Source organism: Streptomyces sp. NPDC002328, assembly GCF_042890065.1.
GTDB lineage: Bacteria > Actinomycetota > Actinomycetes > Streptomycetales > Streptomycetaceae > Streptomyces.
The window spans coordinates 124,917-240,259 of record NZ_JBIARQ010000002.1 but is presented as its reverse complement, the minus strand read 5'-3'; the positions used below and the strand labels follow the sequence as shown (position 1 = coordinate 240,259).

Below are 115,343 nucleotides of genomic sequence, written 5' to 3'. Positions count from 1 at the left end.
AACTGACCATCGCCCTGGCCCGCGAGATGCTCGACGCGGCCGGCGTGAAGGACGCCGACCCGGCGAAGGCGCTGGCCGACGGTTCCGCGATGGACGTCTGGCGCCGCATGATCGCGGCCCAGGGCGGCGACCCCGACGCCAAGCTGCCGGTGGCACGCGAGCAGCACGTGATCAAGGCCCCCTCCTCCGGCGTCCTCACCCGCCTGGACGCCTACGACATCGGCGTCGCCGCCTGGCGACTCGGCGCGGGCCGCGCGCGCAAGGAGGACCCGGTGCAGGCGGGCGCCGGCATAGAACTCCACGCCAAGCCGGGGGACCCCGTCACCGAGGGCCAGCCCCTCCTCACCCTCCACACGGACACCCCGGAACGCTTCGACTACGCCCTGAAGTCCCTGGAAGCGTCGTACGACATCGCGCCCTCGGGCACGGCACACAAGGCATCCCCGGTGGTGCTGGAGCGCATCGCCTGACCCTTTCGGGGCCGATGCGGGGGTCCGGGGGCGGCAGCCCCCGGGGACGGGACGGGTAGGGGCGGCGGGGGCGAGGACACCGCGTCAGGCGAACGCGCCGCCCCCGCCGAAAGCCAGCGCAGCGAACCGCTCTCCCATCCGCCGATGCGTAGCGGCGTCAGGATGGAGCTGATCCGGCAGCGGCAGCTCCTCCACATCGCCCTCCCCGTACAGCTCACGCCCGTCGAGATACCGCAGAAACGGATCATCACAGGCCCGCTCCGAGACGATCCGCGCCAACTCCTCCCGGATCACCCGCAACGTCAGCTTCCCGCCCGCCGCCTCCCCGGGCTCCCCCATCGGCACGAACGTCAACCGCCCTTCCCCCAGTCCACCGAAGTCCGGTGCGCTGGGCCCGGGCGTCTCCTCGTGCATCGGGCAGAGAATCGGCGACACGACCAGCAACGGCGTCCGCGGATGCCCCTCCCGCACGGTGTCGAGGAACCCGTGCACGGCGGGCCCGAAGGCACGCAGCCGCATCACATCCAGATTGACCAGGTTGATACCGACCTTGAGGCTGATCAGATCCGCGGGCGCGTCCCGGATCGCCCGCGCCGTGAACGGATCCAGCAGCGCACTCCCGCCCAGCCCGAGATTGACCAGCTCGACCCCGCCGAGCGACGCGGCGACCGCGGGCCAGATGGCGGTGGGGCTGGACCCGTCGGAGCCGTGACTGATGGAGCTGCCGTGGTGCAGCCACACCCGCCGCCCGGACTCCGGCGCGGGCGCGACCGGCGCGTCCGTGCGCAGCGCGACGAGCTCGGTGGTCTCGTTGTGCGGCAGCCAGATCTCGACGTCCTTCTCGCCCGCGGGCAGACCGTCGAAGCGGACGGTCCCGGGCCGGCCGGCCCGCCGCTCGGAGGTCCCGGTCCGCATGTCGACGGTCACCGTGTTGCCCTCGGTGACACTGCCCTGGCCGACGAGACGGCCGTCGACGAGCAGGTCGTAGACGCCGTGGGGGCGCGGCGGCGCGCCGATGTAGACGCGTTTGGTGGGCAGCGCGTCGAGCTCGACGGCGGTCGCCCGGGTACGGAACGCCAGCCGGACGCCCGACGGCTGGGACTCGGCCATGGCGAGCTGCTCGTCGGCGCACTGGGCGCGGGCCCGAGCGGGCAGCCGGTGCGGCAGCACGCCGAGCTCGGTCCGCTCGACGTCCAGCGCGCCGCGCAGCAACTCGGCGGTGACGGGCGTGGTGATCCAGTGGTCGTTGGCAGACATGACCTCAACCTTGTCGTTCGACGAGAGGATTCGACGAGAAGAGACGATCGGCGCCCCGCCGCACACCTCGGGACGCATGCCCCGGGACGCACACCTCAGCGCGCAGGCCAGTTCCTCAGCAGCGCGTCCAGCGCGTCCACGATCCGCCCCCACGTCTCCTGCGAGTCGGGCGCGCTGTGGTCGAAGCCGCCGCCCAGCTCCAGGCCGACGTAGCCGTTGAAGACGCTGCCCAGCAGGCGCACGGCGTGGGTCTGGTCCGGCTCGGTCAGGTCGTAGCCGCGCAGGATCGCCCGGGTCATCTGCGCGTGCCGGACACCGGCGCTCGCGGCGGCCGTCGCGGGGTCCAGCCGGAGCTGGGCGGCGGCCCAGCGGCCGGGGTGTTCGCGGGCGTAGTCGCGGTACACGTCACCGAGGGCGGCCAGCGCGTCCTTGCCGGCCCGCCCGGCCAGCGCGGCGGCGCCCCGGTCGGCCAGCTCCTCCAGGGCGAGCAGGGCGATCCTCGTCCGGAGGTCCTGGGAGTTGCGCACATGCGAGTAGAGGCTCGCGACCTTGACGTCGAAGCGCCTGGCCAACGCCGAGACGGTCACGTGGTCGAAGCCGACCTCGTCGGCCAGCTCCGCACCCGCTCGGGCGAGGCGTTCGGGGGTCAGACCTGCGCGCACCATGGAATCGATTATGCAGTTGCCTAAAAGCTTTAGGCAACTGCTTAAAGATCCCCCCACACCCACATTCCTGTTGGAGCCCGCTGAAGATGAGTTACGAGCCCGCGCCCGGTCTACCGCTCGTGGACGCGACGACACCGCCCGTGCTCACCCTGCCAGGCCCGATACCCCGGAGCCGGGTGCCGGGGCTCTGCGACGACGTACGGACGCTGCTGGAGCGCACCGGCGCCCGGACCCTCGTCTGCGACGTCGCAGGCCTCGGGCCGCCGGGGCTGCTGACCGTCGACCTGCTGGCCCGGCTGCAACTCGCCGCCCGCCGGGCCGGCGGCAGCGTCCGGCTGCGCGGCCCCGATCCCGCGCTACGCGCCCTGCTCGACCTCGTCGGACTCCGCTTCGAGGTGGAGGGGGAGACCGAAGAGGGGGAACCAGCGCTTGGTGTCGAGGAAGAAGTGGAACCCGGTGAGGCGGCCGTCTGATATCTCCAGGACCTGGATCGCCCACGGAGTGAAGCCGCCCGCCTCCGGGTCCGGCTTGTACTGCGCGAACCCCGGCAGGCCGTTGACCTGGACCGGCAGCAGCCGTGAGCCCGCGCAGGCCGAGCCGAGCGTCGTCATGAAGCCCGTGATGTCGTCGTGGCCGGTCAGCCACAGGTCGAACGGCGGCATCGTCATGACGGCGTCCTCGTGCAGCAGGGCCGTCAGCGCCGTCATGTCGTAGCCCTCGAAGGCGGCCACATAGCGGTCGAGGAGCTTGCGCTGCCCCTCGTCCAGCGGGTCGGAGACCGTCGCCTCCGCGCCCGTCTCCGCCCGCTCGGCGAGCGTCGCACGGGCCCGCTGGAGGGCGCTGTTCACCGACGCCACCGTGGTGCCGAGCAGTTCGGCGACCTCGCTCGCCCGCCACGCCAGCACCTCGCGCAGGATCAGCACCGCCCGCTGCTTGGGCGGGAGTTGCTGCAACGCCGCCATGAACGCCAGCCGCACCGACTCCTTGGCGACCGCCGCCTCCGCCGGGTCCTCGACCGTCGGCAGGACCCGCGCGTCCGGCATCGGCTCCAGCCAGGTGTGGTCGGGGCGGGGCGAGAGGGCCGCCTGGGCGAGCGGCGTCGACTCCGTGAGATCCATCGGGCGGGCCCGTCTGCTGCCCGCCGAGAGCATGTCCAGACAGACGTTCGTCGCGATCCGGTACAGCCACGACCGCAGACTGGACCGGCCCTCGAACCTGTCGTAGCTCCGCCACGCCCGCACCAGCGTGTCCTGCACCGCGTCCTCGGCCTCGAAGGAGGAGCCGAGCATCCGGTAGCAGTAGCCGGTCAGCTCGACGCGATGCCGCTCCAGCCTCGCGTCGAGATCGTCGACCGCCGTCGTGCCCGCCGTACCGTCACTCATCGTCGTCCACCCACCCCTGTGGCCGGTCTGTCACGCGCCAGTGCGCCCAGTACTCCGGAAGCTACCGCAGCCCACTGACAACGGCCCCCCGGGCCGATGAAAGCCCAGGTCACAGCGTATGGCGGAAGGATCTCTCAGGCGGCGGGAACCAGTGCCCCGCGGCGTGCCGCGCGGGTCCCGAAGACGGTGATCGTGACGACGCCGAGCACCGCCAGGACGCCCACGCCGACCGTGCCGGCCCAGCCGCCCGCGTGGAAGGCGATCGCGCCGACCGTGCTGCCGACGCTGGAGCCGATGTAGTACGCGGACTGGTAGAGCGCCGAGGCCTGGGCGCGGCCCGTGGTAGCCGTCTTGCTGACCGCCGAGGACGCCACCGCGTGACCGGCGAAGAAGCCCGCCGTGATCAGGACCAGGCCCAGCAGGACCAGGGGCAGCGAGTCGGCGAGGGAGAACAGCAGGCCCGTCGCCGTCGTGCCGCCCGCCAGGTACAGCGCGCCGCGCCGGCCGAGGCTGCCGACCAGCCGGCCCGCCGTCGACGCCGACACCGTGCCCACCAGGTACACCAGGAAGATCGAGCCGACGATGCCCTGCGGCAGCGAGAACGGCGCCTCCGTCAGGCGGTAGCCGATGACCGTGTACACGCCGCCGAAGACGGTCATGAACAGCGCGCCGATCGCGTACAGCCGGCACAGCAGCGGGTTGGAGAGGTGGTCGCGGACCGTACGGGCGAGGACGTTCGGGCGCAGCGAGCCCGGCGTGAAGTGCTTCGGCGTCGGCAGCAGGATCCGGAAGGCGACCGCGCAGGCCACCGCGAGCACGCCGATCGCGCCGACGGCGACCCGCCAGCCCCACTCCTGGGCGACCCAGCCGGTGATGACCCGGCCGCTCATCCCGCCGACGCTGTTGCCCGCCACGAACAGGCCGATCGCGGTGACCAGCGCGCGCGGGCGGACCTCCTCCGCGAGATAGGCGGTGGCGGAGGCGGGCAGCCCGGCCAGGGCCGCGCCCTGCACGCCCCGCAGGACGACCAGCCAGCCCAGCGAGGGCGCGAACGGCACCAGCAGTCCGACGCTCACCGCGACGACCAGCGAGGCCGTCATCACCGCCCGGCGTCCGTAGCGCTCCGACAGGGCGCTCATCGGCAGGACGAACAGCGCCAGACCGCCGGTCGCCGCCGCCACCGTCCAGCTCGCCTCGCTCGCCGCGACCCCGAACTCGCCGGAGATCAACGGCAGGAGCGCCTGCGTGGAGTACAGCAGGGCGAAGGTCGCCACACCGGCCAGGAAGAGGGCGAAGCTCATCCGGCGGTAGCCGGGGCCGCCCGGGGCCATCCGGGAATCGGAGTCCGCAGCGGCGGCGGGGGGCTCGGCGGGGGAGGCGGCGGAGGAGGGAACGGTCGCGACGGCGTCCACAGCGGTGGACGCCCCGGTACTGGCGGGAGACATGCCTCGAACCTACGGACGGCCCCGCTCATCCGTCCAATGCACGGAATCGCCATAATCGTTCCCATGGTGCATCAACAGAGGTCACAGGGTCGACTGTCACCGTCCAGTGACACAACAGACATGCACGACGACATCGTCACACTCCTCGCCCCGCGGCTCGCGCACTTCGCGGGCGTCGCCCGCATCGAGCACGTCACCCGGGCCGCTCAGGAGATGCAGGTCCCGCAGTCCACCCTCTCCCGGGCCATGGTCCGCCTGGAGCAGGACCTGGGCGTCGACCTCTTCGCCCGCCGCGGCCGGACCGTCTCCCTCACCCCCGCCGGACGCACCTTCCTCACCTCCGTCGAGCGGGCCCTCGCCGAGATCGAACGGGCCGCCGACGAGGTGCGCGCGGACGCCGACGCGGCCACCGGCAAGGTCGCCTTCGGCTTCCTGCACACCATGGGCGCCGAGACCGTCCCCGGCCTGATCCACGCCTTCCGCGCCGACCACCCCCGCGTCCGCTTCAGCCTCGTCCAGAACTACGGCGAGGCGATGATCGAGCGCCTCCGGGCCGGCGAACTCGACCTCTGTCTGACCTCCCCGGTCCCCGACGCCCCCGACCTGGTCGCCCGCCGCCTGGACGAGCAGAAGCTCCGCCTGGTCGTCCCCGCCGACCACCGGCTCGCCGCCCGCAGACGCGTCCGTCTCGCGGAGGCCGCCGACGAGGCCTTCGTGACCCTGGAACCCGGTTACGGCCTGCGCCGCATCACCGACGATCTCTGCCAGGAGGCCGGCTTCCGTCCGAGGGTCGCCTTCGAGGGCGAGGAGGCGGAGACCCTGAGGGGCCTGGTGGCGGCGGGCCTGGGCGTGGCCCTCCTTCCGCCCCCGGCCGTCCCCCGCCCCGGAGTGGTGGAACTGACGGTCACGGGCCAGAGGGCGGTCCGGGAGATCGGCGTCGCCTGGCTGGACGGCCACCCGGACACGCCCCCCGTGGCGGCCTTCAAGAAGTTCCTGCTGTCGAGGAGGGGCAACTTGCTGCACTGAGCGGGCCGTCGGCGCAACACAGGAACCGTCCCAGCCGTATTGACGTGCAGGTATGGGGAGTTCCTGGGACGCCGTCCCGGATCGGGACACGGCTGCACGGGCCGACGGATGGATGCGGGTACGGACCACATGGATGCAATCCACGACGACATAGCGGAGTTCGCGCTCCTGCTGACGCGTCTGAAGAAGCGCACGGACCGCAGCTACGCGGCGCTGGCCCGCCGTCTGGACATGACCGCCTCCACGCTGCACCGCTACTGCATCGGAGAGGCCGTCCCCCAGGACTTCGCCGGGATCGAGCGGTTCGCCGCACTCTGCGGAGCCTCACCCGAGGAACGCACGGAGTTGCACCGCCGGTGGATCCTGGCAGCCGCGGCCCGGCAACGCCCCCGCCCGTCCGACACCCGACGCACACCGAGCCCCGACGCCCCGACGAGCCCCCCGGCGCCGGCCGCTTCCCCGATCCCCAGCACCCCGGCGGCCGAGCCACCCAAGCCGACCCCGCAGTCCGCCCCGGGCCTGGGGCCGGCCTCCCCGGCCACCCCAGACGCGGGACCGGCCTCCCCGGCCACCTCGCGCCCGGGGCCGGTCTCCCCGGCCGCCCCAGACCCGGGTCCGGGACCGGCCTCTCCGGCCACCCGGCGCCCGGGGCCGGCCTCGCCGAGTGGCCCGAGTCCCCGGCCCGGCCGCCCCCGGCGGCCCCTGCGGGCGGTGGTGGTGGCAGCCTCGCTCGCCTTCGCGTTCGTCGGTCTCACCGCATCCGCCGCCGGTCCTCCTGCCGACGGCGGTGGGTCGTCGGCTTCCGTCCGGACCGCGGCGAGACCCTCCGCGTCAGCCGCCCACGGCGGCGGCGTCCCGCAGAAGAGCCGGGCGGGCGCCGGTGTGCCCTCGCCGTCGGCCTCCGCCCGCACCACCGCGCCGAGCCCCTCCGCGTCGGCCGCCCACGACGGCGACGGCCCGCGGGAGAACCGGGCGAGCGACGGCGCGGCCCCCCTGGCGACCCCGCTCACCTGGACCGCCGACTCCCACGTCTGGGCAGAACTCGAATGCGAGCACGACTACGTCATCGACAAGCCGCCGCAGCAGGTCCCGCCGCCGCCCCACCCGGCGGACGCCGAGCCCTGGGCCGCCTCCCAGGGCGCGGTGCACGGGCGGAACACCCAGGTGCGGATCACGGTGCAGGGACGCGGCTCCGCCGCCGTCGTCCTGGAGGCACTGCACGTGCGCGTGGCCGACCGCACCGTCCCCCATGTCCGCCGCGGCATCGACTACTCCACGGCCGGCGGCTGCGGCGCGACCCTCGCGCCCCGCCACTTCTCCGTGAACCTCGACGCGCGCCGTCCCCTGCCCCGTGTCGTGCCGGCCGGCCGCCCGGACTCGCCGAGCTTCGCGGTCGACTTCCCCTACCGGGTGTCCCTGGAGGAGCCGGAGGTCCTGCTCGTCTCCGCGGGCACCGAGTCCTGCACCTGCGACTGGTACCTCGACCTCGACTGGTCCTCGCAGGGCCGACGCGGCACGGTGCGCATCGACGACCACGGCCGCCCGTTCCGCACCACCAGCATCGAGGGGCTGCCCCACTACTGGTACCGCAGCCCCGCCGGCTGGGTCCCCATACCCGAACCCAAGGTCGAACCCGACCCCGAAGCCGAAGCCGAAGCCGAAGCCGGCGCCGACGCGGACGCGGAGACCGGCGACTGAGGAGCGCCCCGGGGCGGCAACCCGGGACGGCGTCCCAGAACGGCATCCCAGGCACCCCTGTTTCCGCAGGTCAACAGGGGTGGGATGGTCCCACCGTCCCGATAGGGCGGCAGCTGTTGCCGGGGCTCCCGGGCGTCCTGGAATCTGTGGATGTCGCACCGGCCGAGGGCACGACCGCCCCGCCGACAGCACCACGACACCAGATACCGCCCTGCGCTTGTTCGGACCAGAGAAGGAAGCCACACCATGAACAGGAACACCTCCGCACGCCGTCGTCCGGGCCGCCGCGTGGCCGTCGCCGCCGGCCTCGTCCTGGCCCTCGGGCTCGGTTCGGCGGCGCAGGCCTCCGCCGCCGGACCGCTGACCGCCGGCGGCGAGGTCAGCGCCTCGTCCTCGTCCACCGCGCTGTCCGACTCGGGCACGTCGCTGTCGGGCCGTCAGATGATCCGGGTGCTGAAGTCCCTGCTGCCCAAGGGCGCGAAGATCTCGGACCAGCAGAGCCAGGAGGGCTACGCCGCGGTGGTCTGGGACGACGGCCGCGGGAAGAGCATGATCGGGGTCAACTCCCAGCCCGACATGGGCGACCTCCTCGAAGGGCTCATGGGCTGCGAGGGCCAGTACATCGAGTGCCAGGCCCTGACGCTGGCCGACGGCACCCAGGTGAAGCGGGCCAAGCGGGCCTCCGAGAAGGGCGGCTCCGCCGTGGTGTGGCTGGTCGACACCCTCCGCCCCGACGGCCACCGCGTCATCGTCCAGGAAGTGAACTCCTACGCCGAGAGCGGCCCGGTGACCCGACCGCAGCCCCCGCTCTCGCTCGACCGTCTCCAGACCATCGCGCTCGACTCCCGCTGGGCCGGCTGACGTCCTCCCGGCGGCGGGGCGCCGAAGAGGCGTCCCGCCGTGTCGCCGCGTCTCCCGCGATGCTGAACCGGCCTACCGTCGCAGCGACTTGCCGAACCCGGCGGCCAACGGCATCCGCAGCCCCAGCGGCGGCGGAGCCATGAACGCGTCGTGGACGGGCCGCGAGAACCCCCTGCCGAACAACACCCCCATCACGAAGTCCACTCCCAGACACAGCACTTCGTCCCGGTACTGATGCAACCCGTGTCCGTCGGCGTGCACTTCGAACCGGCACACCTCCCGGTTCACCTTCTTCGCCCGGGCCGCCAGCCGGAACGACAGTTCGGGATCGGTCCGTTCGTCGTTCGTGCCGTGCACGATCAGCACCTGCCGCCCCACCAACTGCTTCACCGGTTCGGGCGTGGCCGCCACGTCCTCCTCCGGCAGCCAAGGGGCGATCGCGAGCACGGAGTTGACGGCCTCGTGACCGCCCGCGTGCAGTGCGGCCCGTCCGCCCATGCCGACGCCGGCCAGGCACACGGGGACGTCGCCGTAGCGTCGTACGGCCTCGTCGGCGGCCCAGGAGGCATCGGCGACGAGATGGGCCTCGCTGCCGTTCCAGCCGCGGTAGCGGTACTGCACGAGGTGCGCGGCGAGCCCGTCCTGCCGTCCCGCGCGGGCGAGTCTGCGGCCGAGGGCGCGGACCGGGGAGGCCGCCCGGGCCGCCCAGGGCAGCGCCGGGGGTCTGCGCTCGGAGATCTCCTGACCGCCGGGGAGCAGCAGCACCACGCCGCTCACCGTCTCCGGCTCCGGCCCGATCGCCTTCCCCAGCCTGGCCGTCCGTAGCGGCGTCGCTTGCTGTCCCATGACAGAACAGTGTCAGAAGGGAGGGTGTACCCGACCCGTCCTCGCGGTCACCGTTGCGTATCGGCCGTGGTGCGCACCGCGCCGTCTACGCGCGTAGGAGTTAGAGTGCGAAAATGACGAGCCAGAGCATCCAGAGGGGCGCCGCACCGAGTTCGGACCAGATCCGCCGCGCGCCCAAGGTTCTGCTGCACGACCACCTCGACGGCGGGCTGCGCCCCGGCACGATCGTCGACCTGGCCCGCGACGCGGCCTATCCCCATCTCCCCGAGAGCGACCCCGACAAGCTCGGCGTCTGGTTCCGGGAGGCCGCCGACTCCGGTTCCCTCGAACGGTACTTGGAGACCTTCTCGCACACCGTCGGCGTGATGCAGACCCGCGACGCGCTCGTCCGGGTCGCCCGCGAGTGCGCCGAGGACCTCGCCGAGGACGGCGTCGTCTACGCCGAGGTGCGTTACGCCCCCGAACAGCATCTCGAAGCCGGGCTCAGCCTGGAGGAGGTCGTCGAGGCCGTCAACGAGGGCTTCCGGCAGGGCGAACGGATCGCCCGCGAGAACGGCCACCGCATCCGCGTCGGCGCCCTCCTCACCGCGATGCGGCACGCGGCCCGCGCCCTGGAGATCGCCGAACTCGCCAACCGCTACCGCGATCTGGGCGTCGTCGGCTTCGACATCGCCGGCGCCGAGGCCGGCTTCCCGCCCACCCGGCACCTCGACGCGTTCGAGTACCTCAAGCGCGAGAACAACCACTTCACCATCCACGCCGGCGAGGCCTTCGGGCTGCCGTCCATCTGGCAGGCGCTCCAGTGGTGCGGCGCCGACCGGCTCGGGCACGGGGTGCGCATCATCGACGACATCGAGGTCGCGGAGGACGGCTCGGTGAGGCTCGGCCGCCTCGCCTCCTACGTGCGGGACAAGCGCATCCCGCTGGAACTGTGCCCCAGCTCCAACCTCCAGACCGGGGCCGCCGACTCCTACGCCGAGCACCCGATCGGGCTGCTGCGCCGACTCCATTTCCGTGCCACGGTCAACACGGACAACCGTCTCATGTCCGGCACCAGCATGAGCCGGGAATTCGAGCACCTTGTCGACGCATTCGGTTATACGCTCGACGATCTCGCGTGGTTCTCCGTCAATGCTATGAAGTCAGCTTTCATTCCTTTCGATGAACGGCTGGCCATGATCAATGACGTCATCAAGCCGGGATACGCCGAGCTGAAGTCCGAATGGCTGTTCCAGCAGACCGCCTCCACCAGCGGTTCCGTGACCCCGGAGAGCTGAACGCCGGGAATTCTGGACGACGGAAAGCGGGCGACCCTTCACCGGTCGTCCGCATTTCGGTGTTTGCGGTGAGCGCCTTTCCGTGATTACGGTCGTGGACCGCTCAGTTCCCCGTATTCGAGGACGCATTTATCATGAAGCAGTCTGCTGCCAAGACCCTCGGCGTCGCCGCCCTCGGCGCCGCCTTCGCCGCCGCCGGTGCGGGCGCCGCCAACGCCGCCCCTGCCGTCCCCGACGCCACCCAGGCGCTGGACGGCATCACCAAGACGCTGCCGGCGGAGAACGTGGCCTCGGCGCTGCCGGGCGCCGGTGTGGCGCTGGAGCAGGCCCAGCCGGCCCTGGGCGCCGGGCTGACGGCCGTGCAGCCGGTCGCCCAGAAGCTGCTCGCCGAGGGCCCGACCGCCCCCGTCGCGGGCCTCCTCGGCGGTCTGCCGCTTCAGGGGCTGCCGACCCACGGCCTCCCGGTGAACGGCATCCCCCTGGGCTGACCCCCGGCACGACCTGGATGCACCTCGCACACCCCGTCGGGGCGCGACCGGAACTCCCGGGCGCGCCCCGACGGCGTTCGCACGACCGGAGGGCGAGAAGCGGGGGGCAAGGCCCTCACCAGGCCGTGCGGCGCGTTCACCAGGCCGTACGGCGCGCTCACCAGGCCGTGCGGCTCTTGCTCTCCGAGGGCAGGAAGATCCACAGGGCGAGGTAGAGCAGGAACTGCGGGCCCGGCAGCAGACAGGACAGCAGGAACAGCACCCGCATCGTCGTCGCGGAGGTGCCGAAGCGGCGGGCCAGCGCGGCGCACACTCCGGCGATCATGCGGTCCTGGGCAGGGCGGGCGAGGCTGGACATCTGCGGCTCCTTCACGAGCGTCGGTCCGAGGCGGCCCCTGACGGGCAGCCTCAACTGCCTTCCACGCTAAGGAGACGAAGCGGACGAAGCGTCGCTCTAAGGGGCGATCCCGACCCTGGGAATCGTCGGGGTCCTACCCTGAGCCGACTCCTCCGCCCGCATCGCCCGCAGCTGCCGGCGCTCACTCCTGCGCCGCAGCCAGCCCCGGGCCGCCGGGACCACCGCGGCGTGCGCGAGGGCCACGCCCGTGGTGTTCAGCAGCAGCGAGTCGACGTCCATGACGCGGCCCGGCACCCCCGTCTGCAACAGCTCGATCCCCAGCGACAGCAACGCGCCCGCCGTGACCGTGCGGACGAAGGAGGCGAGCGGGGCGACCCTGAGCCGGCCGTGGGCCAGCGGCAGCAGCACGCCCAGCGGGGCGAGCAGTCCGAGGGCCCCGCCGATGCGACGGGCCGCCTCCGGCCGGCCCAGCCGCAGATCGGCCCGGATGCCGTCCAGGGGATGCAGATTGGTGGGCATCACCCAGGGGACGTCGAGCGGTCGCAGCGTGCACCAGGCGACGAACAGAAGGTGTGCGACCAGGAGGACGATCCCGGTCGCACGGATGCGGATCACGGCGCTGCCGCCGATGGAGCCTTGACGCTGCACGACCCCCAAGACGCCACGCCCGGCACGATCGGTTCCGGCCCGGGGCAGGTGTGCCCCCTGTCACTGAACGGCGGCCCCTGTGGTCACCGGCCGACGACCCCCGCGGTCACTGACCGGCGATCTCCGTGGACGGCGGTTCCTTGGTGCCCGGCCGTGACCGCACCTCGTCCGTGCACGCGTACCGGCGGGGCCGCTCCGCCCCCGGACCGCCCAGAACGACCGAGCCGTCCCCCTCGGCCGCCGCCGAGTCGGAGAAGGTGCACACCAGTTGGGCGAGCGCGAACGAGGTCAGCTCGTCGGGGGAGGTGCTCAGCCGCAGCGCGTCGTCCGGGTCCTTCGGGGCCGGACCGCTCACCGTCATGCCGCCGCGCACGTCCGTCGTGTAGCCGGCCTCCTTCTCGGCCGCCGGCGGCGACTCGGCCAACTCGTCCAGCAGGCCCTGGGCGACCAGGACGCGCCGCGCCGAGTCCCCGGCGCCGTCCTCCGGCACCGGCACACTGCGGTCCACGGCGACCAGCGACGACCCGCACAGCAAAAACACCCGCACCGGCACGCCCCGCGAGGTCTGCGTCGTCACGTCCGGCTCGGCGAGCGAGCAGCGCACCCGCGAGGGCGCCGGGCCGAAGTCGGTCGGCACCTCCGTCGCCCGGATCCCGCAGCCGGCGAGCAGCCCGCCGAGCAGCCCCACGAGCAGCGGCAGCGCCGGCCGGCGGCGTACGTTCATCAGGCGTCCCCCTGCTTGTCCTTGCCGCGCTTGTCCGTGCCCCGCTTGTCCGTGCCCCGCTTGTCCGCGCCGCCGGCGCTCTCGGGCTGCTCCGCGAGTTCCGAGGCGTCCCGCGGCAGCCGCAGCGTGAAGACCGCGCCGCCGTCGGGTGAGTTGGCGGCCGTGATCCCGCCGCCGTGGATATGGGCGTTCTCCAGGGCGATGGACAGGCCGAGACCGCTGCCCTCGGAACGCGGCCGGGAGGCGCTCGCCTTGTAGAAGCGGTCGAAGACGTGCGGCAGGACGTCCTCGGGGATGCCGGGCCCGTGGTCGCGCACCGCGATGACCATCTCGTCGTCCGTCGTCGTCACCGACACCCGCACCGGCGAACCGCCGTGCTTGAGCGCGTTGCCGATGAGGTTGGCGAGGATCACGTCCAGACGGCGCGGATCGAGCAGCGCGTGGATGCCGCGCTCGGCGTCCAGGTCGACCGCGTCCAGCCAGGCCCGCGCGTCGATGCAGTGCGTGATCTGGTCGGCGACGTCGACGTCGTCCAGCACCAGCCGTGCCGTGCCGGCGTCGAAGCGGGTGACCTCCATCAGGTTCTCGACGAGGTCGTTGAGCCGCCGCGTCTCGGACACCACGAGCCGCACCGCGGGCTCGATCATCGGGTCGATGCCGCCCGACTCGGCGTCCAGCTCCTCCTCCAGCACCTCCGTGACGGCGGTGATGGCGGTGAGCGGCGTGCGCAGTTCATGGCTCATGTCCGCCACGAAACGGCGCGAGGCGTCGTCCCGGGCGGCCATGTCGGCGACCCGTTTCTCCAGCGCCTCCGCCGTCCGGTTGAACGTCCGTGACAGATCGGCGAGTTCGTCGGTCCCGGAGACCCGCAGCCGGGTGTCCAGCTCGCCCTCGCCGAGCCGCCGCGCGGCCACCCCCAGCCGGTGCACCGGCTTCAGCACGGTCGTCGCGGCCGCCTGCGCGAGCAGCGCGGCCCCGACCAGCGCCAGGCCCGTGGCGATCCCCAGCGACCACGCGAGGGAGTTGAGGTCCTTGGCCTCCGGTTCGAGGGACTTGCGCATGTAGCCGGTCGGGCCCCCGCCGATCACCTTCGTCCCGGCCACGAGGTACGGCGTCCCGCTGACGACGACCCGCTGCCAGTACAGGTGGTACGGCGACTTGTTGCCCGCCCCGGTGTCCTGCTGCCTGTTCACCGCCGTGCGCAGCGACTCGGGCACGTCCTCCAGCGAGAAGCCGTTCAGACCGGCCGAGTTGCCGTACACCGTCCTGCCGTCGGCGTCCTCCGCGACGAGCAGCACGCTGAAGCGCTGGCTGCTGTTGGCCATCTGCCCGGCCGTGTGCTGGAGTTCGTCCTGCGACGGGTCGGCCGGCAGCGATCCCGCGCGGTTCTGCATCTCCTGCTCGAAGTCCCGCAGCACCGCGCCCTGCGTACGCGTCAGCACCGCCTCGCGGTTGAGCCAGTACGCGATGCCGGACGCGGACACGGCGGCGGTCAGCGCCACCAGCCCGAAGACCACCACGAGCCGCAGCCGCAGGCTCGTGAAACGCAGCCGTGCGAGATGTCCCTTGCGCTCCGCGGACCAGCCGCGGATCCCCCCTTGCCGTTCGGTCACTGAGGGCTGTCCAGGCGGTAGCCGACCCCGCGCACGGTACGGATCAGGGTGGGGGAGGACGGCACGTCCTCGACCTTGGCGCGCAGCCGCTGGACACAGGCGTCCACCAGCCGAGAGTCGCCGAGGTAGTCGTGCTCCCACACCAGGCGCAGCAACTGCTGCCGGGACAGGGCCTGACCGGGCCGCCGGCTCAGTTCGAGCAGCAGCCGCAGCTCGGTCGGGGTGAGCTGGAGGTCCTCGCCGTTCTTCGTCACCGTCATCGCCGCGCGGTCGATGACGAGGCTGCCGAAGCTCGCCGAGTCGTTCGACTCGCGCTCCCCGCGGCGCAGCACGGCCCGGATCCGGGCGTCGAGCACCCGCCCCTGCACCGGTTTGACGACGTAGTCGTCGGCGCCGGACTCCAGCCCGACCACCACGTCGATGTCGTCGCTGCGCGCGGTCAGCAGGATGATCGGCAGCTGGTCGGTGCGCCGGATGCGGCGGCACACCTCGAAACCGTCGATGCCGGGCAGCATGACGTCCAGCACGATCAGATCCGGCCGTTGCTCGCGCAGCAGCTTCAGACCGTCCTCACCGCTCGCAGCGGTCGCCACACGGTGTCCCTGGCGCGTCAGTGAGAGCTCCAGGGCCGTACGGATGGCGTCGTCGTCCTCGATCAGCAACAGGGAAGGCACGGGCTCATTCTGGCCCATGGAGGCCCGTCGTTCGACCTGTGGGGCCGTACCGCCGTAGCGGCGGCTCATGTGAACGATCTGTGGTGTCGCCGTGACCGACCCCTGTGACAGGTCTGTGACAGTCGGCGGACACGGCGATGAAGTGACCCCGGCAAGCTTTTCGGCACAGGCAAGGAAGCAGGACCGGAAGCGAGCCGGAAGGCGAGAGACCGGAAGGCGAGACCGGAAGCAGGTCGCCGGCACGAGCCGCACGAAACAGAAGACCGAAACACCGGAAGTCCACGACGGGGGGCGCGAGATGAACACGCTGCACGGTATGAGCACCAGCGCAGTGGTCACGCGTCTGCACGACGTGCACCGGGTTTCCGAGAAGTCCGGCGTCGTGAGCGGGCGGGGGTGCGCTCGCGGCGTCGGACGCCAGCACACGGCGTACATGTCGGTGGTGGAGGCGCACTCGGGGGAGAGCGCCAAGGGGGCTCACGGGGGAGCCGCGTACGGGGAGGACACGGGGGAGCGCCGCTCTCTGACGGAGGCGGAGTTCACCGCCTACGTCCAGGAGCGCCGCGCCTCCCTGTACGCAACCGCCTACCACCTCACCGGTGACCGCTTCGAGGCCGAGGACCTGCTCCAGAGCGCGCTGTTCTCGACCTACCGGGCCTGGGAGCGGATCAGCGACAAGGCCGCGGTCGGCGGATACCTCCGCCGCACCATGACCAACCTGCACATCAGCGCGTGGCGCCGCCGCAAGCTGAACGAGTACCCGACCGAGGAACTGCCGGAGACGCCCGGCGACACGGACGCGATGCGCGGCACCGAACTGCGCGCCGTCCTGTGGCAGGCGCTGGCCCGGCTGCCCGAACTCCAGCGCACGATGCTGGTCCTGCGCTACTACGAGGGCCGCACCGACCCGGAGATCGCGGAGATCCTCGACATCAGTGTCGGCACGGTGAAGTCGAGCATCTGGCGGTCGCTCCGCCGGCTGCGCGAGGACGAGGTCCTCAGCTTCGGCCGTGACGAGGAGGACGCCTTCGGCGAGCTCGTCGCCTGAGGTGAACGGGGGGCCGGCTCCGTTCAGGGAAGCCGGTGAACGGGGGAACACGGGGGAGCACGGGGGAAATCGGGGGAGGAACGGAGGAGCGGTACCGGGGGGACCCGACGGGGGACGTCCGGGGGAGCGGTACCGCGCACAGCAAGGGGGAAGCACCACCCGGGGGGACACGGGGGGAGCACGGGGGAGCACCGAGGAGCGGGACTGGAGGGCCGGGGGGTCCGTCCAGTCCCGCTTTCGTGTGCGCAGTGGGGACGAGGGCCGGGCGAGGCCGTACGGGGCGCTCAGGCCGCCGTACGCGTCGTGGGGGCGCAGCGGCCCGCCGCCGCGGCGGCCAGGCGGCCCATCGCCTCGTCGCGGTCGCAGGCGTACGCGCCGAGCGCGCTCTGCCGGGACACGATGGAACGCTCCGTGCGCATCAGGCGCCAGCCGCGGCGCAGCAGGAACGGCACCGACTTGCGGCCCTCCTTGAGATCCCGCAGGAAGCGTCGGCGGAACGTCTTGACCGGGCCGCGGCTCAGGCACAGCGCGTCGGCCAGCACGCCCAGTTCACGGCAGCGGCCGATGATCTCGGCGGCGAAGATGCCCTCCGCGATGAACAGCGGGGTCCGCCCGATCGAGATCGTCTCCTCGCCGGTGCGGGCGCTCAGGGAGATGTCGTACACGGGAACGCCCGTACGGCCCGTGCGGCACAGCTCGGCGATCGCGGCGAGCGCGCCGTCCGCGTCCCAGGACTCGGGGTGGTCCCAGTCGATGTCGGAACTCCCCTCCACCAGCGGCAGGGTGGGGTCGTCGGCCTCCTTGTAGAAGTCGTCGAGCCGCAGCACCGGAAGGCCGGAGCGGGCCGCGAGAAGGGACTTGCCGGAGCCGGAGGGGCCGCAGAGCAGCACGACGCGCGCAGGTATGGCCGGATGGGAACTCACGGGACACCAGTGTGCGGCATCGATCGCCCCGGTCACGACCCCGCGGGTCGGCTTTGCAGCGCGCGTCACACGCCAACTACCCTTCGTGTCGACCTGATTACCGATCGCACCAGAAAGTGGGCGCCGCGATGGCCCGACACGCTTCTCCCCAGAACCCGACCGGCCGGCGCGCCCTGGTCGCCCTCGCGACGGCGGGAGCGGCGCTGGGCACGGGCGCGGGTACGGCGTCCGCCGCCGACGCCGCACCCGACCTGGACCTGCTGCGCACCCGCCCCACCTCGCTCGGCCAGGTCGACCCGCAGGCCGGCCTCCAGGCCCTCACCGGCACGGTCGGCTACGTCACCGGCCCCGTCGCGGGCCTCAAGCCCAACCCCCTCGCCGGCACCGGCGTCGACCCCCTCGACAACGGCGTCGGCACCCAGCTCGCCGACTTCCAGCCCCTCACCTCCCAAATGCTGACCGGCCCGGTGGCCCAGGCGCCGTCGGTCGGGGCGATCCCTGTGCTGGCGGATGTCACGAAGGTGCTGGGCGGCTGACTCTCGCCAGGTTGCGAAATTACTGAAGGGGGTCGCTTGCTTCGCGACCCCCTTCGTCGTTCAGGCGGTCCGGCCGAGGTGGGTGACCAGGACGCGGATCACGTTCTCCTCGATCACATACAGCACCCGGTAGTCGTTGATGTGCAGTCGGCGAAGGTGGGGTGATCCATACGCGATCGATCCGGCCGGACGGGGATCGTCGGCAAGCTTGTCGATGGTGTCCAGAACCAACGCGAGGCCACTCGGGTCCTCTTTCAATACCGGGCCGCGGCATTCAGTGCGCGCGGTTCGAAGATGACCTCGTAGGTCACCGCTGTTCGAGCCCCAGTCGCCGTCGCACCTCCGCCATGGGAATCCCTGGCTCGAGAGTGCCTTCGGCCTTGCGTCGCTGATAGTCGGCGATCGCGAGGGCGTCTTCGAGATCCTCTATCACCTGGGGTGAGACAAGGAGTGCGGCCACGTGCCCGTGGTCGGTGAGGGCGATGGCCTCGCGGCCGTGGGCGGCGCGGCGGACCAGGTCGCCGAGCTGGGAACGGGCGGCGCTGATGGCGATCTCAACCATGCGCACATGGTGCCACAAGATTACTCTTGTGCTCAATTTATGTGACTGGCTGTATGGGGTGGCCTGCCTGCGGCGACAAGGTCGAGTTGTTCCGTGGAAACGGGCGGAACGCCTGCCACCTGCCGGGATAGCCTCGTCGGCGATGCCCTCAGGGGCAACGTGCCGTCTCGCGCCCATGACGTCAGGGGGAATCCGTGCCGTACCCGGTTCAGGTCCGGAATCTGCGCAGGAAGCTGACCGAGCGGTTCCGGCCGCTGGTCGATATGGAGGATGTCGCCGAGCGACCGGACGAGGAGCAGATGTTCCTCAGTCGTGCGGTGGCCGCACTGGCGGTCAAGATCGAGACGGCGTGCTCTGACGAAGAGGCCGGCCGGTCCGTGATCGACAGCTCTACGGACAAGGGTATCGACGCGGTCGCGGTGCAGCCGCGGGGCGACCGGCAGCATGTCACCCTCGTGCAGGCGAAGTGGAGCGACAAGGGCGAGGCCGGATTCGGCGAGCATGAAGCCGCCGCGTTGATACGTGGGCTCGACTACCTTCTGGAACTGGAGTTCCACCGCTTCGGAAGCAAGATCGACCGGCATTCGGCCGCCATAGACGCGGCGCTCAACAGCCCCTCGCCCAAGGTGACCCTCGTGCTGGCGCTCGTGACCGGCACCGATCTGCACCAGAACACCAAGGACTTCCTCAACGAGGTGGTCGACAAGCACAACCTGGATGACGACCTTGTGGAACTCAAGGTCGTCAACCTGCGTGATCTGCACCGGGAGATCCTGGGCGAGCATGCAGAGCGGAAGGTCGACCTGGACGTGCAGGTCGACGGCGTGGGAAAAATCGATTCCCCGTACACCGCCTACTACGGAACGGTCTCCGCCGAGGCGGTCGCCGGGTGGTACGACGATCACGGGCGTCACCTCACGGCGCGCAACATCCGCGATGCTCTCGATGTCAGCGATGTCAACGACAAGATTCGCGCCACCCTCGTCAAGGAGCCCGAACACTTCTGGTACTTGAGCAACGGGATCACACTGCTCTGCGACCGGATCCGCAAGCACGGCAAGGGTGCCCCGGTGGCGGGTGCCGGCGCCGGCTTCCGGCTGGAGGGCGCCAGCCTCATCAACGGGGCGCAGACGGTGAGCGCCGTGCACCGCGCGATGCGGCAGAAGCCCGGGAAGGCCGCCCTCGGGCGACTTCTGGTGCGGATCATCTCCTTGGAGGACTGCCCCGAGGACTTCGGCGACCGTGTCACCGTTGCCGCCAACACGCAGAATCCCACCCAGGAGCGGGACTTCCGATCGCGCAGGCCCGAACAGTCCGATCTCCGGCACGACTTTGCGCTCTCGCTGAGCCTCCAGTACGTGATCAAGCGAGGGCAGCCCGAGCCCGCTCGGGACGAGGGGTGCACCATGGACGAGGCGGCCATCGCCCTTGCCGCCGCACACTCCCCCGGCCTCGCCGCCCAGGCCAAGCGGGATGCCTCCGCTCTGTGGGGAGCGAGTACCTACCGGCAGCTCTTCGGGGCGCAGCCGACCGCCCATCGGGTGTGGCGGTGCGTCCAACTGCTGCGCGGGGTGCGGGAGGCGCTGGAGCGGGAGAAGGAGAGTGCCGTCGGCCGCCTGGCGGGTGCTGCCGCCTACGGGGATCTGCTGATCACCCATGTGCTCTACCGGGCGATGGGTGTCGCGGACCTCGATGAGGAGAAGGAGGCGGACGCGGCGTGGGAGGCCCGTCTGGCTGAGGTGCCGGACCGGGTGCGGCGCGCCCTCGCCTGGATGGTGATCGTTATCGACGGCGCGTACGGCCGCAACAGCCAGCTTGGTACGGCGGTTCGGACCGAGGACCGTGCCCAACTGGTGACCGACGGCCTGTACGCCCGGGTCCTCGGCAACGAGGAGCCGCCCAGCGACGCGGAGTCCAGGCTGGATCAAGAGCCCGGATCCGGTGGACGTGTGACCAACGCGGTATGGGTGATCGTCGACGCGGAGCGCCTCCAGGACGGGACGGTGCTGGAGTTCCGTCCGGTGACCGGTCCGGAGCGCAGGCAGCTGCCCCGGTGGATCGAGGAGGATCCGCGCAGGGCTCAAGCCACCTGGCAGAACAACAAGGTCAAGCCGCTCGTATGGGCTGTGGACGGCAAGGCGTACGCCCCCTCCACGTTGGTGCGCCTGATGCGGCGGACGGCCATGGGTAACGATCAGCAGGTGCAGGGCACCCGGCACTGGCATGTGCCGGAGCTCGGGGCCCTGGTCGACATCGCGAAGGAGCTGAGGGAGAACGGCGGCACCGGCGACTGACGCGGATGACGCTACTCGCGTGCGTGACGCAAGTGGTCGGCTCGGAACGGAGGGGAACCGCTTCCGCGCTGCCCTAGTCTTGGGCGGTGCCGCCGGATTACACAGGTGGTGCGAAGCATATTGATACGGGACAAGGTGGGCGCGGACGTCATGGGTGAGGAACAGCTGGGCTTCGACATGCCGGAGGAGGGCTCGAACAAGCCGGAGACGTCCGGCAAGGCCGACAAGAAAGCCGCGGGCGAGGCTCCGGCCAGCCCGCGCAAGCTCGCGGACGACGAGGTCTTCGACTACATCACCGGTGACAAGGTGGTGAAGCTCACCGAGGCCGAGAAGGTACGGCAGCACATCGCCCGCTCCCTCGTCCACCAGTACGGCATCGACCCGCACGACATGGAGGCCGACTTCTCGATCCCCGTGATCAACGACGCCGGCCGTAAGTCCCGGCGCCGCGCGAGCATCGCGATCTTCGAGCATGGCGAGAATCATGAGCTCAAGTACCTCCGCCGGGTCGTCGTCACCAAGCCCCGCCCCAAGGACAGCCGTACCGTTTCCAAGATCCGCACCTACGCCCACGCCAAGGCGCAGATCGACGAGGTCGGCCAGCTCATGCAGGCGGCACCCGACTGCAAGTACGGGATGTGGACCGACGACAAGGATCTGTACTTCATCCGCAAGGACGACGATTCGTCCCCGTTCGAGACGAAGTACCGACCGCTGCTGAACTGGCCGCGCGGCGACGCGACCAGCTTCGACGCCCAGGGCGACGCCTCCTCGCTCGCGATCATGCGGCGGGCGGACGAGCGGATGCTGCGGTTCGCCTTCCGCCGCTGCCACAACTACATCCACGGAAACGAGGGCCTGCCCAAGGACGCGGCGTTCTGGCAGTTCCTGTACGTACTGTTCGCCAAGCTCCATGACGAGCGGCTGGTGCGCGAGGGCGCCGAGCCGCGTTTCCGCGTCGACAGCCACGACCTTGCCGCCGCCGCCGAGGAGGAGGCAGGCAGCGCCGAGGTGGCCCAGCGGATAAGGGTGCTGTTCGGCGAGGTCAAGGAGTTCTACGCCGACCAGCAGCTGTTCGACGACTACGACCGCTTGACCCTGACCGACGGCGCGCTCACCTTCATCACCAAGCAGCTCGCCACCTACCGCATGCACGACACGTCCCTGGACGCCCTCGGCACCGCCTACCAGGAACTCGTCGGTGACAACCTGCGCGGTGACCGCGGTCAGTACTTCACCCCGTCCGGCGCGGTCCGCCTGATGGTTGAGATGCTCAATCCCCAGGTGGGCCAGACCGTCCTCGACCCGTGCTGCGGCACCGGCGGCTTCCTCCGGGAGACCCTCCTGCACGTCCTGCACAGGTGGATGCCCGACGACGAACAGGACCTTTCCGTCCAGGAGCGGGCCCGGCAGGAGACCGCGAAGCGGAAGCGGCTCGGCGAATACGCCCAGGCATGCGTTTTTGGCACCGACTTCGACCCCTTCCTGACCCGCGCCGCCGCGTTCGGTGTCATGATGCTCACCGACATCGCGGGCAACACCTTCCAGGTGGATTCCCTCGGCTTCCCCCGCATGGGAACTCTGCGGGGTATGCAGCGCGCCATGCGGCATCTCGACCGCATCGCGCCCGGCGAGGTCGACATCCTGCTCACCAACCCGCCCTTCGGGTCCGACATCCCCGTGACCGGTCCGGTCCTTGAGCTGTTCCGCACGGACGAGAGCGGCTTCGAGAAGGAGCGGAGCATCGCCTACAGCTGGTCCCGTGACGAGGGCGGCACGCTGGTGAGGGGCAAGCCGGCCGTCTCCATTGCGCCCGAGAAGCTCTTCGTTCAGAAGGCCGTCGAGTGGGTCAAGCCGGGCGGCCGTATCGGCATCGTGCTCCCCAATGGCATCCTGTCCAACCCCGGCCCCGAGGACGAGGCGGTACGTAAGTACATCCTCGACGAGTGCTGGGTGATGGCCAGCGTCGAACTCCCCGTGGAGATCTTTGTCGTCGGCGCCGGCGTCAACATCCTCACCACTCTGCTCTTCCTCCAGAAGAAGACCGAGCAGGAGAAGGACGAGGAGCGCCTGCACGGCCCCCTCGACCACCCGGTCTTCATGGCCGTCGCCGAGAAGGTCGGCCACGACCGGCGCGGCAACAACCTGTTCGTCCGGGACGCCAGGGGCGACTACGTCATCAAGGAGTACGAGGAGAAGGACGAGATCGTCGTCAAGAACGTCGCGATCGAGCGTTCCATCAAGCGGCGCACCCGCATCCTCGACAACGACCTGATGTCCGAGCGCGACCGGCCCAAGTACCACGACCGGCCGAGCGTCGTCCGCGAGTACCGGAAGTTCGTCAAGGAGTACGGCGACAAGCTCCCCTGGAAGCGGGCGGAGGACGACGCGTGAAGATCGCCGAGCGGGGCAACCCGGCCATGCGGAGCTGGCTCGACAGGCAGGGGCTGAGGCTGGATGCCAAGCCGTACCTGTCGGGGGCCTTCGCGACCCGGCGGCTGCTGGAGCGGCTGACGGTGGAGAAAGTGCCGTTGAACGAGGTCACGGCCGGGCATGCCGGCGGTATCTACAACGGGCCGCAGTTCCGACGCGTGTACCTCACCGACCCTGAGCACAGCGTGCCGTTCGTCGGCAGCAAGGACATGCTGGTCGCGGACCTGAGCTCGTTGCCGCGGCTGCGGAAGTCCGATGCCGAGTCGTCGAGTCTGCGTTACCTCCGGCTGGAGCCCGGCATGACGCTGATCTCCTGCTCGGGGTTCAACGCCGGAAGGCGGTCGTATGTGCGGCCGGATATGGCCGGGTACTGGTCTTCGCAGGATGTGCTCAAAGTAGTTCCTGACCCCGGCAAGATCGGCGCGGGTTACCTGTACGCCTTTCTGGCCAGTCGGTTCGGGGAGGCATTGGTCAAGGGGACCGTGTACGGGTCCGCTGTCAAGCACATCGAGCCGCACCACATCGAGGGCCTCCCCGTGCCGCGCTTCGACGTTGCCGTGGAGAAGGAGATCCACGAACTCATGGAGAGCGCGGCCTCCTTGCGTGCCGCGTCTCAGCGAGGTCTTGGTGATGCGACGCGGGATTTGTTCGAGACGGCTGGTCTGGAGGACCTGCTCGACCTGCGGTGGCATGAACAGGGGCGGGACCTTGGGTTCGCGCACACCGGGCTGAAGGCCACCACATTGCGGGCGCTGAACTTTCAGCCGCGGGCGCGCAAGATACTGCGGCGGCTGGGGGAGGTTGAGCATGTGACGTTGGGGGAGGTCTGCGCGCGCGGCACGTTGGGGTCGGGTGTGCGCTTCAAGCGGGTTGATGCAGATCCGGATCATGGCGCCGTACGTCTGATCGGGCAGAGGCAGGCTTTTTGGCAACGGCCAGAAGGGCGTTGGATCACCCCACATCAGGCGCCGTCGGGCATCTTTGCGTCAGATGAGACGGTGATGATCGCTGCTCAAGGAACTCTTGGAGAGAACGAGGTGTTCTGTCGTTCATTCCTTGTGACGGGCTCGTGGCTCGACCATGCTTACAGTCAGCACTTTCTGCGTGTAATCTCCGGAGATTCGCGCTTTCCGGGAGCTTATCTGTTTGCGTTTCTTCGGTCGGATCCGTTGTTTCGTGTGCTGCGATCGATGTCAGTCGGAGGCAAGCAGCAGGACATTCACGAAGAGCTGCGCACGACCATCCCCGTGCCGGTCCTGGAGGAGGCTGACGTGGAGCGCATCGCCAAGACCGTCCGCGAGGCGTATCGCCGACGCGACGAAGCTGATCGTAGAGAGGACCAGGCTCTCGCCAAGCTGGAGGAAGCAGTCGTTCGGCACGCAGGCGTGAGTGCTGGCTGAACAGGTTGTCTCTTGTGCCGGAACGGGCCGCGTGGCCCCCATACGGCCCGTTCCTGCGCTCGGACCTACAACGAGCTGTCTTTGAGACCGTCGACGAACCGATCCCAGGCCTGCACTGAAAGCCTCAGGATCGGGCCATCGGGGCTCTTGCTGTCCCGGACGGGCACAGCGCCGGGGAAGCCGTCGGCAACCTCGACGCAGTTGCCCCCGTCTGCATTGCTGTAGCTGGACTTGCGCCACCGTATGGGGCTCAGTCCAGGGGCTGCTCGCATCGGGTGTACTCCTCCAAGGCCGCTTGGATCATCGCGGCGGATGCCTGCGGTGATAGGGCGCATGCCCTGAGCAGATCGTACTCGCGCTGGTGCTGCTTCACCGTGGCCCGTTCCTCGATGAGATGACCGGAGTGACGGCTTTCAAAGTAGGCGACGGATGTGTTACCTGGCAGGTGCAGGAGGGTGAAAGGGCAGTCCAGAAGAGGGTGTTCCCCATACGAGAACGGGATGATCTGAACCGTTACCCGGGGTGACTGCGCCGACTCCAGAAGGCTGGCGAGCTGTTCGCGCATGGTCGCCGGGCCGCCGAACGGCCGCCGCAGCACCGCTTCCTCCAACACCACCCACACATACGGCCCATCCCCCTCCCTCAACCGCCCCTGCCTCCCCATCCGCAGCTCCACCTTCCGCTCGATCTCCTCTCCCGAGGCCTCCGGGTCCCCCACCCGCAGCAGCGCCCGCGCGTACGCCGGTGTCTGGAGCAGCCCCGGCACCAGGTGCCCGGCGTACTCGTGGATATCGGTGGCCTGGTCGGCGAGTTCCATGAAGCGGCGGTATCGGTCGGGGTAGCGCTCCCGTTGGATGATGTTCCACAGGCCCTCGAACAGCCCGCCCGTGCCGAACGCGGCGTCGAGCTTGGCGGAGAGCGGCGGCAGGGGCAGGCGCTCGGCGGTCTCGACGCCGTGGAGCTGGGTCTTGCTGTAGTTCACGATGTCGGACAGCCGGTCCAGGGATACCCCGGCGACTTGCCGCTGGCGGCGCAGTTCCGTGCCGTAGAGGTCCCGTGCCGAGCGGGCCGGGTCGAGTTTCTGGGTCTCCGAGGCCATGCGCTTCCCCTGTTGACGTGCTGTTCCGCATCCCCGGGTGGGATGCCGTCACCCTGTTCACGCTAGTGGCGGACGGTGACTCTTTGGATGCGAAAAGTGAAAATCCTGAGTCGGCTCGACGCGGCTCCCGCACCAGGAGGCACGTATGACCCCACCGCCCCCCCAGACTCCCCGCAGGCCCGACCGCGCCGCCGTCGCCGCCGCGGCCCAGGCCCACGAGGCCGCCGTACGGGCCGCTCGGGAGGAGCGCGCGGCGCACAGGCTGCCCGTCGGGCAGCTCGCGTACGACACGCGGCGGGAGCGGCGGGGCGTGGTCATGGATCACCTCGACGGATTCGTCTGGCTGCGCCCGGAGGGTGGCGGCATGGAGTGGACCGCGCGGCCGGACGAGGTCGAGCCGGCTGCCTCGGTGCTGGGCGGTGAGCTGCCGGAGGGCATCCTGCGGGCCCGGGTCGCAGTGGCTAACTCCCGCAGCCGACGGGAGCTGCTGTGACGTCGAGTGCGGTGCCCCCGGCGGGCGTCGCGCAGGTGCCGCACGGGTTGTCAGTGGCTGGGCCTAGAGTGGCCGATGACTCGAAGTGTGCAGGCGCGGACGGGGGGTTGCGGCCGGTGGCGCGGATGATTCCGGTGGGTGAGCCGGTCAATGATGCCGAGCGGATGGTGCTGCGGCATCTGCGGGACCATGCCCCCGACGACTGGACGGTGGTGTCCAACTTCGAGCTGTCGTACGGGCGCGGCCGGCAGGTCTTCGAAGTGGATCTGGCCATCCTCACCGATCGTGTGTGCTTCCTCGCCGACACCAAGGGGGCGCGCGGCCGGATCGAGGTGCGCGGGGCCCGCTGGTATCTGAGGCGCGGGGCGTATTTTCCGAGTCCGGTGCGCAAGTGCCGGGACCACGCGAGGGTGCTGGGAGGGCTGCTGCGGCGGCGGTCCCGTTCCGGTGCGGGGCTGTCGGTGTGGTGCGATCCGCTGGTCATCCTGCCGTTCGACGACGCCGTACTGCGGGACCCGGGTGGCCTGGACGAGCCGCACACGGTGCGGCTGCGTGACCTCGTGCCGTTTCTCACGCAGTACCGTCCGACGGCCGGCCACCCGGTGCCGGGCATCGCCGGTCAGCACGACGACATCGTGCAGGCACTGCTCGCCGAGGCCAGGACCCCCTCCGGGCCGCGGCGATTCGGCCGGTACGAGGTCGAGGAGACCCTGGCGGAGACCGACCCCTCGGCGGCACCGTCAGACCCCTATGACCCGTACGAGAACGTGTCGGTGTACCGGGTGCGCAGGCAGGGGCAGGCGGCCTCCGGCACCTACCTGCTTCAGGTGCACGGGGTGGATCCGCTGCTGCCGGAGGCCGAGCTGGAAGCGGCGTTCGCGCGGATCAGCACGCCGATGCAGGCGCTCGGCAGGCTCAAGGCGAGCGAGCACATCGTGGCGTGCGTGGACGACTTCCCCCTGGACGACCAGGCGGGGTACGCGGTGGTGCTGGAGGACGTGCGGGCCGATGCGCTGCGCGTGCGGCTCACGAACGAGTCGTCGCCTTTGGGCGCGGACGCCAAGCGGCGGGTGATGTCCGGCGTGCTCGCCGGGCTCGCGCACGCCCATGCCAAGGGGGTGCTGCACCGGGGGCTCACCCTTGACGCCGTACTCGTCGACCGCGACGGGGACGCCATGCTCACCGGGTTCGACCTCGCCTACCCGGGGCAGCCGCGCGGTTCGCTGCTCACGGTGCGGCAGTCGGCGCTGGAGCGGCATGACGCGGCCTATTTGGCACCGGAGGTTGCGGGGGACGCGGACGCGTTCTCGACCGCCTCGGACATGTACGCGGCGGGTGCGCTCTTCCACGAGCTGTACACGGGGGAGCCGCCCGCCCCCGAGGGGGACACCGGGGCTGTCGCGGCGGTGGCGCTCGACGAGGCGTCCGGGCTGGACGCCGGTGTCCGGTCCCTCATCGTGCGGCTGCTCGACTCCGACCCGCGGCGGCGCCCGGAGGCCCGGGAGGCGCTGGAGCTGCTGGAGCGGCACCGGCCGTCGCAGGGCGGGCGGCGAAGCGGCCCGGCCGAGCGGGAGGACGACGGTTCCTTCGACTGGAACAATCCGCGCAACTATGCGGCCCTGCCCCCGGGGTTCCGGCTCACCGAGAAGTTCCGTGTGCGGGCCAAACTCGGGCAGGGGCAGTTCGGCGTCGTCTACCGGGTCTACAACGTCCTCGACGACAAGGACGAAGTGCTGAAGATCCTCACGGGCGGCGGCCTCGACGTGGAGGAGCGGCTTAAGAAGGAGTACCGCGCGCTGCGCCGGCTCCCGCCGCACCCCAACCTGGTACCGCTCATCGACGCCGAGTGGCTGCCCAAGGGCGGATTCCCCTATCTGCGCATGGAATACGCGGAGGGGCGGGACCTCCAGGCCGTCATCGACCGCGGCGGGGAGCGGCCGCTGGGCCCGGCCGATGTGCTCCGGCTGCTGGAAGACTGCCTGACCGGCCTCGGCCATCTGCACGGACACGGCGTCTACCACTGCGACATCAAGCCCAGCAACCTCCTGTGGACCCCCGACGGCACCCGGTTGCTGGACTTCAACGCGGCGGTCTCCACCGGCTCCACCCTCACCCCCACCCTCGGCTCCCCCAAGTTCATCGCCCCCAGAGCCGTCGGCCGGGGGCGCCCCAGGGCGGAAGACCTCACCGACCTCGACCTGTACGCCGTCGGGATCTCCGCCTACATGGCACTCACCGGCTCCTACCCGTGGCGGGGCCGCGAGAGTCCACCGCGTGACGAGGAGGCCCCCGACCCCCGGGACATCGCCGGCTTCGCCGACCTCGGACCCGGCTTCGTCGCCGTGCTGCGCCGCGCGATCTCACCCCGCCGGGCCGAACGCTTCCCCGACGCGGAGGCGTTCCGCACCGCGCTGCGGAACGCCGGAGACGTACGCCTGACACCCCCGCGCCATCCCACGGAAAATGAAGAGCCGTCCGCGCGACAAGGGACCGCGGCCGCCTCGGCTGGGCCTGCCGAGCCCGGACACAACCCCTTCGTGGCCCACCTGCAGACCCTCTACAGCCAGAACTCGCGGACCAACTCCGGCACCCGCGGCCTGGACCCCGCGGACTTCCCGCTCTACGTCGAGACCGCCCTCGACACCCGGCTGACCCAGGCGGTGCTGCGCGGAGCGCATCAGCTGGTGGTCATCACCGGCAACGCCGGGGACGGCAAGACGGCCTTCCTCCAGAATCTCGCCGCCACCGCCGCCAAGAAGGGCGCGAACCTCGTCGAGAACACCACCAACGGGGACGAATTCACCTACCGGGGGCGCCGCTTCCGTACCAACCACGACGGCAGCCAGGACGAGGACGGGACGGACAACGACGCCGTGCTGGCCGCGTTCCTGGCCCCCTACCAGGGCGACACCGCCGACGCCTGGACCGACCACGAGACGCGGCTGCTCGCCATCAACGAAGGACGGCTGGCCGACTTCCTCAGCCGGCACGAGGAGCGCTACCCGCTGCTTGCCGACACCCTTCGCGAAGGTCTCGCGAGCGGGCAGGAGGCCAACGGCGTCGTCGTCATCAACCTCAACGCGCGAGACGTCTTCGCCGACCCCTACGGCACGGGTTCCATCATGCGGCGCATGGTCGACACCATGACCGACCCACGGCACTGGGAGGCCTGCGGTCCCTGCCCCCTCGCCTCCTGCTGCTACGCCCTGCACAACGCCCGGACCTTCGCCCACCCCACTGCCGGACCCCAGGTCCGCGAACGGCTCGCCACCCTGCACCGCATGTCTCAGCTCCGCGGCCGGCTCCACATCACCCTGCGCGACCTGCGCTCCGCCCTCGCCTACACCCTGACCTCGGGACGGGACTGCGGCCAGATCCACGCCCTCTACGCCGGCGGTGCCGACACCGTCCAGGACCGGCTCGACAGCTTCTACTTCACCAGCTGGGCCGGAATCCACACCGCCGGGGACGGAGAGCACGACCGGTTCCTCACGCAGCTGCGGGACCTAGACATGGCCGGAGTCCCTGACCCGCAACTGGACCGCAGACTCGACTACACCGGCCCCTCCGGTGGCCACAGCCTGATCTCCGTGGACCAGCGCGGCGATCACGACGAAGAACTCCTGCACGAACAGTTCGCGGCCCTGCCCCGCACCCCCGACCCGGGCGGCATCCAACGCGATGCCCACCGCGCCTACCTCGCCGCCGCCCGACGCCGCTTCTACTTCGAGAGCCTGGACGACACCCGCTGGACCACCATGGTCAGCTACCGGTCCGGCGACCGCTTCCTCGGCCTCCTGGACGGCAGGCTTCCCCTAGGTGAGGAACTGGTCCGGCTCGTCGAGGCGATCAGTCGCGGCGAAGGAATGCCGTACACCTCTGATCACCACGGCGAACCCGACCTCGCCCTCCAGGTCAGGGCGGTGCGCGGCGCCACCGTGCGCAGCCACCGTCTCTTCCCCGCCGGACGGTTCACGCTCGACGTGCGCACGCCCGCCGCCTCCCCGTACGTGGAGACCAGTCCCCGGGAACTCGTCATGAGTCGCCGGCCCGACGGCGGCGGCCCGCAGCACGCCCGGCTCGTCGTCCGCCTCGACCTGTACGAGCTGCTTGACCGGCTCCACCGCGGCCACCAGCCCGGCGTCGAGGACCGCCAGGGTCAGAACCTCGCACTCGCCGTCTTCAAGAACGCCCTGTCCGCGGCTTCCTGCCAGGAGGTTTTGCTCAGCGCCCCGGGCAGCCCGCCGTACCGACTCGCCCGGCAACCCGGTGGAACCCTGCGGCTCGCCCCGGCCGGGGCCCGAGGAACGGAGCACTGATGGCACTGCGCCGCCGCGACAGCGAGCTGAAACACCTCGGCGTCTCCCACCTGGAGTACAAACGGGTCGAGATGGACCGGGTCCTCACCGGTTTCCTGATGCGGGTCAACCACAACGGCCTGCCCAGCAAAATGGTGCAGCGCAAGGAACTCTCCGTCGACGCCTTCGTCAAGGAGTTCACCAAGGAACAGCACGCCGAGAAGTTCCCCGGCTTCGCCGAGCACAGCGACATCACCCGCCGGTGGATCGAGACCCAGCTGCTCGACATGGTCAACCGCGGCCGGTCCAGCCAGGCCGTGGCCGGGCTGCGCCCGCTGCACGGACTCACCTACAAGTTCCGCAACTACTACCACTCACGTGCCTACGGCGCGGACGCCCAGCTCTACCAGATGCTGCGCCACGCCCGCGGTGGCCAGGGCCAGGCGGCCCTCGAACAGCTGCGGCGCTTCTTCTTCACCGGACTCGGCTCCGCACCACACGGTGGCCCCCACGACGAGTCCGCGGACACGCGCATCGACGTCGAGACCCAGGCCGTACTGCACCTCAACAGCCAGGTCACCCAGGACGCACCGCAGCAGGTGCGCGGCTGGTACGACGCCCCTCCGCTGTGCGTCGGCCAGGCCGACCTGCTCGCCGACGACGTCCTGCGCCTGATGTCCCTGAAAGACCTGCTGCCGCGGGTCACCCTCGTCGAGTACCTGAAAATCCTCTTCGCCCTGCATCTCGCCCTCGGGCAGCTGAAGGCGATGAAGCTGCTGCCGCACGCCGTGGCCCGCGGTGGCGCGGACCCGGCCTGTGGCCCCGACCACTGCCCCGCCACCGGAGCGGCCACCGATCCGCTCGCGGGCTGCCCTTTCCGCGCCGGACTCTTCGTCGACGCCGCTGGCATCCCCGGAACCGCCGCGGCCGCCCTCGCCGAACAGAGCGTGGCCGCCTGGCACCGGCGCATCCCGGACTTCGTCCGCGCCGGCTATGTGGTCCGCAGGCTCGACGACTTCGCCGACCACCTCGTCTCACGCGGCGAGGCCACCCGCCCCTCCCGGGGCCGGGCCACCGTCGGTGAACTCCTGCGCTTCGGCTCGGACGCCTACCAGGAGCGGCGCGAACGGTACTTCGAAGCCCGCCTGGAGAGCATCCTCGTCGAAACACCCCGTGAGGAGCAGCCCGAAGCGGTCCGGCCGCTGCTGGAAGTCTCCATGGGACTCGGTGCCTTCGATCAGTACATCGAGCTGCTCATGGCCTACCGCGGCCGCTACCACCACAAGTACCTCATCGAGACGATCGACTCCCTGCTGCTGAAGAACCGGCCGGGCGCCCTGATCGCGCAGCCCCACCGTGGCCGACGGCGGTTCGTCCTCGACAGTGCGCTGCTCGAAGTGCTCGTGCAGGTGGCGCTGCTGCGTCCCAACTCGCGCGGCACCCGCTCGCGGTTCACCCATCACACCGTCTCCCTCCGGCTGGACGAGTTCACCGACATGCTGCGTACGCGCTATGGCCTGCACATCGATCGGCTTCCGGCCGCCGACGGCTTCGCCGTCCCCGGCCCGGAGGAGGAGGCGGCACTGCGGGCGAACACCGCGGCCTTCACCACGAAACTGCGGGAGATCGGCTTCTACGACGACCTGTCCGACGCGTACTTCACCCAGGTGATCACACCCCGCTTCGTGATCGCACAGGACGGCACGGTCACAGCGGGCAGCGGGAAGTAGCGGAGAACGGACCACCATGGCACGCGGACTGACCGAAATCACCGAAAGCCAGTGGCGCCAGGCCCTGGAACAGGCGTTGCTGCCTCGCATCGCCTCCGTGCTGCGACGGCGGGAAGCCGGCCACTGTATGCGCGTCGAAGGGCTTCAGGCCGACGTGGCCGTGAGCCTGACCCGCAGACTGCACACCGCGGTACCGGAGGCCCAGGTCCACGTCCTCGACGCGGGAATGCTGGGGAACGACGCCGATGACGTGACCATCACGAGTACCCGGCTCGTGGAACTGCGCAACCCCGACGACACCGGGGCGCTGCGGCCGCCGCTGCTGGTCTTCGTTCCGCCCGGCACCCGGGCCAGCGCCGAGGACTCCTTCTCCACGGCCACCTTCGAGGAACTGCTGCTGGACGACGTGCACGCGGCTCTGCGGCAGACCCTGCTCAGTCAGGTGCCCGAGGCATTGCGACCGTCTGTCACGGAGCTGCTCGGGTCCCCGGCAGCCGGCGGGCCGAAGGGCGCCGACGCCCAAGCCGCCGTGCGGTATCTGCTCACGCTCCGGGAGAACCACCACCACCCGGAGGCGGCGGGCGCGGCCGTTCATCTGCTCGGCCTGATCCCCGACTTCCGGCTCTTCTCCGATCCCTCTCTGGTCGGCCACAAGAGCAAACGCAATCGCCGTGTCGTGGACGCGCTCAGCGACAACGCCGCCACCCCGCGACAGCGGGTCCTCGCCCTGGGGCTGCCCCGGACCAGTCCCGAACAACAGGCGTTCATGAAGCGCCTGGTCGCCTTCGCGGGACGCACCTCCTTCGCCGAACACTGGGACTGGTGCCGGGCCATCGCCGTCGAACCGGGCAACTGGCCGCTTGCCTTCCACCACTGGCCAGAGGAACAGGAACGCGGCGACCAGCGGGTCACCGTGGAAGTGGGCGACCTGACCGCCCTGCCGAGGGTCGGCGACAGCGACGAGGACCTGCGCAACCACCCCGTACTGGAACGGGTCTTCGGCGCCCGCTACCTGCTGCCCGGCGGGCTTTCCTCCCTGCCGGTGTCCTTCACGGTGGACCCCGACGCCCGCAGCGTCACCGGACTCGCGCATTTCAAGCTGGAGATCTACTCGGAATCGGTGGGCGAAGGCGGTGACGAGGACGACGAGACCGCGGTGGCGGTCAGCCCCACAGGGCTCACCGCGACCTTCTCGGCGAACCTGCGCACCACCAAGAACGTGCACAAGAGGCAGGTGAAACTGAAGCGCGGACGCCGGCCCACCGAGTGGGAGGAAGGCTGGCACTTCGTCCGGGTCACGCCTCTCGACGACCGTGGCCGCCCCCTCCCCGTGTCCCGGACCGGCCAGGCACGGCGGACGGAGGAGAGCGACCGCTTCTACGTGGTGCCGGAAGGCGAATTCGACGAGCCTCCGGCACCCCGCGTCCAGCACGCCTCCGGCCTCGCCCAGGCCCTCAACCGCCTGCGTTTCACCGCGCGGGCGGAGGGACGCGACCCCGAGCGTGTCACCTGCCGCGATGTCACCTGGGCGAGCACCGGAACCAAGACCCGCTCCCTGCGCGCGTCCTTCAGCTCCGGAGCGCCCTTCCTCCTCGACGTGCCCCTGTGGCTCACCGAGGCCCAGCAATGGCTGCTGGGCAGCCCGGGATCCCTGACCGGCCCCACGGTGGAGATCGACGCGGCGGACGGAGCACACCTTCGCCTCGACGCACCGCCCGCAGCACGCCAAGCGGACGCCACACCCGCGTTCACCGCGTTCCTGCACACCCGCGCCAGCCTGTTCTCGGCGATCATTGGGGAGTCGACCGGCAACGACGCACAGGTAGTGGAGGGCAAGGACCCCCGGGACCTGCGCTCCCTGACCGAGGCCTACGCGGAGGCCTATCTGAATGCGCTGACGGCCTGCCTGCGCACCCTCGACGATCCGTACGAACGGGATACGGAAACGCACCGCCGCGAGCTCCACCTGCTGCTGCGTACCGACACCATCCCCGTGGCCCTGGCGGCCCCGGACGGCAACCGTGCGGGCGCCGTGCTCGTGGCACCCACGCACCCCCTGCGGATGCTGTGGAAAAGCGGCCATGCCGCTCTGGCCGACCACTGGCTCGGTGAAGCGGAACACGAGGACAGGGCGGCCGTCCTGGAACGGCTCGAAGCGCTGGAGCGGAGACTGGCACCACTCGGCTTCCCGCTCACCGTGCCGCTCGACACGGGAGAACTCACCTTCGCAGTTGGGCTCCTGACCACCTACTGGCAGGTCTGTCTGCCCAGCGAGACCGTGAACCCACGCGGCACGGTCGCCCGGATCGCTGCGGCACTGGGCGCGGACGGCGCGGCCGCCACAAGCGGCGATGTGACCGGCGCGGACCTTTCGGACCGCGTCGAGCGATACATCCGTCTCCACCCGTACGCCGACTGCCTGATCATCAACGCGGTGGGCGCTGGGCGCGGCGAGCTGCTCGCGGACATGCTCATCTCTCTGCAGGAGCGGCGCCATCTCGCCCACCTGCGGTACACGGTGCGCCTGTTCACTCCGACTCCCGACGATCCCTGGGCAGGGGCCGCCCTCACCGACCTCTTCGCCCCCGGGGACGGGGCACGCACCGCCGCCGCCGAGGCCTTCTCCACCCAGGGTGATCCACTGCGCCCGAAGCTGTCGGTCGTCGTGCGGGATCTCGCCGACCTCACCTTGAACGACGAGGGTTTTCCCGCGCACCTAACTTTCCTGTTCGCCCCGTTCGGCGGAGAGCGCCACGACATCGTTCCCGGCCGGCCTGCCTCTGGCCGGGCCGCTGTACACGGACTCGTCCAGGAGATGACCAGCCACTACAGCGAGGACGGCGGATCGGCGGTCTGGAGCCGCCGTCCCCGACATGGTGCGACCGACCCCCTGCCCGGGGCGGAAATCACCGGAGACCTGCTGGCCGCGCTGCCCGCCACCCTCTCGGCGGCCGCGGTCGCGGCCACAGCGGGGGAGCCCCGGCCCGGCATGCTGCCTCAGATAAGTCTCAGCCTCGGCGCGGACGACCGCTCACTGCTGCACGACGTGCACCGGATGAGCGACTGGGTGATCACCGTGGACCGTACGCTCGGTGCCGAGTACTTCGACCACGGACGCCGCAACCGGGCCGAGTACGTCATCGACTACACGGCCTCCTCGGTGGTGGGCATGAGCAGCCATGTCGTGGTCTCCTCACGCTCCGTCGACGAATTGAGAGCACTGCTGGAGCCGGTCCTCGCCGACCGTCGGCTCAGCATCGAGCAGCGCCATGTCCGCACCTTCTTCGACCAGTTGCGCGAACTGTCGGGCAACCTGGCCTTCAAACTGGCCGCCCTGAGCGAAACCGGGCGCACCGAGGTGGTGGGGCTGGCGCTGGCGCGCCTGTATCTGGAGAACTGCAGCGCGCTGAGACACCAGATCCTGCTGCCGCTCGACTCGCATCCCGAGCTCTACGCCGAGGAGCAGAGGCGCTCGGCCGCGGGTGACACCGCGGTCAGACTGCACCGTACCGACCTGGCCCTGTTCGACCTGGACGCCGAACGTGCGACCATCACCTGCCGACTGGTGGAGGTCAAGTGCTTCACGGGTTCGGGAGGTCTGGCGTCCTTGGAGTCGACACGGCAGCGGATCCGCACACAACTGGACAACACCCGGCGCGTGCTCACTAACTTGTTCGATCCGTCGGTCTCCCGCAGCGACCGTCCGCTGCAGAACGTCACCCTGCGCACGCTGCTGGGCCACTACCTCGCACGCGCCGACCGGTACGGTCTCTTCTCCGGGAAGTCCCGGGACGAGGCACGCTGGCTTCTCGACCACCTTGATCATCACTTCACCTGGGAGTTCACCGCCACCGGACTGGTCTTCGACCTGTCGGCGAACGGATTGGACATCGAAACCGAGAACGGCATCACCTACCACCGGGTCGGCCGGGAGCACGCGCTGCGGATGCTCGACGAAATCCGGACGGAGTATCTACGAGGACCAGCCGATGGAGCAGAGGAGTCCGGGACGGCCAGGGAGGGTGAAACAGATACGGAGTGTGCCGACCTCTCGCCGGGCACCGCCGGTTCGGCGCCCTTCACGGATACGGATGCTGCGGCGCTTGCCACGCTCAGGCCGCGCGAACGCGAGAGGACCCTGCCAGACGAACCCGGGCCGCTTCCTCTGGACACCGACGGTGATGAGCCGGGGCACGAAGACGAGTCCCGCACGGCGAGTACACGGGAGCTCTCTGCCGAGCCGGCACCCAAGGGTGCCGAGGATCTGGCACCTGCCCCGGAACAGAGCAGAGATGCTGCCCACTTGCAGCGGGAGTCGTCCCCATCAGCCCCGACAGATTCGGCGGAGGAAACGAAGGAAGACGAAGGGGCTGCCGTTACGCACGGAGCCACAGCCGATGTTGTACTCGGAGTTGCTCAGCCCTCACCGCAGTTCGGGCTGCTCGGCACCAGCGCAGGCCGCCAGGTTGCCCTGGACCTCTACGAGACCCACACGATGAGTCTGTTCGGCGTGCAGGGTGGTGGTAAGAGCTACACCCTGGGCGCCATCCTGGAGATGGCCAGTCGGCCCCTGCCGGGGATCAACCGGCTTGCCAGGCCGCTGGCAAGCATGGTGTTCCACTACAGCGAGACGTCTGACTACGCCCCCGAGTTCACCAGCATGATCCGTCCCAACGACGACGAGGCGCAGCGGACTGCCCTGCGGCTTCGTTACGGTGCTGAGCCGGCCGGGTTGGAGGACGTGATGATGCTCGTCCCCACGGAGAACCTCGAAGACCGGAGGGAAGAATTTCCGGACATGGAGATCCGGCCGCTGACCTTCGCCTCTTCCGAGCTGAAGATGAGCCACTGGCGATTCCTCATGGGGGCCGTGGGTAATCAGGCCACCTACATTCGGCAGGTCAACCGGATTATCAAAGAGAACCGCAAGGACCTCACCCTGGAAGCCATCCGCCAGGGTATCGAGGATTCCGAACTCGCCGATCACCTCAAGAAGCAGGCCAAGGCGAGACTGGAACTGGCGGAGAGCTTCATCGACGACTCCGCCAGGCTGCGTGATCTGGTGCGCCCTGGACGGCTGATCATCGTCGATGTGCGCTCCGACGACATCGAGAAGAGCGATGCACTAGGCCTGTTCGTCGTGCTGATGCAGCTGTTCGCAGAGGCGCGTCAGGGAGACGAGACATTCAACAAGCTGGTCGTTTTCGACGAGGCGCACAAGTATGCGGACAGTGGGGACCTGGTGGCAGGGCTTGTCTCGAGTGTTCGCGAAATGCGACACAAGGGTATGTCGGTTATCGTCGCGAGCCAGGACCCGCCGTCCGTGCCGACCGCGCTGATCGAACTGTCCAGCGAAATCGTGTTGCACAAGTTCACGTCACCGGCATGGCTCAAGTACCTGCAGAAGGTGAACACCGCACTGGGTGGCCTCACGCCGCAGAAGATGGCTGCCCTGCAGCCGGGGGAGGCCTACCTCTGGTCGAGCAAAGCAACGGACGAAGCCTTCACACAGGGAACAGTGAAGGTCCTTTGCCGCCCTCGGGTCACTGAGCACGGAGGCGGGACCAGAACGGCCTTCGACTGATAGGTGGTGGGAAGCGAGTGGCCCCGACGGAAATCACCGGGGCCACTCGGTGGGCTTACGCAGAGTCGCTCGATCAGTAGGCCGAGCCCGAGGCGCCCAGCGACCCCGTCGGGTGCCAGACCGTCTTCGTTTCCAGGAACGCCGTCATGCGGTCGATGCCGGGGGTGGCGGACCAGTCGTCCACAGGCTGTGGACGCAGGACGCGCTTCAGGTTGTCCGCGGCGGCGATCTCCAGTTCCTTGGCGAGCGCCTCGTCCGCGCCCGCGAGGTCGAGCGCGTTGACGTCCTGGTGCGCGGCGAGGGGCGCCGCGATCTCCGCCGTACGGCCGGAGAGGACGTTGACGACTCCGCCGGGGACGTCGGAGGTGGCCAGGACCTCGCCGAGGGAGAGCGCGGGCAGCGGGGACTTCTCTGAGGCGATCACGACCGCCGTGTTGCCCGTCGCGATCACCGGGGCCAGCACGCTGACCAGGCCCAGGAAGGACGACTCCTGCGGGGCGAGGACGGCGACCACGCCCGTCGGTTCGGGGGAGGACAGGTTGAAGTACGGGCCCGCCACCGGGTTTCCGCCGCCCACCACCTGGGCGATCTTGTCGGTCCAGCCCGCGTACCAGACCCAGCGGTCGATCGTCGCGTCCACCTGCTCGGCGGCCTTCGACTTCGACAGGCCCTCGGCGTCGGCGACCTCGCGCACGAACTGGCCCCTGCGGCCCTCGAGCATCTCGGCGACGCGGTACAGGATCTGGCCCCGGTTGTACGCCGTCGCCCCGGCCCAGCCGCCGAACGCCTTGCGCGCGGCCACGACCGCGTCGCGGGCGTCCTTGCGGGAGGAGAGGGGCGCGTTCGCCAGCCACTCGCCCTTCGTGTCGCTCACCTCGTACACCCGGCCGCTCTCGGAACGCGGGAACTTCCCGCCGACGTACAGCTTGTAGGTCTTGAAGACACTGAGACGCTGCTGCTCGGTCTTGGGGGACTTGTCAGACATCGAGGTACGCCTCCAGGCCGTGGCGACCGCCCTCGCGGCCGAAGCCCGACTCCTTGTAGCCGCCGAACGGCGACGTCGGGTCGAACTTGTTGAACGTGTTGGACCAGACGACGCCGGCCCGGAGCTTGTTCGCCACCGCGAGGATGCGGGAGCCCTTCTCCGTCCAGATGCCGGCCGACAGGCCGTACGGGGTGTTGTTGGCCTTGGCGACGGCCTCGTCCGGCGTGCGGAAGGTGAGGACCGACAGCACCGGGCCGAAGATCTCGTCGCGGGCGACGGTGTGCGCCTGGGTGACGTTCGTGAAGAGCGTCGGCGCGAACCAGTAACCGGACGTGGGCAGTTCACAGGCCGGCGACCAGCGCTCGGCGCCCTCCGCCTCGCCCCGGTCGGCGAGCGCGGTGATCCGCGCCAGCTGCTCGGCGGAGTTGATCGCGCCGATGTCCGTGTTCTTGTCCAGCGGGTCGCCGAGGCGCAGGGTGGACAGCCGGCGCTTGAGGGAGTCCAGCAGCTCGTCGTGGATCGACTCCTGGACGAGCAGCCGGGAGCCCGCGCAGCAGACCTGGCCCTGGTTGAAGAAGATGCCGCTGACGATGCCCTCGACGGCCTGGTCGATCGGCGCGTCGTCGAAGACGATGTTGGCGCCCTTGCCGCCCAGTTCGAGCGTGAGCTTCTTGCGGCTCCCGGCGACCGAGCGGGCGATCTGCTTGCCGACGGCGGTGGAGCCGGTGAAGGCGACCTTGTTCACGTCCGGGTGCTCGACGAGGGCCGCGCCCGTACGTCCGTCACCGGTCACGATGTTGACGACGCCCTTGGGCAGTCCGGCCTGGCGGCAGATGTCCGCGAAGAACAGGGCGGACAGCGGGGTCGTCTCGGCGGGCTTCAGCACCACGGTGTTGCCGGTGGCGAGCGCCGGGGCGATCTTCCAGGCCAGCATCAGCAGCGGGAAGTTCCACGGGATGACCTGGCCGGCCACGCCGAGGGGGCGCGGGTTCGCGCCGAAGCCGGCGTGGTCCAGCTTGTCGGCCCAGCCCGCGTAGTAGAAGAAGTGCGCGGCGACCAGCGGGAGGTCCGCGTCGCGGGTCTCCTTGATCGGCTTGCCGTTGTCCAGGGTCTCCAGGACGGCCAGCTCGCGGCTGCGCTCCTGGATGATCCGCGCGATGCGGAAGAGGTACTTGGCGCGCTCGGAGCCCGGCAGCGCGGACCACTTCGCGAAGGCCCGGCGGGCCGCCCCGACCGCCCGGTCGACGTCTTCCGCGTTCGCCTGGGTGTACTCGGCGAGCACTTCCTCGGTGGACGGGGAGACCGTCTTGGTCAGCTCCCCGCCCGAGCTCTCGACGAACTCGCCGTCGATGAACAGACCGTACGACGGTGCGATGTCGACGATCGCGCGCGATTCCGGCGCGGGAGCGTACTCGAATGCCATGGGTCAGTCCACCGTAACGTAGTCAGGGCCGGAGTAACGGCCGGTCGCCAGCTTCTGGCGCTGCATCAGCAGGTCGTTCAGGAGCGAGGAGGCGCCGAAGCGGAACCAGTGGTTGTCCAACCAGTCCTCGCCGACGGTCTCGTTGACCAGGACGAGGAACTTGATCGCGTCCTTCGTGGTGCGGATGCCGCCGGCGGGCTTCACGCCGACCTGGACGCCGGTCTGGGCGCGGAAGTCGCGGACGGCCTCCAGCATGAGGAGGGTGTTCGCGGGGGTGGCGTTGACGGCGACCTTGCCGGTGGACGTCTTGATGAAGTCCGCCCCGCCGAGCATGCCGAGCCAGCTGGCGCGGCGGATGTTGTCGTACGTCGACAGCTCGCCCGTCTCGAAGATGACCTTGAGGCGGGCGGCCGTGCCGCACGCTTCCCGCACGGCGACGATCTCGTCGTACACCTTGAGGTACTTGCCCGCGAGGAAGGCGCCGCGGTCGATGACCATGTCGATCTCGTCGGCGCCCGCGGCGACGGCGTCGCGGACGTCGGCCAGCTTCACGTCGAGGGCGGCGCGGCCGGCCGGGAAGGCGGTGGCGACGGAGGCCACCTTCACTTCGGAGCCGGCGACGGCGGCCTTGGCGGCGGCCACCATGTCCGGATACACGCAGACCGCGGCCGTCGCCGGGGTCGTACGGTCGGTCGGGTCGGGGTGGACCGCCTTCGCGCCGAGCGCCCGGACCTTGCCCGGGGTGTCCGCGCCTTCCAGCGTCGTCAGGTCGACCATGGAGATGGCCAGGTCGATGGCGTACGCCTTCGCGGTCGTCTTGATGGAACGGGTCCCGAGGGAGGCGGCGCGCGCTTCCAGGCCGACCGTGTCGACGCCGGGCAGCCCGTGGAGGAAGCGGCGCAGCGAACTGTCGGACGCGGTGACGTCCGAGGGTGCGTGAGCTGCGGTGGGTGCATTGGTGGGCATGGTCACCAGACGAGCATATCTACGCGCGTAGCGGGTGTACAGACGGGTGGTCGATCGGGATGGGGGGCTGGTTGATCGGGATGCGGGGGGCTGGTCGGTCGGGATGGGGCAGCCGGTCGGTCGGGAGGGGGCGGGCGGACGGGAGGGGTGGGGCGGCCGGTCGGTCGGGAGGGGGCGGGCGGACGGGAGGGGTGGGGCGGCCGGTCGATCGGGAGGGGGCGGGCGGACGGGAGGGAGGGGACGTCCGGTCGGTCGGACGGGGCGGGTGGACGGCGGGAGGGATGGGACGGTCCGGTCGGTCGGGAGGGAGGGGACGTCCGGTCGGTCGGGAGGGGGCGGGTGGACGGCGGGAGGGAGGGGACGTCCGGTCGGTCGGGACGGGGCGGGTGGACGGGAGGGAGGGGAAGGCGGTCAGGCAGAATCGGGTCCATGACGACCCCGGATGACCAGTCACCAGCACCGCGGCCCCCGGCGCCCGAGTCCAAGGACCGCATCTACCGGTCCCCCGCCGGCATCGCGGCCGGGGTCCTGCTGCTGGGGCTCGTCGGCTGGCTCGGCCTCGACGCGATCCTCGCCGGGAAGGGTCGGACGCCGTGGCTGGCGCTGGCCACGCTGCTTCTGGTGGTGCCGCTGGTCGTGGCCTTCACTATCCGCCCGGCCGTGTACGCCAACGACGACCGGCTGCGCGTACGCAACCCGTTCCGGGTGATCGCGCTGCCCTGGGGCGAGGTGGCCTCGCTCCAGTCCCGCTACTCCAACGAGGTCGTCACCCGTGCCGGGGCGAAGTTCCAGCTCTGGGCGATCCCGGTGTCCCTGCGCGCCCGCAAGAAGGCGGCCCGCCAGGAGTCCCGGGCGGCGGCGGAACGGGAAGGCCGTGAGGGTGGCAGAGGCGGCCGGGGCGGCCGTGGCGCAGGGGGTCTCGGCGGCTTCGGCGGCTTCGGCGGACTCGGGGGCGGTTCGTCCGCGCGCGGTGCCGGGGCGGCGGCCGGCACGCCGGACGGCCCGGTGCGCGCCGAGAGCGACAAGATCATCCACGAGCTCCGCCTGATGCGCGAGGCCCGCGAGAAGAGCGAGAACGCCCAGGGCGAGGTGACCGCCCGCTGGGCCTGGGAGATCATGGGTCCGGCGGCGGCGGGGGCTGTGCTGCTGGGGATTCTGCTGGGCCTGGGCTGAGCACCTCCTGCTGGGCGGCTGACCTCGTCCTGCCGTGCGGCTGAGCTTCTCCAGCCTTCGGCTGACCTCCCCGTGTCCTTCGGTTGAGTTCCTCCAGCCTCGGCTGGCCACCTTCGCCCTTCGGTTGAGTTCCTCCAGCCTTCGGCTGACCTCCTCCTGCCCTTCGGTTGAGTTCCTCCAGCCCTCGGCCGGCCTCTTCCAGCCCTCGGCTGAGGTCCACCAGCCCCCGGCCGACCCCTCCAGCCTTCGGCTGACCTCGCCCTGCCCTCCGGCTGAGTTTCACCAGCCCCCGGCCGAGTTCCGCCAGCCCCCGACCGACCCCTCCAACCCTCAGCCGAGTTCCTCCAGCCCTCGGCAGAGCTTCTCCAGCCTTCGGCCGAGCTCTTCCAGCCCTCGGCCGAGTTCCACCAGCCCCCGGCCGACCCCTCCAGCCCTCGGCTGAGCTTCTCCAGCCCTCGGCTGACCTGTGCTGATGCTCGCTCAGGAGCGACGTGGCACCTCGGTCGCGCCGTTGCTCGTCTTCGTTGCCTTTCGTGTGTCCGAGCTGTGTGACGGCCAGGGTGTCCCGTCGCTGATGCGTGGGGGCTGTGTACTGTTCGGCGGCGTGTACGAGGGTGGCCGGGGCCGCCCTGACGTTTACGGATGCATCGGTGCACCGTCCTGAGAGGCAAGGGGGGCTTCGATGAAGACCCGGCGTAATTGGCGCAGTAGCAGCAAGAAGACTCCCGGGCGCGGAGCGTGGGTCCTGGGCGCCGTGAACGGCGCGGCCCGGGCGCTGCGGGGCCGGCGGGGCTGGGCGGCGGGCGGCGCGGCTGTCGCGCTGCTCGCGCTGGCGGGCGGTCTGTGGCTGTTCCTCGGCGGGGGCGACTCCGCGAACACGCCCCCCGACACCCGGGCGCGGGAGTACCGGGACGTCGACGCCTGCCTGTTGACCGGGGAGGACGGCATCGCGCAGGGGACGCCGGCCGCCTCGGTGTGGGAGGGGATGCAGCAGGCATCCGAGGAGACCCGGGCCCGGGTGACCTATGTGCCGGTCACGGGGGAGCAGTCGGTGGACAACGTCCGGCCGTTCCTCAACGGCCTCGTCCAGCGGCAGTGCGAGGTCGTCCTGACGGTCGGCGCGCCGCAGGTGCGGGCCGCCGAAGCCGTCGCGGGAGAGCACCCGTCGCTGCCGTTCGTCGTGGTCGGCGCGGGAGTGAAGACGGCGAAGGACAACGTGACCGTCGTGCCGCCGGGCGAGGGGCTCAAGTCGGCGGTGGCGCAAGCGATTCGGGACGCCGTGCGGGACGCGAAGTGATGAACGGCCGCAAACTGCACACAGATCTGTAAAGATCAAATAAAGATGTGCTTCTCATGTGGAAAGTCCGTTCGTAGTTGAGCAAACCTTGCGAGGTTCTGTAAGAACCACGTAAAGGCTGTTCATGCGCAAGCAACGGGGGCGTGGCTCTCGCCTGTATCCGCCGGGTCGCACCGGCAGGCGCAGGATGAGGACCACGGCGCTTTCTGCACTCATCCTCTTCTCCTTCACCCTCACCACCGAGACAGCGGCGGCCACCGGCGCCACGATGCCCGCGCTGAGCATGCCGAGACTGTCGCTGTCCGGTCTGTGGGAGTGGGCCGACGACTCGCCGCTCGACACACCCGAACAGGAGGGCGGCACCGCCGAGGGCAAGAGCCACTCCGCCTCGTCGGCCGCCACCAGCGCCGACGGCGGGGTGGGCCACGAGCCGGGCGAGGGCAAGGGCCAACTCGACGCCTACGAAAGGCCCGTGGACGAGACCGAGAAGGTATCCACGGGCTCCGCCACGGCCTCGGCGAAGAGCTTCGACCCCGCCACCAGCGAGCGCGACGCCGACAAGTCCACCGCCACGTCGGACTACTTCGTCAACGCCGACGGCTCCACCACGGTCCGCCACTACACCGGCCGGGCCAACTTCAAGGACGCAGACGGCGACTGGACGCCGATCGACACCGATCTGGTCAAGGACGCGGACGGCCGGTTCACCCAGGAAGCCAACTCCCTCGACGTCGAGTTCGCCGCGAACTCCGGGGACGAGGGCCTGGCCTCCGTCGACCTCGGCGACGGCCGCGCACTGTCGTACACCCTGCAAGGCGCCCGCGAGGTCGCGGCGGCCGAGGAGGAGAACGGCACCCTCGTCTACGCCGGCGTCCTGCCCGGCACGGACGTCGAACTCGTCCCGACCGCCGACGGGTTCAAGGAGAACGTCGTCCTGCACTCCAAGGACGCGGCCAACTCCTGGGTGTTCCGGCTGGACGCCGAGGGGCTGACCCCGCGCCTCGCCGCCGACGGCGACGTGGAGTTCACCGGCGCCGACGGCAAGGTGACGGCGACCATCCCGCACGCCTTCATGGTGGACTCGCGGATCGACCCCCGCTCGGGCGAGGGAACGCGCTCGCAGCAGGTGTCGTACGAGCTGACCACGGTGGACGGCGAGCCGGCGCTGCGGATGACCGCCGAACGCGCCTGGCTCGACGACCCCGAGCGGGTCTACCCGGTCACCGTCGACCCGACGATGGTCGTCTCCTCCAGCGAGGCGACCTACGTGCAGTCCGACGCGAGCACCAACCGCTCCAACGAGGCCCAGATCAAGGTCGGTTCGTACGACTCGGGCACCAACAAGGCGAACTCCTTCCTCCAGTTCTCCACGCTGAGCTCCAAGATCGCCGGCCAGAAGGTCTCCGCCGCGACCCTCAACGTGTACGCGCTGTGGGCATCGTCGTGCACCGCGAAGCCGTTCTCGGTGTACCCGGTGACCCAGTCCTGGTCGCCGTCGACGACCTCGGCCTACCCCGGCCCCTCCTACGGAGCCGCCCTCGGCACGGCGACGGTCGCCCCCGGCGCCTCGTGCAGCAACAGCGACGGCAGCGCCGACGTCGGCGTGAAGATGCCGGTGACGCTGTCGACGTCGTGGTTCACCCAGGTGGCCACCGGCGGCGCCAACTACGGCCTCGCGATGGCCGCGCCGACCGGGGACGCGCTGCACTGGAAGCGGTTCCACTCCGAGGACTCGGCGACCGCCGCCATGCGTCCCTCGCTGGACCTGACCTACGCGGCCAACACCCAGCCGCAGGTCAACGCCCAGTACCCGCCGGAGAACTTCCAGGCCAACACCCTTCAGCCGGAGCTCCTGGTCTACGCCAGCGACGCCGACAAGTGGCCCAACGCCGCGCTGACCTACACCTTCGAGGTGTACGACGCCGACTCCGGCAGCACCACGCCCGTCGTCACCTCCGGCGCCCTGGCCAAGGGCAGCTGGAAGATCCCCTCGGGCAAACTGAAGTGGTCGAAGAACTACGCCTGGTACGTCGGCGTGTCCGACGGCTATGCGGAGGTGACCTACTCCAGCCGCTTCACCACCGCCGTGCCGCAGCCGCCGGTCACCTCGGGCCTCGCCCAGAACACCGACGGGCACGAGTTCGACCCCTCGGACGGCAACTACACCACCGAGGACACCGACGCGGACATCGAGGTCGTCGGCCCCTCGCTCCAGATCGACCGCTCCTACAACAGCCTCGACCCGCGCACCGACGGCGCGTTCGGCGCGGGCTGGTCGACGGTCGCCGACATGAAGGCGGCCGAGGTCAAGGACCCGTCCGGCACGGTCACCAGCGTGATCGTCACCTACCCGGGCGGTGAGCAGGTCGCCTTCGGCCGCAACACCGACGGCACCTTCCAGCCCCCGCTCGGCCGGTACGCCCGGCTGCTCGCGGTGTCCGGCGGCGGATACACGCTGACGGACAAGGAGTTCACCGAGTACGCGTTCAAGCAGCCCACGGCCAAGGCCGGCACGTACGCGATCTCCGGCATCAAGGACTACGCCGGCCGCACCGAGACGTTCTCGTACAACGCCTCCAAGCAGCTGACGAAGATCGCCAACACCACGTCCAAGCGGAACCTGACGCTGACCTGGACGACCCCCGCCGGGGCGAGCGCCGCGCACGTCGACACGGTCGCCACCGACCCCTCGGTCAAGGACGACGCGAGCACCGTCCAGACCTGGAAGTACGGCTACTCCGGCGACCGGCTCACCTCGGTGTGCCCGCCCGCCGACTCGGCGAAGTGCACCACGTACGGCTACGCCACCGGCAACCACTACCGCACCACGGTCCTCGACGCCGACCCCTACGCCTACTGGCGGCTCGGCGAGGCGAGCGGCACGACCGTCGCCAAGGACACGGTCGACACCAACCAGGGCCGCTACAACGGCCTCTACCACGATGTGACCCTGGGCAGCTCCTCCGTGCTCGCGGGCTCGACCCAGAAGACGGCGACCTTCAACGGCACCACGTCCTACGTCGAGATGCCGTCCGCGCCCGGCGCGACGCCGTCGTACATGACGGTCTCCCTGTGGTTCAGGACCACCACGGCCGGAGGCGTCCTCTTCTACTACGGCGACAAGCCGCTGAGCGACTCCGACCCGGTCGCCAACACGACCAAGAACACCCCGGCGGTGTACGTCGGCACGGACGGCAAGCTGCGCGGCTGCCTCGCCATGTCGCCGAGTTGCAGCCCCACCGCCGTCTCGACCGCCACGGTCACCGACGGCCAGTGGCACAACGCGGTCCTCACCGGACAGGCCAGCAGCCAGACCCTCTACCTCGACGGCGTCGCCCAGGGTTCGCTGACCGGCGCCATCAACGACTGGGCGCAGCCCTACATCTCGCTCGGCGCCGGGGTGAACACCGACGGCTGGCCGGCGATGAACGCCGGTGACAAGCTCGGGCACTACACCGGCCAGCTGGCCGAGGTGGCGATCTACTCCGAGCCCCTCGACGCTTCGACGATCAACGCGCAGTACCAGGCCGCCAAGCGGTCCACCGGACTGCTCAACAAGATCACCACGCCCGGCGGCAAGGTCCAGGCGAAGGTCGAGTACGGCACGACCGACGACCTCGTCCAGCAGGTCACGGACGGCGACGGCGGCGTCTGGAAGCTCAACCCGCCCACCGTCACCGGCTCTTCGCAGGTGTACCGCTCGGCCGTCATGGGCTCCGCCCCGACCGGGTACTGGCGCCTCGCCGACACCCTCGGCGCGCCGCAGGCCGCCAACGAGGTGCACACCGGCTTCGGCACGTACAACAACGTCACGCAGGGCGTGGCCGGCCCGTTCGGCAACGGCGATGTGACCGCCGCCGCCTTCAACGGCGCCTCCTCCTACGCCGAGATCCCGTACACCCCCTGGCACGGCTCCTCGCAACGCGCCGTAGAGCTCTGGTTCAAGACCGGCAGTCCCGGCACTCTCCTGTCCGACCAGTCGCAGCCGCCGACCCTCTCGGCCCCGTCCGGCACGTGGAATCCCACGCTGTACGTCGGCGCGGACGGCAAGCTGCGCGGTCACTGGTGGAGTGCGGGCAACGCGAACGTGGACTTCGGGTCCACGAAGACCGTCAACGACAACGTCTGGCACCACGCGGTCCTGACCGCCGACGGCACCACGCAGACCCTGTACCTCGACGGTGTCAAGCAGGGCGACCTCACCAGCGGGGTGAACGACCAGTCCAACACCCGCACGTTCATCGGCGCGGGCTTCAACAAGTGGTTCAGCTCGCCCGCTGACGTGAGCTTCTTCAACGGCTCCATCGCCGAGGTCGCCGCCTACGACCACGCCCTGACCGAGGACCAGGTCGAGCAGCACTGGTCGGCGTACAAGGCGTCGTCCGGCGTCGCGCCGGTCCGCACGGTCACCCTCACCGACCCGACCGACAAGACGCTGACCTACGTGTACGACGCGGAGATGGGCAACCGTCTGCTGGCCGCGATCGACACCAACGGCAAGCGGACGACGTACGGTTACGACACGTCCGGCTTCCTGCACACCGTGACCGACGCCAACGGCAACCGCAGCATCACCGGTCACGACGTCCGCGGCAACACGGTCTCGCAGACCGACTGCCAGGACACGGCGGCCGACAAGTGCGCCACCGAGTACTACACGTACTACCCCGACACGACCACCGCGTTCCCCGCGATGGACCCGCGCAACGACCTGCTCCTCACCGAGCGGGACGCGCGGTCCGCGTCCGCCACCGACAACACGTACCTGACCAGCTACAGCTACGACGCCGGCGGCAACCTGCTCACGGTGACCGGCCCGCCCGTGCCGGGCCACCCGAGCGGCCGTACCGCGTCGACGACCTACACCACGTCGACGACGCCCGCCGCGGAGGGCGGCACGGCGGTCGCGCCGGCCGGTCTGGTGGACACGGTGACGACCCCCGGCGGCAAGCGGACCAAGTACGTCTACTTCGCCAACGGAGACCTCGCCGAGACCCTCGACGCCAACGGCGCGAAGGCCAAGAACACCTACGACGGCCTCGGCAGGCAGAGCAGCAAGACGGAGATATCCGACGCCCAGCCGAGCGGCCTCACCACCACCTGGACGTACGACAAGAACGACCAGGTGGTCACCGAGACCAGCCCGCAGGTCACCAACCGCGTCACCGGCGCGAAGCACCAGGCCAAGTCGACCACCGCCTTCGACGAAGACGGCAACATCGTCTCGCAGACCGTCGCCGACCTGACCGGCGGCGACGCCCCGCGCACCACGTCGATGACGTACGACGACCACAACCGGCTCGCCTCGCGGACGGATCCGAGCGGCGGCACCACGTCGTTCGAGTACGACGCCTACGGCAACAAGGTGAAGGAGACCGACCCCGAGGGGAACGTCAACGCCTACACCTTCGACGCCGAGGGCCGGCCGCTGACCACCAGCCTCCTGAACTACACCGGCGATCCGAACGACCCGAAGTCGCCGAGCACGCTGGTCCAGGAGTCCCGCGCCTACGACCCGGCGGGGCGGCTCGCCTCGCTCACGGACGCGATGGGCTGGGTGACGGCATACACCTACACGGACGACGGCCTCGCGGCGTCCGTCGTGCGCAAGGACCCGGCTAACGGCAAGCAGTTCGTCGAGCAGGAGAACACCTACGACCTGGCCGGCAACCTGATCAAGCAGGTCACCAACGACGGCCGCACCACGACCACGTTCGCGGTGGACGCGGCCGACCGCGTCACGTCGTCGGCGCTCGACCCGACCGGTGTCAACCGCACCACGAAGGTCTCCTACGACCCGGACGACAACGTCGTGACCGAGTCGGAGACAGACCCGGCGACCGGTGACACCGACCGGGTCGACACCCGCTACGACAACCTCGGCAACGTCACCGGCACCACGGTCCGCGACGGCACCACCGCGCCCGTGGCCCGCTGGAAGCTGTCCGAGACCAGTGGCCTCGACGCCCAGGACTCCTCCGGCGGCAACAACAAGGTCACGCTGGGCAGCGCGGTCACCCGCTCCACCGAGAAGGGCGGCGCGGCGGTCTTCAACGCGACCGCCAACGCCTACGGCCAGGCGAGCGGCCCGGCGGTGAACACCAGCGGCAGCTTCACCGTCTCCGCCTGGGTCAAGCTGGGCTCGACGGCCGCCAACAGCACCTTCGTCGCGCAGAACGGCCAGGTCGCCAGCGGCTTCCAGCTGTACTACGCCACGGGGGCCGGCTGGACCTTCAACCGCCACGCCTCCGACACCACCGCTCCGACGATCGTCCGCGCCTCCTCCGGCACCTCGGCGGTGACGGCGAACGTCTGGACCCACCTCACCGGTGTGTACGACCAGTCCGCCGCGCAGCTGAGGCTGTACGTCAACGGCACCCAGGCCGGCACGGCGGCGTTCACCTCTCCCTGGGAGGCCACCGGCCCGCTCCAGATCGGACGGCGTCTCTACAACGGCGCCTACGGCGAGAACACGCAGGGCCAGATCACCGACGTCCAGGTCTACGGCGAGGCGCTCACCGCCTCCCAGGTGTCCACGGTGTACGGCGGCACCCTCCCGGCCGCGGGCAGTTCCGTCCGCACGACCACGTGGAAGCTGGACCAGCGCGGCCTGCCGACGTCGATGACCGACCCGGCCGGCAACACCACCGACTACGGCTACGACGAGGCGGCCCAGCAGACCACGGTCACCGCGCCCGCCGTCAACGCGGAGACGGGCGGCGGCACGGCCTCGTCGGTCCGTCCGATCTCGATGACGGGCTACAACACCTTCGGCGAGGCGACGGAGACCTCCGACCCGCTCGGCAACGTCACGACCTCCGCCTACGACGCCGAGGGCCAGGAGACCTCGACCAGGTCCCCGGGCTACACCGCACCGGGATCCAGCACCCCGGTCACCGCCACCTCCTGGAACGAGTACAACGAGCTCGGCCAGGTCACGGCGGAGGTCGACCCGCTGGGCAACCGCACGACGTACACCTACACCCAGCTCGGCGACCTCGCCTCGGTCACCGAACCGGGCGGCGGCAAGTCCACGTTCGCCTACTCCACCAACGGCGACCTGCTGGCGGCCACCCGGCCGGGCGGGGCGCGCGAGGAGTCGACCTGGGACTACCTCGGGCGTGAGCTGACCAGCACCGACATCGTGCGGCAGCCGACGCAGCGGGCGTACACCTCGATCAACGAGTACGACGCGCCGGGCGGCGAGCTGTCCCGGACCGTGAGCCCGGCGGGCGTGACGGAGTCGTACAAGTACAACGCCCTCGGCGAGGTCACCGAGGTGACCGACGGCGCCGGGAACACCTCGAAGTACACGTACACCATGGACGGTGACGTCCTCACCGCCACGGACCCCGACGGCTCCAGCACCCGCAACACCTACAACGGTTACGGCCAGTTGACCGCGACCAGCGACCTGGACACGGCGGGCGCGGTGCTGCGCACCAGCCGCACGACGTACGACCGCGCGGGCAACCCGGTCTCGGCGACCGACCCCCGCGGCCACACCGCCACGTACACCTACGACCCGACGGGCCTGATCACCAAGGCGGTCGAGCCGGTCTCGGCCACCGAGTCCATCACCACGACCTTCGGCTACGACGCGGCGGGCAACACCACGCGTTTCACCGACGGCCGCGGCAACCCGTTCATCACCACCTACAACACGTGGGGCCTTCCGGAGTCGATGATCGAGCCGGCCACCCCGGCTCATCCCGACGCGGCCGACCGCACCTTCACCACGGTGTACGACGCGGCCGGCCGGCCCAAGGAGCAGCGCTCCCCGGGCGGTGTGGTCGTCACCCAGGAGTACGACGCCAAGAGCCGGCTGGTGAAGCAGGCCGGTGCGGGTGCGGAGGCCGAGACGGCCGACCACACCTACACGTACGACTCCGACGACCGTGTCACGGCGGTGACGGGCACGGACTCCGAGACCGGCAAGGACACGTTCACGTACGACGACCGGGGCCTGCTCCTGTCGACGTCCGGCCCGTCCGGCTCCTCGTCCTTCGCCTACGACGGCGACGGCGCGATGACGTCCCGGACGGACGCCTCGGGCACCTCGACGTACGCCTACGACACGGCCGGCCGCCTGAGGACGCAGGTCGACGGCGCCACCGGCTCGACGATGTCGTACAGCTACGACGTCGACAACAAGGTCAAGCAGATCGACCTGGGCAGCGGCAAGTCCAAGCGGGAGTTCTCCTACGACGCGCTGGAACGGCCGACGTCGGAGAAGCTGACCTCGCCCACCGGCAAGACGGTGGCGTCCATCGCCTACGGCTGGGACGAGAACGACAACCTGACGTCGAAGACGACGACGGGCGTCACGGGCGCGTCCACGAACACCTACGCGTACGACTGGGCGAACCGCCTGACGTCCTGGAACAACGGGACGGCGACGGAGGTCTACGGCTACGACGCCTCGGGCAACCGCACCCGCGTCGGCGGTGACACCTACACCTACGACGCCCGCAACCGCCTCACCTCGGACGGGCACTCCACGTACGCGTACACCGCGCGCGGCACGATGAGGACCACGACGGACGAGAGCGGCCGGCAGACCTCGATCAAGGCGGACGCCTTCAACCGCGTGATCAGCGAGGGCGACCGGACGTACGCGTACGACGGTCTGGACCGTGTGCTGAGCGCCAAGGACGCGGTCGGCTCGGAGATCTTCGCCTTCCAGTACAGCGGCATGGGCAACGACGTGGCGTCGGACGGCGCGGCGACGTACAGCCGCGGCGTGGACGGTTCGCTGACCGGCGTGAAGACGGCGCTGTCGTCGGCGCTGGTGTGGACGGACCTCCACGACGACGTGGTGGCCCAGTTCACCGACGCCGCCGAGACGCTTTCCGGCTCGACGACGTACGCGCCGTTCGGCAAGGTCACCGCGACCACCGGCATGCTGGGCAACCTCGGCTACCAGTCCGGCTGGACCGACCCGCAGACGGCCAAGGTCAACATGGCCGCACGCTGGTACTCGCCGGAGACCGGGCAGTTCAACAGCCGGGACACGGTGTCCAACAGCCCGCTGCCGGTCTCGGTGAACGCCAACCGGTACTCGTACGGCAACCAGAACCCGATGACCGAGATGGACCCGACGGGTCACTGGTCCATCGGCGGGCTGGTGAAGAAGGCCACGAAGACCATCAAGAAGGTCACGAAGAAGGCCAAGTCGGCCGTCAAGTCCACCTGGAAGAAGGGCAAGACCGCGGTCAAGAAGGCCGCGAAGACGGTCCGCAAGGCCGCGAAGGCGGTCAAGCGCGCGGTCAAGAAGGCCGTCCGCAAGGTGCATCGCAAGGTGCGCAAGGCCGTGCGGTACGTGCAGGACAGCGTCAAGAAGGTCAAGAGATACGTCAAACGCACGTACAAGTACGCCAAGCGCCAGGTTCATCGTGTCGTCCAGAAGGTCAAGAAGACGGCACGGGCGGTAGCGAAGACTGTCAAACACGTCGCCAAGAAGGCGGTCGCGGCAGGCAAGAAGGCGGCCAAGAAGATCGGCAAGGCCGTGAAGAAGGCGGCCAAGGCCTCAGCAAACTACGTCAAGCAGCACGCGGCGACCATCGCCTCCGTCGCTGTGGGCGTGGTGGTCTTCGCCGGCTGCACCGGAGCCACCATGGGCGGCGGCGTCGTCGCCTGCGCGGCCCTGGCGGGCGCGGCTGCCAACGGCGTCGGCTACATGATGAGCGACGGCCCCAAGTCCGTCGGCGGCCTTCTCGGTTCGATGGCGATCGGCGCGGCGACCGGAGCCCTCGGCGGCGCGGCGGGCGGCGCGGCCGCCGGTGCGGTGGGTCGTCTGCTGGCGGGCGTCGGCGGCAAGGTGGCGCAGGGCGCGGCCATGGGCGCTGCGGGCGGCGCGGCCGAAGGAGCGGTCGGCTACGGCATCAGCTGCGCGGCGAGCGAGGAAGGATGCAGCGCGAGCGGCGCGGCGAAGGCGACGGCGACGGGGGCGGTGGTCGGCGGGCTCTTCGGGGCGGCGGCGAGCAAGTACGGCCGCAAGACGTGCGGCACCCCGCACAGCTTCACCGGTCTGACCGGTGTGCTGATGGCCAACGGCACCAGCAAGGCGATATCCGAGGTCAAGGTCGGCGACTACGTCCTGACGGCCGAGCCCGGCAAGAAGAAGAAGGAAAAGCACCGCGTCAAGGCGGTCATCGTCACCAAGACGGACCGCAACTACGTCGACGTCGTCGTCGCCACCAAGTCCGGCAAGAAGACGATCCAGACCACCAAGCACCACCAGTTCTACGAGGTCAGCCGCAACACCTGGACCCAGGCGGGCGACCTCAAGGCGGGCCAGACCCTCCAGAACGCCGACGGGGCGGCGACCCGGATCGTCGAGGTGAAGTCGTACACGGCGCAGCGGGTCACGTATGACCTGAGCGTCGAGGAACTGCACGCATATCACGTCACTGCCGGGGATAGCTCTGTTCTCGTCCACAATGACGATGGCGAAGCATGTCCCATCGGCACGGGAAGCTCGCCAGACTCAATCAACTGGCCAAATTTCCGCGGAACAAAGACTGCGGCCGAGACGGGTGGAAAGTTCACTCTCTCAGGCTGGTCCATGCGCAAGACCAAGGCGTTTGAGAAGGTAAACGTGGCTGCCGTGGCTGCCAAGCGACTGGCGATGGGGATGCCTATACGGACGCATAATCTGGACTTGGGGGTGCCAGGTCGCTACTTTGACTCGCATGCGGAGAAGCAGGCGGAAGTCATAAATCCAGGCGGATTGCATGTAGTGTCCCGTGAGATGTGTGACGACTGTACAGATTTCTTCTCCCGATTGGCAGGTCACGATAATCAGGTTAAACAAGTGGCTGACCCAGAAGGTTTGAAGGTGTTCCACCCTGATGGTCGGAGAGATGTGCTGCCATATGACGGTGGCTGACTGATGCTTGCCAAGGGATGAGCAGGCGGTACCATGTTTGAGTGACGAACGAGCGCTCTGGTATTGCAGCAATTGCCGTGGCACTTCTGGAGTCTGCGCAGGGCGGAGACCCCGCTGCTGCCCGTCGACTGTCGGAAGTCCTTCCGCTACTCAAAGAAGTAGCGGCATCGGGTGAAGTCGATGCCCAGAATGCGCTTGGAGGGATTCTCCTCGAATTTGAAGAGGATCCCTCCAGCGCTGCTCCCTGGTTCGAAAAGGCTGCTGAGCAAGGCAGTGTTGAAGCGAAGCGGAGCCTAGGGCACCTTTACGCGAATGGTCTGGGAGTTTCGGAGGATATTGAGCAGGCCGAACGGCTTTTCAAGGAAGCTGCCGGTCAAGGGGATGTCTATGCGCAATTCAACCTGGCACAGTTGTGGTGGGGGAAGCGTGATCCTGAAGTAGTGGCTTCGTTGTTGCGGGCGGCTGCAGAAGGCGGGTTGCATGATGCCTATGTTGTCCTCGGGGACCTGCTCGCTGCGATGGATCAGGACGCCCAAGCGTTCCGTTGCTATCTGAATGCCGCTGAGTCCGGTCACGATGGAGCGATGTATGTCACTGCTTGCTGGTACCGGGATGGCACTTTGGGTCAGCCGGACAAAGGTGAGGCCTTGGTGTGGTTCTTCAGGATGCTCAGAGCAGGTAATGCTGACGGACTTCATGAAACGATTGCTCTGGCGCGCAGCATGAGCGACGAGGAAATTCTGCACGCTGGGCAGCGGGCGAACGCATCCAATGAAGCAAAGGCGATGGTGGGAACGGTTCGAAAGCATCGGTGATTTCTGGCGGCATCGTCAACGGTGCTGTTCTTGCTGAGCCCGATCTTTTGCGACGGTCCGCCGACGGAGTCGGCGGACCGTTTCACTTTTCGTGCTTGTTTTGGGAAGCTGAGCGACTGGGGTGTCGCGTTGGGTGTGTGCTGGGTCCCGCTGTCTGGATTCGTGTGGTGCTTTCGGGGAAACGGGGAAGCTTTTGATCTCTCGGGGGCGGCGGTAGAGCGGGCCAGCTGAGGACTGCGATGTTCTGGGTGGTTCTGTTCAGCGGAAGGTTGAGCAGGCCAGCGGGCCCGGGTGCCCTGGTTGCAGTCCTCCGCGCGGGATCCTTTGGGTGTCCGCAAGACGCTGTACGGTGTGCTGTTCGTCCTGTACGCCGACATTCAGCGGGAGCTACCCCCGCAGGAGCTATGGCTCCGGTCCTACCTGCTGGCGACGGCTGGCCGAATGGCAGGAGACCGACGTATGGGAGGAACTCCGGCGGGTGCTACTAGACCGGTTGCGGGCGGGGGACCGCCTGCATTTTCCCCACGGTATAAACCTCGTCAGTAAAAACTCGGCATTCTGGAAAACCCCTTGGCCGGTGACGGAGCCCGATATCGGTGATCGGTCGGTCAGCAGTATTAGCGGAGAGCAGGTAATGCGCATGCCGAATACGCGCTCGGGTTGGGTTACATTCGAATTACTTATGAGGGCCCGGGTTCGCGGGGTGTCTTGCGGATCCGGGTCCTCGGTGTCTTGTCCGGCGCGGCACGGCTGTCCCTTGCTTCGCTGTACGTTCATGGTGTGTCTGTTCTTGTGGATCATCTGGAAGCCCGGCTGGGTCGGCTCCTCGGGGCTTGGGAGCCCAGGGAGGGGGCTCCGGGTGGGGTTCCCAAGGTTGGGTGCTTTGCCGGAGGTGTTCTGGCGGGGGTCCGGTCCTACGCCACAATCGGGCTGTTCCGGAGTCATCTGGCGTCTCGGGTGTCGGGGCGGGCTCAGCATCTGGAGTTGTTGGCGTGCGGGCGGCCGGTGTCGGGGGACGAGGGTGGGCCGCTGCCTGGGGTTCTGGAGTGGGTGGCCGAGCGGATGGTGGTCGGTGGGGGCGCGGTGTCGCGCGGGGAAGTGATTCCGCTGCCCATGCCGCTGATCCCGGGCGGGGCCATGACCGCCCTCTACGCGGCGCAGCCCGTCTGTTTCGACGACGGCTTCGGGTCGGTCGTTCTGGAGAACGGCGTGGAGACGTCCCTGGTGTGGCTGGTGCCCATCGGCGACTCCGAGGCGGCGTTCGTCCGGGAGAAAGGGTGGGACGTGTTCGAGGAGGAGTTGGGTCGGCAGGATCCTGATCTGTTTGATCTGGAGCGGGTCGAGATGCGGCTCTGAGGAGCGGAAATCGTCCGCGGTGGGACAGTGGCTGTCCAAGGTGTTGCCGAGGGGATACTTTCCGGTGAAGCGTGGGGGCGCGGGGTCGGTTTGTGTGTTCGGGCTTGTGTTCGGCTCACTAGATTGCTGCTGCCGCCCCTACCTCTTCACCTGCACGTTCACTCGTTCGTGGGCGGCGGGGGGTGGGGACATGGAACGGTCCGGAGGGGCGGCGAGACCGGCCGTCGCCGGCGCGGGCATGAGGTGTCAGATCGACATCGACGGGCGGGGCGGGTTCGGCTGGCGGCTGATCGCGTCCAACGGACGCTCCGTCGCCGTCTCTCTGACCTCGTACGACACCCACGACCGGTGCCGCGCGGCCTTCGTCGAGCTGTGCTCGCGGCACGCGGGAGTCGGTGGCGGGGTGCAGCACAGCTCCGAGGGCGGCGGCTGGGTGTGGGCGGTCTGGGAGGGCTCCGGACGGACCCTCGCCGGCTCGGCGCGCACCTACGAGCGGCACGCCACCTGCCGGTCCTCGTACGACCGCTTCCGGGCCCTGTTGCCCGAACTGGTCTACGCGGGACCGGAGTTATGGGGGGAGTCGTGAAGAACCCCGGGTAACGGAAGTTGCCCCCAGGGCACCTCTCGTTCACGCGTCGGGACGGACGCGGCCACCGGTGCCCCCGAGCGTCGGGCTGTGCCCGCACTGAGAAGAGTCAGCAAGCCGCGGTCCCTGACCGCCGTGCCCGCCGGGGGCGTCGACACCGACGTGCCCCGGCGTCTGTACGCCGACCCCGGCCTGCCCGACCGGGTCTTCCGCACGGTGCTGCGCTCCGGCGGCGGACTCGTCCTGGCCGTGATGCTCCTGGTCGGCGGCTTCCTGCTGTACCGGGCGTGGCTGGCGCTGGAGCGGGCCGGCTGGTCGTTCCTGACCACGTCCGCGTGGGCGCCGGACACCGGACGGTTCGGCATCGCCGCCGTGCTCGTCGGCACCGTCCTGATCGCCGCCGTCGCGGTCTGCGTGGCCGTGCCGCTGGCGCTGGGCGCGGCGCTCTACATCGCGGAGTACGCCCCGCCGCGGCTGCGCAGGACGCTGGTCAGCATCGTCGACCTGATGGCCGCCGTGCCGTCCGTGGTGTACGGCCTGTGGGGCGTGTTCTTCCTCCAGGACAAGGTGCTGCCGACCGCCCGCTGGATGGCCGCCTACCTCGGCTGGATCCCCCTCTTCGAGGTGGAGGGCGCCGACCCCGACGACCCGCTCGCCCCGGCCAGCGTCTACACCTCGTCGACGTTCATCGCCGGGCTGGTCGTCGGCATGATGATCGCGCCGATCATCTGCTCGATCATGCGCGAGGTCTTCTCCCAGGCCCCCGCGGGCGAGCGCGAGGGCGCCTACGCGCTCGGCGCGACCCGCTGGGGCATGATCCGCTCCGTCGTCCTGCCGTTCGGGCGCGGCGGCATGATCGGCGGCACGATGCTGGGCCTCGGCCGCGCGCTCGGCGAGACGATCGCCGTCTTCATGATCATCTCGCTGACCTTCGACATCCAGTGGCACGTCCTCCAGTCCGGCACCAGCTCCGTCTCCTCGCTGATCGCCCTGCGCTACGGGGAGGCCGGCGCGTTCGGCATGTCCGCGCTGATGGCCGCCGGCTTCGCCCTGTTCGTCATGACCCTGATCGTCAACTTCGCCGCCTCCTCGATCGTGGCCCGCTCCCGCTCGGGCGCGGCCAGCGACGCCTGACCCTCCGCTGCCCCCGCCCCCGCCCCCGCCACAGGAAAGGAGCCGCCATGACCGTCGCTCCCGAAGCGCCCCGAGCGCCAGAAGCACCCGGAGCGCCAGAAGCACCCGGAGCGCAAGAAGCACCCGGAGCGCAAGAAGCGCCCGAAGCGCAAGAAGCGCAAGAAGCCCCCGACGCGCGTCGAGCGTCCGTCCGGGCGCGTACGACGCTGCCGGGACGGACCCGCGGCGCCGCGGACGGCGGTGAACGCCGCCGGGCCCTGACCTCGCTGCGGGCCACCGACGTGTACGCCGTGCTCGGGGCTGCCGCCGCCGCGCTCGCGCTCACCTGGCTGCTGTTCGCCCGGCTGCTGCCGTTCACCGGCGCCGTCGGCTTCGTCGTGACGGCGTATCTGCTGTTCCTGCTGGTCTACGCGCTGCTCGTGTCGTTCGACGAGGACGGCCCGGCCATCGTCGACCGGATCGCGGCGGCCGTGGTGCGCTCACTGGGCCTGCTGCTCGTGGTGATCCTCGTGTTCGTCGTGTCGTACGCGCTCGTCGAGGGCCGTGCGGCGCTGGTGCACCTCAACTTCTTCACCGAGGACATGCAGCTGGCCGGTCCGCTGGAGCCGCTCTCCGTGGGCGGGGCGCTGCATGCCGCCGCCGGCACCCTGATCATGATCGCCCTCTCGCTGGCGGTGACCGTGCCGGCCGGGCTGGTCTGCGCGGTGTTCCTCAACGAGGTGCCGGGGCCGTTCGCCCGGTTCGTGCGCACCGTCGTCGAGGCGATGACCGCGCTGCCGTCGATCGTCGCCGGCCTGTTCGTCTACGCCACCGTGATCCTCGGTCTCGGCATGCCGCCCTCCGGACTCGCCGCCGCGCTGGCCCTGTCGGTGATGATGCTGCCGATCATCATCCGCGCCGCCGACGTCGTCATCCGCCTGGTGCCCGGCACCCTGCGCGAGGCCGCCTACGCCATGGGCACCTCCCGCTGGCGCACGGTCTGGCACGTCGTCCTGCCGACCTGCCGCTCCGGCCTGACCACGTCGGTCATCCTCGGCACCGCGCGCGGCATCGGCGAGACCTCCCCGGTGCTGCTGACCGCGGGTTTCACCTCGGAGCTGAACCTCGACCCGCTGCACGGCCCGATGGTCTCCCTGCCGCTGGCCACCTTCCAGTTCGTCAAGTCGCCCGAACCCACCATGATCTCGCGCGGGTTCGGCACGGCCGCCCTGCTGATGGCCGTCGTCCTACTGCTGTTCGTCGTCGCGCGCGTCATCGGCGGCCGTGGGCCCGGTCAGTTGACGCGCCGACAGGAACACCGGCGCGTGGTCCAGTCCCGACGGGACGCCCGACGGTTCACCGGACGGGCCGCCGCGACCCGAGAGTCGGCCGGACGGCCCGCCGCCCCCTCCACCCAGCTCCACTCCAACCTCCTTACGCCTCCCGGGAGTTCGTCGTGAAACCCGCCGCTCGGTTCCGTATGGCGGCCATCGTGCTGTCACTGCTGTGCGCGCTGTTCGCCGTACGGACGCCGCCCGCCGCGGCGGCCTCCTACGCCAAGATCACCGGCTCCGGTTCCACCTGGAGCTCCAACGCCGTCAACCAGTGGGTCCGCAACGTCAAGGCCAACTACACGATGACGGTCAACTTCACCGACAACGGCTCCTCGCAGGGCCGCGAGCAGTTCAAGAGCAACGTCGTCGACTTCGCCGTCTCCGAGATCCCCTACGGCCTCAAGGAGCAGGGCGTCACCGACACCCCGCCCCGGCGCGGCTACGCCTACATGCCGATCGTGGCCGGCGGCACCTCGTTCATGTACAACCTGAAGATCAACGGCAAGCAGGTCACCAACCTGCGGCTGTCCGGCGACGTCATCGCGAAGATCTTCACCGGGAAGATCACGCGCTGGAACGACAGCGCGATCCGCGCGGACAACCCGGGCCTGAACATGCCGGCCCGCGCGATCATCCCGGTCGTCCGCTCCGACGGCTCGGGCACCAGCGCCCAGTTCACCGCCTGGCTGGCCAAGGAGCAGCCGGCGGCCTGGAACGACTACTGCGGGCGCACCGGCCGCGGCTCGGGCTGCGGCATGACCTCCAACTACCCGCTGCTCAGCGGCTCCGCGATGGTCTCCAAATCGGGTTCGCTCGGCGTCTCCGGCCATGTGCGGCAGCCGTCCGGCGAGGGAGCGATCACCTACGTCGAGTACTCCTACGCCGAGAAGACCGGCTTCCCCGTCGCCAAGATGCTCAACAAGAAGGACTACTACGTCGAGCCGACCGCTTCCAGCGTGGCGGTGGCCCTGACCCAGGCCCGGATCAACCAGAACAAGAAGTCGGTCGACTACCTCACGCAGATCCTCGACGGCGTCTACCGCAACGACGACGCCCGTGCCTACCCGCTGTCCAGCTACAGCTACATGATCATGCCGACGACGGAGGAGGCCGGCTTCACCAAGGCCAAGGGCAACTCCCTGGGCACCTTCGGGCGTTACTTCCTGTGCGACGGCCAGCAGCAGGCGGAGGAGCTCGGCTACTCGCCGCTGCCGAAGAACCTCGTCCAGGCGGGCTTCGAGCAGTTGCGCAAGGTGCCGGGCGCGCCGACGGCGTCCATCGACATCAACAGCTGCCGCAACCCCACCTTCTCCTCCGACGGCACCAACACCCTCGCCAAGAACGCGCCGTTCCCCAAGCCCTGCGACAAGAAGGGCACGACCCAGTGCTCCGACGGCACGGCCGGCGCGCAGGGCCGGGACACGCCGGTGAAGCCGGGCGCGGGCGGCAGCGGCGGCACCGGCGGCGGCACCGGGTCCGGCGCGACCGGCGGCAGCGGTAACGGCGGCGGTAACGGCAACGGCTTCGGGTCCGGCGCCGGTTCCGGCTCCGCGGGCGCGGGCGGCGCCTCCACGTCGGGCGGTTCGACGGCCGGCTCCGGGTCCGGCGGGCAGCCCGACGCCGCCACCGCCGGGACCTCCGGAGGCGGGATCGACCCCGACACGGGCGAGGCGCTCAGCGGCGACGGAACGGGCACGGGCGACACCTCGGTGGCCGCGACCCCCGTCAGCCTCGCCTCCGGCAACGCCCTCGGGATGCGCGGCGCCCTGATGGCGCTGTCCGCGGTCCTCCTCGTCGGGGTGGTCGTCGGACCACCGCTCACCGCGCGGGCCCTCGCGGCGCGCAACCGCCGCAAGGGAGAGCTGTGATGAGACGGCCGACGCCACGACGGCCCCGCCCGGCCCGCAGGGTCACGGCGGGCGCCGGCGCCCTGCTCGCCGCCGTCGCCCTCGCCCTGCTGCCGCTGCCCCCCGGCGCGGACCAGGCCCGCGCGGCGACCGCCGGGAACTCGGCGGTGACCAAGAGCGGCTCGAAGGGGACGCACGACGACTTCTCCGCGCTCAAGGTGACCGTGCACCAGACGAAGGGACTGCACGGGCAGGCGGTGCGGGTGACCTGGAGCGGCGGCACACCGCGCGGGGTGAGCGAGGGGCGCAACTTCCTGTCGCTCATGCAGTGCTGGGGCGACGACCCCTCCGGCCCGGACCGGACCCAGTGCGAGTACGGACTGACGACGACCGCGCAGGTGGGCGACCGGCGCGTGGTGAACCCCCCGCCCGGCCCCGGCACCGATCCGCTCGAGACCGCCGCCGGCACCCCGGCCGACCCGTCCGGCACCCACTACGTGCCGTTCCGGCCGGTGGACGGCCAGGGCGACCCCACCACGAGCGGCTTCGACCCCACCTACTTCACCGGCGGCGACACGAACGCCATCGCCTTCCTGCCCCACGACGGCGACGGCAACGGCGACGTGGCCTTCGAGGTGAAGTCCTCCCTGGAGCAGCCCGCGATGGGCTGCGGCGCCCGCCGGACCCCGGCCGGCGCGGTCCAGCCGTGCTGGCTGGTGGCCGTGCCCCGGGGCGCGCACGACCCCGACGGCAGCGAGGGCAACAGCGGCAACCTCACCACGTCCTCGCTGAGCCGCTCGAACTGGAACCAGCGGATCGTCTTCCGCCTCGACTTCGAACCCGTCGGCGACGACTGCGACGCCGACAAGCCCGAACGCCGGATCACCGGCTCCGAACTGGGCACCGACGCGATCACGTCCTGGCAGAGCCGGCTGTGCTCCTCCGGCACGCACCGGTTCACCTACACCCAGGCCAGCGAGGAGCAGGCACGCCGGGCGGTGACGGAACCCGGCGAGTCCTCGCCCGGCCTCGCCCTCACCCTGGAACCGGTGCGGCGGCCCGAGGGGGCGGCCGAGGTGGTGCACGCCCCGGTCGCCGTCAGCGGGCTCAGCGTCGGCTTCGTCTGGATGTACGGCAGGTCGACGTCGGCGGGGACGGCCGACGTCCCGCTGGAGGGCCTCAAGCTGAACCAGCGACTGCTGGCCAAGGCGCTCACCCAGTCCTACGCCAGCAGCCTCGTCCCGCGCCGCGAACCCGTGCCCGCGTACCTCGCCGGCAATCCCCGCTCCCTGGGCCAGGACCCCGAGTTCCAGAAACTCAATCCCGGGCTCCGGGAACTGGTCGCACTCGACTATCTCTCGCCCATCGGCCTCGTCGTCTCATCGGCGAACTCCGACTCCGCGCGCCTGCTCTGGAAATACGTCCTGGCGGATCCCGCGGCACGGGAATTCCTCGACGGAAAAGCCGACGCCTGGGGAATGAAGGTGAATCCGGCCTTCCGGGAGGGCGTGATCTCCGCGGCGCTGGACTACTACCCGAAGGCCGACCTCACCCCCACGAAGCTGGAGTGCAGCAACGGCTCCACGCTCTCGCGCAACGGGCTCGACATGGTCCCCTACGCCAACGACATGCACGACGCCGCCCTGAAGATCCGCCGCGGCGACATCGGCTCGGTCTTCATGTGCGTCATCGGCGACAACGGTCTGCCCAAGCTGACGGGCGGCGGACGCCCGCCCGTGACCCAGCAGCGGGAACTCGGCGTCGTGGACCGTCCGTCGGCCGTGCGGTACCAGCTGAACGCCGCCGCGCTGCCGAACGCCGACGGCGAGTTCGTGCAGCCGAGCGACGCGTCCCTGCTCAAGGCGGTCGACCGGATGCCCGACTCGGCCGTGGCCGGGGTGCTGACGTCCGACCCCGCCAAGGCGACGGACGGCGCCTACCCGCTGACCGCCGTGGTGTACGCGGCGGCCTCCGTCGACCAGGCGAAGGAGGCCCGGCAGGACTACGCCAAGGTCATCCGGTACGCGGCCGGCGCCGGCCAGACCCAGGGCACCGCCAAGGGCCAACTGCCGCCCGGATACGCCCCCTTGCCCGCCGCCCTGCGACAGCAGGCGCAGCAGGCCGCGGACCGGCTGGCGACGGGCGCGCCGGCCTCCCCGAACCCGTCGTCCGGCGCTTCCGGAGGCGACCCGCAGACCGGCGGCAGCGGAGGAAGCGGAGGCAGCGGAGGAAGCGGCAGCGGCGGCACGGGCGGCAGCGGCGGCGCCGCGTCGGGCGGTACGGCGTCCGGCGGCGCGGCCGGGACCGCAGCCGGCGGGGCCGGCCCGACGGCCGGACAGGGCGCCTCGGGCGGCTCCCGTCCCTCCGGCTCCGCGACGGACCCGGCGAAGCAGAACGTGGCCGCGTCCGGCGGGTTCACCCCCTCGGAGGTGCTCGGGATCGTCCGCTGGGTCCTCCTCGGCGTCCTGGCCGTGGGCGGCGCGGCGGCCCTCGTCGGGCCCGCGCTCCTCCGGCTCTCCGCGCGCGGAGCGACGCCGGGCAACGGCGGCGGGTGAATCACCGACCTTTCCCGCCCCCGGGTTTCACTCCGGGGGCGGGTAAACGCCGCCTTCAAGGAAATTCCGTAGGTGTCGCCTTGGAAATCAATTCTTCACTTGCCGGGCGGTCGGAATTTGTGGCCGAGGCGAGCCGAAATCAGGAAATGTATTCCCTGAACACCGGTTCCTGATAATCCGTTCTACGGAGGGAAATGTAGTGAACGTCAAGTCCCGTGCACGTCTCGGCGCCGTCCTCGGCGCGGCTGTCCTCGGCGTCGGCGTCCTGGCCACCCCCGCACTCGCGGACCCCTCGGCCGGTGAGTACCGCGTGCTCGCCGGCGTCGGCTCGGACACCACCCAGGACGTGCTGAACGGTCTGGGCGACGCGGTCCTGCGCGACGTCGACGGCGACGGCCAGGCCGACGACAAGGTGATCGCCTCCTACGACGCGACCGGTACGGCGGCCCTCAAGACCCGCGCCGCGGGCTGTGACCTCGCCCGCCCCAACGGCTCCTCCGCCGGCATCGACAAGCTGAACGAGGTCCTCGCCGCGAACCCGGGCGACGCCCTCTACAACTGTCTGGACTTCGCCCGCTCCTCGCGCGGACCGGCCAACACCTCCTCCCAGGACCTCACCTGGATCCCCTTCGCCAAGGACGCGGTGAGCGTCGCGGTCCGTGAGGACAGCGCGCTCGCGGGCGGCCTCGACCTCAGCACCCAGCAGCTGCGGTCCATCTTCACCTGCGACGTCACCACGCTGAACGGCGTCGCCCTCACCCCGCTGCTGCCGCAGGCCAACTCCGGCACCCGCACCTTCTTCCTCGGCAAGATCGGCGTCTCCGAGGCCCAGGTCGGCTCCTGCGTCGGCACCATGCAGGAGCACAACGGCCAGGCGCTCGACTCCGCCGGCGACATCGCGCCGTACTCGATCGCCCAGTACATCGCCCAGGTCACCCTCGCCGTGCCCGACCGGCACGGGGCCACCGTCCTCGGCAAGGTCAACGGCAGCGAGCCCTTCACCGACGAGGGCACCCTGAACTCCGCCTTCTCCTACAACCGCGACGTCTACAACGTCGTCCCCAGCTCGAAGCTGACCGACGCCGTCATCGACGACACCTTCACCGGCTCCGACTCCAAGGTCTGCGCCGCGACGGCCACCATCAACACCTACGGCTTCGGCACGATCGGCAACTGCGGCGACACGTCCCTCAAGGGCGAGCGCTGACCGCCACCGCCACCCCGCCGCAGAGCAGCCGGGCACCCGTCGGGTGCCCGGCCCCGCGGCGTGACCACCAGCAACCTCACCTCCTTGGGGGCACCCCATGACCGACCGCCCGGCGCACCTCAGATCGCCCGTCGCGCTGCTGACGTGCTGCGCGCTGCTGTGCGCCACCCTCGCCGGGATCCTGGCCCTCGCCGGACGGGCCGAGGCCGCCACGCAGCTGGGCGGGTTCACGCTCGCCCCGGCCACCGGGAAGATCACCGACGACCCCGTGGCCACGTCCGTCACCACGAGCGCGGGCTGCCCCGAGGCGGCCACCGGCAACCTCAAGGTGTACAGCCCGTCCAACCCGGACCTCCAGACCGCGATCGCCCAGTCCACGGTGGCCGTAGCCACCGGCACCGCCCCCGTCACCGTCCCCCTGAAGTCGCTGCCGCTGGCGAAGAAGAGCCTGGAGAAGGCGCTCCGCGTCTACCTGCCCGCCCCCGCCCCCCTCGACGGCACCTACACCCTCGGCCTCGGCTGCGGCGGCGGCACCACCGCCCCCGTCTTCCTCGCCAAGGTCAGGGTCACCGGGGACACCTGGACGCTGATCGAGCAGCAGGCGACGACCGTCGGCCTCACCGTCGCCCCGGAGAAGGTCGCCATCAAGGAGGCCCTGAAGCTGACCGCCACGGTCAGCCCGGCCACGGCCGCCGGCGCCGTCGAGTTCAAGCAGGGCAACACCTCCCTCGGCACCGCCCAGGTCACCGGCGGCAAGGCCGAACTCGCCGTCACCGCACCGGCGATCGGCGGCCAGACCGCGTACGACGCCGTGTTCACGGCCGCCGACCCGGACGCCTACGGCAACGCGCGGGCGACCAAGGAGGTGTCCGTCAGCCATCTCGTCAGCGCGAAGGACGCCGCCGGCAAGCCCCTCGCCGCCAAGCCCACGCTCTACGTCGGCCAGACCGTGAAGATCACCGTCCAGGGCTTCACCCCGAACGCCAAGGTGGTCTTCGCCGACAAGGAACTCACCGCCGACGCGACGGGCACGCTCGCCGACTTCGCCTACACGGTCCCGAACGGCACGATCAACGGCGAGCAGACGCTGCGCTTCCTGGAGGGCGGCAGCAACGCGAGAGCGGCCGTCTTCACCTTCGTCAGCAGCGACCAGGAGCCCTCCCCGAGCCCCGAGCCCAGCGAGGGCGAGGACCTCGACGTCACCGACGAGGACGGCAAGGCCCTGGACGACGACCCCCGCCTCGAACCCGGCCGGACCGTGAAGATCACCGCCCGCGGCTACACCAAGGACGCCACGGTGAAGGTCGCCCTCGCCGACAGCGAGGAGAAGTTCGCCGACGCCAAGGCCGGCTCCGACGGCACCGTCAAGGACTACGCCTTCACCGTGCCCGAGAAGATCGCCGACGGCGACCACGTACTGACGCTCGCCGAGGACAAGACCGGCGGCCACAGCGTTCAGTTCGCCTTCACGACCGGCGACGAGGCCTCCGGGAGCCCCGAGCCCAGCCCGTCCGACTCGGCCGGCGGGACCGGTGGGGCCGGTGGGGCGAGTGGGACCGGCGGCGGTGGCAGCGGCGGCTCGGGTGGCGGCACCGGCGGCGGCGCGGGCACGGGCGGCACGTCGCCGACCGGCTCCATGGCCGCGACCGGCGCCCAGGTCGGGGCGATCGGCCTGACCGCCCTCGCGTTCGTCGCCGGGGGCGCCGCGCTGGTCCTCCACATGCGGCGGCGGGGCCTGCTGGCCTTCGGCGACGACAGCCCGCAGCACCGCTGACCGGACGGCCGGGCCCGGGGCCGCGCACCGACGCCCCGGCCCGGCCCGCCGCACCACCCCTCCGGTACCGCATCGCACCGCAAGGAGACCACCCCGTGACCCTGCCGGCCCCACCCCCGGCCGCCCCGCCCACGGCCGCCCCGCCCACAGCCACCCCGCCCACAGCCACCCCGCCCACGGCCGTCCCGCCCACGGCCGCCTCGCCCACGGCCGCCTCGCCCAAGGCCGTCCCGCCCACGGCCGCCCCACCCAAGGCCGTCCTGTCCCCGGCCGTCCCACCTGCGGCCGTCCTGCCCCCGGCCGTCCCACCTGCGGCCGTCCCACCTGCGGCCGTCCTGCCCCCGGCCGTCCCACCTGCGGCCGTCCTGCCCCCGGCCGTCCCACCTGCGGCCGTCCCACCCGCGGCCGTCCCGCCCCCGGCCGTCCCGCCCCCGGCCGTCCCGCCCCCGGCACCGCCGCCCGCCAGGCCCGCCCGGCCCCTGCCGCCGGAACGCGCGCCGCGGCCCCCCGCCCGCCCCGGGCTCGCGCTCGCCGGGGCGGCCCTGTGCGTCCTGGCCGCCCTGCTGCTGGGGTTCGCCGCGAACCTCACCGTCGTCGGTCATCTGGAGCACTCCCGCGACCAGCAGACCGCCTACGACGAACTCCGCCGCCAACTCGCCCTCGGCATCGCCCCCGTCGGCCAGCGCGACTACGAGGGCAGGCTCCTGGAGCCGGGCGCACCCGTGGCGCTGCTGCGGATCCCGGCCCTCGGCCTGCGCGAGGTCGTCGCCGAGGGCACCACGTCCGAGGTGCTGATGTCGGGCCCGGGACATCGCCGCGACACCCCGCTGCCCGGCCAGGCCGGCACCGTCGTGCTGATGGGCCGCCAATGGGCGTACGGCAGCCCCTTCAACGACCTCCACGTGCTCCCCGTCGGCAGCCGCATCGAGCTGACCTCCGGCCAGGGCAAGGCGGTCTACGAGGTCACCGGCCTGCGCCGCGGCGGCGACGAACTGCCCGCCCCGCTCGGCCAGGGCCAGGGCAGGCTCACCCTGATCACCGCCACCGGCGCGCCCTACACGCCCCACGGCGTCCTGCGCGTCGACGCCCGGCTGCTCACCCCCGTGCAGCCGCACCCGCCCCGGGCGCTGCGCGCGGGCTGGATCGCCGCGTCCGAGGAGGCGCTCGGCACCGAAGACGGCGCGTGGCTCGCCGTCTTCCTCTGGACGCAGGGACTGCTGCTCGCCGCCCTGCTCACGGTGCTCGCCCACCGCTTCTGGGGCCGCTGGCAGACCTGGATCTGCGCCGGCCCCGTCCTGCTCGCCCTGGGCCTCGCGGACTCCCGGGCCCTCACCGCGCTGCTGCCCAACCTGCTGTGAACCACCCCTACACGCACGGGAGTTGACCTTCACCCCATGGCCACCGACGCACCCGGCGCCCCCGCCGCGGCCCCCGCCGACGCCGACGCCGACTTCACGGACACCCTGGTCCAGCCCCGCATCGCCGCCGCGGGACAGGGCGCGGCCACCCTGCGGGCCGACGCGATCTCCGCCTGGTTCGGCGACCACAAGGTCCTCGACCGGGTCTCGCTCACCATGCCCGCACACCAGGTCACCGCGCTCATCGGCCCCTCGGGCTGCGGCAAGTCGACGTTCCTGCGCATCCTCAACCGCATGCACGAGCTGATCGCCTCGGCCTCGCTCGCCGGCCGCGTCCTCCTCGACGAACAGGACGTCTACGACCGGGGCCGCCGCATCACCCACGCCCGCCGCGAGATCGGCATGGTCTTCCAGAAGCCCAACCCGTTCCCCGCCATGTCGATCTACGACAACGTCGTCGCCGGCCTGCGGCTCAACGCCATCAAGGTCACTCGCGACGGCAAGGACGACCTGGTGGAGGAGTGCCTGACCAAGGCGGGCCTGTGGAAGGAGGTCAAGGACCGGCTGCGCCAGCCCGGCGGCGCGCTCTCCGGAGGCCAGCAGCAACGCCTGTGCATCGCACGGTCGTTGGCGGTCCGCCCGCGCGTCCTGCTCATGGACGAACCCTGCTCGGCGCTCGACCCGACCTCCACCCGCCGTATCGAGGAGACCATCGCCGAACTGCGCTCCGAGGTCACCATCGTCATCGTCACCCACAACATGCAGCAGGCCGCCCGCGTCTCGGACACCTGCGCCTTCTTCCTCGCCTCCCAGGGCGCGCCCGGCGTGATCGTCGAACACGGCGACACCGAGGCGATGTTCGGCTCCCCGCAGGACGAGCGCACCGCGGACTACGTCAACGGGCGCTTCGGGTGACGGGCGGGGCGGCCCGGGGCCGGGCGGGCGGCGCGGCGCTGGCCGCCGCCCTGCTGCTCACGGCGTGCGACACCCCGGGCCCCCGGTCGGCCGGCGTCTCCGGTTCCCACCCGGCCCCCGCCGCCGTCCCCACGTCCGCCACCGCCTCCTCGCCGCCGTCCGCCGCGGTGTCATCGTCGGCCGCCACGGCCGCGCCCGCCGCACCGCCTCCGGACCGCGCCGGGACCGTGCCGCCCCCGGCGCGCGGCGCACCCGCCGCCCGGCCCCGCGCCACCGTGCCGCGCACCAGCGGCCCCGACCTCTCCCGACGCCCCCAGACCCGGAACCCGTCCGCGCGCACGACGTCCGCCACGCCTGAACCGAAGGCGGCCCGGACTCCCCCGTCCGGCGGACGCGCCACGGCCCCGCGTGCGCCGCAGGGCGCCTACATCCGCATCGACGACTGGTCCGCGCGGATCACGCGCGGCGGGCAGGACGAGGTGGACGCCTGCCGGGACGCCGTCCAGTGGGCCGGGCCCGAACTCGGCTCCGAGGACGGCTACGAGCTGCGCACCGCCGTCATCGTCGGCCACGACCACTGCGGCTTCGACCGCTTCGCGACCCTCCCCGTCGGCGCCACCGTCGAGATCGGCACCCCGCGCGGCGCCTGGACCTACCGGGTCTACGCCCACCACGTCACCCCCGGCCGGGGCGCGCCGGCCGCCGGACTGTACTGGGGGGACCTCACGCTCCAGTCGTGCGTGGGGCCCGACACGGGGTTCAGTTACCTCGTGCGGCTCTGAACCCCGTGACGGGCAGGGTCAGATGCCGGCCGCCGCCGACAGGTCCCGCTTGATCGTCGTCAGGAGTTCCGTCGCCTTCTCCCGTGCCGCCGGCAGGTCGGCGTGGGCCGGGACCGGGACGACGACCTCCAGGTAGCACTTCAGCTTCGGTTCCGTGCCGCTCGGGCGGACGATCACCCGGGCCCCGTCGAGGGTGTAGCGCAGGCCGTCGGTCGGGGGGAGGCGGTCCGTGCCCCGGGTGAGGTCCTCGGCGCGGGTGATGGGGAGGCCGGCGAGCTGCGTCGGGGGGTGCTCGCGGAGGCGTTCCATCGCGCGGGCGATGACCGTCAGGTCCTCCACGCGCACCGAGAGCTGATCGGTGGCGTGCAGGCCGTGGTCGACGGCGAGGTCGTCGAGGAGGTCGAGGAGGGTGCGGTTCTCCGACTTGAGCCGTGAGGCCAGTTCGGTGATGAGGAGGGCCGCGGTGATGCCGTCCTTGTCGCGGACGCCCTCGGGGTCGACGCAGTAGCCGAGCGCCTCCTCGTAGCCGTAGCGCAGGCCGTCGACGCGGGCGATCCACTTGAAGCCGGTCAGGGTCTCCTCGTAGGGGAGGCCCGCCTTCTCGGCGATCCGGCCCAGCAGGGACGAGGAGACGATCGACTCGGCGAAGGTGCCGCGCGCGCCGCGCGCGACCAGGTGGGCGGCGAGGAGCGCGCCGACCTCGTCGCCGCGCAGCATGCGCCAGTCGCCGCCGTCCTTGACGGCCACCGCGCAGCGGTCGGCGTCCGGGTCGTTGGCGACGACCAGGTCCGGGTCGGTCTCGCGGGCCTTCGCGAAGGCGAGGTCCATCGCACCGGGCTCTTCCGGGTTGGGGAAGGCGACGGTCGGGAAGTCCGGGTCGGGCTCGGCCTGTTCGGCGACGAGGACGGGCTCCGGGAAGCCGGCGCGGGCGAACGCGGCGAGGAGGACGTCCTTGCCGACGCCGTGCATCGCCGTGTAGACCGTGCGGGCCGTGCGCGGGGAGGCGGGGTCGAGGACCTCGTCGGTGCGGGCCAGGTAGGCGGCCAGGACGGAGTCGTCCAGGGTCTGCCAGCCCGACTCCGGGCGCGGGACGTCGTCCAGGGAGCGGACGGCGGCGATCTCGGCGGCGATCTCCGCGTCGGCGGGCGGGACGATCTGGGAGCCGTCGCCGAGGTAGACCTTGTAGCCGTTGTCGCGGGGCGGGTTGTGGCTGGCCGTGACCTCCACGCCGGCGACCGCGCCCAGGTGCCTTATGGCGTACGCCAGGACGGGGGTGGGGAGGGGGCGGGGGAGGACGGCCGCGCGCAGTCCCGCTCCCGTCATCACGGCGGCGGTGTCCCGCGCGAACTCCGCCGACTTGTGGCGGGCGTCGTAGCCGATGACGACGAGGCCGTCGCCCTGGCCCTTCGCCCTCAGGTACGCGGCGAGGCCGGCGGCGGCGCGGATGACCACGGCGCGGTTCATGCGCATCGGGCCGGCGCCGAGTTCGCCCCGCAGGCCGGCGGTGCCGAACTGGAGGGTGCCGGAGAAGCGGGCGGCCAGGTCTGTGACGTTCCCCGCCTCGACGAGGGCGGCGAGTTCCTCGCGGGTCTCCGGATCGGGATCCTCGGCGAGCCAGGTGTGGGCGCGGGCGAGCAGATCGTCGCGGTCGTCGGGCACGGTGAACCTCTCATGAGCGTGAGTGTGCGTACGTTTCTCGCCCCCGCCGCCCCTTCCCTCCCCCACTCTCGGCTTCGCTCGAGCGGGGGGACCCCCATCGTCCCCGGGGACTGCCGCCCCCGGACCCCCGCTTCGGCCCTGGACGGGCCTCGTCCTCAAACTCCCCCAGAGGGGGGACCCCAGACGGGCTGGATGTGCTCACCTTTTCCCGACCGATCGGGTGGTGGGTGGGCACAGGCCGGGGGCAGGGGGCGGAGCCCCCGGGCGGGGTTTCAGGGGCGGCGCCCCTGGGCGCCGGGGCCTACAGCCGGCCCAGGACCTGCTCCAGCAGCGAGCCCATGCGCGTCGCGCTGTCCCGGCCCGCCTGGAGGACCTCCTCGTGGTTCAGCGGCTCGCCGGTCATGCCCGCGGCGAGGTTGGTGACGAGGGAGATGCCCAGCACCTCCGCGCCCGCCTCACGCGCGGCGATGGCCTCCAGCACCGTGGACATGCCCACCAGGTCCGCGCCGATCACCCGCGCCATCCGGATCTCCGCCGGCGTCTCGTAGTGCGGGCCGGGGAACTGGGCGTAGACGCCCTCCTCCAGCGTGGCGTCGATCTCCTTGCACAGCGCGCGCAGCCGCGGCGAGTACAGGTCCGTGAGGTCGACGAAGTTCGCGCCGACGATCGGGGAGGTCGCCGTGAGGTTGATGTGGTCGCTGATCAGGACCGGCTGGCCGGGGCGCATGCCCTCGCGCAGGCCGCCGCAGCCGTTGGTCAGGACGATCGTCTTGCTGCCGGCCGCGACGGCCGTGCGGACGCCGTGGGCGACGGCGGCGACGCCGCGGCCCTCGTAGTAGTGGGTGCGGCCCAGGAAGACCAGGGCGCGCTTCTCCCCGATCCGGTACGAGCGGATCTTGCCGCCGTGGCCCTCGACCGCCGGCGGCGGGAAGCCGGGCAGGTCGGTGACCTGGAACTCGGCTTCGGGAGCGCCCAGGGCGTCCACGGCCGGAGCCCAGCCGGAGCCCATCACGAGGGCGACGTCATGGGTCTCGGCGCCGGTCAGTTCACGCAGGCGCGCGGCGGCGGCGTCGGCGGCCGCGTACGGGTCGCCCTGGATGTCGTCCGGGAGAAGAGTTGCGTTCACGCGATGAGGGTAGCCCGTCTCGGCCTACGCGCGTAGATGTCGAAGCCGACGGGACGGGGATCGTTGTCTTGTCGTTTCCAACCAAGCCCGCGGCGGGCGCGTCTATTCGTCGGTCACGAGGATGTCCTTGTCGTTGAAGACCTCGACGATGAAGATCAGCAGCCGGCCGCGGCTGACCGTGTACTCCACCAGGACGTTCTGCGTGAGCCGGATGGTGCGGTCGTCGCCCGTGGAGCTTATGGGCCGGGAGACGGAGAGGAAGGGGTCACGGGCGAGCAGGGCGATGCCCTTGTCGAACGCGGAGCGCTGGCGGTCGTCCAGCCGGTCGCGGGCTTCCGCGGCCTGCACGGTGAAGAAGACGTCGTACGTGGTGGGGGCCATGCGCTCTCCCGTGTGTGCGTCGGGTCCCCCCAGTGTAGGAACGCCGCGCCTCAGCAGGGCCGCTTGCGCAGCTCCATCACGTAATCGTGTGGCGCCCCCGCGGACTCGGCGGCGTCGGCGATCTCGCCGAGGTAGCGGGCCGACGGCAGGCCGCCCTCGTAGCCGTTGAGGACGTACGTCCAGCCCTGCTCCTCGCCGTCGAGGGTGTGCACGCGGGTCCGGGTGCGGCGGTAGACGTCGAGGCTGCCCACGCCCTCCCAGCGGTCCAGCGACTCCTCGTCCATCGGGGCGATGTCGTACAGCGCGACGAAGACCTGTGACAACGGGTCCTCGACGATCGTCGCGAGCGCGCCCTCCCAGCCCATGTGCTCGCCGCCGAACGTCAGCCGCCAGCCGTTCAGCCAGCCCGTCGCGCGCAGCGGTGAATGCGGGGCGCGGCGGGTCATCAGCCGCGCGTCGAGGTTGCCGGCGTACGCGGCGTAGAGCGACATGCGATGAGAGTACGGCAGCCCGGCGCACGTCACTTCCGCTGTCCGCCGCCACTCGGGCATCAGGTGTAGCGCCGCCCCGCCCCCCGGGGACGTGCCGGGTCGACGCGTGCGGGACAATGGAGTACGTGACTCGGATCGTGATCATCGGTGGCGGACCCGGCGGCTACGAAGCGGCGCTGGTGGCCGCTCAGCTCGGCGCGGAGGTGACCGTCGTCGACGCCGACGGTCTGGGCGGGGCGTCGGTGCTGACCGACTGCGTGCCGTCGAAGACTCTCATCGCCACGGCGGAGGTGATGACCACCTTCGACTCCTCCTACGAGGAGCTGGGGATCATCGTCGCCGACGACACCCCGCCGCTGGAGCAGTCGGCCCGGGTGGTCGGCGTGGACCTGCACAAGGTCAACCGGCGGGTGAAGCGCCTCGCGCTCGCGCAGTCGCACGACATCACCGCCTCCGTGACCCGCGCCGGCGCGCGCGTGCTGCGCGGCCGGGGCCGGCTGGAGGGCATGCAGTCCCTCGACGGCTCGCGCAAGGTCGTGGTCACCGCCGCCGACGGCAGCGAGGAGACCCTCACCGCCGACGCCGTCCTCATCGCCACCGGCGGCCACCCGCGCGAACTGCCCGACGCCCAGCCCGACGGCGAGCGCATCCTCAACTGGACCCAGGTCTACGACCTGCGTGAGCTGCCCGAGGAGCTCATCGTGGTCGGGTCCGGCGTGACCGGCGCCGAGTTCGCCGGCGCGTACCAGGCCCTGGGGTCGAAGGTGACCCTCGTGTCCTCCCGGGACCGGGTGCTGCCGGGCGAGGACCCGGACGCCGCCGCCGTCCTGGAGGACGTCTTCCGCCGCCGCGGCATGAACGTCATGGCCCGCTCCCGCGCGCAGTCCGCCAAGCGCGTCGGCGACAGGGTGGAGGTGACGCTGGCCGACGGCCGGGTCATCACCGGCTCGCACTGTCTGATGGCCGTCGGCGCGATCCCCAACAGCGAGGGGCTCGGGCTGGAGGAGGCGGGCGTCAAGGTCCGCGACTCCGGGCACATCTGGACCGACAAGGTCTCCCGCACGACCGCCCCGGGCGTGTACGCCGCCGGCGACGTGACCGGCGTCTTCGCCCTCGCCTCCGTCGCCGCCATGCAGGGCCGTATCGCCATGTACCACTTCCTCGGCGACGCGGTGGCCCCGCTCAACCTGAAGACCGTCTCCTCCAACGTCTTCACCGACCCCGAGATCGCCACCGTCGGCTACACCCAGGCCGACGTGGACGCGGGCAAGATCGACGCGCGGGTCGTCAAGCTGCCGCTGCTGCGGAACCCGCGCGCGAAGATGCAGGGCATCCGGGACGGCTTCGTCAAGATCTTCTGCCGGCCGGGCACGGGCATCGTCGTCGGCGGCGTGGTCGTCGCGCCGCGCGCCTCGGAGCTCATCCACCCCATCTCGATCGCCGTCGACAACAATCTGACGGTCGAACAGATCGCGAAGGCCTTCACGGTCTACCCGTCGCTGTCGGGGTCGATCGCCGAGGTGGCCCGGCAGTTGCACACCCGCAAGGCGGGCGACGAGGGCTGACCCCGCGGCCGGCGGCCGGAACCGACTCCCCGCTGGTCACGGGGAGTTGTGGCCCGTGCGGATGGCATAGGCGCGGCAACTAGGCCCCTATACCACCTCCGTCCCTACTGTGCGAACAACTTCTATTATTCGGCGCAAAGAGCTGAAAGCAGACGGTCGCCCGCGTTACTGTCAGTTTCGTGTTCGCTGCAGAACGTCGCCAATTGATCCTCGAAATGGTGCGAGCCAATGGGGCCGTGTCGCTCCGTGAGCTCGCCCGCGTCGTCCAGACCTCCGAAGTGACCGTACGGCGGGACGTGCGCGCACTGGAGGCAGAAGGACTCCTCGACCGCCGGCACGGCGGTGCGGTATTGCCGGGCGGTTTCACGCGGGAGTCCGGCTTTCCGCAGAAGTCTCATCTCGCGACCGCCGAGAAGACCGCCATCGCCGACCTCGCCGCGAATTTCGTGGAAGAGGGCGAGGCCATCGTGGTCGGGGCGGGTACCACCACCCAGGAGCTCGCGCGCCGGCTCGCCCGTGTGCCCGGCCTGACCGTCGTCACCAACTCTTTGCTGGTGGCCCAGGCGTTGGCCCACGCGAACCGGGTGGAGGTCGTGATGACCGGCGGGACGCTGAGAGGGTCCAACTACGCCCTCGTCGGCAGCGGGGCCGAGCAGTCCCTCCAGGGGCTCAGGGTCTCCCGCGCCTTCCTCTCCGGGAGCGGTCTCACCGCCGAGCGCGGGCTCTCCACGTCCAACATGCTCTCGGCGTCCGTGGACCGGGCGCTGGTGCAGGCCGCCGCCGAGGTGGTCGTCCTCGCCGACCACACCAAGCTCGGCACCGACACCATGTTCCAGACCGTGCCGACGGACGTCATCACCCGCCTGGTGACCGACGAGCCGCCCGCGCACGACGACCGCGCCGCCACCGAGCTCCAGGCCCTCGCCGACCAGGGGGTGCAGATCGCCGTGGCCGGGGCGTCGGGAAACCCGGGGGGTGACGCGGTCCCGGCGCGCCGCCAGCAGCAGCGCCGGGACGTGCCGCTGCCGGCCCCGCGCCGAAGCCAGGTCCCCGGCGCGGCCAACGGACTGCGCACGGCCGCGGTGCTGGGCGGGGAGCAGGCCCCCGGCGGCGAGCGAGCGGCCCGCGTCGCAGACCTCCGCCGCCGCTGAGCCCCCGCGGGGCCGGGTGCCGCGGGGCGGGATGCGCTCGCCGTCGGCATGGGCGCCGAGGTGGAGGGACTGACCTCGGTCAGCTCGCCCTGAGCCCCGCCTCGGTCAGGTCGCCCTGAAGCCCCGGTACGCGGTCAGCTCTTACGCGGCGACGGCCGTCGCGGGCCGTGCCGCGGCTGGGCGCGCTCGCGCGGCGGAGCCGGGTGCCGCAGGGCGGGAGGCTTGCCGGCGGCGGCGTCGTCGGCGGCGAGGTGGTGGGGCCGACGTTGTGGCGGCCGTCGCGGGTCGTACGCGGCTGGGTGCGCTTGTGCGGCGGAGCCGCACATCGATGCGGTCCCGTGTCCCCGGGCGGGGTCGGCGACGGGTGCCGAGTCCGTGCGCCGCCGCCCCGGGAGGTGCTTGCCGCGCGGTCGGATCGCGGGGGCCTGCGGAAACGGGCGAGGCGCCCGCCGGATCTCTCGGATCCCGCGGGCGCCTCGGCGCTCGTGCCTCCGCGTCAGTCCTTGATCTCGCAGATCGACGCGCCCGACGTGATCGACGCGCCGACCTCGGCGGCGAGGCCCTTGACCGTGCCGGAGCGGTGCGCGTTGAGCGGCTGCTCCATCTTCATGGCCTCCAGGACGACGATCAGATCGCCCTCCTGCACCTCCTGGCCCTCCTCGACCGCGACCTTGACGATCGTGCCCTGCATCGGGGAGGCGAGGGTGTCGCCGGAGGCGGCGGGGCCGGACTTCTTCGCCGCGCGGCGCTTCGGCTTGGCGCCCGCCGCGAGACCGGTACGGGCCAGCGACATGCCGAGCGACGACGGCAGGGAGACCTCGAGGCGCTTGCCGCCGACCTCGACGACGACCGTCTCACGGCCGGGCTCCTCGTCCGTCTCCGCGTCGGCGGGGGCGGTGAAGGGCTTGATCTCGTTGACGAACTCGGTCTCGATCCAGCGGGTGTGGACCGTGAACGGGTCCGCGGAGCCCGTCAGCTCGGGCGCGAATGCCGGGTCCCTGACCACCGCGCGGTGGAACGGGATCGCCGTCGCCATGCCCTCGACCTGGAACTCCTCCAGCGCGCGGGAGGCCCGCTCCAGGGCCTCCTTGCGGGTGCGGCCGGTGACGATCAGCTTCGCCAGCAGCGAGTCCCACGCCGGGCCGATGACGCTGCCCGACTCCACGCCCGCGTCCAGGCGCACGCCCGGACCGGACGGCGCGTCGAAGACCGTGACCGTGCCGGGAGCCGGCAGGAAGTTGCGGCCCGGGTCCTCGCCGTTGATGCGGAACTCGAAGGAGTGACCGCGCAGCACCGGGTCGTCGTAGCCGAGCTCCTCGCCGTCGGCGATGCGGAACATCTCCCGCACCAGGTCGATGCCGGCGACCTCCTCGGTGACCGGGTGCTCCACCTGGAGACGGGTGTTGACCTCCAGGAAGGAGATCGTGCCGTCGAGGCCGACGAGGAACTCCACCGTGCCGGCGCCGACGTAACCGGCCTCCTTCAGGATGGCCTTGGACGAGGAGTACAGCTCGGCGAGCTGCGCCTCGGAGAGGAACGGCGCCGGGGCTTCCTCGACCAGCTTCTGGTGACGGCGCTGGAGAGAGCAGTCACGGGTGGAGACGACGACCACGTTGCCGTACCGGTCGGCCAGGCACTGGGTCTCGACGTGGCGCGGCTTGTCGAGGTAGCGCTCGACGAAGCACTCGCCGCGGCCGAAGGCGGCGACGGCCTCGCGCACGGCCGAGTCGTACAGCTCGGGCACCTCTTCGAGGGTGCGGGCGACCTTCAGACCGCGCCCGCCGCCGCCGAAGGCGGCCTTGATCGCGATCGGCAGCCCGTGCTCCTGCGCGAAGGCGACGACCTCCTCCGAGCCGGACACCGGGTCGGGCGTGCCGGCCACCAGGGGCGCGCCGGCGCGCTGGGCGATGTGACGGGCGGCCACCTTGTCGCCGAGGTCGCGGATGGCCTGCGGGGGCGGGCCGATCCAGATCAGACCGGCGTCCAGCACCGCCTGGGCGAAGTCGGCGTTCTCGGAGAGGAAGCCGTAGCCCGGATGGACGGCGTCCGCACCGGACTCGCTCGCGGCGTTCAGCACCTTGCCGATGTCGAGATAGCTGGTCGCCGGTGTGTCACCGCCCAGGGCGAACGCCTCATCCGCGGCGCGGACATGCAGAGCGTCCCGGTCCGGGTCGGCGTAGACGGCCACGCTCGCGATACCGGCATCCCGGCACGCCCGGGCCACGCGGACTGCGATTTCGCCACGGTTGGCGATGAGCACCTTGCGCACGATTGAGGCTCCCTCCTTGAAACAAGCCGAGTTTAGGGACAGCCGACACGGCACTTCGACCCGTCCCCAGAGGTGAGCTTGCCCACACGGAGCGTGATGCGAGGCTCACTCGACCGCGAAATCCCTTGTAGTACCGCCGTCCGCAGCACTCCTCCCGGAAACCCTAGCCCTCCATTGTGGCCAAGGTCTCTGTGAGGGCGTGCTGCGGCCCACTCCGTTTCTTTGTGGAGTCCCTACGAATGGCCCAACGATTCTTTGCCGCCTGCGGAACCCTTGTCCCGCGGTTTACCCGTTAGTAGCGTTCGCGATGTCTCGAACGAACGTACTTGGAGTAACCAGGGTCCCGCTCGGGGCTGCGTCGAAAGTGGGTGGGGACCGGTGGTGCGCAGACCGGTGGCAGCGGTGGTGGCGGTCGTGCTCTTCGCCGAGGCGTTCGGCGTCGCGGCGCTGAACTGGTTCCTCGGCCTCGTCGTGGACCGCCAGAACATGTCCCTGGCGGGGCTCGACCCCGACGTGATGTCGATGTCGTCGAAGATCGGCGGCATCCTCTTCGGCCTGTACTTCGCCCTGTGCGGGGTGGTCGCCCTGCTGGTCCTGATCCGCGACCGCCCCCCGGCGGGCCTGGGCCGCGTCCTGCTGATCAGCGTGGCGGTGGTGCACGGCCTGCTGGGCGCGTTCACCTGGGGCCCGGTGGGCCGCACGGCGTTCGTCTTCATGATGGTCGTACTGGCGCTGATCGTCCTGCTCCTGATGAGCTACGACCGCCAGGAGACCCCTCCGACGCCCGAGCCGGCGCCTGCCGGACCGTCGGACACGGACCCGTCGGACACGGACCCGTCGGCCGGGAGCCCGCCGACCGCGGGCCCGTCGGACGAGTCACACCTACGGGTGACGCCCTGACGGGTGACGTGTTGCCGTGCGGTGACGTGCTGGCGTGCACCCCTCCGTCACTCCGGCGGCGTCCACAGTTCCGTGATGCCCACGCCCAGGTCGGACAGGAGGCGGCGGACGAGGGGGAGGCTGATGCCGATCACGTTGCCGTGATCGCCGTCGATGCCGTTGATGAACGGGGCCGAGCGGCCGTCCAGGGTGAAGGCGCCGGCGACGTAGAGGGGCTCGCCCGAGGCGACGTACAGGGCGATCTCGTCGTCCGTCGGCTCGCCGAAGTGGACCACGGTGGAGGCGACCGCCGAGGTGTACCGCCCGCTGCCGGTGTCGTAGACGCAGTGTCCGGTCTGGAGCGTGCCCGCGCGGCCCCGCATCGCCTTCCAGCGGGCGGTGGCCTCCTCGGCGTCCTCGGGCTTGCCCAGGGCCTCGCCGTCCAGGTCGAGGACCGAGTCGCAGCCGATCACCAGCGCGCCCTTGACCTCGGGCTTCGCCGCCACCACGGAGGCCTTCGCCTCGGCGAGGGCGAGCGCCAGCTCGGCGGGCGTGGGGGCGCTGACGGCGTCCTCGTCGACCCCGCTCACGATCACCTCGGGGGCGAGCCCCGCCTGCCGCAGCAGGCCCAGCCGGGCGGGCGACTGGGAGGCGAGGACGAGACGGCGGCGCGGCTGATCGGTCATGCGGCCAGGGTATCGCCGACACCGCACGGGCCGGCCGCCGTCAGCAGAGGCCGAGCACGAGCATCGCCACCAGCATGGCCACCGCCAGGAAGAGACCGAGCCGCCTGAGCGTCTCCTGCATTTCGCGGAGTTCGTCGGGCGGCTCGTTCTTCGGGTCGGACCACAGCATGCCACCAGCGTGGGGCTTGGCCGGTGGCGGTGCCTGAGTACGGGTACTTAAAAATGTGCCCCGGGTTGTCCCGCTGTGCGCGGTTCCCCGCGCCCCTTGAAAGCCAAGGCCGGCTTTCGCCTAGCCCGGCCAGTACGTGCGGGCCCATGACGTCTGGCCCGGTTGGGGGAGGCGTCGGCCCGCTATGCGGGACGGGTCGGACCACGCGTCCTTGGGGGCCGGGTCCGCGCCGGGCGGCGTCGCCGCTGCCGCCGCGGCGCGGGCGCGGACCACCGCCAGGGCGGCGGCCAGCTCCTCCGGGGTCGGGTTGCCCCGTACGACCTTGATCGTCATGGCGGCTCCTAGAGGGGGATGTTGCCGTGCTTCTTCGGAGGCAGGGATTCCCGCTTCGTACGCAGTTGACGCAGCCCGCGCACGATGTGCCGGCGGCTGTCCGACGGCATGATCACCGCGTCGATGTAGCCGCGCTCGGCCGCGACGTACGGGTTGAGGAGGGCGTCCTCGTACTCCTGGATGAGCCGGGCCCGGGTCGCGTCGCCGTCCCCCGCGGCCTCCGCCTCCGCGATCGTGCGGCGGTGCAGGATGTTGACCGCGCCCTGCGCGCCCATGACGGCGATCTGGGCGGTCGGCCAGGCCAGGTTGAGGTCCGCGCCGAGGTGCTTGGAGCCCATCACGTCGTACGCCCCGCCGAAGGCCTTGCGGGTGATGACGGTGATCAGCGGGACGGTCGCCTCCGCGTACGCGTAGATCAGCTTGGCGCCGCGCCGGATGATGCCGTCGTGCTCCTGGTCGACGCCGGGCAGGAAGCCGGGCACGTCCACGAAGGTGATCACCGGGATGTTGAAGGCGTCGCAGGTGCGCACGAACCGCGCCGCCTTCTCGCTCGCCTTGATGTCCAGGCAACCCGCGAACTGCATCGGCTGGTTGGCGACGATGCCGACCGGGTGACCCTCCACCCGCCCGAACCCGGTGAGGATGTTGGGCGCGTACAGCGGCTGCGTCTCGAAGAACTCGGCGTCGTCCAGGACGTGTTCGATCACCGTGTGCATGTCGTACGGCTGGTTCGCGCTGTCCGGGACCAGGGTGTCCAGCTCCAGGTCCTCGCCGGTGACGGTGAGGTCCGCCTCCTCCGGGAACGCCGGGGCCTCGCTGAGGTTGTTCGACGGCAGGTACGACAGCAGCTGCTTGACGTACTCGACGGCGTCCTTCTCGTCGCCCGCCATGTGGTGCGCCACGCCCGACGTCGAGTTGTGGGTGCGGGCGCCGCCCAGCTCCTCGAAGCCGACGTCCTCGCCGGTGACCGTCTTGATGACGTCCGGGCCGGTGATGAACATGTGCGAGGTCTGGTCGACCATGACCGTGAAGTCGGTGATCGCGGGCGAGTAGACCGCGCCGCCCGCGCACGGCCCGACGACCAGGCTGATCTGCGGGATCACGCCGCTCGCATGGGTGTTGCGGCGGAAGATCTCCCCGTACGCGCCGAGCGAGGCCACACCCTCCTGGATGCGGGCGCCGCCCGAGTCGTTGATGCCGATGACCGGGCAGCCGGTCTTCAGCGCGAAGTCCATGACCTTGACGATCTTCTGGCCGTAGACCTCGCCGAGGGCGCCGCCGAAGACGGTGAAGTCCTGCGAGAACACGGCCACCGGCCGGCCGTCGACGGTTCCGTACCCGGTGACGACGCCGTCCCCGTAGGGACGGTTCTGCTCCAGCCCGAAGTTGGTGGAGCGATGCCGGGCGAACTCGTCCAGCTCGATGAACGACCCCTCGTCCAGGAGGAGTTCGATGCGCTCACGGGCCGTCAGCTTGCCCTTGGCGTGCTGCTTCTCGACGGCGCGCTCGGAGCCGGCGTGCGTCGCCTCCTGGACGCGGCGCTCGAGATCCGCGAGCTTGCCCGCGGTCGTGTGGATGTCGATCCCTCGGTTCCCGTGGATCTCTTGGCGCTCTTCCGGCTCGGACATCGGGATGCGGCTCCCTGCCTGCTCAAAAGGGGGGACGGTTACTCATCCGTAGAGTAGTGGTGGCTCCACCGTTCGGCAGTGCGGCGTTTCACACACCTAGGGTGGCTTGCATGACGCCGCGAGATGCAGCAGACGCCAGCCGCTGGTCCGACCTCGACCGCCCGCCCCTCGACGCCGCCGCGCTGCGGCGCGGGCTCGTCCGGGAGGGCGGGCTGTGGACGGCGGTGGAGGTGGTGCCGCGCACCGGCTCCACCAACTCCGACCTGGTCGCCCTGGCCGCCGCCGGGAAGGCCGGGGAGGGGACCGTGCTCGTCGCGGAGGAGCAGACCGCCGGCCGCGGCCGGCTGGACCGCCAGTGGTCCGCCCCGCCCCGCTCGGGCCTGTTCTTCTCCGTCCTGCTGCGCCCCGCGCACGTCCCGGTGTCCCGCTGGGGCTGGCTGCCCCTGCTGACGGGCGTCGCGGTCGCCACGGGACTCGCCCGCGCGGCCGGCGTGGACACGGCACTCAAGTGGCCCAACGACCTGCTGGTGAGCGTCGGCGGCGAGGAACGCAAGGCCGGCGGCATCCTCGCGGAGCGCGCGGGCGAGGACGGCGTCGTCGTCGGCGTGGGCGTCAACGTCACCCTCCGGGCGGACGAACTTCCCGTCCCCCAGGCGGGATCCCTGGCCCTCGCCGACGCGGTCAGCACCGACCGCGACACCCTCCTGCGGTCCGTGCTGCGCACCCTGGAGGAGCGGTACACCGGCTGGCGCGACGCCGACGGCGACCCGGCGCTCAGCGGCCTCCAGGAGACGTACGCGGCGGGCTGCGCGACGCTGGGCCGCACGGTCCGCGCGGAACTCCCCGGCGACCGCTCGATCACCGGCGAGGCGACAGCGATCGACGCCGACGGCAGGCTGATCATCACCACCCCCACAGGAACCCGCGAACCGGTGGGAGCAGGAGACATCGTCCACTTGAAACCAGCGTGAGAGCAGCCCCCTAGGGGCGCGGGGCTGTGACATATGCGGCTCCGCCGCGTGGGCGCGACCAGCCCCGAACGACCCGCACCCGGCATCCGAAAAGCACCCCCCACCCCGGTAGCCGAACAAGGACCACACCAACTCCGTACACCAAGGAAACGCACCTCACCTGAACCCCCGGCGCAACCCAACGGAGTGAGCTAGCGCACAGCTGCCGTAGAGTTGAGGCCGGTCGATACCTGACCGCGGTAGATCGGAAGGGCAGCACGCGTGACCGTCGACGACACGGGCTCCGGCGAGGGCGTGGACGGCCGGGTCGACCCTCCTCCACTCTCGGCCTCGTCCGAGCGGGAGAACCCCCTGGCCCCCGAACCGGGCGACGACCCGCTCGCCCTGCGCCTCGAACAGCTCATCCTGGGCGCCGAGCGCCGCTACACCCCGTTCCAGGCGGCCCGCAGCGCCGGCGTCTCCATGGAGCTGGCGTCCCGCTTCTGGCGGGCCATGGGCTTCGCCGACATAGGCCAGGCCAAGGCGCTCACCGAGGCCGACGTCCTGGCCCTGCGACGCCTCGCCGGCCTCGTGGAGGCGGGCCTGCTGAGCGAGGCCATGGCGGTGCAGGTCGCGCGGTCCACCGGCCAGACCACCGCCCGTCTGGCGGAATGGCAGATCGACTCCTTCCTGGAGGGGCTCACCGAGCCGCCCGAGCCGGGGATGACCCGCACCGAGGTCACGTATCCCATCGTCGAGCTGCTCCTGCCCGAGCTGGAGGAGTTCCTCGTCTACGTGTGGCGTCGCCAGCTCGCCGCCTCCGCCGGGCGGGTCGTGCAGGCCGCCGACGACGAGGAGATGGTCGACCGGCGGCTCGCCGTCGGCTTCGCCGACCTGGTCGGGTTCACGCGGCTGACGCGCCGTATGGAGGAGGAGGAGCTCGGCGAGCTCGTCGAGGCCTTCGAGACGACCGCCGCCGACCTGGTCGCCGCCCGCGGCGGCCGGCTCATCAAGACCCTCGGCGACGAGGTCCTGTACGCGGCCGACGACGCGGGCACCGCCGCCGACATCGCGCTGCGGCTCGTGGAGACCATGAGCAACGACGAGACGATGCCCGAGCTGCGCGTCGGCATGGCGTTCGGCACGGTGACCACCCGGATGGGCGATGTGTTCGGGACGACCGTCAACCTGGCCTCGCGGCTGACGTCGATAGCGCCGAGGGACGCCGTCCTCGTCGACAGCGCCTTCGCCGAGGAGCTGATCAGGACCGGGGACGCGCCCGCGTCCGAGGCGGAGGCGGCCGAGGAGGCGGCAGCGGCCGAGAAGGAGGGCGAGGAGCCGCCCGTCTACCGGTTCGCCCTCCAGCCGATGTGGCAGCGGCCCGTGCGCGGCCTCGGCGTGGTCGAGCCCTGGCTGCTCACCCGCCGCGACGACGACGGCGAATGACGACCCCGCCGCCCCTCCAGGAGCGACCCCGCCTCACCGCGGGGTCGCGAGGAGCTGGTCCACGCAGAGCCCGATGACCGGGACGCACGGCCCCGGCTCGTCGCGTCGCCGGGGTGCGGTCGTCGCCCGGGGCGGTGTCGGTGCGAATGTACGGCTCATCGGCCCTTCAGCATCCGCCCCGCCTCAGCGCGGGTTCGCGAGGAGCTGGTCCACGCAGAGTCCGATGACCGGGACGCACAGGCCCGGCTGGTCCGGCCGCTGGGGTGTGGGAGAGGACGCGCCGGGGGCGGCCTCGGGCGTGGAGGGCTGTGGAGCGGTCGTCGCCCGGGGTGGTGTCGGCGCGTGTGTCGCTGGGGCCTCGGGCGGGGTGGCTGCGGTGGGCGGGGTGGATCCGGGGTGCCTCGGGGTCGCCGGGGCGGAGGGCGCGTAGGGCGCGTAGGGGGTGCCGGGCCTGCGGGCTGAGGCCGGGGGTGTCGGGGCGGCGGAGCCGGTGGGGCTCGCCGTGGGGACCAGGGCCGGGGTCGCGGTCTGTCCGCCGCCCATGGCCGCGGGCGTCGTCGGGCGCGCCGCCGGGGCGGACGGCCCCTCCGTGTCCGCGGCCTCCGCTGCCGACACGTCCGCGGTGGGCTCCATACGGGGTTCGGCCTCCGCCGTGCCGATGCCGGGCACGGGCGAGTCGGGCGTCATCCGTACGAGGCTCAGGGCGCCGGCCGCCAGAGCGAGACCGCCGGCGGCCAGCAGCACCTTGCGCGGACGGGGGCGGCGGTGGCGGCCACGGGCCCTGGGGGACCAGAGCCGGGCGGGCTCGGCCGCGCCGCCGTCCGCGCGCGTCCGTTCCCGCTCGCGCCGCTGCTCCAGCTCCAGCTCCTGCTCACGCCCGTGTTCGTGCTCGTGCTCGTGCTGTGCGGACGTCGTGCTCGGCCGTCCGTACGTCCCGGTGTGCGTCTTCACCGGCGTGGTCGTCATCGCGTTGCCTCCCCGATGTGTGCGCCCCCGATGCGCCATGGCGCACGCACGTTATGCGCTCCTGTGGGCGGTGCGGGTGGAGTCGGGCGGGTTGTCACCCGAACGGGTCGGCCCTTTCCCCGGCGGGGCGCGGCTGCGATGATCGGGCGAGCGAGAGTTGTTAACCCGCGTTAACCGGAGGGTGTCCATGAGCGAGGAACGGTTCGGGGAGTTCGTGCTGGTGCGGCGGCACGAGGACGGGCATGTCGCGGAGCTGGCCCTCGACCGGCCGAAGGCCATGAACGCCGTGTCGACCGCGATGGCCCGGTCCGTCGGCGAGGCCTGCGCGGCGCTGGGGGAGGACCGGGACGTACGGGTGGTCGTGGTGACCTCGACGCACGAGCGGGCCTTCTGCGTCGGGGCCGACCTGAAGGAGCGCAACTCCTTGAGCGACGCGGAGCTGGTGCGGCAGCGGCCGGTGGCGCGGGGTGCGTACACCGGGGTGCTGGAGCTGCCGGTGCCGACGGTGGCGGCGGTGCACGGGTTCGCGCTGGGCGGCGGGTTCGAGCTGGCGCTCGCGTGCGACGTGATCGTGGCCGACCGTACGGCGGTGGTGGGGCTGCCCGAGGTGTCGGTCGGGGTGATCCCCGGGGGCGGCGGGACGCAACTGCTGCCCCGGCGGGTGGGCGCGGCCCGCGCGGCCGAACTGATCTTCACCGCGCGGCGGGTGGAGGCGGCGGAGGCGCGGGAGCTGGGGCTGGTGGACGTGCTGGTGGAGGAGGGCCGCGACCGTGCGGAGGCGCTGACGCTGGCGGCGCGGATCGGGGCGAACTCCCCGGTGGGGCTGCGGGCGGCCAAGCGGGCGTTGCGGCTGGGGCAGGGGCTGGACCTGCGGGCGGGGCTGGAGGTCGAGGACGCGGCCTGGCGGTCGGTGGCGTTCTCGGGCGACCGGGCGGAGGGGGTGGCGGCGTTCAACGAGAAGCGGCCGCCGCGCTGGCCGGGAGAGTAGGCGGAACGGGAGCGGAAGGGACGGGCGCCCGCGGCCGGGCGGGCGTCACTCCGCGCGTCGGCCCGGTGTCACCCTTGCGGGGAAATGTCCCTAGCCTGGGGTGATGGGTGACGATGCACGGCTCGTGGCGGTGGTGGCGCTGGCGCAGGGGATGGCCGCCGCGCGGACGCCCCGGGAGTCGTGGCGGGCGGCGGCGCTCGGCGCGTGCCGGGCGCTGTCCGGCGGTTTCGCTGCGCTGTCGGTGTGGGAGCGGGACCTCGGCCGGCTGCGCGTCCTGGTGAACGTGGGGGAGCGGGCCCCGGACGAGGAGGAGTTCCCGGACGGCGAGGCCTACCCGGTGCACCAGTTCCCCGAGATCACCGAGTTCCTGCACGAACGCTGGGTGTCCGGCGGCGAGCCCGACGCCTGGGTGGAGACGGCGCAGGGCCCCGCCGCCGGCCGGTCCGGCTACTGCCACCAGCGGGTCGCCGCCCTGCGCCGCCGGGGGCGCGGCTCCTGCGTCGTCGCGCCGATCGTGCTGCACGGCCGCGCCTGGGGCGAGCTGTACGTCGCCCGGCCCGCCGGGACCGCCGTCTTCGAGCGCGCGGACGCCGACTTCGCCACCGTCCTCGCCGCCGTCGTCGCCGCCGGGATCGCGCAGACCGAGCGGCTGGAGGAGGCCCGCCGGCTCGCCTTCACCGACGCCCTCACCGGCCTGGCCAACCGCCGCGCCGTCGACGTACGGCTGGAGGAGGCGGTCGAACGGCATCGGACGGGCGGGGACGTCGTCAGCCTCGCGGTCTGCGACCTGAACGGGCTCAAACGGGTCAACGACACCCTCGGCCACGCCGTCGGGGACCGCCTGCTGGAACGGTTCGGTTCGGTGCTGTCGCTGTGCGGGGCGATGCTGCCCGGGGCGCTGGCCGCCCGGCTCGGCGGGGACGAGTTCTGTCTGCTGGCGGTCGGACCGTCCGCCGACGACGTCGTGAAGGTCGCCGACGAGCTGTGCCGGCGGGCCGCCGAACTGGAGCTGGGGGAGGGCGTGGCCTGCGGTGTCGCCTCCACCGGCGATCCGATCGGGCCGGTGCGCTCGGCCCGCCGGCTGTTCCGGCTCGCGGACGCCGCCCAGTACCGGGCGAAGGCCGTACGGGCCGCCCGGCCGGTCGTCGCGGGCCGGGAGGGGCCCGACGACCCCGTCGTGCGCCTCGCCGACGAGCCGCCGCGCGGGTCGGCCGCCGAGCGCCGCAGCTTCCGCGGACGGCAGTGACGGGACCGGCCGGAAGGAGTGCGCGGACCGCCTGGTGACATCCTCGTCTTCACTGCGTACGCTCCTGAATATGGATATGCATACTGTGGTGGTGGGGACGTCCGGCGTGACCGCGTCCGACGTGCTCGCCGTGGCGCGTGGCGGCGCGCGGGTCGAGCTGTCCGCGGAGGCGGTGGCCGCCCTCGCCGCGGCGCGCGAGATCGTGGACGCCCTGGCGGCCAAGCCCGAGCCCGTCTACGGCGTCTCCACCGGTTTCGGCGCCCTCGCCACCCGGCACATCAGCCCGGAGCTGCGCGCACAGCTCCAGCGCAACATCGTCCGCTCGCACGCCGCCGGCATGGGGCCGCGCGTCGAGCGCGAGGTGGTGCGGGCCCTGATGTTCCTGCGGCTCAAGACGGTCTGCTCCGGGCACACCGGCGTACGGCCCGAGGTCGCGCGGACCATGGCCGACCTGCTGAACGCCGGCATCACCCCCGTCGTCCACGAGTACGGCTCCCTCGGCTGCTCCGGCGACCTCGCCCCCCTCTCGCACTGCGCGCTCACGCTCATGGGCGAGGGCGACGCCGAGGGCGCGGACGGCGTCGTACGCCCCGCGGGCGAACTCCTCGCCGAGCACGGCATCACCCCCGTCGAGCTGCGCGAGAAGGAGGGGCTCGCCCTCCTCAACGGCACCGACGGCATGCTCGGCATGCTGATCATGGCCCTGGCCGACCTGGACACCCTCTACAAGTCCGCCGACGTCACCGCCGCGCTCAGCCTCGAGGCCCTGCTCGGCACCGACAGCGTCCTCGCACCCGAGCTGCAGGCCGTCCGCCCGCACCCCGGGCAGGGGGCCAGCGCCGCCAACATGCTGGCCGTGCTGAAGGGTTCGGGGCTGACCGGGCACCACCAGGACGACGCGCCCCGCGTCCAGGACGCCTACTCGGTGCGCTGCGCGCCCCAGGTCGCCGGCGCGGGACGGGACACCATGGCGCACGCCCGGCTGGTCGCCGAGCGCGAGCTCGCCTCGGCCGTCGACAACCCCGTCGTCCTGCCCGACGGCCGCGTGGAGTCCAACGGCAACTTCCACGGCGCCCCGGTGGCCTACGTCCTCGACTTCCTCGCCATCGCCGCCGCCGACCTCGCCTCCATCGCCGAGCGCCGCACCGACCGGCTGCTGGACAAGAACCGCAGCCACGGCCTGCCGCCGTTCCTCGCGGACGACCCCGGCGTCGACTCCGGGCTGATGATCGCCCAGTACACGCAGGCCGCGCTGGTCGCCGAGCTGAAGCGGCTCGCCGTGCCGGCGTCCGCGGACTCGATCCCGTCCTCCGCGATGCAGGAGGACCACGTCTCCATGGGCTGGTCCGCCGCCCGCAAGCTGCGCACGGCGGTCGACGACCTCGCGCGCGTGCTCGCCGTCGAGCTGTACGCCGCCACGCGCGCCGTCGAGCTGCGCGAGGGCCTCACCCCGGCGCCGGCGACGCGGGCCGTCGTCGAGGCCGTGCGCAAGGCGGGCGTCCAGGGGCCGGGCCCGGACCGGTTCCTCGCGCCCGACCTCGCGGCGGCGGACGCGTTCGTGCGGGAGGGACGGCTCGTGACGGCGGTCGAGACGGTCACGGGGCCGCTGCGGTAGACAGCCGCGGCAGACAGCACGGGGCCCCGCCGCCCGGGTACGGACGGCGGGGCCCCGGAAGCTCACTTCAGCTTGGCGACCTGCGCCTGGATCACGGCCGGCGGTACGGGGACCACCTTGCCGCCGGAGAGCGCGACGAAGTTCACCGTGTAGAACGTGGCGACGGTGTTGCCCTTGCGGACGACCTCCCCGTTCACGGTGGCCGTGCCCTCGCCGTCCATGTCGACGCTCTCGGTGAACCCGACCGACTCGTCGCCCAGGCCGGAGCCCTTCGCCGCCGAGACCTTGGTGACCTTGGTCTTCTCGCCCTTGACGTCGACGGTGTAGCCGCCGCCACAGGCCGCCACGGCGTCGGAGACGGCCTTCATGGTCTTCTCGGCGCCGTCGCCCTCGTACGAGGAGAGGCCCACGAACGTGATGTTGATGTCGAAGGCGGCCGCGAGGTCCTCGGGACTCGCGGTGGCGGTCGACGCCTTGTCCTCCGAGACGGAGTTGCTGACGTTCACATCGGTCTCGCCCGGGGCGAGAGCGCCCGAGGCCCAGATGATCGGGTAGCACTCCGCCTTGTCGGACTTCACCACGCTCTTGGACTTCGGAAGCGTGTCGTCACCGGAGGCGACCTTGTAGCCCTTGACGTCGCCCTGCGCGAGCAGCAGCTTCTCCAACTCGGCCTTGGACAGGGCCTTCGCGGCCGGAGCCGACGAGGAGGAACTCGAACTCGAAACCGAGTCCTTCGCGCCCTTGCCGTCCTTCTTCGACCCGTCGTCCGAGCAGCCCGTGATGAGGGCGAGCGACAGCGCCCCCGCAGCGGTCACGGCGCACAGCCGCGCCCCCGATGATCTCTTCATGAGCGGACTATGAGCGTTAGGTCATGTAAGCGTCAAGTTGATTCAAAAGCCGCTTCGGTCACCTCGACCTCGTGCCGGCTAGAAGCCGAGACGCTCCCGGCGCACCGAATACACCACGAACCCCGCGCCCAGGGCGAGCAGGGCGGTCCCCCCGACCACGTACGGCGTGGTGTCGAAGCTGCCGGTGTCGGCGAGGCGGGCGCCGTCGTCGCTCGCGGTGGCACCGGTGGAGGCATCACCAGAGGCGTCGGTAGAGGCACTGGTCGAGGCGTCGGACGCGGCGGAGGCCGTGGAGGCGTCGGACCTCGCGGAGGCGGCCCGCGCGTTGGCGGCCCGCGCCTGTGTGGTGGCGTGCGTCGTCACGTCCGTTCTCGCCGGTCCGTCCTGCGTCGCGTTGGCGTTCGGGACGAACCACAGGGCGCCCAACAGGGTCCCCGCGGCGGTGGCGGTCAGCAAAGGACGGCGAGCGGATGACACGGAATATCGATCCCCTTGTGGCGCTGGCGAATTGGCCGTGTGAGCCGATGCTAATGAAGAGCGCGGGTCGCGGGAAAGTTGCGGGAGGGTGGAGCCGTACGCTCCGGGGCATGAACACTGAAGAGACGTCCCGATATGTACGCCTACGCGTGGAACTCGTCCTGGAAATCGACGACGCGGAAGCGGTGACGGCAGCCGCACTCCAACGCGTCGCGGAGGACGAGGAGATGCCGGACAGCGAGCGCACGCACGCCGAAAGCACTGTGACCGAAGACACAGCCGAGGCCCTGGCCTATCTCGTCGACCCCTTCGACCTGGTCGGCGAGATCCCCGGGGTGGAGCTCCACCAGGCCTCCTGGTCCAGCGAGCCCGTCGCCTACGATCCTGACGCCCCCGCCTGGGAGTTCGACGAGGACTTCGGCGACGACGCGGACGGCGCGGACGATGCGGACGATGCGGAGGAACCCCGCATCGGCTGAGCGTCTTGGGAAACTCGTGCCTCCGGGCGGCAACCGCCGCCCGGGGTTTCACCGTCTCAAGAGGCGCGCTGACCGACGACCGCACCACGGGCAGTCCGTGGACGTGGTGTGGCCCACACATTCCGCGAATGTGGAACGGGACGAACCGGTCGTAGCGTTGAGTCCTTGACGGGGACTCTCGACGGGGACTCTCGGGGTTACGGGAATCGGCAACGATGGAGAAGCGTGTGATGACGAACAGTAGGCGGCGCAGGGGTCTGGCGACCGCGTCCGCACTGCTCGGCGGTGTTCTGGTGCTTTCCGCGTGTTCGAGCGGCGACAGCAGTGCCTCGGACGGCGGAAACAGCTCCTCGCAGGCGAAAGCCGACGAGGCCGCGGCCGAGAAGGCCTCGGAGGCCCAGATCAAGATCACGCCCGCGGACGGCTCGAACAACGCCTCCATCAACAACTCGGCGGCCGTCACGGTGAGCAAGGGCACGCTCACCCAGGTGACGATGACCGCCGCCGACGGCGCCGAAGTGAAGGGCGAGCTGTCCGCCGACAAGACCAGCTGGAAGCCGAGCGGGCAGCTGGAGCGGTCCACCACCTACAAGCTGGCGGCGACCGCGAAGGACTCCGACGGCCGCGAGGCCCACGAGAACGCGTCCTTCACCACGGTCTCCCCGGCCAACAGCTTCATAGCCAACTTCACGCCGGAGGACGGTTCCACCGTCGGCGTGGGCATGCCGGTGTCGATCAACTTCAACAAGGAGATCACCGACAAGGCCGCGGTCCAGAAGGGCATCACGGTCAACTCCACCGGCGGCCAGGAGATCGCCTGCCACTGGTTCAGCACCACCCGCATGGACTGCCGGCCGGACGAGTACTGGAAAGAGAACTCCACCGTCACGCTGAAGCTCGCGCTCGACGGTGTCGAGGGCGCCAAGGGCGTGTTCGGCGTCCAGCAGAAGACGGTCACCTTCAAGATCGGCCGTAACCAGGTCACCTACGTCGACGCGAAGACCAAGCAGATGAAGGTCACGCGCGGCGGAAAGACCGTCAAGACCATCCCGATCTCCGCCGGTGCGCCCGAGAACAAGACGTACGAGGGCCAGATGGTGATCTCCGAGATGTTCAAGGAGACCCGGATGAACGGCGCGTCGGTCGGCTTCACCGACGACGACGGCAAGGGCGAGTACGACATCAAGGACGTGCCGCACGCCATGCGCCTGACCACGTCCGGCACCTTCATCCACGGCAACTACTGGGGCGCGAAGTCCATCTTCGGCTCGGTGAACACCAGCCACGGCTGCGTCGGCCTGTCGGACACCAAGGGCGCCAACGACAAGAGCACGCCCGGCGCCTGGTTCTACGACAACACCATCATCGGTGACGTCGTGGTCGTCCAGAACACCGGCGACAAGACGGTCGCCCCGGACAACGGCCTCAACGGCTGGAACATGGACTGGGCCCAGTGGAAGGCGGGTTCGGCCGCCTGAGCCGTCCGCCCCTTGCTCGACCCACAGCTTCCCGATGCCGCCCCCAGGGGCGGCATCGGTGTTTTCGGGTCCCGGCACAGCGCTTCCGGGCCGGGCACAGCCTTCTCGCGCTGGGCATCGCGCTGGTCATCGTGGTCACCTCCGTCTGCACAGGAGCCACCACCCCCATGTACGAACTGAGAGCCGGCAAGTCCACCCTCCTCCAGATGCTCGGCGCCCTCGACCGCCCGACCGAGGGCGAGATCGTCCTCGACGGCGTCGACCTCGCCAAGCTGTCCGAGGCCCGCCTCACCAAGGTCCGCAGCGAGAACATCGGCTTCGTCTTCCAGTCCTTCAACCTCATCCCCACCCTCACCGCCCAGGAGAACGTCGAGACCGCCCTCGTCCCCCTCGGAGTGAAGGGCAAGGAGCGCCGCGACCGCGCCGCCGAGGCGCTTACCTCGGTCGGACTGGGCGAACGGCTGGGCCACCTCCCCGGCGAGATGTCCGGCGGCCAGCAGCAGCGCGTGGCCATCGCCCGCGCCCTGGTGAAGCGCCCGAAGGTGCTGCTCGCCGACGAACCCACCGGCAACCTCGACGAGTCGACGCGCGACCGACGACGGACGACCGACGATTGCCGCGTTCGCTGAGCGCTGAGTGAACGGCCCGCCGGAAGAGAAGCCTCCGGCGGGCCGTTCGTGCTTGCGTGGGCCCATGACAGCAGCAGAGAAGGCCAGCAAGGTCATCGAGTACATCCGGTACCGCATCCCCGAGGACCGCTCCGCGGAATTCCTCGCCGCCTACACCCGCGCCGCCCCCCACCTCGCGGCCTCTCCCCACTGCGTCGACTACGAACTCACCCGCTGCGAGGAGGACTTCGCCCACTTCGTCCTGCGCATCACCTGGACGTCGACGGAGGACCACCTCGAAGGCTTCCGCACCTCGGACCTGTTCCCCGCCTTCCTCGCCGAGATCCGCCCCTACGTCGGGGACATCGAGGAGATGCGCCACTACAAACCCACGTCGGTACGCGGCCGGGGCTCCGCCGAGCCCACCCTGTACGCGTGGGCGGGCGGCGCGGAGGCCTTCGCCCGCCTCACGGAGGCGTTCTACGCCAAGGTGCTGGCGGACGACCTCCTCGCCCCCGTCTTCGCGGGCCTGGCCCCCGAGCACGCCGAGCACGTCGCCCTGTGGCTCGCAGAGGTCTTCGGCGGCCCCGAGACCTACTCGGCGACGCAGGGCGGCCACAGCCACATGGTCGCCAAGCACTTCGGCCGAGGCATCACCGAGCCGCAGCGCCGCCGCTGGGTGAACCTCATCCAGGACGCGGCGGACGAGGCGGAACTCCCCACGGACGCGGAGTTCCGCTCGGCGTTCCTGGCATACGTGGAGTGGGGCACGCGCCTGGCGGTGTACTTCTCCGGCCCGGACGCCAAGCCCCCGGCGGAACAGCCGACCCCGAAGTGGGGCTGGGGCGAGGCCCCGCCGTACTTGGGCTGACGCGCCCCGCCGTGGCGGCCGGGGCGCCTCCGTTGACTCTTCGGTCCCGGGGCGGCAATTTTCAGCCCGTCCGGCGCTTGAGGACGAGGCCGTTCAGGCCGAAAGCGGGGGCCTGGGGGCGGCAGCCCCCAGCGCGGCCCACACCAGCGCACGGCACCTCACAACAACCGCCCACTCAAGCCCCGGCCTCAGCCCCCGCCCGCGCCGCGTCAACTCCCCAACTCGCCAACAACCGCAACGCCTCCGCCGACGGCGACCCCGGCTCCGCGTGATACGTCACCAGCGACTGCTCCCCGTCCCCCATCAGCCGGAACCCCTCGAAGTTCAGCGACAGTTCGCCCACCAGCGGATGCCGGAACCGCTTCACGCCGAAGTTCTTGTCCTTGACGTCGTGGGTCGCCCACAGCCGCCGGAAGTCCTCGCTCTTCACCGACAACTCGCCCACCAGCGCCGACAGTCGGGGATCGTCCGGATAACAGCCGGCGTCCATGCGCAGCGCGCAGACGAGGTCGATCGCCTTCTGCTCCCAGTCCACGAACAGCTCACGGTAGTCGGGCCGCAGGAACACCAGCCGGGCCCAGTTCCGTTCGGCGGCCGGGAGCTCGCCCCAGTCGCCGAAGACGGCCGCCGCCATCCGGTTCCACGCGAGGATCTCCACGCGCCGCCCGACCACGTACGCGGGCACACCGTCCATCTGGTCCAGCAACTGCCACAGCGAGGACCGCACCTGCTGGGTCCGCGCCGCCGGCTTCTTCTTGTGCTGCTTGGGCTTGGCGAGGTGGGTGAGATGAGCGTGCTCGGCGTCGGTCAGCCGCAGCGCGCGGGCGATGGAGCCCAGCACCTCCGCCGACACGTTCCGCCCGTTGCCCTGCTCCAGCCGCGTGTAGTACGCCACCGACACCCCGGCCAGCTGCGCCAGCTCCTCGCGCCGCAGCCCCGGCACCCGGCGGTGCCGCCCGAAGTCCGGCAGCCCGACGTCCTCGGGCTTCAGCCGGGCCCGCCGGCTGCGCAGGAACTCGCTGAGCTCGGCGCGCCGGTCCAGACGCCCGCCGGGCTCCTGCGCGGCGGCTTCGGGGTGTTCGTCCATACGTCCAGTATTCACGGTCGTACGCCCCTGATCCTGACCCCGCCAGTGGTAGGCACGGCGGACGTAGGCACAGGTGAGGCCTGGGTGAGCCGCGCGCGTTCGGGCAGGCTGGACGCCGTGCCCGGCCGGAAGGCAGGCCGGGCGCCGTACCCCGTACGCACCGCATGCACGAATTCTGGGAGAACCACGGCATGACCACCGTCGCCGCCTACGCGGCCCCTTCCGCCAAGGCTCCGCTGGAGCGCACGACGATCGAGCGCCGCGAGGTCGGCGAGTTCGACGTCCTGATCGACATCAAGTTCGCCGGCATCTGCCATTCCGACATCCACCAGGCCAGGGAAGGCTGGGGCGAGGCGATCTTCCCGATGGTCCCCGGCCACGAGATCGCCGGCGTCGTGTCCGAGGTCGGCCCCGGTGTGACGAAGTACGCCGTCGGCGACCGGGTCGGCGTCGGCTGCATGGTCGACTCCTGCCGTGAGTGCGACAACTGCAAGGCCGGCCTGGAGCAGTACTGCACCGGCGGCGGCATGATCGGCACGTACAACGCCGTCGGCAAGGACGGCGAGCCCACGTACGGCGGCTACGCGCAGAAGATCGTCGTCGACGAGAACTACGTCGTCCGCGTCCCCGACGGGCTGGCGCTGGACGTGGCCGCCCCGCTGCTGTGCGCCGGCATCACCACGTACTCGCCGCTGAAGCACTGGAACGCCGGCCCCGGCAAGCGGGTCGCCGTCCTCGGCATGGGCGGCCTCGGCCACATGGGCGTCAAGATCGCGCACGCGCTCGGCGCCGAGGTGACGGTGCTGTCGCAGTCGCTGCGCAAGAAGGACGACGGTCTGCGGCTGGGCGCGGACCACTACTACGCCACCAGCGACCCGGAGACCTTCCAGAAGCTGGCCGGCACCTTCGACCTGATCCTCTCGACCGTCTCCGCCCCGCTGAACGTGGACGCCTATCTGTCCCTGCTGCGCACGGACGGCGCCTTCGTGAACGTCGGCGCGCCCGAGGAGCCCGTCGCGCTGAACCTGTTCTCGGTGATCGGCGGCCGCAAGACGCTCGCCGGCTCGGGCATCGGCGGCATCCAGGAGACCCAGGAGATGCTGGACTTCTGCGCTGAGCACGGCTTCGGCGCGGAGATCGAGCTGATCACCGCGTCCGAGATCAACGAGGCCTACGAGCGCGTCCTCGACAGCGACGTCCGCTACCGCTTCGTCATCGACACGGCGACGATCTGACCCGCCCGCCGTCGGGGCCCGTCCTCTCGGACCGGGCCCCGGCGCGCGCGTCAGGAACCGAGCCTGCCGCTCTCCACCGCCGCGGCGATGTCGTCGAGATCCTTGGTGATGGCCTTGCGCACCGCGCGGGCGCCCACCGGGCCCATGATCTTGGCGAGCAGACCGGCGGCGCCGCCGGTCGGCACGGCCGAGAACGTCATGCGGATCGTCGTCGCCGACGGCCCGTCGGGGCGCAGCACCCACTCCGAGACGTAGTGGCTGCCGTGCGACTCCGCCTCGACCACATAGCGCTCGGGCGGCTCGCAGGCGGTCACCCACATCTCCTCGGTGGCGTCCTTCCCGAACATCCGCCGGGTCTCCCGCCACCGCGTCCCCACCGCGAAGCCCCCCGGGGTGAGCACCTCGACCCGGGTGACACCGCCGAGCACCCGCTCCATCCCCGCGAGATCGGTCAACGCCTCCCACACAGGCCCCTGCCCCACAGCGACCCGCCGCTCCACACTGACACTCCTGCTGCCCATGCCCCCATCCAAACACCGGTGCGGCGGGACGGCACCGGGACGCGGCTCACCGTCGGATGAAGCTGGGGTCCGGCCAGACGGTGACCGGCTCGTCGGAGACGGAGTAGACCTCCAGGAGCGAGAGGTAGCCGTCCGCGGTGCAGACCATGACACCGGCCGCATGCGGGGCGTCGTACCAGGCCTCCACAGCCGGATTGCCGTGCGCCGGCGCGGGCGGCACCGCCGCCCGGTCCACCTCGAGATCGACGGTCACACACCCGCACCCGCACCGCCCCACCACCCGCGCATACGGGATCTGCTCCCGCAGAGCCCTGCTCACCGCATCCGCCCCACCCAACAACACCCGCAGAGCAGCCACAGCCCCCGCCGACAAGGCCTCATCCATCAGCCTCGGCCCCCACACCGGTCGGACGGGAGACGCCGGTCTCGCCGGGGGCGGTCGGCCGCGTGATCTCTTCAAGGGAGCGGTGGAGGTAGGGCACCGCGTACTCGCTGAGGACGGCGCACACGTCCGTGGCGTTGGGCTCGGCGAGCTTCTCCGGAGGGGCGTCTCCGGGGCCGAAGCTCCACCACACGTCCGGCGAGTGCGGGAGGAGGCCGCCGATCCGGGAGACGTGGCCTTCCACGCCGTAGCGCGCGCCGGGGCGCGGGCGCGTCGGGCAGGTGGGGTCCTCCTCCCGGAGGACCGCCCAGGCCGACCTGCTGATCACCGACAGGTCGATCGTGAAGCGGACCATGGCGGCCCTGCTGCCCGACGCCTTCTGAAAACCGACCAGAGCCCACGCGTGCTCATGCGGCAGCGCGTAGTGCTGTCCACTGCCCTTGAGGCCGAGGGCGCGCAGGTGCGGACCTATCCGGTGACGCATCGCGTAGTCGTAGACCTCGAGGGCCGTGGTGGCCATCCGTCGATCAGCCTTCCGCCCGCGCCACACCGATCGGGCAGGAGACGCCCGTTCCGCCGATTCCGCAGTAGCCGGTCGGGTTCTTGTCGAGGTACTGCTGGTGGTAGGACTCGGCCGGGTAGAAGGTGCGGTCCGTCGCCGGGAGGAGTTCTGTGGTGATCGGGCCGTGGCCCGCTGCGGTGAGGACCTGCTGGTAGGCGTCGCGGGAGGCTTCCGCCGTCGCCGCCTGGGCGGGGGAGTGGGTGTAGATCGCCGAGCGGTACTGGGTGCCCACGTCGTTGCCCTGGCGGAAGCCCTGGGTGGGGTCGTGGGACTCCCAGAAGGTCTTCAGGAGGGTCTCGTAGGAGACGACGCGGGGGTCGTGGACCACGCGGACCACCTCCGTGTGGCCCGTCAGACCCGAGCAGACCTCCTCGTACGTGGGGTGCTCGGTGTGGCCGCCCTGGTAGCCCACCAGAGTCGTCCACACGCCCGCCGGGAGCTGCCAGAACTTGCGCTCCGCGCCCCAGAAGCAGCCCAGACCGAAGTCGGCGACCTCCAGGCCTTCGGGGTACGGGCCGAGGAGCGGGTTGCCGAGGACGGTGTGGCGGTCGGGGACGGAGAACGCGGGCTGCGGGCGCCCGCGCAGAGCCTGCTCGGGCGTGGGGAGCTGCGGGGAACGGCTGTGCAGGAACATGCGGTCTCCAATCAGGGGGTCCGCGCATGTCAACGTGCGTGGACCCCCGGGCATTCCGCCCGCGGCAGTCAGTGCGGGAGCGACGCCGGGCTGCCGCCGTTCGCCTCGTAGCCCGCCACCGCCAGGGCCCGGTACACCGCGAACTCCCCCGCCGGGTCGGCGGACAGCGTCCACGGCAGCGCGCCCACATGGCCGTCGACGTGTATCAGCTGGTTCATCGCCTCCGACCACCGCTCGGCGCGCACCAGGAAGAAGACGAGCAGATGCCGCACATGCGCCAGCATCGGGTCGTCGGCACGGGCCGCCTGGACGGCGAACAGCGCGCCGTGGATCGCCTTGCGCACGACCTCGCTCTGGTAGAAGCCGCTCACCAGATTCACCTCGGGGAGGTGCTCGAACACCCCGAACAGGGGCATCGCCGCGAGCAGCGACCCCTGGGGCGCCCGCGCCGCGGCCGCCTCCGCGAAGGACGTCGCCTCGTCACGCGAGCCGTGCCACTTCTCGCACCAGTAGTGCAGGGCCGCCAGATGCGCCCCCATGTGCGTGGGCGCGCGGTCCAGGATCTTCAGCCACAGCTGCTCGAACTCCGGCTGCGAGTAGTTCAGCCCCCGGGCCACCGACAGCTCGACGATGTACGGGATCGGATCGCCGGGAGCGAGCAGCGCCGCCTGCCCGCAGGCGTCCTTCGCCTCCTCCATGATGATCCGGAAGTCGTCCGTGCCCGGCGTCGACGTCCGCCACGCCTGCTGCACCAGGAACTCGGCGTGCACCGCCGCGCCGCCCGCGTCCTTGGGCGCCTCCGTCCGCCACACCCGCAGCCACTGCCCTCCCGGGGCGTCCGAGACCCCGCCCGGCCGCTGACGCAGCTCCAGCGCGGCGGCGCCCGCGAAGGCCTGCACGCGCTGCCAGCGCCGCTCGCCCTCCGTCTCCGTGCCGGCCAGCAGCTGCTGCGCCGCCCGGTAGTCCTGCGTGTGCTGCACCACGGCCAGGACGTCCAGCAGGTCCTGGTCGGGGCCGGGCATGCGGATGTCCAGCTCCTCCTCGAGGACGAAGCCGTAGTTCGCCGGGTCCGCGGCGTCCGGGTGGCCCGCCGGGACCTGCTCGATCGCGCCCCGTCGGCGGCGCAGGAACGGGAGCAGCACGAAGCTGAGCATGACCAGCGCCATCAGGACCCAGAGAATCTCCATGGCTCAAGGGTTCCAGACGCCACTGACAATTGGCCAACCCCGCCCGCGTCCGGTTCACCCCGCGGGCGCACTACCCTCGGGTCCCATGAGCGACAGGCACATCAGTCAGCATTTCGAGACCCTCGCGATCCACGCGGGCAACACCGCGGACCCCCTGACCGGCGCGGTCGTCCCGCCGATCTACCAGGTCTCGACCTACAAGCAGGACGGCGTCGGCGGGCTGCGCGGCGGCTACGAGTACAGCCGCAGCGCCAACCCGACCAGGACCGCGCTGGAGGAGAACCTCGCCGCCCTGGAGGGCGGCGTCCGGGGTCTCGCGTTCGCTTCCGGACTGGCGGCCGAGGACTGCCTGTTGCGCACGCTGCTCCAGCCCGGCGACCACGTGGTCATCCCGAACGACGCCTACGGCGGCACGTTCCGGCTGTTCGCGAAGGTCGTCTCCCGGTGGGGCGTGGAGTGGTCGGTGGCCGACACCAGCGACCCGGCCGCCGTACGCGCCGCGATCACCCCGAAGACGAAGGCCGTGTGGGTGGAGACCCCCTCCAACCCGCTGCTCGGCATCACCGACATCGCCGCCCTCGCGCAGATCGCGCGCGACGCGGGCGCCCGGCTCGTCGTCGACAACACCTTCGCCACCCCCTACCTCCAGCAGCCGCTGGCGCTCGGCGCCGACGTCGTCGTGCACTCGCTCACCAAGTACATGGGCGGTCACTCGGACGTCGTGGGCGGCGCGCTCATCGTGAGCGACCGTGAGCTCGGCGAGGAACTGGCGTACCACCAGAACGCGATGGGCGCGGTCGCCGGCCCGTTCGACTCCTGGCTGGTGCTGCGCGGCACCAAGACGCTGTCGGTGCGCATGGACCGGCACAGCGAGAACGCCACGAAGATCGCCGACATGCTGACCCGGCACGCGCGCGTGACGAGCGTCCTGTACCCGGGGCTGCCGGACCACCCCGGGCACGAGGTGGCCGCCAAGCAGATGCGGGCGTTCGGCGGCATGGTGTCGTTCCGCGTGGAGGGCGGCGAGGAGGCGGCGGTCGAGGTCTGCAACCGTGCCAAGGTGTTCACGCTCGGCGAGTCCCTCGGCGGCGTCGAGTCCCTGATCGAGCACCCGGGACGCATGACGCACGCGTCCGCGGCCGGCTCGGCCCTGGAGGTCCCGGGCGACCTCGTGCGCCTCTCCGTGGGCATCGAGAACGTCGAGGACCTCCTGGAGGACCTCCAGCAGGCGCTGGGCTAGTCCCCCGGCCCCGGCTGGCTCTCGGTGACCACCGGCTGGTCATCGGTCACCAGTTCGTGAGGGGTGGGGTCGTCTCCGACGGCGGCTCCACCCACGGCTGGACCGTCAGCGCCCACACGGTGAACGCCACGACCGCTGCGCCCAGCGCCAGCCACAGCAGGCGGCGGGCGAGCGTACGGCGGCGCAGCAGGCGGTCGCCGCGGCGGACGACGTCCTCGTGCAGCTCCGGCGGCACGCGCGGCGTGACCCGCTCCATGATCTGCCGTACGGCGGCCTCCCGCTCCGGCCGGTTCACCCCGACCCCCCTCGGCCCGGCCCCCCTTGGCCCGCCGGCGCTCGGCCCGGCGTCCTCATGGCGTCACCGTCTTCGCCCCGGCCGCCGTCGGCTGCGGGGCGGGCGGGCGCGGCGGGTGCAGCAGCGTGGCCGTCGCCCGGTCGCAGAGGGCGTGGACCCGCTCCTGCGGGAGGCCGAGAAGCGCCGCGGCCTGTTCCTCCCCGACGCCCTCGTACAGCCGGAGGACCAGGACGAGGCGCTCCTGCGGGGTGAGGAGGGCCAGCGCGCGGCCGGGCTGCGGATGCGCGCGTCCGGGGCCGCCGTACCGGTGCCAGGCGGTGTGGGCGAAGCGGGTGGCCAGCTGCCGGCGGGCGAGGTCGTACGGGTCCTCGCCGCGCAGCCGGTCCCAGCACGCGTACGTGTGCGCGAGGGCCAGCGTCAGCAGGCGCCGCGCGCGCGGGTTGTCGTCCGGGGCCTCCGCGGTGAGGAGGGTGGCGGTGTGCAGCAGCCGGCCGCCCGCGCCGGCGACGAACGCCTCGAACTCCCTTGCCCGGCGGGCGTCCTGGGCCTCATGACGTGCTCGCACCGCGCCTCCCGCCTCTGGGCGACCCCCCTGGCAATATGAGGCCAGGGGCGTGCTTTCGGTCAAGAGCCGCGCACGCGCGGGATGGAAGCCCGGTGGAAAGGGCTCAGGAAGCCGGCGCCGGCTCCGCGCCCGGAAGCCCCTGTGCGGCCATCCGCGAGGACAGCGCGGTGTTGAAGCGCGTCAGGAGCGTGCAGAAGGCCTCGCGCTCCTCCGGCTCCCACTCCTGGGTGAGTTCCGCCATCAACTGACGTCTGGAGGAGCGCACTTCCTCCAGCCGCGACATCCCGCGCGGGGACAGCTGGAGCACCACCGCCCGTCCGTCCTCGGGGTGCGAGGTCCGCTTGACCAGACCGGTGTCCACGAGGGGAGCCACCTGACGGGTGACGGTCGACGAGTCGATGCCCATGCTCGCGGCGAGCGCCTTGACGCCCATCGGGCCTTCCTTGTCGAGCCGGTTCAGCAGCAGGTACGCGGCGCGGTCCATGGAGTTGCGCACCTGCCCGACCCCGCCGAGCCGGGTCTGTTCGGCACGGCGCGCGAACACCGCGACCTCGTGCTGAAGCGTGTCGAGGAGACCGGTGTCACCGAGGGTCGTCATGTCCATCGACATTTCAGGTGTTGTGGGCATGGCCGGGGGCTCACTTCATGAAAAGGGGTGCTGGGTTGGGGGACAGGGTACGCGGCCGGAAGGCGGGCCGTACCGGCGCTGGGGAAACCGGTCTCGGTGGTTGGTCACAGCGGTGGTTTCCGCCTGTGAACTGCGATGCTGGAGCCATGAGCTACGGCACGGCTGACTCCTTGCGGCCCGTCACCCTCGACGACGTGCGCGGCGCGCAGAAGATGCTCTCGGGCGTGGCGCGGGCGACCGCGATGGAAGGCAGCAGGCATCTGTCCCAGCTCGTCGGGTCGCCGGTGCACCTCAAGTGCGAGAACCTCCAGCGGACGGGCTCGTTCAAGCTGCGCGGCGCGTACGTGCGGATCGCCGGGCTGCTGCCGGAGGAGCGGGCCGCCGGGGTGGTCGCCGCGAGCGCCGGCAACCACGCACAGGGCGTGGCGCTGGCGTCGTCGCTGCTGGGCGTCCGGTCGACGGTGTTCATGCCGAAGGGCGCCCCGCTGCCGAAGGTCAGCGCGACCCGGGAGTACGGCGCGGAGGTGCGGCTGCACGGCCAGGTGGTCGACGAGACGCTGGCGGCGGCGCAGGAGTACGCGGCCGAGACGGGCGCGGTGTTCATCCACCCCTTCGACCACGCGGACATCATCGCCGGGCAGGGCACGGTCGGTCTGGAGATCCTGGAGCAGTGCCCGCAGGTGCGAACGATCGTCGTCGGGATCGGCGGCGGGGGGCTCGCCGCGGGCATCGCGGTCGCGGTGAAGGAACTGCGGCCTGACGTGCGGCTGGTGGGCGTGCAGGCGGAGGGGGCGGCGGCGTATCCGCCCTCGCTGGCGGCCGGGCGCCCGGTGTCGCTGCGCACTCCGGCGACGATGGCCGACGGCATCAAGGTCGGCAGGCCGGGCGACGTGCCGTTCGGGATCATCGGCGATCTCGTGGACGAGGTGCGCACGGTGTCGGAGGACGAGCTGTCCGCGGCGCTGCTGCTCTGCCTGGAGCGGGCCAAGCTGGTCGTCGAGCCGGCCGGCGCGAGTCCGGTCGCGGCGCTGCTGAGCGAGCCCGGCGCGTTCGAGGGTCCGGTCGTCGCGGTGCTGTCCGGCGGGAACGTCGACCCGGTGCTGATGGAGCGCGTCCTGCGCAACGGCATGGCCGCGCAGGGCCGCTACCTGGCCGTACGGCTGCGGCTGACGGACCGGCCGGGGGCGCTCGCCTCGCTGCTCGGGGCGTTGTCAGTGGTGGACGCTAACGTCCTCGATGTGAGTCATGTGCGGACCGATCCCCGGCTCGGGCTCACGGAGGCGGAGGTCGAGCTGCATCTGGAGACGAAGGGGCCGGCGCACTGCGTCGAGGTCGGCCACGCCCTCCGCGAGGCCGGTTACACGGTCATCGACTGAGGTGATCATCAGCTCTTTCACTCCTTCGAGCAAGTGCATTGTGAGACGCGATACATCGCGTTATGGTGTGTGCGTTATGGCACATACAGCCGATTTCCGAAGACGATCCCCGACGACGTGGAGACTCAGGAGACTCATATGCCAGGCGCCATCCATGCCGAAGGTCTGGTGAAGACCTTCGGCGACGTCAAGGCTCTGGACGGCGTCGATCTCGACGTCCCGGAGGGCACGGTCCTCGGCCTGCTCGGGCCGAACGGAGCGGGCAAGACCACCGCGGTCCGCTGCCTGACCACACTTCTGCGCCCGGACAGCGGCCGAGCCGTGGTCGCCGGGATGGACGTGCTGAAGCACCCCGACGCGGTCCGCCGCTCGATCGGACTGTCCGGCCAGTTCGCCGCCGTCGACGAGTACCTCACCGGCCGCGAGAACCTCCAGATGGTCGGCCGGCTCTACCAGATGAGAAGTGCGGCCGCGAAGACCCGGGCCGCCGAACTGCTCGACCAGTTCGACCTGACCGAGGCCGCCGACCGCACCGCGAAGACGTACTCGGGAGGCATGCGCCGCCGCCTCGACCTGGCCGCGGCGCTCGTCGTCTCACCGCCCGTGATGTTCATGGACGAGCCGACGACCGGCCTCGACCCGCGCAACCGCCAACTGCTGTGGGACGTGATCAAGCGCCTCGTCTCCGGCGGTACGACGCTGCTGCTGACCACGCAGTATCTGGAGGAGGCCGACCACCTCGCGCACGACATCGCGGTCGTCGACCAGGGCCGCGTGATCGCCCGCGGCACCTCCGACGAGCTCAAGGCCCGCACCGGCGGCGAGCGCGTCGAGGTCGTGGTGCACGACCGCGAGCACATCCCGGCCGCCGCCGAGGTGCTGGCCGCCTTCGGCAAGGGCGAGACCGCCGTCGAGGACCACACCCGCAAACTCACCGTCCCCGTCACCGGCGGCGCGAAGCTCCTCGCCGAGGTCATCCGGGAGCTGGACGCCCGCGGCATCGAAATGGACGACGTCGGTCTGCGCCGCCCCACCCTCGACGACGTCTTCCTGTCCCTGACCGGCCACGTGGCCGAGACGAAGAACCCCGAGAACGAGGTCGACGGCAAGGAGGACCCGAAGTGAGCGCCGTGAGCGACTCCATGGTCATCACCCGCCGGAACCTGATCCGCATGAGCCGGATCCCCGAGATGATCATCTTCGGGCTGATCCAGCCGGTGATGTTCGTCGTCCTGTTCACCTACGTCTTCGGCGGCTCGATGAGCATCGGAGGCTCCACCGCCCCGGACGTCTACAAGAACTTCCTGATGGCCGGCATCTTCGCCCAGACCGTCACCTTCGCCACCGCCGGAGCCGGCGCGGGCATCGCCGACGACATGCACAAGGGCCTCATCGACCGCTTCCGCTCCCTGCCCATGGCCCGCGGCGCGGTCCTCACCGGCCGCACCATCGCCGACCTGGCGCAGACATCGCTGACCTTGGTCGTCCTGGCCTGCGTCGCCCTCCTGGTGGGATGGCGTCCCGGCTACGCGGAGCCCACCGACTTCGGCAGGATCATGGCCGGCTTCGGCCTGCTGCTCCTGCTCGGCTACGCGTTCACCTGGATCGGCGCGCTGATCGGCCTGAGCGTGAGAACCCCCGAGGCGGCCACCTCCGGCGGACTGATCTGGCTCTTCCCGGTGACCTTCATCTCCAACGCGTTCGTGGACTCCTCGCAGATGGCGTCCTGGCTGCAACCGATCGCCGAGTGGAACCCGTTCAGCGCCACCGTCCAGGCCTGCCGCACGCTCTTCGGCGACCCGGGCGTCTCACCGTCCGACGCCTGGCCGATGGCCCACCCCGTCTGGGCCTCGCTCATCTACTCGGTCGTGATCATCGCGATCTTCCGCACCCTCGCGGTCCGCAAATACCGCCGGGCGGCCGGATGACGGCTCGCCTTCCCGAATCGTGCCGGTGGTCGCGTCCGGGTCAGGGCCAGGACCCCAGTGTGTGGACGGCCAGGAAAGCGCAGAACGCCAGCTGCACCGTCCCGATCACCCGGTGCCCGCCCCGCAGCAGCAGTACGGCCGTCGCGCCGGCCGCCAGGGCCAGAACGCCGAATCCCAGCACCGGCGACCAGTCCGGGGCCGGCCCGCCGGCCGCCGCCTCTGCCGCCGTCCGTCCGGAGCCGGTGTCCGTCCGCCCCGGCCCCCGCACGGCGAGCACGATGGCGACCAGCAGCCCGGCCGCCACGTCCGCCACCAGTACGAGAAACAGGAGACACCCTGCGGTGAGGGCGCCCTCCGCGGAGGAGCGCTGCTTGTCGGCGAGTTCGGGCATGGCCCGACGATCGCCCGGAATCCACCCTTCCGGACGGTCCGTCGCCGACTCGCAACCCGGGCGTACTCCGCCGTGAGCACCGCTCGGCCGCTCCGCCACGACACGGGCGAGGCCCCCGGCGCCACAGGGCGTCCGGGGGCCTCGTGGAACAGGCCTTCCGAAGAAGCGGGGGCTGTCGTCAGCCGTTGTAGGGCTCGGCCTTGAGGATGCGCACGGAGGCCTTCTTGCCGTTCGGCAGCTCGTACTCGGCGTCCTCGCCGACCTTGTGGCCGATCACGCCGGCGCCCAGCGGGGACTGCGGCGAGTAGGTCTCGATGTCGGCGCTCGCGTACTCGCGCGAGGCCAGCAGGAAGGTCAGCGTGTCGTCCTCGTCGCCGTCGAAGGCGATCGTCACGACCATGCCGGGCGCGACCGCGCCGTCCGTGGACGTCGGAGCCTCGCCGACCTTCGCGTTCTCCAGGAGCTGGGTCAGCTGGCGCACACGGAGCTCCTGCTTGCCCTGCTCCTCCTTGGCCGCGTGGTACCCGCCGTTCTCGCGCAGGTCGCCCTCCTCACGCGCAGCCGCGATCTTGCCGGCGATCTCGGTGCGCGCAGGACCAGTAAGGTACTCAAGCTCGTCCTTGAGCTTGTTGTACGCCTCCTGGGTCAGCCAGGTGACGTTCTCGCTGGTCTGGGTCACAGGGTGCTCCTCGTCGGTACAGGGAATACAAAGCATCGCCCTACCCGGAAGCATGTTCCTCCAGGGATGGGCGAAACCACGAGCCTAACAATTCAGTGGCCGAAGGGGGAGGACATAAGCCACCAGAATTACGTCAACGCAGGTCAGCGCGTACGTATTGCGGATGAAAGACCGGCGGTCCGGCGCGCGGAGACTTCCCGCGCGGTCAGTCGGCGTGACAGCCGAGCAGCTCCGCGGTCGTGCCCTGCGACGTAGTACGGAGCGTGACCGCCCGGTCGATCCGCGTGTCCGGGCCGGAGAAGCGGAAGTCCGCGCGGCCCACCTCGGCGCCGTTCTCGGCCTGCGAGCGGATCGTGCAGTAGCCGCTCGCGCCCGCGTCCTTGCGGACCTCCAGATGCACCCGCACGGAGTCGGCCGAGGCCTGGAAGGTGATCACCTCGGCGCTGATCTTGTTCTTGCCGACGTAGTGGTAGGCGAAGTAGCCCACGAGGGCGAGCAGCGCCGCACCGAGGACGGCGCCGACGAGCTTGAGAGTGCGGTCGGCGCGCTCGTCCGAGGAGCGTCCGTAACGACCCTGGGGCGGTCGCGTGGTCGCCGTACTCATGATCGTCCTCTCCGCAGGGGCGGGACGAACGTCCCGAAAGGGCTCCCGGAACCCGGCTCCGGAATTATTGGCCCCCCGATTCGGTCACTATAGAAGCCGCCGATCGCACCCCTGCTCACGGGGGCGCCGACATTTCGAGGATTGAGTCTTGACTGACCAGCTGCGACTGATGGCCGTCCACGCCCACCCCGACGACGAGTCGAGCAAGGGCGCGGCCACCATGGCGAAGTACGTGTCCGAGGGGGTGGACGTGCTGGTCGTGACCTGCACGGGAGGGGAGCGCGGCTCCATCCTCAATCCCAAGCTCCAGGGCGACAAGTACATCGAGGAGCACATCCACGAGGTACGCAAGAAGGAGATGGACGAGGCCCGCGAGATCCTCGGCGTCAAGCAGGAGTGGCTCGGCTTCGTCGACTCGGGCCTGCCCGAGGGCGACCCGCTGCCGCCGCTGCCCGAGGGCTGCTTCGCCCTGGAGGACGTGGACCGGGCGGCCGGCGAGCTGGTGCGGCAGATCCGCTCCTTCCGTCCCCAGGTGATCACCACCTACGACGAGAACGGCGGCTACCCGCACCCCGACCACATCATGACCCACAAGATCTCGATGGTGGCCTTCGAGGGCGCGGACGACACCGTGAAGTACCCGGAGGACGCGTACGGGCCGGCGTACCGGCCGCTGAAGCTCTACTACAACCAGGGCTTCAACCGTCCGCGCACCGAGGCGCTGCACCGGGCGATGCTCGACCGGGGTCTGGAGTCCCCCTACGCGGAGTGGCTCAAGCGCTGGGACGACTCCGGGCACCTGGACCGCACGCTCACCACGCACGTGCCGTGCGCCGACTTCTACGAGATCCGTGACAAGGCGCTGATCGCCCACGCCACGCAGATCGACCCCGACGGCGGTTGGTTCCGGGTGCCGATGGAGGTCCAGAAGGAGGTCTGGCCCACGGAGGAGTACGAGCTCGCGAAGTCGCGCGTCGATACCTCCCTCCCCGAGGACGACCTGTTTGCGGGCATCCGCGACAATGCCTGACATGAGCGCAAGCGTGAGCCTGGCAGTGACGCAGTTCGCCACCCTCGCCAAGGAGGTGGACGAGGACAAGGTCACCCCCGGCGTCCTCGGATTCATCGTCTTCGCGGTGATGGCCCTGGCCGTGTGGGGCCTGATGAAGTCCATGAGCAAGCACATGGGCAAGGTCGACTTCGAGGTGGCGCCCGACGCGGAGGAGGCCGCGGCCACGTCCGGCGACGGGGCCTCGGGCGACGGCGCGTCGGGCAAGGCGTCGCCGGCGAAGGGCTGAGCCGCCCGCTGCCGGCTTGCGGCGTCACGCCGAGACGGTTCCACGGCGCGACGGTCTCCGGCGTGACCGTTTCCGGCGTGACCCCGTGACGTCCCCTCCCGTGGGACGCCACGGAGTCGCGCCGCCCGCTCAGCTGGAAGCAGCCCAGCCCGCGGCACCGCCCGGAGCCGCATCCCCATCTGCCGTCGCAGCCGCATCGGCAGCCGCCTCCGCGCCCCCGTCCCCCGACGACTGCACCGTCACCCCCATCACCTCGCGCGCGTGCCGTCCCGGCACCATCCCCAGTTGCCAGGCCTGCCAGCCCGACTCCAGGCGCACGCCACGCTCCAGCACCACCCCGTACGCCTCCAGGCACTCGTGCAGCCGGGTGTCGCGCAGGGGGTGGGGCGAGCGGGCCAGCCGGGTCAGCTCCTCCTGGGCCACCGCCGTGCCGACCTCCACGCCGCCCTGCGCCGCGTACGGCAGGAGCGTGCAGCGCAGGAAGCGGGCCCAGTCCTCGCCGCGGCGGTCGCCGTAGGACGCGAACAGGGTCGCCGCCTCGTCGCACAGGGCGAGCGCCTGCGGCGCACGGGCGTTGCCGGCCTCGACGACGGCGAGTTCCAGGCAGGTCCAGGCCTCGCCGTGGGCGATGCCGATGCGGTGGAAGTCGGCGCGGGCGTCGACGAGGAGCTGGCGGGCGAAACCGGAGTTGCGCAGCGAGCCGGTCCGCGCGGCCTGCTGGTCGCGGGTGACGCGGGCCGAGTGGTGACGGGCGCAGGCCAGGCCGTACACGTCACGCATCCGGGACAGCAGGGACCGGGAGCGCTCCAGCTCGCGGACGGCCTGGTCGAGGTCGCCGCTCTCCTCCAGGGCCAGCCCCAGGTAGTACACCGTCCACGCCTCGCCGCGCGCGTCCTCGTTGTCCCGGTGCCGTGAGGCCGCCCGGCGCAGACCGTCCGCCGCCGCGGCCGGGTCGCCGGCGACGAGACGGGCGCGGGCCAGCTGGGTCAGCGCCCAGGCCTCACCGCGTCCGTCGCGGGTACGGCCGTACAGATCGAGCGCCCGGCGCAGATCGGTCTCCGCCCGCGCGACCTCGCCGCGGCGCAGGTTCAGCTGGCCGAGCTGGTAGTGGGCCCACGCCTCCCCGTGCACGGAGCCGCCCTCGCGGTGCAGCACCAGGGAGCGGTGCAGCAGGTCCCAGGCCTCGGCGAGATGCGCCCTGTCCCGCTGCACCGCCGCCAGCGCGTGCATCGTCCACGCCCGGTCGGTCGCCAGACCGGGCGCGGCCTGGAGGTCCAGGGCCTCCCGCAGCTTCACCGCCGCCTCGGTGAGGTGGCCCTGATGGTGCAGGGTGATGCCGAGCGAGCACAGGGCGCGGGCCGCCCCGGCGTCGTGGTGGGCCTGGAGATAGAGGTCGACCACCGAGGTCAGCGTGGTCCGCGCCTTGTCCAGTTCGCCGAGCTGGCGGGCCGCGATGCCCGTACGCCACTGCACGGACCGGACCAGCAGGTCCTGGCCGACGGACTGGGCCAGTTCGCTGATCTCGCCGAGGCGGTAGAGGTCGCCGCGCAGCAGGCAGTAGTCGCACAGCGCGCCCAGCAGGCTCAGCACGGCCGACTGGTCGACGCCGTCCGCCTGGCGCAGCGTCGCCGTGATGAAGCTCGACTCGTCGTCCAGCCAGCGCAGCGCCTCGTCGAGGGAGGTGAACCCGTGCGGGGTGAAACGGTCCGAGCGGGTCGACACATTGCCGTCGACCAGGCGCAGCACCGAGTCGGCGAGTTCGGCGTGGCTGACGATCAGGCGTCCCTGGGCGGCGGCGCGGTCGGCCGGCTGCTCCTCGTCGGCGAGCCGGGCCTGCGCGAAGGCGCGGACCAGGTCGTGCAGCCGGTAGCGGTCGCCGCGGACGTGATCGACCAGCCCGGCCTGAGCGAGGGCGGTGAGGTGGCGGGCCGCCTCCGTGCGGTCGGTGCCGAGCAGGGCCGCCGCGGCCGCCGCGCCCAGTGAGGCGCGGCCCGCCAGCGCCAGCCGGCGCAGCAGCCGCCGGGTGACGTCCGGCTGGTCGGTGTAGCGCAGCCAGAGGGCGCGTTCGACGGGTTCCACCGGGCCGTACGCCCCCAGGTCGGCCGCCAGGCGGCGCGGGGAGCGCGGGCCGAGCGAGGAGCCCGCGATCCGCAGCGCCAGCGGCAGGCCGCCGCACAACTCCCGTATGGCGTCGGCGGCTTGGGCGTCGTACGGAGCCGATGCGTCCTGTGCTGCCGCGCCGAGCAGTTCCTCCGCGCCCGCCGCCTCCAGGGGGCGTACGGGCAGCTCGTGCACCCAGGCGGACAGCTCGGCCGGCAGGCGCGGCGGGGTGCGGGCGGTGACGAGGACGAGGCTGTCGGAGTGGTCGGGGACGAGGGCGCGGACCTGCTCGGGGTCGGAGGCGTCGTCGAGGATCACGGTGACGGGCAGGCCTGTCAGGTGCTGGTGGTACAGCTCGGCGAGCCGGTCGACCTGCTGGTCCGGTGTGGAGCGCTCGCGGAAGAGGAGTTGCTCACGGGGTGCGCCGAGCCGGTTCAGCAGATGCAGGAGCGCGTCGCGGGTGGACAGGGGCGACAGCGGCGCTTCCCGCGTGGCGTCGCCGCGCAGGTCGACCACGCACACGCCGCGGAACTGGTCCCGCAGTTCGTGCGCCGCCCGCACCGCGAGCGCGCTGCGGCCACTGCCGGGCTCCCCGTGCAGCACGACGACCGTCGGCCGGGTCCGCGTACTGGCCCGGGCCGCCTGCACCCACTGCCGGATCTGCGCCAGCTCCTGTCGCCGCCCCGCGAACGGGCCGATCGGCTCCGGCAGTTGCTCGTACGACTGCTCCAGCACCGTCCGTCCGCGCGCCGCCGCGCTCTTGTCCGCGCCCCGCAGCTGCGGGCCCGGCTTCTTCGGGCCGGTCGTCGCGCTCAACACCCGCTGCTGGTCCAGGAACGGGCGGATCCCGCGCACCTCCAGCGCCGTCAGCCACTGGAGTCTCAGCTGCTCGGCCCCGCCCGGCTGGCCGGCCCGGCCGGCGCGGTGGTGCGCGGCCGGCAGATGCGTTCCGGCCACCTTCACGACGGTCGTCGCCGCGCCGACGAGCCCGACGGCGACGCCCGCTCCCAGCGCTGTAGCCGGACCGGTCCCCAAGGCCAGGTCCGCGACGGCGGTCGTCAGCGCCGCGACCCCCGCCACCAGCAGCGGAGTGCGCCCGCCGCCCTCACGCGCGTACCGCTGAGCGAAGCTGAGCCGCCCGGCCTCCGCCTCCGCGAGGGCCCGCGCGTACGCCTCGTACTCCTCGGCGGCGGTCCGCGCCATCGCGTCCAGCGCGCCGCGCGCCCGCGTCATCAGCGCCTGCCGGTCGGCACGGCCCCCCGAACGCCGCACCTCCTCCTCCACGGCCCGCGCCAACAGCCGCTCGGCGTCCCCCCGATGCCTCTCCCGCATCACCCGTCCCCCTCCACCGGTCACGACATCCCCGGCAAGTGTGAGCCGAGGCGCGCACAGACGCGAGACCACGAACACAGCGGACCACCGGAGCACGCCGGGGGCGCGGGTCGGGGCGGGGGTCGGTCAGGTGGGGCGCCGGCTCATCCTGCGAACGTCAAGGCGAGGCCGGCGAAGGCGAGGGGCAGGCTGACGGCCATGATGACGCCTGCTGTGATCCTGAAGAACCAGGGGCCGAACCGCGACGGTTCCGTGAGTGCCAGGTTCATGGTGCGGGCGGCGGTGACAGCCCGTACCTCGTTGCGGCGTGCCGCGATCCTGTCCGCCGCGCCTCGCACATTTCCGTGCCGCTGGGGAGCATCCCTACCGAGCCCCGCCCGGCGAGCCGCCTCACAGGTGCGCTCTGGCCGACCGCAGGGTGGGTGGGGATGCCTGATGCGTGGTGGGTGGGGTACTGCGGCAGGATGGAGTTCATGGCGAACCGACTGGCCCATGAGACCTCTCCCTATCTGCTCCAGCACGCCGACAACCCCGTCGACTGGTGGCCCTGGTCGGCGGAGGCGTTCGAGGAGGCGCGCAGGCGGGGGGTGCCGGTGCTGCTGAGTGTCGGGTACTCGAGTTGCCACTGGTGCCATGTCATGGCGCACGAGTCGTTCGAGGATCAGGAGACCGCCGACTATCTGAACGAGCACTTCGTCAGCGTCAAGGTCGACCGGGAGGAGCGGCCCGACGTCGACGCCGTCTACATGGAGGCCGTGCAGGCCGCCACCGGGCAGGGCGGGTGGCCGATGACCGTGTTTCTCACGCCGGACGCCGAGCCCTTCTACTTCGGGACGTACTTCCCGCCCGCGCCCCGGCACGGGATGCCGTCCTTCCGGCAGGTGCTGGAGGGCGTACGGCATGCCTGGACCGATCGGCGTGACGAGGTCGCCGAGGTCGCCGGGAAGATCGTGCGGGATCTGGCCGGGCGGGAGATCTCCTACGGCGAAGGCGTCGCCCCGGGGGAGCAGGAGACGGCGCAGGCGCTGCTCGGGCTGACCCGGGAGTACGACCAGCAGCGCGGCGGGTTCGGCGGGGCGCCCAAGTTCCCGCCGTCCATGGTGATCGAGTTCCTGCTGCGCCACCACGCCCGCACGGGCGCCGAGGGCGCGCTCCAGATGGCCCGGGACACCTGCGAACGCATGGCCCGGGGCGGGATCTACGACCAGCTCGGCGGCGGCTTCGCGCGCTACTCCGTGGACCGGGACTGGATCGTGCCGCACTTCGAGAAGATGCTGTACGACAACGCGCTCCTGTGCCGGGTGTACGCGCACCTGTGGCGGTCCACCGGATCCGAGCTCGCGCGCCGGGTCGCGCTGGAGACCGCCGACTTCATGGTGCGTGAACTGCGCACCGCCGAGGGCGGGTTCGCCTCCGCGCTGGACGCCGACAGCGACGACGGGACCGGCAGGCACGTCGAGGGCGCGTATTACGTCTGGACGCCCGAGCAGCTCAGGGAGGTCCTCGGCGCCGAGGACGCGGAGGCGGCCGCGCACTACTTCGGCGTCACCGACGAGGGCACCTTCGAGGAGGGTGCCTCCGTTCTCCAACTCCCCCAGCACGAGGGTGTGTTCGACGCGGAGAAGGTCGCTTCGATCAAGGAGCGGCTGTCGGCCGCACGGGCGGAGCGGCCCGCTCCCGGCCGGGACGACAAGGTCGTCGCCGCCTGGAACGGGCTCGCGATCGCCGCGCTCGCCGAGACCGGCGCCTACTTCGACCGGCCCGACCTGGTGGACGCGGCCCTCGCCGCCGCCGACCTCCTCGTCCGGCTGCACCTCGACGACCGGGCGCGGCTCGCCCGTACCAGCAAGGACGGGCACGTCGGCGCGAACGCGGGGGTGCTGGAGGACTACGCCGACGTCGCCGAGGGCTTCCTCGCGCTGGCCTCCGTGACCGGGGAGGGCGTGTGGCTGGAGTTCGCCGGCTTCCTGCTCGACCATGTGCTGGTCCGCTTCGCCGACCCGGAGTCGGGGGCGCTGTACGACACCGCCGCGGACGCCGAGCAGCTCATCCGGCGGCCTCAGGACCCGACCGACAACGCGGTGCCCTCCGGGTGGTCGGCGGCCGCGGGTGCGCTGCTGTCGTACGCGGCGCACACCGGTTCCGAGCCTCATCGCACCGCCGCCGAGCGGGCGTTGGGCGTGGTGAAGGCGCTCGGGCCGCGGGTGCCGCGGTTCATCGGGTGGGGGCTGGCGGCGGCGGAGGCGCTGCTCGACGGGCCGCGGGAGGTGGCGGTGGTCGGCCGGGACGGCGACGATCCTGTCGCCGCGGAACTCCATCGGACGGCGCTGCTGGGGACCGCGCCGGGTGCGGTGGTCGCCCGGGGGGCGCTCGGGAGTGGGGAGTTTCCGCTGCTTGTGGATCGTGTGCTGGTGGGGGGTGCGGCTACGGCGTATGTCTGCCGGGGGTTCGTGTGCGAGTTGCCGGTGACGGGGGTGGAGGCTTTGCGCGAGCGGGTCACTCCGTGAGGGGTGCGCCGTGAGGTGAGTGGGGGTGCTGGTCGTTTTCGGGTGCGGCGGGGTTGTGGCTGGTCGCGCAGTTCCCCGCGCCCCCAAACACTGCGGCCTCCGCCCGCCGAAGCGGTGTCGCCCGCCGGCCCCGGAAACGCTGCGGCCTGCGCCCGCCGAAGCGGTGTCGCCCGCCTGCCCGGAAACGCTGCGGCCTGCGCCCGCCGAAGCGGTGTCGCCCGCCTGCCCGGAAACGCTGCGGCCTGCGCCCGCCGAAGCGGTGTCGCCCGCCTGC

Annotated in this window: 93 protein-coding genes and 2 pseudogenes (1 of these 95 only partly in view); 52 read left to right on the top strand and 43 right to left on the bottom strand. The window is 71.1% G+C overall.

The genetic code is table 11. The annotated features are described in order from the left end of the window. Positions 1 to 470 carry the 3' portion of a thymidine phosphorylase gene (locus tag ACFYX4_RS07410; protein WP_389328623.1) on the top strand. It extends 808 nt beyond the left edge of the window, so the window shows 470 of its 1,278 coding nt (coding positions 809-1,278); its start codon lies beyond the left edge, outside the window; the stop codon is at positions 468 to 470. Between the two features lie 84 nt (positions 471 to 554). Here the strand turns inward: ACFYX4_RS07410 and ACFYX4_RS07405 are convergent, their stop codons facing one another. Together ACFYX4_RS07405 and ACFYX4_RS07400 are read right to left on the bottom strand one after the other, a co-directional pair. Then, entirely contained in the window at positions 555 to 1,727 is a 1,173-nt protein-coding gene (locus tag ACFYX4_RS07405) for a GDSL-type esterase/lipase family protein (RefSeq protein WP_389327428.1), read from the bottom strand. A 95-nt stretch (positions 1,728 to 1,822) separates the two neighbouring features. After that, on the bottom strand, positions 1,823 to 2,392 hold the full coding sequence (locus tag ACFYX4_RS07400; RefSeq protein WP_389327425.1) for a TetR/AcrR family transcriptional regulator: 570 nt from the start codon (positions 2,390 to 2,392) through the stop codon (positions 1,823 to 1,825). Between the two features lie 86 nt (positions 2,393 to 2,478). Between ACFYX4_RS07400 and ACFYX4_RS07395 the strand changes: the two genes are divergently transcribed. After that, positions 2,479 to 2,865 carry an STAS domain-containing protein gene (locus tag ACFYX4_RS07395; protein WP_389327422.1) on the top strand — a complete coding sequence of 129 codons (387 nt, stop codon included), beginning with the start codon at positions 2,479 to 2,481 and terminating at the stop codon, positions 2,863 to 2,865. Here ACFYX4_RS07395 and ACFYX4_RS07390 read toward each other — a convergent pair. Together ACFYX4_RS07390 and ACFYX4_RS07385 are read right to left on the bottom strand one after the other, a co-directional pair. Further along, positions 2,749 to 3,774 carry a sigma-70 family RNA polymerase sigma factor gene (locus tag ACFYX4_RS07390; RefSeq protein ID WP_389327419.1) on the bottom strand — a complete coding sequence of 342 codons (1,026 nt, stop codon included), beginning with the start codon at positions 3,772 to 3,774 and terminating at the stop codon, positions 2,749 to 2,751. The genes ACFYX4_RS07395 and ACFYX4_RS07390 overlap by 117 nt on opposite strands. Before the next feature lie 134 nt (positions 3,775 to 3,908). After that, positions 3,909 to 5,219 (bottom strand): MFS transporter, encoded by a 1,311-nt coding sequence (locus ACFYX4_RS07385; RefSeq protein ID WP_389327416.1) that lies wholly within the window; start codon positions 5,217 to 5,219, stop codon positions 3,909 to 3,911. Positions 5,220 to 5,282: 63 nt separating this feature from the next. Here ACFYX4_RS07385 and ACFYX4_RS07380 point away from each other — a divergent pair, with 63 nt between their 5' ends. The 3 genes from ACFYX4_RS07380 (at position 5,283) to ACFYX4_RS07370 (ending at position 8,804) form a co-directional block, all read left to right on the top strand. After that, positions 5,283 to 6,245: a LysR substrate-binding domain-containing protein gene (locus ACFYX4_RS07380; protein ID WP_389327413.1), complete on the top strand. Its 963-nt coding sequence runs from the start codon at positions 5,283 to 5,285 to the stop codon at positions 6,243 to 6,245. A gap of 129 nt (positions 6,246 to 6,374) precedes the next feature. Beyond that, positions 6,375 to 7,943 (top strand): helix-turn-helix domain-containing protein, encoded by a 1,569-nt coding sequence (locus ACFYX4_RS07375; protein ID WP_389327408.1) that lies wholly within the window; start codon positions 6,375 to 6,377, stop codon positions 7,941 to 7,943. Between the two features lie 246 nt (positions 7,944 to 8,189). Next, the gene (locus ACFYX4_RS07370) at positions 8,190 to 8,804 is read left to right on the top strand and encodes a hypothetical protein (protein ID WP_389327405.1); all 615 of its coding nucleotides are present in this window, start codon (positions 8,190 to 8,192) and stop codon (positions 8,802 to 8,804) included. A gap of 72 nt (positions 8,805 to 8,876) precedes the next feature. Here ACFYX4_RS07370 and ACFYX4_RS07365 read toward each other — a convergent pair whose 3' ends face one another. Continuing rightward, positions 8,877 to 9,650 (bottom strand): alpha/beta hydrolase, encoded by a 774-nt coding sequence (locus ACFYX4_RS07365; protein ID WP_389327402.1) that lies wholly within the window; start codon positions 9,648 to 9,650, stop codon positions 8,877 to 8,879. Between the two features lie 113 nt (positions 9,651 to 9,763). Between ACFYX4_RS07365 and ACFYX4_RS07360 the strand changes: the two genes are divergently transcribed. Together ACFYX4_RS07360 and ACFYX4_RS07355 are read left to right on the top strand one after the other, a co-directional pair. Next, positions 9,764 to 10,927 carry an adenosine deaminase gene (locus ACFYX4_RS07360; RefSeq protein ID WP_389327399.1) on the top strand — a complete coding sequence of 388 codons (1,164 nt, stop codon included), beginning with the start codon at positions 9,764 to 9,766 and terminating at the stop codon, positions 10,925 to 10,927. Between the two features lie 134 nt (positions 10,928 to 11,061). Then, on the top strand, positions 11,062 to 11,415 hold the full coding sequence (locus ACFYX4_RS07355; protein WP_389327396.1) for an ATP-binding protein: 354 nt from the start codon (positions 11,062 to 11,064) through the stop codon (positions 11,413 to 11,415). A gap of 157 nt (positions 11,416 to 11,572) precedes the next feature. Here ACFYX4_RS07355 and ACFYX4_RS07350 read toward each other — a convergent pair whose 3' ends face one another. The 5 genes from ACFYX4_RS07350 to afsQ1 form a co-directional block, all read right to left on the bottom strand. Continuing rightward, a complete protein-coding gene (locus tag ACFYX4_RS07350) occupies positions 11,573 to 11,773 on the bottom strand; it encodes a PspC domain-containing protein (protein ID WP_389327393.1) in 201 nt (66 codons plus the stop codon). A 96-nt stretch (positions 11,774 to 11,869) separates the two neighbouring features. After that, complete coding sequence (locus ACFYX4_RS07345) at positions 11,870 to 12,421, bottom strand: VanZ family protein (protein WP_389327390.1); 552 nt, start codon at positions 12,419 to 12,421, stop codon at positions 11,870 to 11,872. Between the two features lie 106 nt (positions 12,422 to 12,527). Continuing rightward, positions 12,528 to 13,145 (bottom strand): hypothetical protein, encoded by a 618-nt coding sequence (locus ACFYX4_RS07340; protein WP_389327387.1) that lies wholly within the window; start codon positions 13,143 to 13,145, stop codon positions 12,528 to 12,530. Then, on the bottom strand, positions 13,145 to 14,758 hold the full coding sequence (locus ACFYX4_RS07335) for an ATP-binding protein (protein ID WP_389327384.1): 1,614 nt from the start codon (positions 14,756 to 14,758) through the stop codon (positions 13,145 to 13,147). The genes ACFYX4_RS07340 and ACFYX4_RS07335 overlap by 1 nt, the downstream gene beginning before the upstream one ends. Further along, the gene (afsQ1, locus tag ACFYX4_RS07330; protein ID WP_389327381.1) at positions 14,755 to 15,432 is read right to left on the bottom strand and encodes a two-component system response regulator AfsQ1; all 678 of its coding nucleotides are present in this window, start codon (positions 15,430 to 15,432) and stop codon (positions 14,755 to 14,757) included. The genes ACFYX4_RS07335 and afsQ1 overlap by 4 nt, the downstream gene beginning before the upstream one ends. Positions 15,433 to 15,730: 298 nt before the next feature. Between afsQ1 and ACFYX4_RS07325 the strand changes: the two genes are divergently transcribed. Next, complete coding sequence (locus tag ACFYX4_RS07325) at positions 15,731 to 16,480, top strand: SigE family RNA polymerase sigma factor (RefSeq protein ID WP_389327379.1); 750 nt, start codon at positions 15,731 to 15,733, stop codon at positions 16,478 to 16,480. Between the two features lie 284 nt (positions 16,481 to 16,764). On the opposite strand, the gene ACFYX4_RS07320 is transcribed toward ACFYX4_RS07325, so the two are convergent. Continuing rightward, entirely contained in the window at positions 16,765 to 17,472 is a 708-nt protein-coding gene (locus ACFYX4_RS07320; RefSeq protein WP_389327376.1) for a uridine kinase, read from the bottom strand. Positions 17,473 to 17,531: 59 nt separating this feature from the next. Here ACFYX4_RS07320 and ACFYX4_RS07315 point away from each other — a divergent pair, with 59 nt between their 5' ends. After that, positions 17,532 to 17,939 (top strand): hypothetical protein, encoded by a 408-nt coding sequence (locus tag ACFYX4_RS07315; protein ID WP_389327373.1) that lies wholly within the window; start codon positions 17,532 to 17,534, stop codon positions 17,937 to 17,939. A 60-nt stretch (positions 17,940 to 17,999) separates the two neighbouring features. Here the strand turns inward: ACFYX4_RS07315 and ACFYX4_RS07310 are convergent, their stop codons facing one another. Then, positions 18,000 to 18,170, bottom strand: coding sequence for a type II toxin-antitoxin system RelE/ParE family toxin (locus ACFYX4_RS07310; RefSeq protein ID WP_389327370.1), 171 nt, complete (start codon positions 18,168 to 18,170; stop codon positions 18,000 to 18,002). A gap of 76 nt (positions 18,171 to 18,246) precedes the next feature. Continuing rightward, complete coding sequence (locus tag ACFYX4_RS07305; protein WP_389327367.1) at positions 18,247 to 18,501, bottom strand: type II toxin-antitoxin system Phd/YefM family antitoxin; 255 nt, start codon at positions 18,499 to 18,501, stop codon at positions 18,247 to 18,249. Positions 18,502 to 18,695: 194 nt separating this feature from the next. On the opposite strand from ACFYX4_RS07305, the gene ACFYX4_RS07300 reads away from it, so the two are divergent. The 3 genes from ACFYX4_RS07300 to ACFYX4_RS07290 all read left to right on the top strand — a co-directional run bounded on the left by ACFYX4_RS07300 (position 18,696) and on the right by ACFYX4_RS07290 (position 24,628). Further along, positions 18,696 to 20,795: an AIPR family protein gene (locus ACFYX4_RS07300; RefSeq protein WP_389327364.1), complete on the top strand. Its 2,100-nt coding sequence runs from the start codon at positions 18,696 to 18,698 to the stop codon at positions 20,793 to 20,795. 150 nt (positions 20,796 to 20,945) lie between these two features. Beyond that, complete coding sequence (locus ACFYX4_RS07295) at positions 20,946 to 23,189, top strand: restriction endonuclease subunit M (RefSeq protein WP_389327361.1); 2,244 nt, start codon at positions 20,946 to 20,948, stop codon at positions 23,187 to 23,189. Next, positions 23,186 to 24,628, top strand: a complete 1,443-nt coding sequence (locus ACFYX4_RS07290) for a restriction endonuclease subunit S (RefSeq protein WP_389327358.1) — start codon at positions 23,186 to 23,188, stop codon at positions 24,626 to 24,628. Before ACFYX4_RS07295 ends, ACFYX4_RS07290 begins: the two co-directional genes overlap by 4 nt. Before the next feature lie 65 nt (positions 24,629 to 24,693). On the opposite strand, the gene ACFYX4_RS07285 is transcribed toward ACFYX4_RS07290, so the two are convergent. Together ACFYX4_RS07285 and ACFYX4_RS07280 are read right to left on the bottom strand one after the other, a co-directional pair. Further along, positions 24,694 to 24,900, bottom strand: coding sequence for a DUF397 domain-containing protein (locus tag ACFYX4_RS07285; protein WP_389327355.1), 207 nt, complete (start codon positions 24,898 to 24,900; stop codon positions 24,694 to 24,696). After that, positions 24,879 to 25,727, bottom strand: a complete 849-nt coding sequence (locus ACFYX4_RS07280) for a DUF5753 domain-containing protein (protein WP_389327352.1) — start codon at positions 25,725 to 25,727, stop codon at positions 24,879 to 24,881. Before ACFYX4_RS07280 ends, ACFYX4_RS07285 begins: the two co-directional genes overlap by 22 nt. Positions 25,728 to 25,872: 145 nt before the next feature. On the opposite strand from ACFYX4_RS07280, the gene ACFYX4_RS07275 reads away from it, so the two are divergent. From ACFYX4_RS07275 to ACFYX4_RS07260, 4 genes are all read left to right on the top strand, one after another. Continuing rightward, the gene (locus tag ACFYX4_RS07275; RefSeq protein ID WP_389327349.1) at positions 25,873 to 26,220 is read left to right on the top strand and encodes a hypothetical protein; all 348 of its coding nucleotides are present in this window, start codon (positions 25,873 to 25,875) and stop codon (positions 26,218 to 26,220) included. Positions 26,221 to 26,354: 134 nt separating this feature from the next. Beyond that, a complete protein-coding gene (locus tag ACFYX4_RS07270; RefSeq protein WP_389327346.1) occupies positions 26,355 to 30,539 on the top strand; it encodes a protein kinase in 4,185 nt (1,394 codons plus the stop codon). Then, positions 30,539 to 32,248: a hypothetical protein gene (locus tag ACFYX4_RS07265; protein ID WP_389327343.1), complete on the top strand. Its 1,710-nt coding sequence runs from the start codon at positions 30,539 to 30,541 to the stop codon at positions 32,246 to 32,248. The genes ACFYX4_RS07270 and ACFYX4_RS07265 overlap by 1 nt, the downstream gene beginning before the upstream one ends. A 16-nt stretch (positions 32,249 to 32,264) precedes the next feature. After that, the gene (locus tag ACFYX4_RS07260; RefSeq protein ID WP_389327340.1) at positions 32,265 to 37,832 is read left to right on the top strand and encodes a hypothetical protein; all 5,568 of its coding nucleotides are present in this window, start codon (positions 32,265 to 32,267) and stop codon (positions 37,830 to 37,832) included. A gap of 73 nt (positions 37,833 to 37,905) precedes the next feature. Here ACFYX4_RS07260 and ACFYX4_RS07255 read toward each other — a convergent pair whose 3' ends face one another. The 3 genes from ACFYX4_RS07255 to deoC are packed head-to-tail and all read right to left on the bottom strand — an operon-like array spanning position 37,906 to position 41,206. Continuing rightward, positions 37,906 to 38,817, bottom strand: coding sequence for an aldehyde dehydrogenase family protein (locus ACFYX4_RS07255; RefSeq protein WP_389327337.1), 912 nt, complete (start codon positions 38,815 to 38,817; stop codon positions 37,906 to 37,908). Beyond that, positions 38,810 to 40,240, bottom strand: coding sequence for an aldehyde dehydrogenase family protein (locus ACFYX4_RS07250; RefSeq protein WP_389327334.1), 1,431 nt, complete (start codon positions 40,238 to 40,240; stop codon positions 38,810 to 38,812). Before ACFYX4_RS07250 ends, ACFYX4_RS07255 begins: the two co-directional genes overlap by 8 nt. Before the next feature lie 3 nt (positions 40,241 to 40,243). Beyond that, positions 40,244 to 41,206, bottom strand: coding sequence for a deoxyribose-phosphate aldolase (deoC, locus tag ACFYX4_RS07245; RefSeq protein WP_389328620.1), 963 nt, complete (start codon positions 41,204 to 41,206; stop codon positions 40,244 to 40,246). Positions 41,207 to 41,635: 429 nt separating this feature from the next. Between deoC and ACFYX4_RS07240 the strand changes: the two genes are divergently transcribed. The 16 genes and pseudogenes from ACFYX4_RS07240 (at position 41,636) to ACFYX4_RS07165 (ending at position 70,209) form a co-directional block, all read left to right on the top strand. Next, positions 41,636 to 42,379, top strand: a complete 744-nt coding sequence (locus tag ACFYX4_RS07240) for a PH domain-containing protein (RefSeq protein ID WP_389327331.1) — start codon at positions 41,636 to 41,638, stop codon at positions 42,377 to 42,379. Positions 42,380 to 43,061: 682 nt separating this feature from the next. Further along, positions 43,062 to 43,676, top strand: a complete 615-nt coding sequence (locus ACFYX4_RS07235; RefSeq protein ID WP_389327327.1) for a BMP family ABC transporter substrate-binding protein — start codon at positions 43,062 to 43,064, stop codon at positions 43,674 to 43,676. A 187-nt stretch (positions 43,677 to 43,863) separates the two neighbouring features. After that, entirely contained in the window at positions 43,864 to 54,567 is a 10,704-nt protein-coding gene (locus ACFYX4_RS07230; protein ID WP_389327324.1) for a LamG-like jellyroll fold domain-containing protein, read from the top strand. Positions 54,568 to 54,608: 41 nt separating this feature from the next. Beyond that, positions 54,609 to 55,382 (top strand): tetratricopeptide repeat protein, encoded by a 774-nt coding sequence (locus ACFYX4_RS07225; protein ID WP_389327320.1) that lies wholly within the window; start codon positions 54,609 to 54,611, stop codon positions 55,380 to 55,382. Positions 55,383 to 55,715: 333 nt separating this feature from the next. Further along, a pseudogene (locus tag ACFYX4_RS07220) lies at positions 55,716 to 55,902 on the top strand (IS5/IS1182 family transposase); the annotation flags it as partial. Positions 55,903 to 56,162: 260 nt separating this feature from the next. Beyond that, positions 56,163 to 56,738: a suppressor of fused domain protein gene (locus tag ACFYX4_RS07215; protein ID WP_389327317.1), complete on the top strand. Its 576-nt coding sequence runs from the start codon at positions 56,163 to 56,165 to the stop codon at positions 56,736 to 56,738. 190 nt (positions 56,739 to 56,928) lie between these two features. Then, on the top strand, positions 56,929 to 57,324 hold the full coding sequence (locus ACFYX4_RS07210) for a hypothetical protein (protein ID WP_389327314.1): 396 nt from the start codon (positions 56,929 to 56,931) through the stop codon (positions 57,322 to 57,324). Positions 57,325 to 57,414: 90 nt separating this feature from the next. Continuing rightward, the gene (pstC, locus tag ACFYX4_RS07205) at positions 57,415 to 58,458 is read left to right on the top strand and encodes a phosphate ABC transporter permease subunit PstC (protein ID WP_389327311.1); all 1,044 of its coding nucleotides are present in this window, start codon (positions 57,415 to 57,417) and stop codon (positions 58,456 to 58,458) included. Between the two features lie 47 nt (positions 58,459 to 58,505). Beyond that, positions 58,506 to 59,897 carry a phosphate ABC transporter permease PstA gene (gene pstA / locus ACFYX4_RS07200; protein ID WP_389327308.1) on the top strand — a complete coding sequence of 464 codons (1,392 nt, stop codon included), beginning with the start codon at positions 58,506 to 58,508 and terminating at the stop codon, positions 59,895 to 59,897. After that, complete coding sequence (gene pstS, locus ACFYX4_RS07195) at positions 59,894 to 61,639, top strand: phosphate ABC transporter substrate-binding protein PstS (protein ID WP_389327305.1); 1,746 nt, start codon at positions 59,894 to 59,896, stop codon at positions 61,637 to 61,639. The genes pstA and pstS overlap by 4 nt, the downstream gene beginning before the upstream one ends. After that, positions 61,639 to 64,173, top strand: coding sequence for a hypothetical protein (locus ACFYX4_RS07190; RefSeq protein ID WP_389327302.1), 2,535 nt, complete (start codon positions 61,639 to 61,641; stop codon positions 64,171 to 64,173). Before pstS ends, ACFYX4_RS07190 begins: the two co-directional genes overlap by 1 nt. Positions 64,174 to 64,372: 199 nt before the next feature. Beyond that, the gene (locus ACFYX4_RS07185) at positions 64,373 to 65,380 is read left to right on the top strand and encodes a hypothetical protein (protein ID WP_389327299.1); all 1,008 of its coding nucleotides are present in this window, start codon (positions 64,373 to 64,375) and stop codon (positions 65,378 to 65,380) included. A gap of 97 nt (positions 65,381 to 65,477) precedes the next feature. Next, positions 65,478 to 67,154, top strand: coding sequence for a hypothetical protein (locus ACFYX4_RS07180; RefSeq protein WP_389327296.1), 1,677 nt, complete (start codon positions 65,478 to 65,480; stop codon positions 67,152 to 67,154). Between the two features lie 95 nt (positions 67,155 to 67,249). Next, positions 67,250 to 68,512, top strand: coding sequence for a sortase (locus ACFYX4_RS07175; protein WP_389327293.1), 1,263 nt, complete (start codon positions 67,250 to 67,252; stop codon positions 68,510 to 68,512). Positions 68,513 to 68,548: 36 nt separating this feature from the next. Next, complete coding sequence (locus ACFYX4_RS07170; protein WP_389327290.1) at positions 68,549 to 69,427, top strand: phosphate ABC transporter ATP-binding protein; 879 nt, start codon at positions 68,549 to 68,551, stop codon at positions 69,425 to 69,427. Beyond that, positions 69,424 to 70,209, top strand: a complete 786-nt coding sequence (locus ACFYX4_RS07165) for a hypothetical protein (protein ID WP_389327287.1) — start codon at positions 69,424 to 69,426, stop codon at positions 70,207 to 70,209. The genes ACFYX4_RS07170 and ACFYX4_RS07165 overlap by 4 nt, the downstream gene beginning before the upstream one ends. A gap of 18 nt (positions 70,210 to 70,227) precedes the next feature. On the opposite strand, the gene ACFYX4_RS07160 is transcribed toward ACFYX4_RS07165, so the two are convergent. The 4 genes from ACFYX4_RS07160 to ACFYX4_RS07145 form a co-directional block, all read right to left on the bottom strand. Continuing rightward, on the bottom strand, positions 70,228 to 71,868 hold the full coding sequence (locus tag ACFYX4_RS07160; RefSeq protein WP_389327284.1) for a phospho-sugar mutase: 1,641 nt from the start codon (positions 71,866 to 71,868) through the stop codon (positions 70,228 to 70,230). 301 nt (positions 71,869 to 72,169) lie between these two features. Next, positions 72,170 to 72,994: a purine-nucleoside phosphorylase gene (locus ACFYX4_RS07155; RefSeq protein ID WP_389327281.1), complete on the bottom strand. Its 825-nt coding sequence runs from the start codon at positions 72,992 to 72,994 to the stop codon at positions 72,170 to 72,172. Between the two features lie 102 nt (positions 72,995 to 73,096). Continuing rightward, complete coding sequence (locus ACFYX4_RS07150) at positions 73,097 to 73,375, bottom strand: type II toxin-antitoxin system RelE/ParE family toxin (RefSeq protein ID WP_389327277.1); 279 nt, start codon at positions 73,373 to 73,375, stop codon at positions 73,097 to 73,099. 50 nt (positions 73,376 to 73,425) lie between these two features. Next, complete coding sequence (locus tag ACFYX4_RS07145; RefSeq protein WP_389327274.1) at positions 73,426 to 73,866, bottom strand: gamma-glutamylcyclotransferase; 441 nt, start codon at positions 73,864 to 73,866, stop codon at positions 73,426 to 73,428. A 116-nt stretch (positions 73,867 to 73,982) separates the two neighbouring features. Between ACFYX4_RS07145 and ACFYX4_RS07140 the strand changes: the two genes are divergently transcribed. Both ACFYX4_RS07140 and ACFYX4_RS07135 read left to right on the top strand, forming a co-directional pair. Beyond that, entirely contained in the window at positions 73,983 to 75,431 is a 1,449-nt protein-coding gene (locus ACFYX4_RS07140; protein ID WP_389327271.1) for an NAD(P)H-quinone dehydrogenase, read from the top strand. A 179-nt stretch (positions 75,432 to 75,610) separates the two neighbouring features. Continuing rightward, entirely contained in the window at positions 75,611 to 76,582 is a 972-nt protein-coding gene (locus tag ACFYX4_RS07135) for a DeoR/GlpR family DNA-binding transcription regulator (protein ID WP_389327268.1), read from the top strand. Between the two features lie 496 nt (positions 76,583 to 77,078). Here ACFYX4_RS07135 and ACFYX4_RS07130 read toward each other — a convergent pair whose 3' ends face one another. Then, complete coding sequence (locus tag ACFYX4_RS07130) at positions 77,079 to 78,851, bottom strand: acetyl/propionyl/methylcrotonyl-CoA carboxylase subunit alpha (protein WP_389327265.1); 1,773 nt, start codon at positions 78,849 to 78,851, stop codon at positions 77,079 to 77,081. Positions 78,852 to 79,229: 378 nt separating this feature from the next. Between ACFYX4_RS07130 and ACFYX4_RS07125 the strand changes: the two genes are divergently transcribed. Next, positions 79,230 to 79,751, top strand: coding sequence for a hypothetical protein (locus ACFYX4_RS07125; RefSeq protein ID WP_389327262.1), 522 nt, complete (start codon positions 79,230 to 79,232; stop codon positions 79,749 to 79,751). A 47-nt stretch (positions 79,752 to 79,798) separates the two neighbouring features. Here the strand turns inward: ACFYX4_RS07125 and ACFYX4_RS07120 are convergent, their stop codons facing one another. The 4 genes from ACFYX4_RS07120 to ACFYX4_RS07105 all read right to left on the bottom strand — a co-directional run bounded on the left by ACFYX4_RS07120 (position 79,799) and on the right by ACFYX4_RS07105 (position 82,546). After that, positions 79,799 to 80,416, bottom strand: coding sequence for a Maf family protein (locus tag ACFYX4_RS07120; protein WP_389327259.1), 618 nt, complete (start codon positions 80,414 to 80,416; stop codon positions 79,799 to 79,801). 40 nt (positions 80,417 to 80,456) lie between these two features. After that, complete coding sequence (gene mmpB / locus ACFYX4_RS07115; RefSeq protein ID WP_389327256.1) at positions 80,457 to 80,585, bottom strand: morphogenic membrane protein MmpB; 129 nt, start codon at positions 80,583 to 80,585, stop codon at positions 80,457 to 80,459. Between the two features lie 120 nt (positions 80,586 to 80,705). Further along, entirely contained in the window at positions 80,706 to 80,918 is a 213-nt protein-coding gene (locus ACFYX4_RS07110; protein WP_389327253.1) for an acyl-CoA carboxylase epsilon subunit, read from the bottom strand. An 8-nt stretch (positions 80,919 to 80,926) separates the two neighbouring features. Continuing rightward, complete coding sequence (locus tag ACFYX4_RS07105) at positions 80,927 to 82,546, bottom strand: acyl-CoA carboxylase subunit beta (protein WP_389327250.1); 1,620 nt, start codon at positions 82,544 to 82,546, stop codon at positions 80,927 to 80,929. A gap of 110 nt (positions 82,547 to 82,656) precedes the next feature. Between ACFYX4_RS07105 and ACFYX4_RS07100 the strand changes: the two genes are divergently transcribed. Further along, positions 82,657 to 83,517: a biotin--[acetyl-CoA-carboxylase] ligase gene (locus ACFYX4_RS07100; protein WP_389327247.1), complete on the top strand. Its 861-nt coding sequence runs from the start codon at positions 82,657 to 82,659 to the stop codon at positions 83,515 to 83,517. 261 nt (positions 83,518 to 83,778) lie between these two features. After that, positions 83,779 to 84,942, top strand: a complete 1,164-nt coding sequence (locus ACFYX4_RS07095; protein ID WP_389327244.1) for an adenylate/guanylate cyclase domain-containing protein — start codon at positions 83,779 to 83,781, stop codon at positions 84,940 to 84,942. Between the two features lie 183 nt (positions 84,943 to 85,125). Here the strand turns inward: ACFYX4_RS07095 and ACFYX4_RS07090 are convergent, their stop codons facing one another. Next, on the bottom strand, positions 85,126 to 85,908 hold the full coding sequence (locus tag ACFYX4_RS07090; protein ID WP_389327241.1) for a hypothetical protein: 783 nt from the start codon (positions 85,906 to 85,908) through the stop codon (positions 85,126 to 85,128). Positions 85,909 to 86,095: 187 nt separating this feature from the next. On the opposite strand from ACFYX4_RS07090, the gene ACFYX4_RS07085 reads away from it, so the two are divergent. From ACFYX4_RS07085 to hutH, 3 genes are all read left to right on the top strand, one after another. Further along, positions 86,096 to 86,896, top strand: coding sequence for an enoyl-CoA hydratase/isomerase family protein (locus tag ACFYX4_RS07085; protein ID WP_389327238.1), 801 nt, complete (start codon positions 86,096 to 86,098; stop codon positions 86,894 to 86,896). 103 nt (positions 86,897 to 86,999) lie between these two features. Beyond that, positions 87,000 to 88,142: a diguanylate cyclase domain-containing protein gene (locus tag ACFYX4_RS07080; RefSeq protein WP_389327235.1), complete on the top strand. Its 1,143-nt coding sequence runs from the start codon at positions 87,000 to 87,002 to the stop codon at positions 88,140 to 88,142. A 76-nt stretch (positions 88,143 to 88,218) separates the two neighbouring features. After that, positions 88,219 to 89,757 carry a histidine ammonia-lyase gene (gene hutH / locus ACFYX4_RS07075; protein WP_389328617.1) on the top strand — a complete coding sequence of 513 codons (1,539 nt, stop codon included), beginning with the start codon at positions 88,219 to 88,221 and terminating at the stop codon, positions 89,755 to 89,757. Positions 89,758 to 89,819: 62 nt separating this feature from the next. On the opposite strand, the gene ACFYX4_RS07070 is transcribed toward hutH, so the two are convergent. Together ACFYX4_RS07070 and ACFYX4_RS07065 are read right to left on the bottom strand one after the other, a co-directional pair. Continuing rightward, positions 89,820 to 90,605 (bottom strand): hypothetical protein, encoded by a 786-nt coding sequence (locus tag ACFYX4_RS07070; protein ID WP_389327232.1) that lies wholly within the window; start codon positions 90,603 to 90,605, stop codon positions 89,820 to 89,822. A gap of 78 nt (positions 90,606 to 90,683) precedes the next feature. Next, complete coding sequence (locus tag ACFYX4_RS07065; RefSeq protein ID WP_389327229.1) at positions 90,684 to 91,082, bottom strand: LAETG motif-containing sortase-dependent surface protein; 399 nt, start codon at positions 91,080 to 91,082, stop codon at positions 90,684 to 90,686. A gap of 110 nt (positions 91,083 to 91,192) precedes the next feature. Between ACFYX4_RS07065 and ACFYX4_RS07060 the strand changes: the two genes are divergently transcribed. From ACFYX4_RS07060 to ACFYX4_RS07045, 4 genes and pseudogenes are all read left to right on the top strand, one after another. Further along, complete coding sequence (locus ACFYX4_RS07060; protein WP_389327226.1) at positions 91,193 to 91,561, top strand: hypothetical protein; 369 nt, start codon at positions 91,193 to 91,195, stop codon at positions 91,559 to 91,561. A gap of 215 nt (positions 91,562 to 91,776) precedes the next feature. Further along, a complete protein-coding gene (locus ACFYX4_RS07055) occupies positions 91,777 to 93,039 on the top strand; it encodes an Ig-like domain-containing protein (RefSeq protein WP_389327223.1) in 1,263 nt (420 codons plus the stop codon). A gap of 185 nt (positions 93,040 to 93,224) precedes the next feature. Then, positions 93,225 to 93,632 (top strand): annotated as a pseudogene (locus ACFYX4_RS07050) (ABC transporter ATP-binding protein); the annotation flags it as partial. A 100-nt stretch (positions 93,633 to 93,732) separates the two neighbouring features. Continuing rightward, a complete protein-coding gene (locus ACFYX4_RS07045; RefSeq protein ID WP_389327220.1) occupies positions 93,733 to 94,518 on the top strand; it encodes a group II truncated hemoglobin in 786 nt (261 codons plus the stop codon). Between the two features lie 175 nt (positions 94,519 to 94,693). Here the strand turns inward: ACFYX4_RS07045 and ACFYX4_RS07040 are convergent, their stop codons facing one another. After that, positions 94,694 to 95,605, bottom strand: coding sequence for a helix-turn-helix domain-containing protein (locus tag ACFYX4_RS07040; protein ID WP_389327217.1), 912 nt, complete (start codon positions 95,603 to 95,605; stop codon positions 94,694 to 94,696). 191 nt (positions 95,606 to 95,796) lie between these two features. On the opposite strand from ACFYX4_RS07040, the gene ACFYX4_RS07035 reads away from it, so the two are divergent. Continuing rightward, positions 95,797 to 96,840, top strand: a complete 1,044-nt coding sequence (locus ACFYX4_RS07035) for an NAD(P)-dependent alcohol dehydrogenase (protein ID WP_389328614.1) — start codon at positions 95,797 to 95,799, stop codon at positions 96,838 to 96,840. A gap of 50 nt (positions 96,841 to 96,890) precedes the next feature. On the opposite strand, the gene ACFYX4_RS07030 is transcribed toward ACFYX4_RS07035, so the two are convergent. The 5 genes from ACFYX4_RS07030 to ACFYX4_RS07010 all read right to left on the bottom strand — a co-directional run bounded on the left by ACFYX4_RS07030 (position 96,891) and on the right by ACFYX4_RS07010 (position 100,126). After that, on the bottom strand, positions 96,891 to 97,361 hold the full coding sequence (locus tag ACFYX4_RS07030; protein WP_389327214.1) for an SRPBCC family protein: 471 nt from the start codon (positions 97,359 to 97,361) through the stop codon (positions 96,891 to 96,893). A gap of 46 nt (positions 97,362 to 97,407) precedes the next feature. After that, positions 97,408 to 97,614: a hypothetical protein gene (locus ACFYX4_RS07025; protein WP_389327211.1), complete on the bottom strand. Its 207-nt coding sequence runs from the start codon at positions 97,612 to 97,614 to the stop codon at positions 97,408 to 97,410. Between the two features lie 124 nt (positions 97,615 to 97,738). Further along, positions 97,739 to 98,263, bottom strand: coding sequence for a DUF4304 domain-containing protein (locus tag ACFYX4_RS07020; RefSeq protein WP_389327208.1), 525 nt, complete (start codon positions 98,261 to 98,263; stop codon positions 97,739 to 97,741). A gap of 7 nt (positions 98,264 to 98,270) precedes the next feature. Further along, on the bottom strand, positions 98,271 to 98,939 hold the full coding sequence (msrA, locus tag ACFYX4_RS07015) for a peptide-methionine (S)-S-oxide reductase MsrA (RefSeq protein ID WP_389327205.1): 669 nt from the start codon (positions 98,937 to 98,939) through the stop codon (positions 98,271 to 98,273). Positions 98,940 to 99,007: 68 nt separating this feature from the next. Further along, complete coding sequence (locus ACFYX4_RS07010) at positions 99,008 to 100,126, bottom strand: hypothetical protein (RefSeq protein WP_389327202.1); 1,119 nt, start codon at positions 100,124 to 100,126, stop codon at positions 99,008 to 99,010. Positions 100,127 to 100,211: 85 nt separating this feature from the next. On the opposite strand from ACFYX4_RS07010, the gene ACFYX4_RS07005 reads away from it, so the two are divergent. After that, positions 100,212 to 101,366: a cystathionine gamma-synthase gene (locus tag ACFYX4_RS07005; protein WP_389327199.1), complete on the top strand. Its 1,155-nt coding sequence runs from the start codon at positions 100,212 to 100,214 to the stop codon at positions 101,364 to 101,366. A 46-nt stretch (positions 101,367 to 101,412) separates the two neighbouring features. Here the strand turns inward: ACFYX4_RS07005 and ACFYX4_RS07000 are convergent, their stop codons facing one another. The 3 genes from ACFYX4_RS07000 to ACFYX4_RS06990 all read right to left on the bottom strand — a co-directional run bounded on the left by ACFYX4_RS07000 (position 101,413) and on the right by ACFYX4_RS06990 (position 102,836). Then, positions 101,413 to 101,661, bottom strand: a complete 249-nt coding sequence (locus ACFYX4_RS07000; protein WP_389327196.1) for a hypothetical protein — start codon at positions 101,659 to 101,661, stop codon at positions 101,413 to 101,415. Positions 101,662 to 101,716: 55 nt separating this feature from the next. Continuing rightward, a complete protein-coding gene (locus ACFYX4_RS06995; RefSeq protein WP_389327193.1) occupies positions 101,717 to 102,226 on the bottom strand; it encodes a sigma factor-like helix-turn-helix DNA-binding protein in 510 nt (169 codons plus the stop codon). 103 nt (positions 102,227 to 102,329) lie between these two features. After that, positions 102,330 to 102,836: a MarR family winged helix-turn-helix transcriptional regulator gene (locus ACFYX4_RS06990; protein WP_389327189.1), complete on the bottom strand. Its 507-nt coding sequence runs from the start codon at positions 102,834 to 102,836 to the stop codon at positions 102,330 to 102,332. 164 nt (positions 102,837 to 103,000) lie between these two features. On the opposite strand from ACFYX4_RS06990, the gene ilvA reads away from it, so the two are divergent. From ilvA to ACFYX4_RS06975, 3 genes are all read left to right on the top strand, one after another. Next, positions 103,001 to 104,230 (top strand): threonine ammonia-lyase, encoded by a 1,230-nt coding sequence (ilvA, locus tag ACFYX4_RS06985; RefSeq protein ID WP_389327185.1) that lies wholly within the window; start codon positions 103,001 to 103,003, stop codon positions 104,228 to 104,230. A gap of 138 nt (positions 104,231 to 104,368) precedes the next feature. After that, a complete protein-coding gene (locus tag ACFYX4_RS06980; protein ID WP_389327182.1) occupies positions 104,369 to 105,355 on the top strand; it encodes an ATP-binding cassette domain-containing protein in 987 nt (328 codons plus the stop codon). Positions 105,356 to 105,372: 17 nt separating this feature from the next. Then, the gene (locus ACFYX4_RS06975; RefSeq protein ID WP_389328611.1) at positions 105,373 to 106,158 is read left to right on the top strand and encodes an ABC transporter permease; all 786 of its coding nucleotides are present in this window, start codon (positions 105,373 to 105,375) and stop codon (positions 106,156 to 106,158) included. A gap of 40 nt (positions 106,159 to 106,198) precedes the next feature. Here ACFYX4_RS06975 and ACFYX4_RS06970 read toward each other — a convergent pair whose 3' ends face one another. The 3 genes from ACFYX4_RS06970 to ACFYX4_RS06960 all read right to left on the bottom strand — a co-directional run bounded on the left by ACFYX4_RS06970 (position 106,199) and on the right by ACFYX4_RS06960 (position 107,832). Further along, positions 106,199 to 106,549, bottom strand: coding sequence for an inner-membrane translocator (locus ACFYX4_RS06970; RefSeq protein WP_389327179.1), 351 nt, complete (start codon positions 106,547 to 106,549; stop codon positions 106,199 to 106,201). Between the two features lie 178 nt (positions 106,550 to 106,727). After that, positions 106,728 to 107,228 carry a transcription elongation factor GreA gene (gene greA, locus ACFYX4_RS06965; RefSeq protein WP_389327176.1) on the bottom strand — a complete coding sequence of 167 codons (501 nt, stop codon included), beginning with the start codon at positions 107,226 to 107,228 and terminating at the stop codon, positions 106,728 to 106,730. Positions 107,229 to 107,433: 205 nt separating this feature from the next. Next, on the bottom strand, positions 107,434 to 107,832 hold the full coding sequence (locus tag ACFYX4_RS06960) for a DUF4307 domain-containing protein (RefSeq protein ID WP_389327172.1): 399 nt from the start codon (positions 107,830 to 107,832) through the stop codon (positions 107,434 to 107,436). A gap of 169 nt (positions 107,833 to 108,001) precedes the next feature. On the opposite strand from ACFYX4_RS06960, the gene mca reads away from it, so the two are divergent. Continuing rightward, positions 108,002 to 108,862, top strand: a complete 861-nt coding sequence (gene mca / locus ACFYX4_RS06955; protein ID WP_389328608.1) for a mycothiol conjugate amidase Mca — start codon at positions 108,002 to 108,004, stop codon at positions 108,860 to 108,862. After that, complete coding sequence (locus ACFYX4_RS06950) at positions 108,855 to 109,130, top strand: hypothetical protein (RefSeq protein ID WP_389327169.1); 276 nt, start codon at positions 108,855 to 108,857, stop codon at positions 109,128 to 109,130. Before mca ends, ACFYX4_RS06950 begins: the two co-directional genes overlap by 8 nt. A 129-nt stretch (positions 109,131 to 109,259) precedes the next feature. On the opposite strand, the gene ACFYX4_RS06945 is transcribed toward ACFYX4_RS06950, so the two are convergent. After that, entirely contained in the window at positions 109,260 to 112,562 is a 3,303-nt protein-coding gene (locus ACFYX4_RS06945; RefSeq protein ID WP_389327166.1) for an AAA family ATPase, read from the bottom strand. 473 nt (positions 112,563 to 113,035) lie between these two features. Here ACFYX4_RS06945 and ACFYX4_RS06940 point away from each other — a divergent pair, with 473 nt between their 5' ends. Further along, positions 113,036 to 115,069, top strand: a complete 2,034-nt coding sequence (locus ACFYX4_RS06940) for a thioredoxin domain-containing protein (RefSeq protein WP_389327163.1) — start codon at positions 113,036 to 113,038, stop codon at positions 115,067 to 115,069. Positions 115,070 to 115,343 lie beyond the last annotated feature (274 nt).

Coding starts and splice junctions, on each gene's coding strand:
- ACFYX4_RS07350 (WP_389327393.1), bottom strand. CDS start 11,773: ATGTCCAGCCTCGCCCGCCCTGCCCAGGACCGCATGATCGCCGGAGTG.
- ACFYX4_RS07100 (WP_389327247.1), top strand. CDS start 82,657: ATGACGCCGCGAGATGCAGCAGACGCCAGCCGCTGGTCCGACCTCGAC.
- ACFYX4_RS07255 (WP_389327337.1), bottom strand. CDS start 38,817: ATGTCTGACAAGTCCCCCAAGACCGAGCAGCAGCGTCTCAGTGTCTTC.
- mmpB (WP_389327256.1), bottom strand. CDS start 80,585: ATGCTGTGGTCCGACCCGAAGAACGAGCCGCCCGACGAACTCCGCGAA.
- ACFYX4_RS06975 (WP_389328611.1), top strand. CDS start 105,373: ATGGTCATCACCCGCCGGAACCTGATCCGCATGAGCCGGATCCCCGAG.
- ACFYX4_RS07085 (WP_389327238.1), top strand. CDS start 86,096: ATGAGCGAGGAACGGTTCGGGGAGTTCGTGCTGGTGCGGCGGCACGAG.
- ACFYX4_RS07035 (WP_389328614.1), top strand. CDS start 95,797: ATGACCACCGTCGCCGCCTACGCGGCCCCTTCCGCCAAGGCTCCGCTG.
- ACFYX4_RS07265 (WP_389327343.1), top strand. CDS start 30,539: ATGGCACTGCGCCGCCGCGACAGCGAGCTGAAACACCTCGGCGTCTCC.
- ACFYX4_RS07090 (WP_389327241.1), bottom strand. CDS start 85,908: ATGACGACCACGCCGGTGAAGACGCACACCGGGACGTACGGACGGCCG.
- ACFYX4_RS07005 (WP_389327199.1), top strand. CDS start 100,212: ATGAGCGACAGGCACATCAGTCAGCATTTCGAGACCCTCGCGATCCAC.
- ACFYX4_RS07105 (WP_389327250.1), bottom strand. CDS start 82,546: ATGTCCGAGCCGGAAGAGCGCCAAGAGATCCACGGGAACCGAGGGATC.
- ACFYX4_RS07010 (WP_389327202.1), bottom strand. CDS start 100,126: ATGGAGATTCTCTGGGTCCTGATGGCGCTGGTCATGCTCAGCTTCGTG.
- ACFYX4_RS07390 (WP_389327419.1), bottom strand. CDS start 3,774: ATGAGTGACGGTACGGCGGGCACGACGGCGGTCGACGATCTCGACGCG.
- ACFYX4_RS07250 (WP_389327334.1), bottom strand. CDS start 40,240: ATGGCATTCGAGTACGCTCCCGCGCCGGAATCGCGCGCGATCGTCGAC.
- ACFYX4_RS07260 (WP_389327340.1), top strand. CDS start 32,265: ATGGCACGCGGACTGACCGAAATCACCGAAAGCCAGTGGCGCCAGGCC.
- ACFYX4_RS07190 (WP_389327302.1), top strand. CDS start 61,639: ATGAGACGGCCGACGCCACGACGGCCCCGCCCGGCCCGCAGGGTCACG.
- ACFYX4_RS07045 (WP_389327220.1), top strand. CDS start 93,733: ATGACAGCAGCAGAGAAGGCCAGCAAGGTCATCGAGTACATCCGGTAC.
- ACFYX4_RS07395 (WP_389327422.1), top strand. CDS start 2,479: ATGAGTTACGAGCCCGCGCCCGGTCTACCGCTCGTGGACGCGACGACA.
- ACFYX4_RS07275 (WP_389327349.1), top strand. CDS start 25,873: ATGACCCCACCGCCCCCCCAGACTCCCCGCAGGCCCGACCGCGCCGCC.
- ACFYX4_RS07305 (WP_389327367.1), bottom strand. CDS start 18,501: ATGGTTGAGATCGCCATCAGCGCCGCCCGTTCCCAGCTCGGCGACCTG.
- ACFYX4_RS07110 (WP_389327253.1), bottom strand. CDS start 80,918: ATGACGATCAAGGTCGTACGGGGCAACCCGACCCCGGAGGAGCTGGCC.
- ACFYX4_RS07405 (WP_389327428.1), bottom strand. CDS start 1,727: ATGTCTGCCAACGACCACTGGATCACCACGCCCGTCACCGCCGAGTTG.
- ACFYX4_RS06940 (WP_389327163.1), top strand. CDS start 113,036: ATGGCGAACCGACTGGCCCATGAGACCTCTCCCTATCTGCTCCAGCAC.
- ACFYX4_RS07370 (WP_389327405.1), top strand. CDS start 8,190: ATGAACAGGAACACCTCCGCACGCCGTCGTCCGGGCCGCCGCGTGGCC.
- ACFYX4_RS07365 (WP_389327402.1), bottom strand. CDS start 9,650: ATGGGACAGCAAGCGACGCCGCTACGGACGGCCAGGCTGGGGAAGGCG.
- ACFYX4_RS06990 (WP_389327189.1), bottom strand. CDS start 102,836: ATGTCGATGGACATGACGACCCTCGGTGACACCGGTCTCCTCGACACG.
- ACFYX4_RS07400 (WP_389327425.1), bottom strand. CDS start 2,392: ATGGTGCGCGCAGGTCTGACCCCCGAACGCCTCGCCCGAGCGGGTGCG.
- ACFYX4_RS07340 (WP_389327387.1), bottom strand. CDS start 13,145: ATGAACGTACGCCGCCGGCCGGCGCTGCCGCTGCTCGTGGGGCTGCTC.
- ACFYX4_RS07210 (WP_389327314.1), top strand. CDS start 56,929: ATGGAACGGTCCGGAGGGGCGGCGAGACCGGCCGTCGCCGGCGCGGGC.
- ACFYX4_RS07325 (WP_389327379.1), top strand. CDS start 15,731: ATGAACACGCTGCACGGTATGAGCACCAGCGCAGTGGTCACGCGTCTG.
- ACFYX4_RS07060 (WP_389327226.1), top strand. CDS start 91,193: ATGAACACTGAAGAGACGTCCCGATATGTACGCCTACGCGTGGAACTC.
- ACFYX4_RS07040 (WP_389327217.1), bottom strand. CDS start 95,605: ATGGACGAACACCCCGAAGCCGCCGCGCAGGAGCCCGGCGGGCGTCTG.
- ACFYX4_RS07170 (WP_389327290.1), top strand. CDS start 68,549: ATGGCCACCGACGCACCCGGCGCCCCCGCCGCGGCCCCCGCCGACGCC.
- ACFYX4_RS07080 (WP_389327235.1), top strand. CDS start 87,000: ATGGGTGACGATGCACGGCTCGTGGCGGTGGTGGCGCTGGCGCAGGGG.
- mca (WP_389328608.1), top strand. CDS start 108,002: ATGGCCGTCCACGCCCACCCCGACGACGAGTCGAGCAAGGGCGCGGCC.
- ACFYX4_RS07120 (WP_389327259.1), bottom strand. CDS start 80,416: ATGACCGATCAGCCGCGCCGCCGTCTCGTCCTCGCCTCCCAGTCGCCC.
- ilvA (WP_389327185.1), top strand. CDS start 103,001: ATGAGCTACGGCACGGCTGACTCCTTGCGGCCCGTCACCCTCGACGAC.
- ACFYX4_RS07360 (WP_389327399.1), top strand. CDS start 9,764: ATGACGAGCCAGAGCATCCAGAGGGGCGCCGCACCGAGTTCGGACCAG.
- ACFYX4_RS07380 (WP_389327413.1), top strand. CDS start 5,283: ATGGTGCATCAACAGAGGTCACAGGGTCGACTGTCACCGTCCAGTGAC.
- ACFYX4_RS06960 (WP_389327172.1), bottom strand. CDS start 107,832: ATGAGTACGGCGACCACGCGACCGCCCCAGGGTCGTTACGGACGCTCC.
- ACFYX4_RS07055 (WP_389327223.1), top strand. CDS start 91,777: ATGGAGAAGCGTGTGATGACGAACAGTAGGCGGCGCAGGGGTCTGGCG.
- ACFYX4_RS07240 (WP_389327331.1), top strand. CDS start 41,636: ATGACGACCCCGGATGACCAGTCACCAGCACCGCGGCCCCCGGCGCCC.
- ACFYX4_RS07280 (WP_389327352.1), bottom strand. CDS start 25,727: ATGGCCTCGGAGACCCAGAAACTCGACCCGGCCCGCTCGGCACGGGAC.
- ACFYX4_RS07070 (WP_389327232.1), bottom strand. CDS start 90,605: ATGAAGAGATCATCGGGGGCGCGGCTGTGCGCCGTGACCGCTGCGGGG.
- ACFYX4_RS07385 (WP_389327416.1), bottom strand. CDS start 5,219: ATGTCTCCCGCCAGTACCGGGGCGTCCACCGCTGTGGACGCCGTCGCG.
- ACFYX4_RS06970 (WP_389327179.1), bottom strand. CDS start 106,549: ATGCCCGAACTCGCCGACAAGCAGCGCTCCTCCGCGGAGGGCGCCCTC.
- ACFYX4_RS07285 (WP_389327355.1), bottom strand. CDS start 24,900: ATGCGAGCAGCCCCTGGACTGAGCCCCATACGGTGGCGCAAGTCCAGC.
- ACFYX4_RS07020 (WP_389327208.1), bottom strand. CDS start 98,263: ATGGCCACCACGGCCCTCGAGGTCTACGACTACGCGATGCGTCACCGG.
- ACFYX4_RS07230 (WP_389327324.1), top strand. CDS start 43,864: ATGAGGACCACGGCGCTTTCTGCACTCATCCTCTTCTCCTTCACCCTC.
- msrA (WP_389327205.1), bottom strand. CDS start 98,939: ATGTTCCTGCACAGCCGTTCCCCGCAGCTCCCCACGCCCGAGCAGGCT.
- ACFYX4_RS07315 (WP_389327373.1), top strand. CDS start 17,532: ATGGCCCGACACGCTTCTCCCCAGAACCCGACCGGCCGGCGCGCCCTG.
- hutH (WP_389328617.1), top strand. CDS start 88,219: ATGCATACTGTGGTGGTGGGGACGTCCGGCGTGACCGCGTCCGACGTG.
- ACFYX4_RS07140 (WP_389327271.1), top strand. CDS start 73,983: ATGGAGTACGTGACTCGGATCGTGATCATCGGTGGCGGACCCGGCGGC.
- ACFYX4_RS06980 (WP_389327182.1), top strand. CDS start 104,369: ATGCCAGGCGCCATCCATGCCGAAGGTCTGGTGAAGACCTTCGGCGAC.
- ACFYX4_RS06945 (WP_389327166.1), bottom strand. CDS start 112,562: ATGCGGGAGAGGCATCGGGGGGACGCCGAGCGGCTGTTGGCGCGGGCC.
- ACFYX4_RS06950 (WP_389327169.1), top strand. CDS start 108,855: ATGCCTGACATGAGCGCAAGCGTGAGCCTGGCAGTGACGCAGTTCGCC.
- ACFYX4_RS07295 (WP_389327361.1), top strand. CDS start 20,946: ATGGGTGAGGAACAGCTGGGCTTCGACATGCCGGAGGAGGGCTCGAAC.
- ACFYX4_RS07375 (WP_389327408.1), top strand. CDS start 6,375: ATGGATGCAATCCACGACGACATAGCGGAGTTCGCGCTCCTGCTGACG.
- ACFYX4_RS07180 (WP_389327296.1), top strand. CDS start 65,478: ATGACCGACCGCCCGGCGCACCTCAGATCGCCCGTCGCGCTGCTGACG.
- ACFYX4_RS07145 (WP_389327274.1), bottom strand. CDS start 73,866: ATGTCGCTCTACGCCGCGTACGCCGGCAACCTCGACGCGCGGCTGATG.
- ACFYX4_RS07355 (WP_389327396.1), top strand. CDS start 11,062: ATGAAGCAGTCTGCTGCCAAGACCCTCGGCGTCGCCGCCCTCGGCGCC.
- pstA (WP_389327308.1), top strand. CDS start 58,506: ATGACCGTCGCTCCCGAAGCGCCCCGAGCGCCAGAAGCACCCGGAGCG.
- ACFYX4_RS07150 (WP_389327277.1), bottom strand. CDS start 73,375: ATGGCCCCCACCACGTACGACGTCTTCTTCACCGTGCAGGCCGCGGAA.
- deoC (WP_389328620.1), bottom strand. CDS start 41,206: ATGCCCACCAATGCACCCACCGCAGCTCACGCACCCTCGGACGTCACC.
- ACFYX4_RS07235 (WP_389327327.1), top strand. CDS start 43,062: ATGAAGACCCGGCGTAATTGGCGCAGTAGCAGCAAGAAGACTCCCGGG.
- ACFYX4_RS07030 (WP_389327214.1), bottom strand. CDS start 97,361: ATGGGCAGCAGGAGTGTCAGTGTGGAGCGGCGGGTCGCTGTGGGGCAG.